The sequence below is a fragment of the Thiobacillus thioparus DSM 505 genome, from assembly GCF_000373385.1.
GTDB classification, from domain to species: Bacteria; Pseudomonadota; Gammaproteobacteria; order Burkholderiales; family Thiobacillaceae; genus Thiobacillus; species Thiobacillus thioparus.
Map to the genome: position 1 here is coordinate 57,101 of NZ_KB891332.1, position 115,343 is coordinate 172,443.

General features: G+C 63.3%; 106 protein-coding genes (2 of these 106 running past the window's edge). 51 read left to right on the forward strand and 55 right to left on the reverse strand.

All coding sequences use genetic code 11. The features are described from left to right. The 5 genes from B058_RS0114695 to trxA all read right to left on the reverse strand — a co-directional run. Positions 1–824: the 5' portion of an ArnT family glycosyltransferase gene (locus B058_RS0114695; RefSeq protein WP_018509255.1), read on the reverse strand. Its footprint begins 742 nt before the window's first position; 824 of the gene's 1,566 nt are visible here — the first part of the coding sequence; the start codon lies at positions 822–824; the stop codon falls past the left edge of the window. After that, on the reverse strand, positions 814–2,268 hold the full coding sequence (locus B058_RS0114700; RefSeq protein WP_245539321.1) for a M48 family metalloprotease: 1,455 nt from the start codon (positions 2,266–2,268) through the stop codon (positions 814–816). The genes B058_RS0114695 and B058_RS0114700 overlap by 11 nt, the downstream gene beginning before the upstream one ends. Before the next feature lie 113 nt (positions 2,269–2,381). Next, positions 2,382–2,588, reverse strand: coding sequence for a 50S ribosomal protein L31 (gene rpmE, locus B058_RS0114705; protein ID WP_018509257.1), 207 nt, complete (start codon positions 2,586–2,588; stop codon positions 2,382–2,384). A 125-nt stretch (positions 2,589–2,713) separates the two neighbouring features. Further along, positions 2,714–3,973, reverse strand: a complete 1,260-nt coding sequence (gene rho, locus B058_RS0114710) for a transcription termination factor Rho (protein WP_018509258.1) — start codon at positions 3,971–3,973, stop codon at positions 2,714–2,716. A gap of 109 nt (positions 3,974–4,082) precedes the next feature. Beyond that, the gene (gene trxA, locus B058_RS0114715; RefSeq protein ID WP_018076670.1) at positions 4,083–4,409 is read right to left on the reverse strand and encodes a thioredoxin TrxA; all 327 of its coding nucleotides are present in this window, start codon (positions 4,407–4,409) and stop codon (positions 4,083–4,085) included. A gap of 159 nt (positions 4,410–4,568) precedes the next feature. Here trxA and fdxA point away from each other — a divergent pair, with 159 nt between their 5' ends. From fdxA to B058_RS0114760, 9 genes are all read left to right on the forward strand, one after another. Next, positions 4,569–4,892, forward strand: coding sequence for a ferredoxin FdxA (gene fdxA / locus B058_RS0114720; RefSeq protein ID WP_018509259.1), 324 nt, complete (start codon positions 4,569–4,571; stop codon positions 4,890–4,892). Between the two features lie 1,649 nt (positions 4,893–6,541). Then, on the forward strand, positions 6,542–7,519 hold the full coding sequence (locus tag B058_RS18535; protein WP_425425270.1) for a RecB family exonuclease: 978 nt from the start codon (positions 6,542–6,544) through the stop codon (positions 7,517–7,519). Next, positions 7,512–10,808, forward strand: coding sequence for a UvrD-helicase domain-containing protein (locus B058_RS0114730; RefSeq protein ID WP_018509261.1), 3,297 nt, complete (start codon positions 7,512–7,514; stop codon positions 10,806–10,808). Before B058_RS18535 ends, B058_RS0114730 begins: the two co-directional genes overlap by 8 nt. Before the next feature lie 37 nt (positions 10,809–10,845). Beyond that, positions 10,846–11,445, forward strand: coding sequence for a DUF938 domain-containing protein (locus B058_RS0114735; RefSeq protein ID WP_018509262.1), 600 nt, complete (start codon positions 10,846–10,848; stop codon positions 11,443–11,445). 67 nt (positions 11,446–11,512) lie between these two features. Beyond that, positions 11,513–11,851 carry a hypothetical protein gene (locus B058_RS0114740; protein ID WP_018509263.1) on the forward strand — a complete coding sequence of 113 codons (339 nt, stop codon included), beginning with the start codon at positions 11,513–11,515 and terminating at the stop codon, positions 11,849–11,851. Positions 11,852–12,065: 214 nt separating this feature from the next. Next, positions 12,066–12,224 carry a hypothetical protein gene (locus tag B058_RS0114745; RefSeq protein WP_245539322.1) on the forward strand — a complete coding sequence of 53 codons (159 nt, stop codon included), beginning with the start codon at positions 12,066–12,068 and terminating at the stop codon, positions 12,222–12,224. A gap of 65 nt (positions 12,225–12,289) precedes the next feature. Beyond that, positions 12,290–13,516, forward strand: coding sequence for a bifunctional glutamate N-acetyltransferase/amino-acid acetyltransferase ArgJ (gene argJ, locus B058_RS0114750; protein WP_018509265.1), 1,227 nt, complete (start codon positions 12,290–12,292; stop codon positions 13,514–13,516). 4 nt (positions 13,517–13,520) lie between these two features. Then, positions 13,521–14,006, forward strand: coding sequence for a hypothetical protein (locus tag B058_RS0114755; protein WP_018509266.1), 486 nt, complete (start codon positions 13,521–13,523; stop codon positions 14,004–14,006). After that, positions 14,003–15,307 (forward strand): GAF domain-containing protein, encoded by a 1,305-nt coding sequence (locus B058_RS0114760; RefSeq protein ID WP_018509267.1) that lies wholly within the window; start codon positions 14,003–14,005, stop codon positions 15,305–15,307. Before B058_RS0114755 ends, B058_RS0114760 begins: the two co-directional genes overlap by 4 nt. Before the next feature lie 7 nt (positions 15,308–15,314). Here B058_RS0114760 and B058_RS0114765 read toward each other — a convergent pair whose 3' ends face one another. Genes B058_RS0114765 through B058_RS0114775 form a run of 3 tightly spaced genes read right to left on the reverse strand, consistent with a single transcriptional unit; the run spans position 15,315 to position 17,775 of the window. Next, positions 15,315–16,310 (reverse strand): alpha-ketoacid dehydrogenase subunit beta, encoded by a 996-nt coding sequence (locus tag B058_RS0114765; RefSeq protein ID WP_018509268.1) that lies wholly within the window; start codon positions 16,308–16,310, stop codon positions 15,315–15,317. Continuing rightward, complete coding sequence (locus tag B058_RS0114770; RefSeq protein ID WP_018509269.1) at positions 16,307–17,272, reverse strand: thiamine pyrophosphate-dependent dehydrogenase E1 component subunit alpha; 966 nt, start codon at positions 17,270–17,272, stop codon at positions 16,307–16,309. The genes B058_RS0114765 and B058_RS0114770 overlap by 4 nt, the downstream gene beginning before the upstream one ends. A gap of 11 nt (positions 17,273–17,283) precedes the next feature. Continuing rightward, on the reverse strand, positions 17,284–17,775 hold the full coding sequence (locus tag B058_RS0114775; RefSeq protein ID WP_018509270.1) for a c-type cytochrome: 492 nt from the start codon (positions 17,773–17,775) through the stop codon (positions 17,284–17,286). A gap of 136 nt (positions 17,776–17,911) precedes the next feature. Here B058_RS0114775 and B058_RS0114780 point away from each other — a divergent pair, with 136 nt between their 5' ends. From B058_RS0114780 to phoU, 4 genes are all read left to right on the forward strand, one after another. Then, positions 17,912–18,751 (forward strand): ATP-binding protein, encoded by an 840-nt coding sequence (locus B058_RS0114780; RefSeq protein ID WP_018509271.1) that lies wholly within the window; start codon positions 17,912–17,914, stop codon positions 18,749–18,751. Beyond that, complete coding sequence (locus B058_RS17340) at positions 18,748–19,689, forward strand: Nudix family hydrolase (protein ID WP_018509272.1); 942 nt, start codon at positions 18,748–18,750, stop codon at positions 19,687–19,689. The genes B058_RS0114780 and B058_RS17340 overlap by 4 nt, the downstream gene beginning before the upstream one ends. Further along, positions 19,686–20,099 carry a hypothetical protein gene (locus B058_RS0114790; protein WP_040724652.1) on the forward strand — a complete coding sequence of 138 codons (414 nt, stop codon included), beginning with the start codon at positions 19,686–19,688 and terminating at the stop codon, positions 20,097–20,099. Before B058_RS17340 ends, B058_RS0114790 begins: the two co-directional genes overlap by 4 nt. Before the next feature lie 71 nt (positions 20,100–20,170). After that, on the forward strand, positions 20,171–20,872 hold the full coding sequence (gene phoU, locus B058_RS0114795; RefSeq protein WP_018509274.1) for a phosphate signaling complex protein PhoU: 702 nt from the start codon (positions 20,171–20,173) through the stop codon (positions 20,870–20,872). 61 nt (positions 20,873–20,933) lie between these two features. Here phoU and B058_RS0114800 read toward each other — a convergent pair whose 3' ends face one another. The 12 genes from B058_RS0114800 to def form a co-directional block, all read right to left on the reverse strand. Next, a complete protein-coding gene (locus B058_RS0114800; protein ID WP_018509275.1) occupies positions 20,934–21,209 on the reverse strand; it encodes an oxidative damage protection protein in 276 nt (91 codons plus the stop codon). Between the two features lie 17 nt (positions 21,210–21,226). Beyond that, a complete protein-coding gene (locus tag B058_RS0114805) occupies positions 21,227–21,565 on the reverse strand; it encodes a tetratricopeptide repeat protein (protein ID WP_026240962.1) in 339 nt (112 codons plus the stop codon). Further along, complete coding sequence (locus B058_RS17070) at positions 21,558–22,823, reverse strand: potassium transporter TrkG (protein WP_088178107.1); 1,266 nt, start codon at positions 22,821–22,823, stop codon at positions 21,558–21,560. The genes B058_RS0114805 and B058_RS17070 overlap by 8 nt, the downstream gene beginning before the upstream one ends. Then, the gene (locus B058_RS18480; RefSeq protein WP_018509278.1) at positions 22,824–23,015 is read right to left on the reverse strand and encodes a hypothetical protein; all 192 of its coding nucleotides are present in this window, start codon (positions 23,013–23,015) and stop codon (positions 22,824–22,826) included. Further along, the gene (trkA, locus tag B058_RS0114815; protein ID WP_018509279.1) at positions 23,015–24,388 is read right to left on the reverse strand and encodes a Trk system potassium transporter TrkA; all 1,374 of its coding nucleotides are present in this window, start codon (positions 24,386–24,388) and stop codon (positions 23,015–23,017) included. The genes B058_RS18480 and trkA overlap by 1 nt, the downstream gene beginning before the upstream one ends. A gap of 15 nt (positions 24,389–24,403) precedes the next feature. Continuing rightward, a complete protein-coding gene (locus tag B058_RS0114820; RefSeq protein WP_018509280.1) occupies positions 24,404–25,678 on the reverse strand; it encodes a sigma-54-dependent transcriptional regulator in 1,275 nt (424 codons plus the stop codon). Then, positions 25,675–27,813, reverse strand: coding sequence for a sensor histidine kinase (locus tag B058_RS0114825; RefSeq protein ID WP_018509281.1), 2,139 nt, complete (start codon positions 27,811–27,813; stop codon positions 25,675–25,677). Before B058_RS0114825 ends, B058_RS0114820 begins: the two co-directional genes overlap by 4 nt. Then, the gene (locus B058_RS0114830) at positions 27,813–28,439 is read right to left on the reverse strand and encodes a DUF4390 domain-containing protein (RefSeq protein WP_245539323.1); all 627 of its coding nucleotides are present in this window, start codon (positions 28,437–28,439) and stop codon (positions 27,813–27,815) included. Before B058_RS0114830 ends, B058_RS0114825 begins: the two co-directional genes overlap by 1 nt. Then, positions 28,402–29,658, reverse strand: coding sequence for a 16S rRNA (cytosine(967)-C(5))-methyltransferase RsmB (gene rsmB / locus B058_RS0114835; protein ID WP_018509283.1), 1,257 nt, complete (start codon positions 29,656–29,658; stop codon positions 28,402–28,404). Before rsmB ends, B058_RS0114830 begins: the two co-directional genes overlap by 38 nt. Positions 29,659–29,741: 83 nt before the next feature. After that, positions 29,742–30,593 (reverse strand): zinc metalloprotease HtpX, encoded by an 852-nt coding sequence (gene htpX, locus B058_RS0114840; RefSeq protein WP_018509284.1) that lies wholly within the window; start codon positions 30,591–30,593, stop codon positions 29,742–29,744. Between the two features lie 68 nt (positions 30,594–30,661). Then, positions 30,662–31,582, reverse strand: a complete 921-nt coding sequence (gene fmt / locus B058_RS0114845) for a methionyl-tRNA formyltransferase (protein WP_018509285.1) — start codon at positions 31,580–31,582, stop codon at positions 30,662–30,664. 12 nt (positions 31,583–31,594) lie between these two features. After that, entirely contained in the window at positions 31,595–32,128 is a 534-nt protein-coding gene (gene def / locus B058_RS0114850) for a peptide deformylase (RefSeq protein ID WP_018509286.1), read from the reverse strand. Between the two features lie 162 nt (positions 32,129–32,290). Here def and B058_RS0114855 point away from each other — a divergent pair, with 162 nt between their 5' ends. The 5 genes from B058_RS0114855 to B058_RS0114875 are packed head-to-tail and all read left to right on the forward strand — an operon-like array spanning position 32,291 to position 38,022. Next, positions 32,291–33,490, forward strand: coding sequence for a LysM peptidoglycan-binding domain-containing protein (locus tag B058_RS0114855; protein ID WP_018509287.1), 1,200 nt, complete (start codon positions 32,291–32,293; stop codon positions 33,488–33,490). After that, positions 33,487–34,608, forward strand: coding sequence for a DNA-processing protein DprA (gene dprA / locus B058_RS0114860; RefSeq protein ID WP_026240964.1), 1,122 nt, complete (start codon positions 33,487–33,489; stop codon positions 34,606–34,608). Before B058_RS0114855 ends, dprA begins: the two co-directional genes overlap by 4 nt. 4 nt (positions 34,609–34,612) lie before the next feature. Further along, on the forward strand, positions 34,613–35,059 hold the full coding sequence (locus tag B058_RS0114865; protein ID WP_018509289.1) for a Smg family protein: 447 nt from the start codon (positions 34,613–34,615) through the stop codon (positions 35,057–35,059). A gap of 6 nt (positions 35,060–35,065) precedes the next feature. Then, entirely contained in the window at positions 35,066–37,627 is a 2,562-nt protein-coding gene (gene topA / locus B058_RS0114870; protein ID WP_018509290.1) for a type I DNA topoisomerase, read from the forward strand. Next, complete coding sequence (locus B058_RS0114875) at positions 37,624–38,022, forward strand: DNA-binding transcriptional response regulator (protein WP_018509291.1); 399 nt, start codon at positions 37,624–37,626, stop codon at positions 38,020–38,022. The genes topA and B058_RS0114875 overlap by 4 nt, the downstream gene beginning before the upstream one ends. Before the next feature lie 104 nt (positions 38,023–38,126). Here the strand turns inward: B058_RS0114875 and B058_RS0114880 are convergent, their stop codons facing one another. The 4 genes from B058_RS0114880 to B058_RS0114895 all read right to left on the reverse strand — a co-directional run bounded on the left by B058_RS0114880 (position 38,127) and on the right by B058_RS0114895 (position 43,702). Then, entirely contained in the window at positions 38,127–39,023 is an 897-nt protein-coding gene (locus B058_RS0114880; RefSeq protein ID WP_157265911.1) for a molybdate ABC transporter substrate-binding protein, read from the reverse strand. 104 nt (positions 39,024–39,127) lie between these two features. Then, positions 39,128–41,515 (reverse strand): CehA/McbA family metallohydrolase domain-containing protein, encoded by a 2,388-nt coding sequence (locus B058_RS0114885; RefSeq protein WP_018509293.1) that lies wholly within the window; start codon positions 41,513–41,515, stop codon positions 39,128–39,130. Between the two features lie 82 nt (positions 41,516–41,597). Next, entirely contained in the window at positions 41,598–43,106 is a 1,509-nt protein-coding gene (locus tag B058_RS0114890) for an SLC13 family permease (RefSeq protein ID WP_018509294.1), read from the reverse strand. 8 nt (positions 43,107–43,114) lie between these two features. Continuing rightward, entirely contained in the window at positions 43,115–43,702 is a 588-nt protein-coding gene (locus B058_RS0114895; RefSeq protein ID WP_169335103.1) for a hypothetical protein, read from the reverse strand. A 250-nt stretch (positions 43,703–43,952) separates the two neighbouring features. Here B058_RS0114895 and B058_RS0114900 point away from each other — a divergent pair, with 250 nt between their 5' ends. Further along, entirely contained in the window at positions 43,953–44,597 is a 645-nt protein-coding gene (locus B058_RS0114900; RefSeq protein ID WP_169335104.1) for a Crp/Fnr family transcriptional regulator, read from the forward strand. Between the two features lie 179 nt (positions 44,598–44,776). Here the strand turns inward: B058_RS0114900 and gyrB are convergent, their stop codons facing one another. The 3 genes from gyrB to dnaA form a co-directional block, all read right to left on the reverse strand. After that, complete coding sequence (gene gyrB, locus B058_RS0114905; RefSeq protein ID WP_026240965.1) at positions 44,777–47,254, reverse strand: DNA topoisomerase (ATP-hydrolyzing) subunit B; 2,478 nt, start codon at positions 47,252–47,254, stop codon at positions 44,777–44,779. Between the two features lie 66 nt (positions 47,255–47,320). Continuing rightward, positions 47,321–48,424, reverse strand: a complete 1,104-nt coding sequence (gene dnaN / locus B058_RS0114910) for a DNA polymerase III subunit beta (RefSeq protein WP_018509298.1) — start codon at positions 48,422–48,424, stop codon at positions 47,321–47,323. Positions 48,425–48,603: 179 nt separating this feature from the next. Then, positions 48,604–49,947: a chromosomal replication initiator protein DnaA gene (dnaA, locus tag B058_RS0114915; protein ID WP_018509299.1), complete on the reverse strand. Its 1,344-nt coding sequence runs from the start codon at positions 49,945–49,947 to the stop codon at positions 48,604–48,606. A gap of 228 nt (positions 49,948–50,175) precedes the next feature. Here dnaA and rpmH point away from each other — a divergent pair, with 228 nt between their 5' ends. The 8 genes from rpmH to B058_RS0114955 all read left to right on the forward strand — a co-directional run bounded on the left by rpmH (position 50,176) and on the right by B058_RS0114955 (position 58,861). After that, positions 50,176–50,310 (forward strand): 50S ribosomal protein L34, encoded by a 135-nt coding sequence (rpmH, locus tag B058_RS0114920; protein WP_011313339.1) that lies wholly within the window; start codon positions 50,176–50,178, stop codon positions 50,308–50,310. Positions 50,311–50,387: 77 nt separating this feature from the next. Continuing rightward, a complete protein-coding gene (gene rnpA, locus B058_RS17075; protein ID WP_245539326.1) occupies positions 50,388–50,738 on the forward strand; it encodes a ribonuclease P protein component in 351 nt (116 codons plus the stop codon). An 11-nt stretch (positions 50,739–50,749) separates the two neighbouring features. Beyond that, positions 50,750–52,393: a membrane protein insertase YidC gene (yidC, locus tag B058_RS0114930; protein ID WP_018509301.1), complete on the forward strand. Its 1,644-nt coding sequence runs from the start codon at positions 50,750–50,752 to the stop codon at positions 52,391–52,393. Further along, positions 52,365–53,705 carry a tRNA uridine-5-carboxymethylaminomethyl(34) synthesis GTPase MnmE gene (gene mnmE, locus B058_RS0114935; protein WP_026240966.1) on the forward strand — a complete coding sequence of 447 codons (1,341 nt, stop codon included), beginning with the start codon at positions 52,365–52,367 and terminating at the stop codon, positions 53,703–53,705. The genes yidC and mnmE overlap by 29 nt, the downstream gene beginning before the upstream one ends. Positions 53,706–53,843: 138 nt before the next feature. After that, positions 53,844–54,320, forward strand: a complete 477-nt coding sequence (locus B058_RS0114940) for a c-type cytochrome (RefSeq protein ID WP_018509303.1) — start codon at positions 53,844–53,846, stop codon at positions 54,318–54,320. Then, positions 54,317–55,003 (forward strand): cytochrome b/b6 domain-containing protein, encoded by a 687-nt coding sequence (locus B058_RS0114945; protein WP_026240967.1) that lies wholly within the window; start codon positions 54,317–54,319, stop codon positions 55,001–55,003. The genes B058_RS0114940 and B058_RS0114945 overlap by 4 nt, the downstream gene beginning before the upstream one ends. Positions 55,004–55,096: 93 nt before the next feature. After that, positions 55,097–56,863: an ABC transporter ATP-binding protein gene (locus tag B058_RS0114950; protein WP_018509305.1), complete on the forward strand. Its 1,767-nt coding sequence runs from the start codon at positions 55,097–55,099 to the stop codon at positions 56,861–56,863. Positions 56,864–57,178: 315 nt separating this feature from the next. Continuing rightward, positions 57,179–58,861: a DEAD/DEAH box helicase gene (locus B058_RS0114955; protein WP_018509306.1), complete on the forward strand. Its 1,683-nt coding sequence runs from the start codon at positions 57,179–57,181 to the stop codon at positions 58,859–58,861. 102 nt (positions 58,862–58,963) lie between these two features. On the opposite strand, the gene B058_RS0114960 is transcribed toward B058_RS0114955, so the two are convergent. Continuing rightward, entirely contained in the window at positions 58,964–59,920 is a 957-nt protein-coding gene (locus B058_RS0114960; protein WP_018509307.1) for a diguanylate cyclase, read from the reverse strand. Between the two features lie 252 nt (positions 59,921–60,172). Between B058_RS0114960 and pxpB the strand changes: the two genes are divergently transcribed. The 18 genes from pxpB to B058_RS0115050 all read left to right on the forward strand — a co-directional run bounded on the left by pxpB (position 60,173) and on the right by B058_RS0115050 (position 76,308). Continuing rightward, the gene (gene pxpB, locus B058_RS0114965) at positions 60,173–60,823 is read left to right on the forward strand and encodes a 5-oxoprolinase subunit PxpB (RefSeq protein ID WP_026240968.1); all 651 of its coding nucleotides are present in this window, start codon (positions 60,173–60,175) and stop codon (positions 60,821–60,823) included. Next, complete coding sequence (locus B058_RS17080; protein WP_018509309.1) at positions 60,820–61,731, forward strand: 5-oxoprolinase subunit C family protein; 912 nt, start codon at positions 60,820–60,822, stop codon at positions 61,729–61,731. Before pxpB ends, B058_RS17080 begins: the two co-directional genes overlap by 4 nt. Next, complete coding sequence (pxpA, locus tag B058_RS0114975) at positions 61,728–62,438, forward strand: 5-oxoprolinase subunit PxpA (protein WP_018509310.1); 711 nt, start codon at positions 61,728–61,730, stop codon at positions 62,436–62,438. Before B058_RS17080 ends, pxpA begins: the two co-directional genes overlap by 4 nt. A 30-nt stretch (positions 62,439–62,468) precedes the next feature. Further along, positions 62,469–64,373: an ATP-binding cassette domain-containing protein gene (locus tag B058_RS0114980; RefSeq protein WP_018509311.1), complete on the forward strand. Its 1,905-nt coding sequence runs from the start codon at positions 62,469–62,471 to the stop codon at positions 64,371–64,373. Between the two features lie 91 nt (positions 64,374–64,464). Then, positions 64,465–66,363 (forward strand): tRNA uridine-5-carboxymethylaminomethyl(34) synthesis enzyme MnmG, encoded by a 1,899-nt coding sequence (gene mnmG / locus B058_RS0114985; RefSeq protein WP_026240969.1) that lies wholly within the window; start codon positions 64,465–64,467, stop codon positions 66,361–66,363. Beyond that, the gene (rsmG, locus tag B058_RS0114990) at positions 66,360–66,986 is read left to right on the forward strand and encodes a 16S rRNA (guanine(527)-N(7))-methyltransferase RsmG (protein ID WP_018509313.1); all 627 of its coding nucleotides are present in this window, start codon (positions 66,360–66,362) and stop codon (positions 66,984–66,986) included. The genes mnmG and rsmG overlap by 4 nt, the downstream gene beginning before the upstream one ends. Then, positions 66,983–67,768: a ParA family protein gene (locus B058_RS0114995; protein ID WP_018509314.1), complete on the forward strand. Its 786-nt coding sequence runs from the start codon at positions 66,983–66,985 to the stop codon at positions 67,766–67,768. The genes rsmG and B058_RS0114995 overlap by 4 nt, the downstream gene beginning before the upstream one ends. Then, positions 67,768–68,619, forward strand: a complete 852-nt coding sequence (locus B058_RS0115000) for a ParB/RepB/Spo0J family partition protein (RefSeq protein ID WP_018509315.1) — start codon at positions 67,768–67,770, stop codon at positions 68,617–68,619. The genes B058_RS0114995 and B058_RS0115000 overlap by 1 nt, the downstream gene beginning before the upstream one ends. Positions 68,620–68,715: 96 nt before the next feature. Next, positions 68,716–69,093, forward strand: coding sequence for an ATP synthase subunit I (locus B058_RS0115005; protein ID WP_018509316.1), 378 nt, complete (start codon positions 68,716–68,718; stop codon positions 69,091–69,093). 86 nt (positions 69,094–69,179) lie between these two features. Next, positions 69,180–70,022, forward strand: coding sequence for a F0F1 ATP synthase subunit A (atpB, locus tag B058_RS0115010; RefSeq protein WP_018509317.1), 843 nt, complete (start codon positions 69,180–69,182; stop codon positions 70,020–70,022). Between the two features lie 78 nt (positions 70,023–70,100). Further along, entirely contained in the window at positions 70,101–70,340 is a 240-nt protein-coding gene (atpE, locus tag B058_RS0115015; protein ID WP_018509318.1) for a F0F1 ATP synthase subunit C, read from the forward strand. Positions 70,341–70,392: 52 nt separating this feature from the next. Next, positions 70,393–70,863: a F0F1 ATP synthase subunit B gene (locus B058_RS0115020; protein WP_018509319.1), complete on the forward strand. Its 471-nt coding sequence runs from the start codon at positions 70,393–70,395 to the stop codon at positions 70,861–70,863. A 3-nt stretch (positions 70,864–70,866) separates the two neighbouring features. Next, complete coding sequence (locus B058_RS0115025; RefSeq protein ID WP_018509320.1) at positions 70,867–71,403, forward strand: F0F1 ATP synthase subunit delta; 537 nt, start codon at positions 70,867–70,869, stop codon at positions 71,401–71,403. A 45-nt stretch (positions 71,404–71,448) separates the two neighbouring features. Continuing rightward, positions 71,449–72,990, forward strand: coding sequence for a F0F1 ATP synthase subunit alpha (gene atpA, locus B058_RS0115030; RefSeq protein ID WP_018509321.1), 1,542 nt, complete (start codon positions 71,449–71,451; stop codon positions 72,988–72,990). A gap of 29 nt (positions 72,991–73,019) precedes the next feature. Continuing rightward, a complete protein-coding gene (gene atpG / locus B058_RS0115035) occupies positions 73,020–73,892 on the forward strand; it encodes a F0F1 ATP synthase subunit gamma (RefSeq protein ID WP_018509322.1) in 873 nt (290 codons plus the stop codon). Between the two features lie 39 nt (positions 73,893–73,931). Then, positions 73,932–75,311 carry a F0F1 ATP synthase subunit beta gene (gene atpD / locus B058_RS0115040; RefSeq protein ID WP_018509323.1) on the forward strand — a complete coding sequence of 460 codons (1,380 nt, stop codon included), beginning with the start codon at positions 73,932–73,934 and terminating at the stop codon, positions 75,309–75,311. 76 nt (positions 75,312–75,387) lie between these two features. Next, entirely contained in the window at positions 75,388–75,810 is a 423-nt protein-coding gene (locus B058_RS0115045; RefSeq protein ID WP_018509324.1) for a F0F1 ATP synthase subunit epsilon, read from the forward strand. A gap of 117 nt (positions 75,811–75,927) precedes the next feature. Then, positions 75,928–76,308 carry an Hpt domain-containing protein gene (locus B058_RS0115050; protein WP_169335105.1) on the forward strand — a complete coding sequence of 127 codons (381 nt, stop codon included), beginning with the start codon at positions 75,928–75,930 and terminating at the stop codon, positions 76,306–76,308. Positions 76,309–76,336: 28 nt separating this feature from the next. Here the strand turns inward: B058_RS0115050 and B058_RS0115055 are convergent, their stop codons facing one another. Beyond that, entirely contained in the window at positions 76,337–76,708 is a 372-nt protein-coding gene (locus tag B058_RS0115055; RefSeq protein ID WP_018509326.1) for a response regulator transcription factor, read from the reverse strand. Between the two features lie 417 nt (positions 76,709–77,125). Between B058_RS0115055 and B058_RS0115060 the strand changes: the two genes are divergently transcribed. From B058_RS0115060 to glmS, 3 genes are all read left to right on the forward strand, one after another. Beyond that, the gene (locus tag B058_RS0115060) at positions 77,126–77,851 is read left to right on the forward strand and encodes an OmpA family protein (protein ID WP_018509327.1); all 726 of its coding nucleotides are present in this window, start codon (positions 77,126–77,128) and stop codon (positions 77,849–77,851) included. Between the two features lie 190 nt (positions 77,852–78,041). Continuing rightward, positions 78,042–79,421 (forward strand): bifunctional UDP-N-acetylglucosamine diphosphorylase/glucosamine-1-phosphate N-acetyltransferase GlmU, encoded by a 1,380-nt coding sequence (glmU, locus tag B058_RS0115065; RefSeq protein WP_018509328.1) that lies wholly within the window; start codon positions 78,042–78,044, stop codon positions 79,419–79,421. 2 nt (positions 79,422–79,423) lie between these two features. After that, positions 79,424–81,253 carry a glutamine--fructose-6-phosphate transaminase (isomerizing) gene (gene glmS / locus B058_RS0115070; RefSeq protein WP_018509329.1) on the forward strand — a complete coding sequence of 610 codons (1,830 nt, stop codon included), beginning with the start codon at positions 79,424–79,426 and terminating at the stop codon, positions 81,251–81,253. 61 nt (positions 81,254–81,314) lie between these two features. On the opposite strand, the gene B058_RS0115075 is transcribed toward glmS, so the two are convergent. From B058_RS0115075 to B058_RS0115125, 11 genes are all read right to left on the reverse strand, one after another. Next, entirely contained in the window at positions 81,315–81,947 is a 633-nt protein-coding gene (locus B058_RS0115075; protein ID WP_018509330.1) for a response regulator, read from the reverse strand. Positions 81,948–81,976: 29 nt separating this feature from the next. After that, positions 81,977–82,726, reverse strand: coding sequence for an SDR family oxidoreductase (locus B058_RS0115080; protein WP_018509331.1), 750 nt, complete (start codon positions 82,724–82,726; stop codon positions 81,977–81,979). 41 nt (positions 82,727–82,767) lie between these two features. Beyond that, positions 82,768–83,418, reverse strand: a complete 651-nt coding sequence (locus tag B058_RS0115085) for a thiol:disulfide interchange protein DsbA/DsbL (protein ID WP_018509332.1) — start codon at positions 83,416–83,418, stop codon at positions 82,768–82,770. Continuing rightward, a complete protein-coding gene (locus B058_RS0115090; protein WP_018509333.1) occupies positions 83,418–83,957 on the reverse strand; it encodes an SPOR domain-containing protein in 540 nt (179 codons plus the stop codon). The genes B058_RS0115085 and B058_RS0115090 overlap by 1 nt, the downstream gene beginning before the upstream one ends. 2 nt (positions 83,958–83,959) lie before the next feature. Beyond that, entirely contained in the window at positions 83,960–85,633 is a 1,674-nt protein-coding gene (gene argS / locus B058_RS0115095; RefSeq protein ID WP_018509334.1) for an arginine--tRNA ligase, read from the reverse strand. A 115-nt stretch (positions 85,634–85,748) separates the two neighbouring features. Continuing rightward, on the reverse strand, positions 85,749–87,035 hold the full coding sequence (locus B058_RS0115100; RefSeq protein ID WP_018509335.1) for an HD-GYP domain-containing protein: 1,287 nt from the start codon (positions 87,033–87,035) through the stop codon (positions 85,749–85,751). A 96-nt stretch (positions 87,036–87,131) separates the two neighbouring features. Next, the gene (locus B058_RS0115105) at positions 87,132–89,291 is read right to left on the reverse strand and encodes a primosomal protein N' (RefSeq protein WP_018509336.1); all 2,160 of its coding nucleotides are present in this window, start codon (positions 89,289–89,291) and stop codon (positions 87,132–87,134) included. A gap of 342 nt (positions 89,292–89,633) precedes the next feature. Then, positions 89,634–90,476, reverse strand: coding sequence for a Tim44 domain-containing protein (locus B058_RS0115110; protein ID WP_018509337.1), 843 nt, complete (start codon positions 90,474–90,476; stop codon positions 89,634–89,636). Between the two features lie 115 nt (positions 90,477–90,591). Then, the gene (gene hemE, locus B058_RS0115115; protein WP_018509338.1) at positions 90,592–91,668 is read right to left on the reverse strand and encodes a uroporphyrinogen decarboxylase; all 1,077 of its coding nucleotides are present in this window, start codon (positions 91,666–91,668) and stop codon (positions 90,592–90,594) included. 66 nt (positions 91,669–91,734) lie between these two features. Further along, on the reverse strand, positions 91,735–92,310 hold the full coding sequence (locus B058_RS0115120; RefSeq protein WP_018509339.1) for a glycine zipper 2TM domain-containing protein: 576 nt from the start codon (positions 92,308–92,310) through the stop codon (positions 91,735–91,737). Positions 92,311–92,374: 64 nt separating this feature from the next. After that, positions 92,375–92,779 carry a hypothetical protein gene (locus tag B058_RS0115125; RefSeq protein ID WP_018509340.1) on the reverse strand — a complete coding sequence of 135 codons (405 nt, stop codon included), beginning with the start codon at positions 92,777–92,779 and terminating at the stop codon, positions 92,375–92,377. 323 nt (positions 92,780–93,102) lie between these two features. On the opposite strand from B058_RS0115125, the gene B058_RS0115130 reads away from it, so the two are divergent. Continuing rightward, positions 93,103–94,257 carry an OmpP1/FadL family transporter gene (locus B058_RS0115130; protein WP_018509341.1) on the forward strand — a complete coding sequence of 385 codons (1,155 nt, stop codon included), beginning with the start codon at positions 93,103–93,105 and terminating at the stop codon, positions 94,255–94,257. An 85-nt stretch (positions 94,258–94,342) separates the two neighbouring features. On the opposite strand, the gene B058_RS0115135 is transcribed toward B058_RS0115130, so the two are convergent. The 9 genes from B058_RS0115135 to gltB form a co-directional block, all read right to left on the reverse strand. Next, complete coding sequence (locus B058_RS0115135; RefSeq protein WP_018509342.1) at positions 94,343–94,705, reverse strand: hypothetical protein; 363 nt, start codon at positions 94,703–94,705, stop codon at positions 94,343–94,345. Between the two features lie 58 nt (positions 94,706–94,763). Further along, positions 94,764–95,243 (reverse strand): BON domain-containing protein, encoded by a 480-nt coding sequence (locus tag B058_RS0115140; protein ID WP_157265916.1) that lies wholly within the window; start codon positions 95,241–95,243, stop codon positions 94,764–94,766. A gap of 67 nt (positions 95,244–95,310) precedes the next feature. After that, positions 95,311–95,613 carry an EF-hand domain-containing protein gene (locus B058_RS17085; RefSeq protein WP_018509344.1) on the reverse strand — a complete coding sequence of 101 codons (303 nt, stop codon included), beginning with the start codon at positions 95,611–95,613 and terminating at the stop codon, positions 95,311–95,313. Between the two features lie 284 nt (positions 95,614–95,897). After that, positions 95,898–96,065: a DUF1328 domain-containing protein gene (locus B058_RS17645; protein ID WP_018509345.1), complete on the reverse strand. Its 168-nt coding sequence runs from the start codon at positions 96,063–96,065 to the stop codon at positions 95,898–95,900. A gap of 159 nt (positions 96,066–96,224) precedes the next feature. Continuing rightward, complete coding sequence (locus tag B058_RS0115155; protein WP_018509346.1) at positions 96,225–97,577, reverse strand: sigma 54-interacting transcriptional regulator; 1,353 nt, start codon at positions 97,575–97,577, stop codon at positions 96,225–96,227. After that, on the reverse strand, positions 97,574–98,053 hold the full coding sequence (locus B058_RS0115160) for a hypothetical protein (protein ID WP_018509347.1): 480 nt from the start codon (positions 98,051–98,053) through the stop codon (positions 97,574–97,576). The genes B058_RS0115155 and B058_RS0115160 overlap by 4 nt, the downstream gene beginning before the upstream one ends. Beyond that, a complete protein-coding gene (locus tag B058_RS0115165) occupies positions 98,050–99,516 on the reverse strand; it encodes a sensor histidine kinase (protein ID WP_018509348.1) in 1,467 nt (488 codons plus the stop codon). The genes B058_RS0115160 and B058_RS0115165 overlap by 4 nt, the downstream gene beginning before the upstream one ends. Before the next feature lie 83 nt (positions 99,517–99,599). Beyond that, on the reverse strand, positions 99,600–101,048 hold the full coding sequence (locus B058_RS0115170) for an FAD-dependent oxidoreductase (protein WP_018509349.1): 1,449 nt from the start codon (positions 101,046–101,048) through the stop codon (positions 99,600–99,602). 2 nt (positions 101,049–101,050) lie between these two features. Beyond that, positions 101,051–105,535, reverse strand: coding sequence for a glutamate synthase large subunit (gltB, locus tag B058_RS0115175; RefSeq protein ID WP_018509350.1), 4,485 nt, complete (start codon positions 105,533–105,535; stop codon positions 101,051–101,053). A 324-nt stretch (positions 105,536–105,859) separates the two neighbouring features. Here gltB and B058_RS0115180 point away from each other — a divergent pair, with 324 nt between their 5' ends. Next, positions 105,860–106,708, forward strand: coding sequence for an endonuclease/exonuclease/phosphatase family protein (locus B058_RS0115180; RefSeq protein ID WP_018509351.1), 849 nt, complete (start codon positions 105,860–105,862; stop codon positions 106,706–106,708). A 20-nt stretch (positions 106,709–106,728) separates the two neighbouring features. Here B058_RS0115180 and B058_RS0115185 read toward each other — a convergent pair whose 3' ends face one another. The 5 genes from B058_RS0115185 to B058_RS0115205 all read right to left on the reverse strand — a co-directional run bounded on the left by B058_RS0115185 (position 106,729) and on the right by B058_RS0115205 (position 111,722). After that, positions 106,729–107,298 carry a hypothetical protein gene (locus tag B058_RS0115185; RefSeq protein ID WP_018509352.1) on the reverse strand — a complete coding sequence of 190 codons (570 nt, stop codon included), beginning with the start codon at positions 107,296–107,298 and terminating at the stop codon, positions 106,729–106,731. Positions 107,299–107,429: 131 nt separating this feature from the next. Continuing rightward, positions 107,430–108,038, reverse strand: a complete 609-nt coding sequence (locus B058_RS0115190) for a nucleotidyltransferase family protein (protein ID WP_018509353.1) — start codon at positions 108,036–108,038, stop codon at positions 107,430–107,432. 5 nt (positions 108,039–108,043) lie between these two features. Next, complete coding sequence (locus B058_RS0115195; protein ID WP_018509354.1) at positions 108,044–109,048, reverse strand: XdhC family protein; 1,005 nt, start codon at positions 109,046–109,048, stop codon at positions 108,044–108,046. A 2-nt stretch (positions 109,049–109,050) separates the two neighbouring features. Next, positions 109,051–111,252 carry a xanthine dehydrogenase family protein molybdopterin-binding subunit gene (locus B058_RS0115200; RefSeq protein WP_018509355.1) on the reverse strand — a complete coding sequence of 734 codons (2,202 nt, stop codon included), beginning with the start codon at positions 111,250–111,252 and terminating at the stop codon, positions 109,051–109,053. 11 nt (positions 111,253–111,263) lie between these two features. After that, positions 111,264–111,722 (reverse strand): (2Fe-2S)-binding protein, encoded by a 459-nt coding sequence (locus B058_RS0115205; RefSeq protein WP_018509356.1) that lies wholly within the window; start codon positions 111,720–111,722, stop codon positions 111,264–111,266. A gap of 279 nt (positions 111,723–112,001) precedes the next feature. Between B058_RS0115205 and B058_RS17345 the strand changes: the two genes are divergently transcribed. Continuing rightward, positions 112,002–114,293: a putative bifunctional diguanylate cyclase/phosphodiesterase gene (locus B058_RS17345; protein WP_169335106.1), complete on the forward strand. Its 2,292-nt coding sequence runs from the start codon at positions 112,002–112,004 to the stop codon at positions 114,291–114,293. A gap of 352 nt (positions 114,294–114,645) precedes the next feature. Here B058_RS17345 and B058_RS0115215 read toward each other — a convergent pair whose 3' ends face one another. Then, positions 114,646–115,343: the 3' portion of an integron integrase gene (locus B058_RS0115215; RefSeq protein WP_018509358.1), read on the reverse strand. It continues 250 nt past the right edge of the window; the window shows 698 of its 948 coding nt (coding positions 251–948); its start codon lies off the right edge, out of view; its stop codon occupies positions 114,646–114,648.

Genomic DNA, 115,343 nt, shown 5'->3' on the forward strand with positions numbered 1-115,343 from the left:
CACTGACGCCGGCCGCGATAGAGCGTCCAGGCAGCCAGCGGCCATGCCGGCCAGGCGTACCAGCCGAGAGTGCTCAGGTAGAACGCCGGACGCAAAGGCGCCCCCCCCAGCCAGCGCTGCAGGTTGAGCGCCTGCTTGAGCGGAATGGCCTGCGTGGTCAGGTAGGCCAGCCACGCCGCGCTTGCCGCCACGGCAAGGCCCACCCCCCACGTCAGCGCACGCCGTGCCAGCGGCGAACGGAAGGCTTCGAGCAGGCCCGGCAATCCCATCGCCAACAGCAGGAACAAGACCGCTTCCGCCGCGCCCCCGGCAAGCAGCATCAGGATGGCGCCGGCGCCCAGCGCCCAGCCACCGCGCGGACCCTGGGGCAGAGTGGCGATGCCGTGCAGCATGATCGCGGCGGCGGCGAACTGCGCGGTTGCCGCATTGAGTTCATGGCCGCGGACCAGGAGTCCCATGCAGCCCAGCAAGGTGAGCGCGGCGGCCCACGCGGTTTCCGCGCCATACAGTGCGCGAGCCGTGCGTGCGATGAAAAACAGCGCCAGCGCGATGAACAGCCCCGAAGCCAGGCGTGCGCCATCGGCCAGGCTCAGGAAAGACGACGTCAGCCAGGCAGTGGCGGTGGCCACCCAGTAGTACAGGGGAGGCGTAGCCGAGACGAACTGCGGGGCAGCACCGCTTTTCAGCAACAGCCACAACTGCACGAAGTGCTCGCCGTCGCCGCCTTTCCAGGGCGCGTGCCCGACCAGCCCGGGCAACAGCCACGCCGCGCAGAGCAGCAACAGCCCGAACCGGGCAAGAGGGAGCGGATGCTTATTGAACAATTTTGAGAAGCTGGCCCGATCGGGGTTCGCCATCAGGATAGAGATCGTTCATCAGGCGCAATTGGCCTTCGACCTCGACACCCAGTGGAGACTGCCGTGCCAGCGCGGCCATCGTCAGGCCGGGGCGGCTCGTGAGCAGTTGCAGGACATAAGGCCGGGCCGTCAGTTTCTCCGCCGGCGTGATCGCATGGAAGCTGTTGATCGCCGCCCGCAGGGCGCTGCGTTCGCGCTCATAGGTGGCCGTGTCCCGCGTCATGCCGGCAATCAGGTATTGCGTGCCGTTAAACACCACGACCGCCACCACCGCCGGCTTGCCCTGCTGGGCGCCCGCGGCAAATGCGGCCGGGAAGCCGCCAAGGTGACCGGTGTCATAGCGCGCGCCCGTATCCAGCTTGACCCCTTTCTGCACGGTCTCCAGCGGATTGTCGTTCTTCGGTCCCTGTACCAGCTCGAGCAGGGCATCGCCCTGGGGGCTGGTCACCACGACCCGGTCAGGCCGGTTCTGCACGCGCCAGTCCGGCGGAAACTGGATCGCCAGGCCCAGTTTCTCATGCAGCAGGGCATTGTCGCGGATCACGCCCTGATCGGGACTGTCGCCGAAATAGAGTCCCGGCAGCTTCTGCAGATAGTCGTTGCGGCCTTCGCGCGGATGGGACACGCGGTATTTGTTCGCCTCGGCCACCACCTGCCCGAGGCGCGCATCGTTGCTGGGGTGCGTATCGAAGATCCCGTGATAGGTGGCCCGCTGCGGGTGACCGCTGCGGGCGGCTTGTTCGGCGGAATACCGTTCCTGGTTTTTCAGCACGCTGATGACGTCGATCATCGCCTGCGGGTCGTAGCCGGTTTTCGCCAGATACGCTGCACCGAGCCGATCCGCTTCCAGTTCGTGCTCGCGGCCATAGCCGGCGGTCCAGGCTTGCGCCAGTGTTTGCAGCAGGGCGGAACCCGCCTGATTGCCCATGCCCGGCACCAGAATCGAGCCCAGCGCCGCGCCAAGGCCGGCCGCGGTGGACGCGCTTGGCTGGCGTACGCCGTGGCGTGCGGTGACATGGCCGATTTCGTGGCCGACCACCCCCGCCAGCTCGGCTTCGGAATTCAGGTACGCCAACAATCCGCGCGTGATATAGACATAACCGCCGGGCAGCGCAAAAGCATTGACCTCGGGACTGTCGACCACGGTGAAATGCCAGGGCAGGTTCGGGCGTTCGCTCTGTTTTGCCAGCCGCTGGCCCACTTCGTTGACGTACGCCTGCAGCGCGGGATTATCCAGGGCTGCGTATTCCTTCAACACCGCCAAGTTGGCCTGTGCGCCCATCTGGATTTCCTGCTGTTCGGACATCAGCACGAAGTCCCTGTCCCCGCTGACCGGATTGTGCGCACAACCGGCCAGCGCCAGCACGCCTAAGGCGGTCACTGCGATACGGCGAAACACTTGGGACGTCACATCTGCCTCTTTCTCGGGATGGCGCGCACGAAATGATACCGTCGTCGCGCCGCAAAAATGCAAAAAGCGGCCGAAGCCGCTTTGGATGCATACGCAGTTTCGCGCAGGCCTGCTTACTTCATGCCGTAACGCTGGCGGAATTTCTCGACGCGACCCGCAGTGTCGACGATCTTCTGCTTGCCGGTATAGAACGGGTGGCAGGACGAGCAGACTTCGACGTGCAGCTTGTCCTTGCCCAGCGTGGAGCGGGTGACGAACGTGCTGCCGCAGGAACAGGTGACGGCGACTTCTTTGTAATTGGGGTGAATGCCGGCTTTCATGGCAATTCCTTCGGGTTGAATTCGGAGAACGAGAGAGTATAGCGGAGTGGTGTCCGGCGCGCAAGCTACGGGATCCCCTCGCCAGAGGGTTCGCCCGCGAGAGGTACGACAGTTCTCCGATAACGTCAGCCGCGCCGCATCGAATCGAAGAACTCGTTGTTGTTCTTCGTCGCACGGATCTTGTCCAGCAGGAATTCCATCGCCTCCATGTCGTCCATCGGGTACAGCAGCTTCCTGAGCACCCACACCTTTTGCAGGATGTCGTGCGGCATCAGGAGCTCCTCGCGGCGGGTGCCGGAGCGGTTGACGTTGATCGCGGGGTACTGGCGCTTCTCGGCCATCTTGCGGTCGAGGTGGATTTCCAGGTTGCCGGTGCCCTTGAATTCCTCGTAGATCACGTCGTCCATGCGGCTGCCGGTGTCGACCAGCGTGGTGGCGAGGATGGTGAGGCTGCCGCCTTCCTCGATGTTGCGCGCGGCGCCGAAGAAACGCTTGGGTTTCTGCAGCGCGTTGGCGTCGACGCCGCCGGTGAGCACCTTGCCGGAGGCCGGCTGCACGGTGTTGTAGGCGCGCGCCAGGCGGGTGATCGAGTCGAGCAGGATCACCACGTCCTTTTTGTGCTCGACCAGGCGCTTGGCGCGCTCGATCACCATTTCCGCGACCTGAACGTGGCGGCTGGCCGGTTCGTCGAAGGTAGAGGCCACGACTTCGCCGCGCACGGTGCGGCTCATCTCGGTCACTTCCTCCGGGCGTTCGTCGATCAGCAGCACGAACAGCACCACTTCCGGATGGTTGGAGCTGATGGCGTGCGCGATGTGCTGCAGCATCACCGTCTTGCCGGATTTCGGCGGCGCCACCAGCAGGCCGCGCTGGCCCTTGCCGATCGGCGCGACGATGTCGATCACACGGCTGGTGATGTTTTCCTCGGCCTTGATGTCGCGCTCCAGCTTGAGCGGCTTGTCCGGATGCAGCGGGGTGAGGTTCTCGAACAGGATCTTGTTCTTGCTGGCTTCGGGCGGCTCGCCGTTGATCAGGTCGAGCTTGGTCATCGCCGAATAGCGCTCGCCGTCCTTGGGGGTGCGGATCTCGCCCTCGATCTTGTCGCCGGTGTGCAGGTTGAAGCGGCGGATCTGCGACGGCGACACGTAGATGTCGTCGGTGTTGGCGAGATACGAGGACTCCGGCGATCGCAGGAACCCGAAGCCGTCCGGCAGCACTTCCAGCACGCCATCGCCGTAGATGCTCTCGCCGCGCTTGGCCAGGGTTTTCAGGATGGTGAAGATCAGTTCCTGCTTGCGAAAACGGTTGGCGTTGTCGATACCGTTGGCGGCGGCAAGCTCGAGAAGCTCGGTAATGGGTTTCTGCTTGAGTTCGGAAAGATGCATGGGGTGGGCCTGAGTGGGCTCGCTTGAAAGAGCCGGACGTGAGGGAGAAGCGAAGCCGGACGGTACTGCGAGGTGGCGGCGCGCCGATGCGCCGTCCGGTTGAAACGTGTCAGATATTGCTGTCGACGAAAGCGGTGAGTTGCGATTTGGACAGGGCGCCGACCTTGGTGGCTTCGACATTGCCGTTCTTGAAGATCATCAGGGTGGGGATGCCACGAATGCCGAACTTGGGCGGGGTGGCCTGGTTTTCGTCGATGTTGAGCTTGCACACCTTGAGCTTGCCGGAATATTCCTTGGCGACTTCGTCGAGGATCGGTGAGATCATCTTGCAGGGGCCGCACCAGTCCGCCCAGTAATCCACCAGCACCGGCACACCGGCCTGCAGGACTTCCTGTTCGAAAGAATCGTCGGATATGTAATGAACATGCTCGCTCATCGGTGAAGCTCCTAGTGTAGAAGTAGGGGTAGCCGGATACGGCCTGGGCAGTTTGGGAAGATGGTAATGCTGGAAAATTCGGTTTTGTGCCGATATGCTACATCAAAATTGCCGCCTGCAAGCATCCGGGCATTTATCAACTCATCTGGGTAATTACGAATGACATACGTTGTAGCCGACGCCTGCGTGAAGTGCAAATATACCGATTGTGTCGATGTCTGTCCGGTCGACTGCTTCCACGAAGGCCCCAACTTCCTCGTCATCGACCCGGAGGAATGCATCGACTGCACGCTGTGCGTGGCCGAATGCCCGGTCGAGGCCATTTTCGCCGAAGACGACGTACCCGACGACCAGCGCGCCTACATCGCGCTCAATGCCGAACTCGCCAAGGCGTGGAAAGTCATCATCGAGAAGAAGGATCCCCTGCCCGACGCCGACGAGTGGGCCGGCGTCAAGGACAAGCGCCAGTACTTGGAGCGCTGACGCGCTTGGCAACCCTGGGCGGCAGCGCATTGCCGCACGCTGTCGCCCGCCACCTGCTCGATCAGCATGCTGATCGTCTGCCGGATCTGTCCGGTCTGACGGTACTCGTCCCCAATCATCGCGCCGGACTCGATCTTGCCCGCGCTTTGGCAAAGGGCGCGGACCGGCCCGTTCTCATCCCGCCACATCTCACCCCGCTGAAAAGCTGGGCCGAAAGCACCCTGAAGGACACAAGCCTGGCCAACGGTCGCGCCGAACCCCAGGCGCGAAGGCTGGCGCGGCTGCACGGTGTGCTACGACACCAGGATTGGCTGGGGGCAGTCGATAAGTGGGCACTCGCTAATGAACTCCTGCAGCTGGTCGACGAGCTGTCAGCCGCGCGGCTGGGCGACGCCATCGGATCGCGTATCCGCGCGCTGCATGGGGGTGCCCTCGACCGGGAAACCGCGCTGATCGAGGCCGTGTGGCAAGCACTCAATACCGACGGCAGCGATCCGCAGGCGCGCTATGCCCGTGCACTCGACAGCCTGTTCGAACAGCTTCGCGCCGCGCCACGGCCAGTCTATGGCTATGCGCTCGGCATGCTCACCGCCGTCGAACAACGGTTTCTCGCGCGCTGTGCCGAGCATGTTCCGCTCACGCTGTTCGAGCAGGACACCGGCGATGACGTGGCCTTCGCCCTGCGGCAGGCCTGGCAAGAGACCGAGCCGCCGCTGCGCGAGCGCGCCGCCCTGCTGGCACAGCACTGCCCCGCCTCGCCGCTACAAGCCCGCATCACGCTCAGCCCGGCGCCGCACCTCGAGGCCGAGGCGCGCGCCGTCGCCACCTGGGTGGCCGGTCAGCTGCAGGCCAGCCGGCACGGCATCGCGCTGATCGCGCTCGACCGCGAAACCGCGCGCCGGGTGCGTGCGCTGCTCGAGCGCATGGACGTGCTGGTGGCCGACGAGACCGGCTGGACGCTGTCGACCACCGCCGCCGCCGCCGTGATCGACCGCTGGCTGGAATGCGTGGCGAGCGACTTTCCGCACATCGAACTGCTGGATCTGCTGAAATCGCCGTTCGTACTGGGCGAACCCGGCGCGCGCCAGGATCAGGTGCTCGCGTTCGAACTGGCGCTGCGCCGGCACGGGATATCCCAAGGCATGGCCGACATGCGGCGGCTGACGCACGACGAGTTCGCCGCGCTTCCCGTCTGGCTGGCCACGCTGGCCGACGCCCGGCAATGCTTTGCCCAGACCCGCGCCCCGCTGGCGGTCTGGCTTACCCGCCTCGTCGACAGCCTCGGCAAATTGGAAGCCATTGCGCCCCTCAAGGCCGACGCCGCCGGCGCGCGCGTGCTCGACACGCTCGACACCCTGCGCCGCGACCTGGCGGACGACGGCGAAAAGTACGGCTTCGGCGAATGGCGGCGCTGGCTCAATCTGGCATTGGAGTCGGAAAGCTTCATCGACGCCAGCGTGGCCAGTCCCATCGTGCTGACCTCGCTGCCCGCTGCGCGCGGCCGTCTGTTCGACGCGGTGGCGGTGATCGGCGCCGACGCCCGTCATCTGCCCGCCCACCCCNCCCCCGGCCTGTTCAGCCAGGCCACCCGCATGCAGCTTGGCCTGCCCACCCCCGCCGACGAAGCGCTCGCCGCCACTGCCGACCTGATGCAACTGCTGACCCAAGGGCCCGCCCTCTTGAGCTGGCAAGCCTGGAACAACGACGAGCCCAACCCCGCCTCCCCGCTGGTGCTGCGGTTGCAGGCCCTGCACCAGGCCGCATGGGGCACGGCCCTGCCGACACAAACCATCGGCGCGCCGCCCACCCAATGCAGTCCGCTGCCCGGCGCATCCGTGCAACCTGCACCAACGGTATCGGCCGCACAGCTGCCGCGCCATTATTCGCCCACCGCCTACCAGACCCTGCTCGATTGCCCCTACCGGTTTTTTGCGCGCAGCGTGCTCGGCATCCGCGAACTCGACGAAGCCGACGAGGCGCTCGACAAGAGCGATTACGGTAACGCGCTGCATCGCATCCTCAAGGCCTTTCACGACAGCCATCCGCCGCTTGAACGCGACGCCGCGCTGGCCCGGCTGAATGCGATTTCGGCCGCCGAATTCGCCATGCTGCCCGCATGGACCGCCGCCGCCTGGCGCTGCAAGTGGGAAAGAATCCAGCCGGCCTACCTCGACGCCTGGCTGGCCCACGCATCTGCAGGTTGGCGTTATGAATCCGGCGAAACCGATTTCGCCGTACCGCACACCATTGCCGGCCTCGGCGAAGTCACCCTGCACGGCCGCGTCGATCGCGTCGACGCAAAGGGCGACGCCCGCTACGTGATTGACTACAAGACCAGCACCGCGCAGAGCCTCAGGAAAAAACTCAAGGCACCGGACGAAGCCGTTCAGCTGCCGTTCTACGCCTGGCTGTGCGAAGCCGCTGCCGCCTATCTGCCGATCAACGAAGTGCCTGTCGCGCCGCTCGAACTGGACGGCGAAACCGATGTCGAGGCCATCAGTCGCCGCCTGTCCGACCTGCTCGAGGCCATCGCTGCAGGCGCCACGCTTCCCGCCCATGGCATCGACGGCGTATGCGCATACTGCGAAGCGCGCGGGCTATGCCGCAAGGGAATGTGGCATGAGTGAGCCGCTGGATAACGCCATTGCCCTATCCCCCGCCCGCTCGGCGGTGGTGGAGGCCTGCGCCGGCAGCGGCAAGACCTGGCTCCTGGTGTCGCGCATGCTGCGTCTGCTGCTGGCCGGCGCGGCGCCGTCGGAACTGCTGGCGATCACCTTCACGCGCAAGGCGGCGCAGGAGATGACCGATCGGCTACATGAATGGCTACGGATGCTGGCGCTGGAAGACGACGCGACGGTGCGCGAATTTCTGCGCGCGCGCGCGGTGCCGGACGCCGAGATCGGCGCGATGCTGCCGCGCGCGCGCAGCCTGCTGGAAACGGTGCTGACTGCGCAGCCAGGGCCGACGGTGACGACCTTTCACGGCTGGTTTCTCGATCTGTTGAAACGCGCGCCGCTGGAAGCCGGATTGCCATGGGGCGCGCCGCTGCTGGAACGCGAAAGCCAGCTGCTGAACGAAGTGCGCGATCGCCAGCTCAACCGCTGGGCCGCCGCGCCGGACACCGCCGAAGGCGCTGCCCTGCTGACACTGCTGGCCGACATCGGCGAGCACAGCCTGCGCACGCTGTCGAAACACTTCGTCCAGGCGCGCACGGAATGGTGGGCCTATACCGATGGCCAAGCCGATCCGGTGGCCTATGCGCTGAGCCAGTTGCGCCCGCTGCTGCACCCCGATCTGGACAGCGACCCGGTGGCCGCATTCTGGGCCGACGAATCGACCGTGGCGCGTGTGAAGCGGATCGGCCTTGCGCTGGAAAAAGGCAGCAAGAGCGAACAGGCGCGTGCGCCGGAAATCCAGCACAGCCTGGATCTGCCGCCCGACGACGCTCATGCCGCGCTGATGAAGCATCTGATGACGGCAGGCAAGCGGCGCAAGAAGCCGGCAACCAGGGAACTGGAAAAAGCACTCGGGGCGGAGTTCGACACATATCTGCGTGATCTCGACATGCTGGAAACCGCGCTCGAGACCCTGACTGCGATCCAGGCCGACATCCGTATCTGGGCCCTCAACCGCCACGGCCTGCTGCTCGGCCACGCGCTGATCGCGGCCTATCAGGCCGCCAAGTCGCAGCAGGGCGTGATCGATTTTGCCGACGCCGAATGGCAGGCCTGCCGCCTACTTGCCAGCGAGGAGCACGCTCCGGCGCTGGCGTTGAAGCTGGATGCACGCTATCGGCACCTGCTGCTCGACGAATTCCAGGACACCAATCCGCTGCAGTGGCAGGCGCTGTCGACCTGGCTGCTCGAAGCACGCAGCGCCGACAACGGCATGACCGTCTTCATGGTGGGCGACCCCAAGCAGGCGATCTACCGTTTCCGCCGCGGCGAGGCGCGGGTGTTTAACGCGGCGGCGGAATTCCTGCACGCGCATTTCGGCGCACCGCGTTTCAGCACCGATATGACGCGGCGGCTGGCGCCGTCGGTGGTGGCGGCGATCAACCCGGTATTCGCCGACGTGGCGGGGTTTGCCGCCCACACCCACGCGCCGGAGAACGCCGACCGTCCGGGCGCGCTGCGCAGCCTGCCGGTGCAGGTGGAAAAAACCGAAGCCGCCACGGTCGATGGCCTGCCCCACACGGGAACTCCGATCCACTACGCGGCCTCCGGCCACGTGTGGAGTCCTATGCGCAACCCGCTGACCACACCGCAACCGGAAGCCGACGATCGCGCCGTGCACGCGGAAGCACGGCAGTTTGCACGGGTATTGCGCGACGAAGTGCTGGACCGCTGGGGCGTGATGGATGGCGGAAGCCCGCGTGCGGCACGCCCGGGCGACGTCATGGCGCTGGTCAGAAAACGTACCCACCTGCACCTGTACGAACGTGAACTGGAAGCGGCGCGTATCCCGTTCATCACCTCGCGCCGCGGCGGCCTGCTGCATGCGCTGGAAGCGCGGGATGTGATTGCGCTGCTCGAAACGCTGCTGCTGCCGCACGCCGACCTGAAGCTGGCACACGTGCTGAAAAGTCCGGTGTTCGGCTGTAGCGACGAGGATCTGCTGCGGGTGTTCGCGCCGCAACCGCCGGGCGAAACACGCGGCTGGGAACGACTGGCCACCCTGATCCATCAGACCGACTGCCCGCCCACCCTGGCACGCGCCGCGTCCCTGCTCGGTCGCTGGCGAACGCATTGCGGCACGCTGCCGGTGCACGACCTGCTCGACCGCATCTATTTCGAAGGCGATCTCGAAGCACGCTATGCTGCCGCCGTACCGGAAGCGATGCGGCCGCAGGTTGCCGCCAACCTGCGCGCCTTCATGCAACTGGCGCTGACGCAGGACGCAGGGCGCTATCCCACGCTGGCCGGCTTCATCCGCGAACTCGCCAGCCTGGTCGATGATGCCGACGCCGCACCCGGCGAAGGCCTGGCCGCCGACGGCGAGAACGCGGTGCGGCTGCTGACCATCCACGGTGCCAAGGGGCTGGAAGCGCCCATCGTCTGGCTACTGGGCGGCAGCGACCACCAGAAAGGAACGAGCCATGCCGTACTGGCGCCATGGCCTCCCGAAGCACCGCGGCCGGTGCATTTTTCCCTGTTCGGCAGACAGGAGGAGCACGGCGCATGTCGCGAGGCCTGGTTCGAGGAAGAAGCAGAACTGGCGCAGCGCGAATCCGACAATTTGCTGTATGTCGCGCTCACCCGCGCCGAACAGGCGCTGGTCGTGAGCGGCGACGCGGAGAAAAACGCCTGGCTGCAGCGCGTCGATGCTGCCTGGCGGAACCTGGGCCTGCCGGCCGACCTGCCCCCCGCAACCGCGCGGGCAGCGGATCGCCTCCTGCCGCCGATCCGCATCGACGCCCCGGCAATCGGACAGCGCGTCGGCACGCCGGTGACGAACCCGGCCGCGGCAAGCGGCGAACTCTTTCACGCCTGCCTGGAGCACCATGCGCCACCCGGAACCCCGCGCGATCTGGCGGCGCTGGCGACGCATCTGGGACTCGAAAATCAGCTGGACGCCATCGAATCCACCGCCCGCGCGCTGCTGGCAAAGCCGCATCTGACACGGTTTTTCGACCCCGCGCAGTATCGGCGCGCATACAACGAACTAACCCTGCTCGATGGCCACGGACGCTTGCAACGGCTCGACCGCGTGGTGGAATGCGACGATTCGGTGTGGCTGATCGACTATAAAACAGGCAACGACAGCCGCACGCTGTCCGACACCGAACTGGCTGAGCGCCACGGCACTCAGCTGGCGGGATATCGCACTCTGCTGGCAGAACTGTATCCCGACAAGCCTCTCCATGCTGCATTGCTGCTGGCAGACGGACGGCTGGTCGAACTGAACAGCGTATAAATACACCCTGCCTTCACCGTTATTAGGACCCGCAACCTTGATCGACAAACCTTTCTCCGAGTCCTGCGTACAAAACCGCGACCCCATTCTGGCGATATTACGCACGCTGTTCACCGATCGCCGCCATGTGCTCGAAATCGGCAGCGGTACCGGCCAGCATGCCGTGTATTTTGCGGCCGACCTGCCGCATCTCGTCTGGCAGACCGCCGACGTGCCGCAGCATCACCCCGGCATCCAGGCCTGGCTCGAAGAGGCCGCGCTGCCCAATGTGTTGCCGCCGCTGGCGCTCGACGTCAACGACACCGCCTGGCGCAGCGGCCGCTATGACGCGGTGTTTTCCGCCAATACCCTGCACATCATGGGCTGGCCCGAAGTGGAAAAATTCTTTGCGGGCGTGGGCATGGTGCTGGAAGCTGGCGGCATCCTGGCGGTATACGGCCCGTTCAACTACGGCGGCCGCTATACGTCGGAGAGCAATGCCCGCTTCGACGCCTGGCTCAAGGCACGCGACCCGGCTTCGGGCGTGCGCGATTTCGAGGCGGTGGATGCCCTGGCGCGTGCGCACGACCTGGTTCTGCAACAGGACATTGCCATGCCGGCCAACAATCGCACGCTCGTGTGGCGCATGGCAGGCTGAATTCCGCTTTGCCTTGCCGGGCGCTTTGCTATAACACAACCATTAAGAAGTTGGTTGGGGAACTCGCATGCGCATCGCCGAATTGATCCAGCGCTGGGGCCAGGAGGGGCATGCGCACCCGGATGCGCGCACCTATACGGTTCACTTGCCATTGCGTGATGCCGCCCGCGTCGAAGCGCTGCACGTGATGTATCCCGACTGCAGCGACTCCCAACTGATAGCCGACCTGATCCGGGCCGCCCTCGACGAACTTGAGGTTGCCATGCCCTACATCCCGGGCAACCGCATCATTGCCGAAGACGACTATGGCGATCCGATCTATGAGGATCTCGGCCCCACCCCGCAGTTCTACTCGCTGTCGCATGAAATCCTGCGCAAGCTGGCCGCCCCGCTCATGGACAAGTAGCTGTCGAATTAATTTACATATCGTGCCGCGCCGCGTTGGCTCAAACAAGCCAGCACATTGTTTCTTATGGCGTTTATTTCCTGGCACGACGATTGCTGTCCCTCCCCTTACAACAACCCTGACTGCGAATACCATGTATCTCGGCCCGGCTTTTCTCTTCTCAGCATTTGCCAGTCTGTTTTATGTTCCTGGCTTTCTGGACATGCCACTGGGAATGCTTACTTCGCGGCAGCTCATCTCGGAATTGCTGTTTCTCGTCTTTGCGCTGATTGCGCTGGCCGCGCTGGCCCGCTCGATCGAACTCGACCCTGTGTGGCCATGGCGGCCGGGATTCCGCCGCCTGCTGAACGTACTGCTGGGGCGCGCGCAGTAAGACTCAGCCATCTATTTGCAGCAAGCCCGGCATAAAATAGCGGCTTTCCGTCCTACTCCGCCGCCATGCCCGTCAACCTTACCGCTCCCGACCCTGCCTCACTGCTGCCCGTTGCCGGTGTGCGGCTCGGCATCGCCTCCGCCGGCATCAAAAAGCCGGGGCGGCGCGATATCACGCTGATCGAGCTCGCTGCCGGCAGCCAGGTCGCCGGCGTATTCACGCAAAACCGCTTCTGTGCTGCGCCGGTTACGCTGTGCAAGCAGCATCTGGCGACGGGGAATATCCGCGCACTGGTGATCAACACCGGCAACGCCAACGCCGGAACCGGCGAGGAAGGCCTGAAGCGGGCCCGCCAGACCTGCGACGCCGTGGCACAGCTGATGGGGTGCGCGACCGAAAACGTGCTGCCATTTTCCACCGGCGTCATCCTGGAACCGCTGCCGGTCGACAAGATCCTGCCGGCCTTGCCCACCGCGCAGGCCGACCTCGCGCCGAATCACTGGAGCGATGCCGCGCACGCGATCATGACCACCGACATCGTCGCCAAAGGCGCGTCGCGCCAGATATCGATCGGCGGCAAGGCGGTAACGGTGACCGGCATCGCCAAGGGTTCCGGCATGATCCACCCCAACATGGCGACCATGCTGGGCTTTGTCGCGACCGACGCAGCGATGGCCGCGTCCCTGATGCAACAACTGGTCAAAGAAGTGGCTGACGTGTCGTTCAACTGCGTCACCGTCGACGGCGACACCTCCACAAATGACAGCTTCATCCTCATCGCCTCCGGCCAGGCCGGCAACACTGAAATCGCCGCCGCCTCCGGCACCGATTACGCCATGCTGAAGGCGGCATTGAGCGAGGTCGCCATCGAGCTCGCACAGGCCATGGCGCGCGACGGCGAAGGCGCGACCAAGTTCATGACCATCGCCGTCGAAGAGGGGCGCGACCGCGCCGAGTGCAAGCAGATCGCCTATGCCATCGCACGCTCGCCCCTGGTGAAGACTGCCTTCTTCGCCAGCGATCCCAACCTCGGACGCATTCTCGCCGCCATCGGCTACGCCGGCGTGGCGGACCTCGACGTCAATGCGCTGAAAGTCTGGCTCGGCGACGTGCTGGTGGCGGAAAACGGCGGCCGCGCCGCCAGCTACACCGAGGCGCAGGGCGCGGCGGTGATGAGGGAAGCCGAGATCACCGTGCGCGTCGCACTGAATCGCGGCACCGTGAATGCCACCGTATGGACCTGCGACTTCTCCTACGATTACGTGAAAATCAACGCGGAGTACCGCACTTGATGCCATGAGCGTGCAGCTGACCGTCGAGCAGACTGTCTTTCTGCAAGGCCCGTTGTCGATGAACGTCGGCGCGGTGGGCCGCGACGGTTGGCCATGCGTGTGCCGGGCTCAAGGAGTGATGGTGGCGCGCGACCGGCGTGCGCTGACGGTATTGCTGTCGGCCAGCCGCGGGCGCGCAGTGATCGACGCGCTCGACGCGGGCAGCGGGATTACGCTGGTGGTCAGCCGCCCGTCCACCCATGCCACCCTGCAACTCAAGGCATCCGCGGCTACGCGCGCTACGACTGGCGCAGCCCAGCGCGCATGCAGCGCACGCTGTGTGGCAGCGTTCGCCGACGAACTGAAGGGGCTGGGCTACGGCGCGGGGCTGGAACAGGCACTGGCCGCTCTCCTGCCCACGGACGATCTGGTGGCATTGCGCTTCGCGCCGGAAATCGTGTTCGATCAAACGCCCGGACCCGACGCCGGACGCGTGCTGGCGCGCGCATGAACCTATCGCTCGAATCGCTGCGCCCCTGCCTCGACGGCGCGATTCCTGCCGTCGTTGCCACCAGCGCCCAGGACGGCACGCCGAATGTGGCCTATGCCTCGCAGGTGCATTACGTCGACGCCGAACACGTGGCACTGTCCTATCAGTTCTTCAGCAAGACACGCGAAAACGTGCTCGCGCATCCTTACGCACAGGTACAGGTGGTCGAACCCGGAAGCTTCCGCCACTTCCGGCTCAAGCTGCATTACATGCGCACCGAAACCGCAGGTCCGCTGTTCGAATACATGAAGGCGCAGCTCGCCGGCATCGCGGCGCAGACCCACATGGACAAGGTGTTCGTGCTGCGCGGTGCGGACATCTACCGGGTGCTCGACATCGAATCCGTCGATCCCCATATCCCGCCCGCGTCGCCGCCGTCCGATGCGCTTCTGAGCCTGCGGCGCACGCTCGACCGCCTGGGCGACACGACCGATCTGTCGGATCTGGCCGATCGAGGACTCGCAGCATTGACCTCCGGCTTCGGCATCCGCCACGCGCTGCTGCTGATGCTGGACGAGGCCGGCGCCGCACTCTATGCGCTGGGAAGCCTGGGCTATCCGGATTCCGGGATCGGCGCGGAAGTGAAGGTCGGCGAAGGCCTCATCGGCGTCGCCGCGCGCGAACGGATTCCCATCCGCATCAACTACCGCACGGGCGACTACGCGTACCAGACGGCGATGCGCGCAACGCATGCGACCGAACCGCGTATTCCGCTGCCGGTGCTGGCCAATCCGCATAGCCGGATTGCCGTCCCCCTCATTCACGGCGGCCGTCTCCTTGGCGTGCTCTACGCCGAAAGTGAACACGACGCCTTCTTCAGCCATGCCGACGAGGATGCACTGGTCGTCTACGCCCGCCACCTCGCCGCGCTGGTTGCGCAGGCCGCGTGCGAGCCGGACGACGCCGAGCCCGCGCATGACGAACCCGCGGCGCGCCCGACCGGCACGCCGCTGGCGGTGCGCTACTTCGCCGCCGATCACAGCGTCTTCATCGACAACGACTACCTCATCAAGGGCGTGGCCGGCAGCATCCTGTGGATGCTGCTCAACGAACACGCACACAACGGTCGCCACGATTTCTGCAACCGCGAACTGCGGCGCGACCCGCGCCTGCCGCTGCCCGATTTCGGCGACAACCTGGAGACGCGCCTGATTTTGCTGCAACGCCGCCTTGCCGAGCGCTGCCCGACGATCGCACTGGAAAAAACCGGTCGCGGCCGCTTCCGGCTGAACATCGGCCGACCGCTGCAACTCAGCGCCTGATCCTTCATCAGGTCGTCGCAAGCGCCTCACGCACGACCACAGCGTCTCCCAGCATGCCCTGCACCGCCTCCACCACAGCTTCGGCGGTCGGCAGCGCGGCCTGTTCCAGCACCCACGAGGACGCGCCGGGCGCGTCCGGCCCGGTCAACCGCACGACCGGCGCACGCAGGGCATCGAACGCCCGGGTGACGGCCAATGCGGCCAGTTCCGCCGCCATGCCGCAAAGGCCGCTGGCTTCGGTGACGGCGACAAGCCGTCCGGTCTTGCGCAGCGAGCGCAGCACCGTCGCCTCATCAAGTGGCTTCAGCGTGCGCAGATCGATCACCTCGGCAGCGATGCCTTGTGCCTGCAACTGCTCGGCGGCCTGCAGGCACACCCCGACCGTCTTGGCATAGCTCACCAGCGTCACGTCGGCACCGACGCGGCGCACGGCCGCCTGTCCGAGCGGCACGAGGTGATCGGCCACGTCGGGCACCTCGCCTTCCTGATGCAGCAGGGCAAGATCAGTGAAGAACAGCACCGGATTGTCGTCGCGGATGGCCGCCTTGAGCAGCCCCTTGAAATCCGCCACAGTCGACGGCATCACCACTTTCAGCCCCGGCGCATGCGCGAACATCGCTTCCAGGTTGTGGTTGTGCTGCGCACCGACGCACCAGCCGCTGCCGGTCATGCTCATCGCCACCAACGGAAATTCGAACTGCCCGCCCGACAGATAGCGCAGTTTGCCGGCGCTGTTGACCAGCGCGTCCATCGCATAGGTGAGAAACGGCGCGAACAGCAGGTCGATCACCGGCCGCAGACCGCTCGCGGCTGCACCCACCGCCGTGCCGGCGATAATGGCTTCGGCCAGCGGGGTATTGCGCACACGTGCGGTACCGAAATTCCGCACCAGATCGCCGCGCTTGGTGGCCACGCCTTCGCCCACCAGAAGCACGCGTTCGTCGCGCTGCATTTCCTCGGCAAGCGCCTGATGGATCGCCTGTTCGGTCGTCATTCGGCTCATGGGCGGGCTCCTTGCTCCACATACACATGATGGGTAAGCGTGCGCGGATCGGGCCACGCGCTCGCCTGGGCGAAGTGTGCGGCGGCCTCGATACGCGCCGCGACCCGGTCGCGCAACTGGGCCAGACCCGCCGCGTCGAGAGTGCCCTGCGCAAGCAGCCGATCCGCGATCCCTTGCAAGGGGTCGCGCGCCTGCCAACGTGCCAGCTCGTCGGCGTCGACATAGGCCTGGTCGTCGGGTTCGAAATGTCCGCGCAGCCGGTAGGTGACGAGTTCCAGGAAATGCGGCCGCCCATCCGCACGGATCGCCGCAACCGCTTCGCGTGCGGCTGCGTGCACCGCCTCGACGTCATTGCCGTCGACCGTCACAACCGGCAGTCCATGACCTGCCGCCCAGTCGGCGATCGCATTGTCGGGCATGGTCTCGCGGCGGTGCACGAAGGCCTGCCAGTCATTGTTCTCGCACACGAACAGCAGCGGCAACTGCCATTGCACCGCAAGGTTGAGCGCCTCGTGGAAAATGCCTTCGCAGGCCGCGCCGTCGCCGAAGAACACTGCCGTGATCCCGCCCGGTTCGCCCTGCCCCATCTTCTGCGCAAGGGCGACGCCGGGCGCCATCGACAGCTCGCCGCCGACGATGGTCGAGGTGAGCACCACGCCGAGTTCTTTCGCCGAAATGTGCAGGCTGCCGCTGCGGCCGCCGCAGTAGCCGTCGACGCGCCCCAGCACCTCGGCCATCAAGCGGCCGGGGTCGGCGCCACGGGCGATCAGGTGCCCCGCGCTACGGTGGTTGGTGAGGATGCGGTCGCGCGACTCCAGCGCGCCGACCACGCCGACGGCGCAGGCTTCCTGGCCGACGCTGGTACAAGTGCCGGGGGCGCCGCCACGCTGGAATTCGACGAGCTTCTCTTCGTAGGCACGGATCAGCAGCATGACCTCCAGCCGGCGAAGGGCGTCGGTCATCCCCACCGCGCTCATTGGGCCACCTGCACCGGCAGGTTTTTCGGCGTCAGATCGAGATAGGGCGTGGCCACCTGGCCGCCCGGCGGCACATAGGCCGGCACCGGCTGGCCTTTTGCGCCGAGGCTGCGCACATAGCGGTAGATCGCCTTGAGGTCGGCATCGCTCATGGCCCGCAGCGACGGGGCCGGCATGGGCGGCCGCATCGGCTGACGCGCCCGTTTCAGCCAGGTCTTCTCGTCCATCTGCTGGACCAGTTGTCGCAGGTTGGCCGGGTAGGTCGTACCCCATGGCCCGTGCCAGCCCATCGCGTCGCCGGTCAGCCATTCGGATTCCGCCACCTGGCCGTCTTTCTGCATATAGCCCGGGGTATGGCAATCGTTGCATCCGGACGTCTGGATCAGATAGCGGCCATGGCGGATTTCAGCGTCATCCCCCTGGGCCCAGGCCGCGAGGGAAACGAGGCTGGCGAGCAGCGTCCCTGCGATTTTCATGGATGTGTTCATGTTCGCTCCTTCCTTGTTTGCCGGGTGCGCATGCATCCGGACGGAAGGGAGCTTAAGTGGATTGCCGGACGCGCGTTGATAAGTCTTTGCTAGCGGAAACCTAAATTTTTCCTAAGCCAGCGGCTAGAATCTGCGGATGACCGATCTCGCCACGCTCCTTCCCCGCATCGAGCGGCTGCTCGACCGCCTCGACCATGCCGCCGCCCCCCATGGCCTTGACTGGAAAACCATCCGCGCCGCGCGCTGGGCCGCACAGACGGGCGAACTCAAGCCGATTCTGCACCCGCAACGTGTGGCGCTGAAGGATCTGCTGGCGATCGACGAGCAGAAGCAGCAGGTCGATGCCAACACGCGCCAGTTCGTCACCGGCAAACCCGCCAACAATGTGCTGCTCACCGGTGCACGCGGCTGCGGCAAATCCTCGCTGGTGAAGGCGGTGCATGCCAAGTACGCGCCCAGGGGCCTGCGCCTGATCGAAGTGGACAAGGCCGGCTTGCCGCACCTCCCCGATCTGTTCGACCTGCTGGCGGATGCCGATTACCGCTTCATCGTCTTCATCGACGACCTCAGCTTTGCCGAGCACGAACCGGGTTACGCCAGCCTCAAGGCGGCGCTCGACGGCTCGCTGGCCGGCCCGTCGGATAATGTGCTGATCTACGCCACCAGCAATCGCCGCCACCTGATGCCGGAATACATGGCGGAAAACCTGGAAACCCGCCACCTCGGCGGCGAGGTGCATCCGGGCGAGGCGACCGAGGAAAAGATCTCGTTGTCCGACCGCTTCGGGCTGTGGGTGTCGTTTCACAGCATGGACCAGGACACCTATCTCGCCATCGCACGGCACTGGGTTGAGACGCTGGGCGTGCCTGCCGACGATGGCTTCGAGCGCGCCGCGCTGCAATGGTCGCTCGGACGCGGCGCACGCAATGGCCGGGTGGCGTGGCAATTCGCGCGCGACTGGGCCGGGAAAAAATGAACCTGTCCCCCATCACCGAAGTCGTCGCGGCGGTGCTCACCCAGCCCGATGGCCGTGTCCTGCTGGCGCAGCGACCGCCCGGCAAGCCCTATGCAGGTTACTGGGAATTCCCCGGCGGCAAGGTGGAACCGGGCGAATCGCTGGAGGCAGCACTGGCGCGTGAACTGCAGGAGGAACTGGGGATCGTCGTCACCCAGCCCTGCCGTTGGATCACGCGGGTGTTCGAGTATCCCCATGCCCTCGTGCGGCTGAATTTTTTCCGCGTGTTCGAATGGCAAGGTGCGCCGCATCCGCACGAGGGCCAGGTGTTTTCCTGGCAGTTGCCCGACGCTGTTGAGGTAACGCCGCTGCTGCCGGCCAATTTTCCGATCGTGAAGGCGCTCTCGCTACCCGTGGTGTTGGGGATTTCGCACGCCGAGTCGCTCGGCGTGGACACCTTCCTGGCCCGTCTGGATGTGGCGCTGCACAACGGACTGAGGCTGATTCAGCTGCGCGACAAGACGCTGCCGGACGAGGCGCGCCTGCACCTTGCGCGCGAGACCGTGCGTCGCGCCCGTTTGCATGGCGCACGCGTGCTGGTCAACGGCCCGCTGGACCTGGCACGTGCCGCGGGGGCCGACGGCATTCATCTCGATTCGTCCGCCGCCGCCTCCCTGACGGCGCGCCCCGACTGCGAATGGGTTGGCGTGTCGTGCCATGACGGCGCCGAGCTGGCGCAGGCTGCCACGCTCGGCGCCGATTTCGCGCTGCTGTCGCCGGTATTGCCGACGTTGACGCACCCGGGCGCCACCACGCTGGGCTGGGAAGCCTTTTCGAGGCTCGCCGCGGCCAGCCCCATTCCAGTGTATGGCCTGGGCGGACTGGGACGCGAGGACGTGGCGCTGGCGCAGTCGCGCGGCGCCCACGGCGTGGCGCTGCTACGCGGGGCATGGACATGAAGCGGGTGCTGGTACCGCTGCTGTTGATCGTCGTTCTGGCAGCGATCGCGGTGGCCGGTTACTGGCTGAATCGCCCGGCCAAAGCACAGGCTGTCGCATGTACCGATCCGGTGGCAGGCTGCCGCTTCAGCCACCACGGCGCCACGGTAACGGCGTATTTTTCGGCCCACCCAAAACCGCTGGAAGCGTTCCGGCTCAGCGTCAACGCGCCGGGGGCGGCACGGGTGAGCGCCGAGTTCCAGATGAACGGCATGGAAATGGGGTTCAACCGCTATGACCTGCACCCGTCCGACAATGACACTTTTGTTTCAAGCGTGACGTTGCCGGTATGCGTCAGCGGACGACGAGACTGGACCCTGACCCTCGAGATCGACGGGGTGCATTACGCACTGCCCTTCAGTACGCGCTGAAACCTTCCGTACATGTAAGCGTCATAATACGAAGTCTATAATGAAAAGTGGATTATTGAGGGGTCTACGCGATGCCAACTGAACACACCTACAAGCAGTTTGACGCCGAACTGGAAGCCGTGCGCGCCAACGTGTTGAAAATGGGGGGACTGGTCGAGGAGCAGATCACCAATGCCATCGAAGCGCTCATCCAGGGCAACATGAAGCTGGCCGATCAGGTGGACGCCAACGATCACAACGTCAATGCGCTGGAAGTGGCCATCGACGAGGATTGCACCCACATCATTGCGCGCCGCCAGCCGACGGCCTCCGACCTGCGCATGGTGATGATGGTGGTCAAGACCATCACCGATCTGGAACGCATCGGCGACGAAGCGGCGAAGATCGCACGCATGGCCCGGCTGATCCACCAGGCCGAGCGCATCAGCCTGCCGCGCTTCTCCGAAGTCAAATACATGGCCGATCTGGTGCTCGACATGCTCCGGAAGGCGCTCGACGGCTTTGCCCGCCTGGACGCCACCAAGGCGGTCGAGATCGCGCGCCAGGACCAGTCGGTAGACGAGGAATTCCGCCTCAACCTGCGCCACCTCATCACCTTCATGATGGAAGACCCGCGTACCATTTCGGTGTTCATCGACATCCTGTTCGTCACCAAGGCGATCGAACGCATGGGCGATCATGCCAAGAACATGTCGGAATACGTGGTCTACATGGTGAAGGGCAAGGACGTGCGCCACACCTCGCTGGAAGAGATCGAGAAAGAAGTGCTCTAGGCGCGTGACATCGCACAGCAAAACGGGCGCCCAGGCGCCCGTTTTGCTGTGCGACGATCTCTTACTTGCTGGGCGGCACGTACCCTGCCGCGGCATCGACATTACCGCCGCCGAAGAAGTAGCGCTCCATCTGTTCCATCAGATAGGTACGTGCTTGCGGGTCGGCCAGGTTGAGGCGGTTCTCGTTGATCAGCATGGTCTGGTGGCGCTGCCAGCCGCTCCAGGCTTCCTTCGACACGTTCTCGAAAATCTTCTTGCCCAACTCGCCCGGCACCGGCTGGAAGGCCAGACCTTCGGCTTCGCGCCCGAGCTTCACACAATTCACCATCCGCGTCATTTGCTGCTCCTGAAAATTCAATCGTTCGATTTTAACCCAAGCCGCTTCTCGATACGCCGGGCAAACACCGTCATTTCCTTGGCCGCCTGCTTGTCTCCACGCGCCTCGGCCACTGCGATGCCCTGCTGGTAAGCCACCAGGGCTTCGCTCCAGGCTTCGGCGTCGGTCAGGGCCTTGCCCAGCAATTTCCAGGCGGCGGAATACTTCGGATCGAACTCAACCGCGCGGCGCAGGTGCTCGGCAGCACTCGATGCATTCCCCTGTTTGAGATATTCGTTGCCGAGCGAAAAGCGCAGCAAGGCGTTGTCGCGGCCGCCGGCCAACAGAGCAAGGAAATTTTCCAGAGGATCAGGCACGCCAGAAGGTCCGGGTAAAGACGACAAGCACGGTAAGCAACTCCAGTCGCCCCAGCAGCATGGCAATGGTGCAGATCCAGGTCTGGAAGTCCGTGAGGCTCGCGTAGGTTGTCGCGGGGCCCACCTGGTTCAGTCCGGGACCCGTGTTGTTGATGGAAGCGATCACGGCAGAAAAAGCTGTAACGAAGTCCAGCCCGCTAGCGGTCATAAGAAGCGTCATGGCAATGATGGCGAACACATACATGAATGCAAAGGCCAGTACGGCATAGATAACGTTGTTGGGCACCACGTGTCCGGCCAGCTTGACCGGCAGCCGCGCTGCCGGATGAATCAGGCGGGTCAGTTCGCGTCGCCCCTGCCTAAACAGGAGTTGCGCACGCACCATTTTCATGCCGCCGCCGGTACTGCCCGAGCAGGAGGCAAAGCAGGACAGAAGCAGCATACAGAGCGGGGCAAAAATAGGCCACTGGTTGTAGTCGGTGTTGGCAAACCCGGTTGTCGTAGCGATCGAAACGGTATTGAACACCGCAAACCGCAATGCCTGAAGAAAATCAGGGTAGACGTGCATGACGTTCAGAAAAATCGCGATCAGCAGCGAACTGCCCAGCGTCACGATCAGGAACCAGCGCACCTCGGGGTCGATTCGGTAGGCGGCCATCGATCGCTGGCGCCACGCCAGGAAGTGTGTGGAGAAATTGATCCCGGCCGCCAGCATGAACACCACCGTCACCGCCTCGATGGCCGGCGAGTTCCAGTAGCCGAAGCTGGCATCGTGCGAAGAGAATCCACCCAGTCCCATCGTACTGAACGTGTGCATGACCGCATCGAACGGCGTCATGCCGGCCAGCCAGAACGACAGCCCGCACGCGATCGAAATGCCGACATAGACCAGATACAGTCCCTTGGCGGTTTCCGTGATGCGCGGCGTGAGCTTGGTGTCTTTCATCGGGCCTGGCGTTTCGGCCTTGTAGATCTGCATACCCCCCACGCCCAGCAAGGGCAGGATGGCGACCGCCAACACGATCAACCCCATGCCGCCCAACCATACCAGCAGGCCGCGCCACAGGTTGATGGAAAGCGGCAGCGCATCCAGGCCGGAGAGAACAGTGGAACCCGTGGTGGTAATGCCCGATACCGTTTCAAAATAGGCGTCGGTAAACGAAAGGTGGGGCAGGTAGATCAGGAGGGGCAGTGTGGCAAAGGCTGGGAGGCTGGTCCACGCCAGCAGCACCAGAAGGAAGCCGTCACGGGTCTGCAGTTAGCGCTGCGATTTCCGGGTAAAGAGCCAGGTGAGCGCCCCGGCGACGAACGTGACGATGATGGCATCGTCGTAGGCGCGCTGTGCCCCGTCGGCCACCAGCCAGGACAGCGTCAGCGGCAGCAGAAAGGTGGCCGAGAACAGCATCACCACCTTGGACAGCACGTTCAGAACGGGGGCAATGCGGGACATCAGAAGAAACCGAAGCCGACCTGGAGCAGTTTTTCCACCTTGGGAATGATGCGTTTGTTGAGCGCAAACACGATGAGATGGTCTTCCGCTTCAATCAGCGTGTCATGGTGGGCGATGATGACGTCGTTGTTACGGATGATAGCGGCAATCGTCGCGCCGTCAGGCAGGTCGATCTCTTCGATGCGCCGGCCCACGACACGCGAGGTCTTGGCATCGCCGTGCACCACCACCTCCAGTACTTCGGCCGCACCACGCCGCAGCGAATGCACCGCCACCATGTCGCCGCGCCGGATCTTGGACAGCAAAGGCCCGACCGTCGCCTGCGCCGGCGAGATGGCGATGTCGATTTCGCCACCCTGCACCAGGTCGACATAGGCCGAGCGGTTGATCAGCGCAATCACGCGGTGCGCACCCATCCGCTTGGCCAGCAGCGCCGACATGATGTTGTCCTCGTCGTCGTTGGTGAGGGCACAAAACACATCCATGGAAGCGATGTTTTCCTGCTCCAGCAATTCCTCGTCGGTCGCGTCGCCCTGCAGAACCAACGTATGGTGAAGCTGCTCGGCCAGCAGGTTGCTGACCTTCTTGTTATGGTCGATCACCTTGACGTCGTAATCGCGTTCGATCTGCGCCGCCAGCCGTCTTCCGATGTTGCCGCCGCCGGCGATCATGACCTTCTTGACCCGGCGTTCCATGCGGCGGAGTTCGCGCATTACGGATGGAATGTCCTGTTTACGCGCCAGGAAGAACACCTCGTCACCCGGTTCGATCACCGTGATCCCCTTGGGTACGATGCCATGGTCGCGCCGGTAAATGGCCGGAATGCGGCATTCCAGGTCCGGCATGTGGCGCTTGATCTCCTGCAGTTCGTGTCCCACCAGCGGGCCGCCGTGGTATGAGCGTACTGCGATCAGGCGCACCTTGCCGCCGGCAAAGTCGAGTACCTGCAGCGCTTCCGGGTGCTCGATCAGCCGCCGCAGGGTATCAGTTACTTCCTGCTCCGGGCTGATGACGTCATCGACGCCGAATTGCTCTGCCAGAAAGCCTGGTTCCAAACCCAGGAAATCATTCGAACGGATACGCGCAATGCGAGTGGGCACATTGAACAGCGTGGATGCGATGCGACATGCCACCAGGTTGGTTTCGTCGCTTTGCGTGACCGCGACCAGCATGTCGGCATCTTCGGCACCGGCCTGCTTCAGCACCGAAGGATGCGCTGCGTGGCCGCGCACGGTGCGCAGGTCAAAGCGGTCCTGCAGCAGCACCAGGCGTGCGGCGTCGAGGTCGATGACCGTGATGTCGTTGTTTTCGGCAACCAGGCTTTCGGCCAGATTGGCCCCGACCTGGCCTGCGCCCAGAATGATGATCTTCAAACGTATTCCCTGGGTCTACAGGTCTTCGTCCAGACGTCGCCCGTGCCGGATGTTCAGCTGTTTCAGTTTGCGGTAGAGGTGCGTACGCTCCAGCCCCGATTTGTCGGCGACCCGGGTCATGCTGCCGCCCTCCTTCTGGATCAGGTGTTCGAAATACATACGCTCGAAGGCGTCGCGCGCCTCGCGCAGCGGAATGTCGAGCGGGATGCCGTGCGCCACGGCCGGCGCCGATAGTTTCATGGGAGCCAGCACGCGGTTGACGTCGGCTGCGTCGATTTCGCCCGACAGTGCCGTGACTGCCAGCGTGCGCACCACATTATTGAGCTGCGGCAGATTGCCCGGCCAGTCGAAGTTGCGCAACTGGTTCAGCGCCGGCGTCGTGAGCCGCCGCACCGGGCAGACGCCCGCTTCGATCAACTGCGCCAGCATGAAGTTGGCGGCCTCGGGTATGTCTTCGCGGTGCTCGCGCAGCGGCGGCACCTGAATGGCGAGACTGGACAGGCGATAGAACAAGCGGCTGTCGAATTCGCCAGCTGCGACCATGATGTCGAGACTGCGGCTGGATGCGCACACCAGACGCGCGCCGCTGCCCTCGATGCGGTCGAGCAGCAAGCCCAGGCCTTTTTGTTCCAGGCGCGCCAGTTCGCATACCTCAGGCAGGTAGAGCGTGCCGCTGCCAAGCATTTCGACGAAGCTCAGCGGATCCGACACCAGTCGCGCACGATCCTTGATCTCGACCCACGGCGTGGATGGCTGGTGCAGGAAATGGGCACAGATTTCAAAGCCGCTGCCCGGTTCGCCCAGCAGCATCACTGGCGCGGTGTTGCCGGCGATCTGGGAAAGGCGTTTTTTGAGTTCGAGAATCAGGGGGCTTTTGCCGAGCGCCGACAAGTCCATGCTGGCGGCGCGCCGGGGCAGGGCGACGCCGCGCTTGATCGCCTTGTTGACGGTATCGATCAGCTTGGCGAGCGCCACCGGCTTTTCGAGGAAATCGGCTGCGCCGAGCCGGGTGGCCTCCACGGCGGTATCGATGGTGCCGTGGCCGGACATCATCACCACCGGCATGGTGAGCAGACCGCCGCCGGCCCACTCCTTCAGCAAGGTCACTCCATCGGTATCGGGCATCCAGATATCGAGCAACACCAGGTCGGGCCGGCGCTGGGAGCGGAAGGCACGTGCCGCCTCGGCGTTTTCCGCCAGATGCACGTCATACCCTTCGTCGGTAAGGATTTCCGACAACAACTCACGAATGCCCACTTCGTCGTCAACGACGAGAATATGCCCGCTCACGTGTTCTCTCCGCCTGCCGCAAAGACAGGCAACGAAATGCGGATTGCCGCGCCGCCTGTTTTGAGGTTTTCTATTTGAATTTTACCGTGATGCTCTTCGACGATCTTTTTGACAATGGCCAAGCCCAGGCCCGTCCCTTTGGCCTTGGTCGTTGCATAGGGCTCGAACAGCCGTGTCATCAGATGTTCCGGAAACCCGGCTCCATTGTCTGTTACGGATAAACAAACTGTATGTTGATTGCTGCGCAGGCGCGTACCGACCTCCACACACGGTGCGGCATGACCGGCCAGCGCATCCTGCGCATTTTGCAACAGATTATGTATCACCTGACGCAATAATGTGGCGTCTCCTGCTATGCGCGGCAAGTCGGCGTCGAGACTCAGTACCAGCCCAAGCGTTTTGGCATCGTACAAGGTCAGCACGTCGCGCACCAAGGCATTGAGGTCGAGTGCCTCGAGTTTGGCGCGCGGCATCCGCGCATAGCCGGCAAAGGCATCCACCATGCTCTTCATGGCGGCGACCTGGTTGACGATGGTATGCGTGGCACGCGCGAGGAATTCGGCATCGGCCGCTTCCAGACGCCCGTCCAGCTTGCGCGCGATGCGCTCGGCCGAAAGTTGTATCGGCGTGAGCGGATTCTTGATCTCGTGCGCGAGGCGGCGCGCCACTTCGCTCCAGGCGGCATTGCGTTCGGCGTCGATCAGCTTGGTCACATCGTCGAATACCAGCACATAGCCGCGTTCGACACCTGCCGGCAGACGGGTACCGCGCAGCAGCAACGACTGGCTACCGCCAGGACCGGTGAAATCGACCTGCTCCTGCCACTCGCCTTCGTGCTCGCCAAAGCGGGTCGCCGCCGTCGTTCCGAGCGCATGCAGCGCCTCGCCCGGCTGGCCCAGTTCCGCCAGCAGCTGTGCGTCCAGCGTCAACGCGTCCACTCCCAGAATCTGCGCCGCCGCGCTGTTGACTGTGCGCACTCGCAAAGCCTCGTCCAGCACGACCACGCCGGACGACAGATTCGCCAGCACCCGTTCGAGAAAAGCCTTGGCCTGCTCGGTCTGCTGATGGTTCTGCGCAACTTGTTCGCGCGCGTCGGAAAGCTGGCGGGTCATTCGGTTGAACGACTGGATCAGCACGCCCAGTTCGTCGCGGCTGGATACCGACGGCATCTGCGAGAAATCGCCTTTGGCCACGGCGCGGGTACCGCGTGCCAACGTCCGCAGCGGCGCGCCGAGCCGTTCCGACAGCAGGTAGGCGATCACGAAGGTCATCAGCAAAGCCAGCATCAGCGTGAGGGTGAGCGCCACGCCGTAGATGCGTTTCAGGCCCAGCCGCGAAACCGAGATCTGCTGGTATTCCTGATACGCCAGCTGGACCGCCTGGGCATCGTGCGCGAGCCGGGCCGGCACCGGTTGCACCAGCTGCAGCACACGCGTCTCGCCGGTCAGCGAGCTGGTATACACCGGCACAATCACATGCATGATCAGGCCGCGTTCCGGCACCTCCTCGATGCGGCTGTAGGGCTGCTGCTGCCGGACCTGCCACAGCACATTGCGGTCGGGCAGCACCGGCAACAGGGTTTCGCGTTCGCCGCTGACGTGGGCAACCACGCCGCCGCGCTCGTCGAACAGCGTCAGCTCCTGCACCGAGCTTTGCTCGCGCAGCGTGGACAGGCTGGTGATGACCGAGCCCATGCCTTCGTCCGACAGGGCCAGCGCCATGCGCTGGGCTTTTTTATCGAGATCACGCAGCAGGTCATCCAGCGCGGCCTGCCCGAGGTTGACGCCGGAAGCCAGCGCATTGTCCACCCGCACGTCGAACCAGGTTTCGATCGAACGATTGAGGAAGAACACCGATGCGCCGTACACCACCAGGCCGGGCAGCATGGCAACCACCCCAAACATCAACAGCAACTTCAGCGTGAGCTTGGCACCGAACACACCACGGCGGATGCGCTTCTGCAGCCACCACATGCGCCAGCCCAGCAGTACCAGCAAGGCCACGCCCAGAATGCCGCCGCCGATGAAAAGCGTGGGCAGCGTGTCGGAAAAGGCGCTGCTGCCGCCGCTGGCATAGAACAGCAACGACAGGAGCACGATACCCAGGATCAGGGCGACGACAATCAGACTGCGCATCAGGGCAAAGGTGCGGGCGGGGCCGGAACCACGGGTGCATCGAACGCCCAGTCGTACCAGGGCGTGGCCAGCTCCCAGCGGTCGCCTCCGACCGCGCCGATGGACAGCGGCTTGGGAAGTTGCGAGGTGTCGAGCCGCAGGCGCAAGCGCGCGTCGTAGCGTTGACCGGTCTTGAGCGCACCCCGCTCCAGCACCTGCCACGCATCCACCCGCCCCAGCATGGCCAGCGCTTCGCTCAGCGTGGCGGCGGTGCGCGTGGTGTATCCGGTTTCGACCACATAGCGTCGCAACAGCAGGTGGTAATAGATCCGCATCTTGCGCACCGGGTCGGCGATCTCTTCGTCAAACCACCAGTTACGCGGCCGGGACAGTTCCAGTTCGAGCAGGAAGTACAGGTTGATGCCCCGGCTGAGCGCGTCTTCCAGCGTGCTGTTGAGCACGATGTTGACATCGCCGTCCAGCACATAGCCCTGCGGGGTCGCACGGATGGCAGCCTGGCTGACCGCGCTTTTGTCGCTGGCCAGCGCGCTGCCCGCGACGGTCAGCCAGAAAGCCAGCAGCAGCCCGACCAGCCCGCGAAGGGTGGAATCACGTCTTGCGCAACAGGGCGTAAAAGAAACCATCATGCTCGGCATCTGGCAGCAGCGACCCGTTTGACAAAGGTTCAGGAAGCGTACAGCGTTCCGCGTCGTCTGGATGACGCGCCAGGAACGCACGCACTTGCCCGTCGTTTTCTTCATTGAATATCGAGCAGGTGGCGTAAAGCAATGTACCACCCGGGGCCAACAGCCGCCAGAGCGCATCCAGCATAACGGCCTGTTGCGCGGCAAATTGAGCGATGTCCTCGGGACGACGCAGCCATTTGATGTCCGGATTGCGTCGCACCACGCCGGAAGCGCTGCACGGCACGTCAGCCAGAATGCGATCGAACGGTTGCCCGTCCCACCAGCGTTCGGGATGCACGGCATCGCCTTCGATCAGGCTGGCATGCAACTGCAGCCGGTCGAGGTTTTCCTGTACGCGCGGCAGCCGTGCCGCATCGACGTCGAGCGCAGTCAGGTCCACGTCAGCGCGTTCCAGGATATGGCCGGTCTTTCCGCCGGGCGCGGCGCAAGCGTCCAACACCCGTTCGCCGGACTGCGCATCGAGCAGGCGAGCCGCCCACTGCGCGCCTGCATCCTGTACCGACACGTGGCCCGCATCGAAACCGGGCAAGTCGTGCACCGGCACCGCGCGGTCGAGGGTGACTGCGTCCGGCCCAGTTTGATGTGCGGGCAGCCCGGCCTCGTTCAGGCGCCGCAGATAGCTTGCCACGTCGCCATGGCGGCCATTGACGCGCAAGGTAAACGGCGGATGCAGCAAGCTCGCTTCCAGGATGTCCTGCCAACGGTGCGGATGCTCGGCCTTGAGTGTGTCGATCCACCAGTCGGGATGCGACCAATGCGCGGATGGCTGGGCGTTGGCGATCTCGTCCAACTCGGCGCGACGGCGCTGGAAGTTGCGCAGTACCGCGTTCGCCAGTCCGCGCCGCCAGCCCTGGCCGGCTGCAGTGACCGCGTTGTGCACCACGGCATGGGCCGGTGCGCGCGTATAGGCCAGCTGATACAGCGCCACGCGCAGCAGCCAGCCCAGTTGCGGATCGGTCAGAGGGCGTTCGAGCAGGGCTGCCAGCCAGGCGTCGAGCCGTCCCAGCTGGCGCAGGCTACCGTAGACAATGTCCTGCAGTGCGCCGCGCTCGCCCGGCGTGTGCAGTTGCTGAAGGCCTTGCGGCAGGGCCTGATGCAGGGCCGTGCCGGCGAGTACCGTTTCCAGCACGCCGGCCGCCAGCTTCTGCAGCTTACGCATGGAAGAAAGGGCCGGAGAGTGCTTGCTGATTCATCGGGGTTACGCCTGCTGCGGGGAGCGGCGGATGATAACAGGCGACGGCGTCAGGCCGTGCGTGTCATCTGCAGCAGCCGCGCGACGCGCTCCTCGGTGGCGGGGTGCGTGGAAAACAGTCCGGCCAATCCGCTGCCGGACAACGGATTGATGATCATCATCTGCGCCGTCTCCGGATGCGCTTCGGCCGTCGGCATCGGCAGACCCTTGGCGTAGGCCTCGATCTTCCGCAATGCACTCGCGAGCGCCTGCGGATCGCCCGAAATTCCGGCCCCGCCGGCGTCGGCGCCGAATTCGCGGGCACGCGAGATCGCCATCTGGATCAGCATCGCCGCAATCGGCGCGACGATCATGATCGCGATTGCCAAGAGGGGATTGGCCGAACGTCCTTCGCTGTCGCGGCCGCCGAAAAACATGCCGAAGTTGGCCAGCGCCGAGATCGCGCCGGCGATCGACGCCGAGACAGTGGAAATCAGCGTGTCGCGGTTTTTCACATGGGTCAGCTCGTGCGCCATCACGCCACGCAGTTCGCGTTCGGAGAGCAGTTGCATGATGCCGGTGGTGGCCGCCACGGCCGCGTGCTCCGGGTTGCGGCCCGTGGCAAACGCGTTCGGTTGTGCCTCGTCGATCACATACACGCGCGGCATCGGCAGCCCGGCGCGTACGGACAGCTCTTGCACCATCGCGTAGTAACGGCCGCCACTGCCGGCGTCCACTTCGCGCGCGTGGTACATGGAGAGCACCATCCGGTCGGAATTCCAGTAGGCGGACAGGTTCATGCCGGCGCCGAACAACAGCGCGATCAACATACCCTGGGCGCCCCCGATGGCCGCGCCGATGGCGCCGAACAGCGCGATGATTCCAGCGAACAGGATGGAGGTCTTGACCCAGTTACCGAACATGTAAGGCTCCTTAAGACGCGCCCACAGGCGCGCCGACGAGCGTTAGATGGGGATCGGCCGGCCGGGTTTCAATGGCCGAGCCGAGCACCCGGTGGCACCGGCCGCCCGGCGAGAAATGCGTCGGCGCTCATCCGTTTGCCGCCTGCCGGCTGGATCTCCCGCAAAGCCAGCGCGCCACCGCCACAGGCGACGACCAGCCCCTCCGCGTCGGTACGCAGGACGGTGCCTGGGTCGCCAGCGCCCGGTGCGGTCGCCGCCGCCCACACTTTCAGCGGTGCGCCGTCCAGCAGCGTCCATGCGCCGGGCGCCGGATTGTAGGCGCGCACGGCGCGCGCCAGGACATCGGCAGGTTGGCGCCAGTCGAGTTGCGCATCGTCCTTGCTGAGCTTGGCAGCATAGGTGGCTTGCGCATCGTCCTGTGCCGCCGGAACAAGCGTGGCGTAATTCGCCAGCGCCGCGACAATGGCGGACGCACCCGCCGCGGCCAGCGCATCATGCAGGCTGGCGGCCGTGTCGTCGTCGCGGATCGGCACGACGGTTTTCGACAGCATCGCCCCGGTGTCGAGGCCCGCATCCATTTGCATGATGGTGATGCCGGTTTCAAGATCGCCGGCCAGAATCGCGCGCTGGATCGGCGCGGCGCCGCGCCAGCGCGGCAGTAGCGAGGCATGAATGTTGAGGCAGCCGAAGCGCGGCAGGTCCAGCACGGCTTGCGGCAGGATCAGACCGTAGGCCGCGACCACCATGACGTCCGCGTCCGCGGCCCGCAATTCGTCCTGCGCTTCGGGGGATTTCAGGCTGACCGGTTGAGACACCGGAAGGCCGCGCGCCAGCGCGGTCTGCTTGACCGCACTGGGCGTGAGCTTCATGCCGCGCCCGGCAGGGCGGTCGGGCTGGGTCAGCACCAGGGCGATGTCATGCCCGGCGTCCGCCAGGGCGTTGAGCGCTGCCGCCGCGAACGGCGGCGTGCCGGCAAAAATGATGCGCATGGAAAGAAAAACTCAGAGCGAGGCGCGCACCGGCGCCATGTCGGGCCGATGCTCGCGCGCCTGCTTCAGCAGCTTGGCTCGGATGCGATTGCGTTTGAGATTGGACAGGTAGTCGACGAAGACCTTGCCCTTCAGATGATCCATCTCGTGCTGGATGCACACGGCAAGCAGGCCGTCGGCGTCGAGTTCGAAGGATTTGCCGTCGCGGTCCAGCGCGCGCACGGTGACGCGCTCGGCGCGCACAACCTTGTCGAAGATCCCCGGCACCGACAGGCAACCCTCTTCGCTCTCCTCGGTTCCCGACTGGGCAACGATCTCCGGATTGATGAAAACGCGCAGCTGGTCATGGGTTTCGGAGATGTCGATGACGATGACGCGCTCGTGCACATCGACCTGGGTCGCAGCCAGACCGATGCCGGGCGCCGCGTACATGGTCTCGGCCATGTCGTCGACCAGCGTGCGGATGCGCTCGTCCACTACCTTCACCGGCTTGGCGACGGTGTGCAGGCGTGCATCGGGGTAATGCAAAATGTCGAGTCTGGCCATAACAAAGTCTAAGAATTGAATGGGCTGGGCGCGCACTTTGATGCAGAATCTGCGTTTAGTTGCGCACAACCCTAAATATAAGGCGGCGGATAGCCGTAAGCTAAGCGCACAGTATATTTTCAACGCTGAAAATTAGACAAGGTCTAAATGGAGGGTTCCCCCGTGCGTCAACTCGTAGTTTCTCTCGCCCTGCTGCTGGCCGCCGCTCCCGTGCTGGCCGATACCCTTAAACTGCAGGAGAACGCGCCAGACAAATACGTCGTGGTCAAAGGCGACACGCTGTGGGACATTTCCGGGCGTTTTCTCAAGGATCCGTGGCGCTGGCCCCAGATCTGGAAGATGAATCGCGAGGAGATCAAAAACCCGCACTGGATTTATCCCGGGGACATGATCGTTCTCGACCGCAGCGGCAAGGAGCCGCGTCTGTCGCTGGTCAAGGGCGACAAGAACGGCATGGAGACCGTCAAGTTGTCGCCCGGCGTGCGCGCAACCGAGATCGGCAACGATGCGATTCCATCCATTCCCATCCGCGTGATCCATCCCTTCCTGTCGCAGCCGCGCGTGGTGGCCAAAGGGGCGCTCGACGACGCGCCCTTCATCCTGGGCAGCAACGTCGAACGGGTCGTGCTGGGCTCGGGGGACGATGCCTTTGCCACCGGCGGCAAACCCGGCGTCACCCGCTGGAACGTGCTGCGCCCGGGCAAGGCGCTGAAAGATCCGGAAACCGGCGAAGTCCTGGGCTACGAAGTCGAATACCTCGGTGACGCCCGCACGCTGGTGGAAGGCGCCCCGCAAAAAATCCGCATCACCCAGTCGGTGCGGGAAATCCTGCCCAAGGACAAGCTGGTGGAGGCAGACAACAACACCCCCTTCGAATACGTTCCGCACGCACCGGAAAGCAAGATCAGCGGCCGCATCATCTCGGCATACGGCGGACTGTCCGACAGCGGGCGCTACCAGACCGTCGTCATCAACCGCGGCAGCCGCGACGGCCTGGAACCCGGCCACGTGCTGGCGGTATACCGCGAAGGCCTGGCGGTGACGCTTACCCGCGACGAAAAGGACCGCATGACCTGGATCAAGGAAAAATCCGCGGGCATTCCCGATGGCGGCGCTTGGCTGTACAGCGATGTGCGCTGCCTGAAAGAGGACGGCAAGGCCACGTACGATCAAATCGTCGATGTACGCAACTCCTTCCGCAGCACCTGTCTCGGCAACAACAGCGATCGCGCCGTCAAGCTGCCCGATACCCGCAGCGGCCTGGTGATGGTCTACCGGGTATACGACCGTGTGTCCTACGCGCTCATCATGCAGTCGGAAGGCCCGGTCTACCTGCTCGATACCGTGAAAAACCCTGATTGAACGCACTTGATCCTTGGCTGCGTCTCGCCCTCGTTCCGGGGGTGGGCAACACCAGCCTGATTCGTCTGCTCACGGCCTTCGGTTCTCCGGAGGCCGTTTTGTCATCCGGCCGCAGCGCGCTGGCGGCCCACCTCACGTCCGCCCAGTGCGACGCCTTGCTGGCCGAACCCGACGCCGCGCAGCTTGGCGCCGCGTTGGAATGGCTCGACCAGCCCGGCAACAGCCTGATGACACTGGCGGACGAGGACTATCCAAAGACCTTGCTCGAGATCCCGGATCCGCCTGCCATGCTGTATTGCAAGGGACGGCGCGCCCTGCTCAACCAGCCTGCGCTTGGCATCGTCGGCAGCCGCAACGCCACGCCGCAGGGCATACGCGACGCCGAGGCCTTCGCCCATGCCCTGTCGGATGCCGGACTCACTATCGTCAGCGGGCTGGCGCTCGGCATCGATGCGGCAGCCCATCGGGGCGGACTGGCCGGAGCCGGATCCAGCGTGGCCGTCGTCGGCACCGGACTCGACCGTATTTACCCCGCGCGCAACAAGGCGCTGGCGCACCAGCTGGTCGAAACCGGGTTGATCGTGTCGGAGTTTCCGCTCGGCACGCCGCCCCTGCCCGGCCACTTCCCGCGCCGCAACCGGCTGATCAGCGGCTTGAGTCGGGGCGTGCTGGTGGTGGAAGCCGCACCCGACAGCGGTTCGCTCATCACGGCACGGGTGGCCACCGAACAGGGACGCGAGGTGTTCGCCATTCCCGGTTCGATCCATTCCCCGCTGGCGCGCGGCTGCCATGCCCTGATCAAGCAGGGCGCCAAGCTGGTCGAGTCCGCCGCCGACATTCTCGACGAACTGGCCTGGCAGCAGCGGCTGGCCCCGCCAGGGCTGCGCCAGGACGGCCCGCCAGGCGAGGGGTCCGCGGAGGATCCCGCGTCGGGACACGCTGCAGCCGCCCTGGCCGACCCGGTGCTGGATGCACTGGATGGCGCACCCACCACGCTCGACACCCTTGCACAAAGAACCGGGTTGACGCTGGATGCGCTTTCAGCGAAGCTGTTGACGCTTGAACTGGATGGGCGAATTGCTTCCTTGCCCGGCGGGCGCTACCAAAAAATTCACTGACACTATGCTCGACATCCTGGTTTACCTGTATGAAAGCTTCCGCATGGCGGAGCTGGCGCCCGATCGCGACGCGCTGGAAAAGCGCCTGTTTGCCGCCGGGTTTGAAGAATCCGACATCAACGCCGCCCTGGACTGGTATGCCAATCTGACCGGCAGCGCCACCCATGAGCGGCTCGCACTGGCTTACGACCGTCATTACGCCGCCGAAGAGCTGGAGCGCCTCAACGAGGGCTGCCGCAGCGAACTCGCGTTCCTGGTCGGCGCCGAGATACTCGATCCCGAATCGCGCGAATGGGTGATTTCCGGTCTGATGGCCTTGGGCGGCGAAGACATCGAACCCGATCACGTGCGCTGGATGACGCTGATCGTGCTGTGGAGCCGCGGCCTGATCGAACATTTCACGCATCTGGAAGACATGTTGTTGAATCACGAGCCGGGACGTCTACATTAATTAGTCATGTCCAAACTCGTCATTGTCGAATCGCCGTCGAAATCCAAGACGCTGAAGAAATACCTGGGCGCCGACTACGAAATTCTCGCCAGCTACGGTCACGTGCGCGACCTGGAGCCGAAGACCGGTGCGGTCGACACTGAGAATTTCAGCATGAAATACCAGATCATCGAGCGCAATGCCAAGCACGTCGAGGCCATCGTCAAGGCCGCCAAGAAAGCCGACGAAGTGCTGCTGGCCACCGACCCGGATAGAGAAGGCGAAGCGATTTCCTGGCACATCAGCGAAATCCTCAAGGAACGTAAGGTCAAGACGCCGATGAAGCGCGTGGCCTTCTACGAAATCACCGAATCGGCCATCCAGGACGCGGTGCGCCACCCGCGCGAGATCGCATCCGACCTGGTCGACGCGCAGCAGGCACGGCGTGCTCTCGATTATCTGGTGGGCTTCAACCTGTCGCCGCTGCTGTGGCGCAAGATCAGCCCGGGCTTGAGCGCCGGGCGTGTACAGTCGCCAGCCCTTCGCATGATCGTCGAGCGCGAGGAAGAAATCGAAGCCTTCGTTCCGCACGAATACTGGACGCTGCACCTCGACACGCATAAAGGTGGACAGCCATTCACCGCCAAGCTCACCCACTTCAAGGGCGAAAAGCTCGAGCAGTTCACGATCGAGCACGAAGCGCGCAGCAAGGAATGGCTGGCGATGCTCGAAGGCCGCGACGCCCGCGTCATGCGCATCGAGAAGAAGCGCCGTGCGCGTCATCCCGGCGCACCGTTCACGACGTCGACACTGCAGCAGGCCGGGGTGCGCCAGCTCGGCATGACCACCGACCGCGTGATGCGCACTGCTCAACAGTTGTACGAAGGGATCGACCTCGGCGAAGGCCCGGTCGGTCTCATCACCTACATGCGGACCGACTCGGTCAACCTGGCGCAGGAAGCCATCACCGACATCCGCAAGTATGTGGGTGCCAACTTCGACAAGGCATTCCTGCCGCCGGCCGCCATCACCTACAAGGCCAAGACCAAGAACGCCCAGGAAGCGCACGAGGCGGTGCGCCCGACTTCGGTGACACGCACGCCGGAAACGGTGAAGCAGTTTCTGTCGCATGACCAGGCCAAACTCTACGAGCTGATCTGGAAGCGCACCGTCGCCTGCCAGATGACGCCCGCGCAGTTCGACACGATCGCCGCCGACATCACGGTGGGCGAGGGCACCTTCCGCGCCACCGGGCAGACCCTAGCATTTGCCGGCTTCCTGGCCGTCTATCAGGACGACGAGGATGAAGAGGAGTCGAAACTCCCGGCACTGACCGAGGGCGAAACCCTGCCGGTCGACAAACTCCATGGCGAGCAGCACTTCACCCAGCCGCCGCCGCGCTACACCGAAGCCAGCCTGGTCAAGGCGCTGGAAGAGTATGGCATCGGCCGGCCGTCTACCTACGCCAGCATCATTTCCACCCTGCAGGATCGCGAATACGTGGTGCTGGAAAAGAAGCGCTTCCAGCCGACCGACATCGGCCGCCTGGTCAACTGCTTCCTGACCCGGCATTTCACCCATTACGTCGACTATGACTTCACCGCCAAGCTGGAGGACAAGCTCGACGACGTCTCCAACGGCAAACGCGTATGGTTGCAGCTGCTGGGCGAGTTTTGGAAGGGCTTTGATGGCGAACTGAAGGCCAAGCAGGACGTCGAGCGCGGCTGCCCCATCCTCGAAGCCTGCCCCAAGTGCGGCAAGCCGCTCTTCATGCAGGCAAGCAAGCGCGGTCTCTTCATCGGCTGCTCCGGCTATCCGGAGTGCGACTACACGCGCCCGCTGCATGCCGCCACCGCCGAGGGCGACAACATCCTAGGCCAGGATCCCGCCACCGGTCTCGACGTCAAGCTGCTGTCCGGCCGCTTCGGCCCCTACGTGCAGATCGGCGAGATGCCCGAGGACAAGAAAGCGCCGAAGCCGCGCCGCGCATCGTGGCCCAAGGACATCCCGCTGGAAAACGCCACCCTCGAACTGGCGCTGAAATTCCTCTCGCTGCCGCGCGAAGTCGGACACCACCCGACCACCGGTCTGCCGATCGTCGCCAACAATGGCCGCTTCGGTCCCTACCTGCTGCACGACGGCAAGTTCAAGTCGATCCCCAAGACTGACAGCGTGTACGAGATCGACCTGCCACGCGCACTGGAAGTACTGGCGATGGAACGCGCCCCGCGCGGCGCCGATTCCGCCGCCTCGGTGCTGAAGAATCTGGGTCCCCACCCGGAAGACGGCAAGGACATCACCGTGCGCAGCGGCCGCTACGGCCCCTATGTGAAGCACGGCAGCACCAACGCCACGCTGCCCAAGGACATCACGCCGGAAGAGATCACGCTGGATGAGGCGCTCGGGCTGATCGCCGCGCGCGTGGCCAAAGGGCCCGTCAAGAAGCCGACGAAGAAGGCTGCCGCCAAGCCCACAGCGAAGAAAGCCAAGGCCGCCGACGCTGACGAAACGAAGAAACCTGCGACGAAAAAGCCGGCTGCCAAAAAGGCCACGACCAAGAAAGCGGCCAGCAAAAAAGCCCCTGCATGAGCGCGCCGCCCCGGCTGCTCATGCTCAATGCCTTCATCGGCACGGCGGGCTACAAGAAGCTCTATCAGGAACTGGGTTTCAGCGTCGTCGGCGAATGGTCGGAACGCAAGGCCATCAGCCTGGTACGCAAAACCCCGCCTGCCGTCATCGTCGCAGACTTTTACCACCAGACGGATTTCCGCGACCGGCTGTCCAACCTCGAGTCGCTGCTGGCCGCGATACAAAGCGCGCCCGATACGCGCATCCTGGTCTTTTACGAAACGGCCCACCAGGCCGTGCTCGACAAGGTCAGCGCACGACTGCGCATCGACGCCGCCCTGACGCTGCCGGTGCAGGAAGACCGGTTGCGCGCCACATTGCAGGCCTGGCTGGAAAATACGTCTGCACCGATTTGAGACGCGCTTAAACGCGCCGCATCTGTCTTATGTTTCGCGCACTGGCGCAGTACACATGATCGTCCAGGGAATTAATTTTGGCAGCAATATAGTCGCGCGGGGTTTCACACGGCGCGTTCCAAGCCATGCGCAGCATAGATAGACGTCACTTCATCGGTCATCAGGAACGTATCCAGCTTGCTGCCCCACGGCCCGCCACCATCCACCAAGCCGAAACCGAAGCGGTTGATATCGCAATGCTGGTTACCCCGGGAACCGGCTGGCCAAACTGAATCAAACAGTTCAGGAAAGATACGCTGATAGCGCAGCGCCAGGTGATAGAACACCACTGCCACATCTGCCCGTCCGTCCATCAACGCCTGCGGCGCTTCGCGATGATGAATCGTATCGCCGTAAATCAAGTTGGGCGAGCCCGGATAAGCCGGTGGATGGGCGAGAAAATCCAGCGAAATTTTCTCATGCAGGGCCAGTCGCCGCAGGCAATCCGTGTATATCTGGTAGCTGACTTTCTCGTTGACGGGATTGGATAGAAACACCCTCACATCATCGCGCAGCAAATCCCGGAGGCCGCTGATGTTCTTCGGGTTACCCTTGCGTACGAGTAGCACCACACCGCGGCTATGCATGAAGGGCCGATAAGCAGTCATGCGTTTCTCCGCTATCAGTTGGTCGAGCACAGCCGATGGGCTGATGAAGACATGCGGCGTTACCGACAATCTGAGATTGCCTATATTCAGACACCCCGCCTGAAGCATTTGCAGCGCCACGCGCGGTGGGGTGGTGACATAGAAGACATCCTCCATCTCGGGGAATTTCAACAGAAAGGCACGCAATGTTTCCTGCAGCGCCATATGATGGTTGCCGTCGGAAAAAACCACCAGCCGCGCACGCATCGGATCGCCGTGAAAATCCAGGCAGATATTCGAGCCGGGCTGCGAAAAGCTCGGCTCCTCATGGTTCCTTGGCCGGGCGGTTTCGTCCGGCCAGCGCAATGGATTCATGGGCATGTCAAAACCGTTATCCGGCAGGGACGCAAGGGCATCGGGAAGAAAGGCGGGGGGATATTCCCTTGGCAACCCGTTGCGCCCTGTGTGAGAGAAGCCGTTTATCCATCAAAGGTAATGAACAACGCTGATGTCCATACCTTCGCATCATCGATCTGCCTCCCAAAAAAGTAAACCGGGCGGTGGCCGTGCGGGCCATTATGCGGGTCGATGTTGAGCGTGCCGCTGACTTCCCGCGGTGCAGGTGAATCGCTCATGCGCTCAAAGGCGAGAAACATCTCCACCCCGGGCAGATCCTTCTTGAGCCGCGCCGCTTCAAGCAATTCCGCCCCGGTGATTTCCCACTCGAATGTCGGGCAGTGCACGAAAGGATTGCCCTTGAGCGGATCGCCGACTTTCACATAGCCGTCTATCGTGCCTTCGACGCGAATCTTCGCCGTGGCCAGGTGCGACACGTCAAGCTCGATGGCATCCACATCGCCATAGGTATCGCTCCTGAAACCCACCGTGGTGGCAGATTCGCGCCAGCAGGTTTCTTCGAGATGTTCGAATCCGCGACCGGTGAAATCGTTGATCACCGCATTGGTGATGGTGACCTTGCCCTTCCAGGCAGCCCAGCGGTAACGATCCTTGACCCGCGCGCCGCCCCAGCGGAAGCGGATCTTGCGCTCGGAGTAGCCGAGTTCCTGTTGCAAGTTGCGGCGCCAGATCTCGCCGGTGTGGTCGAAGGCAATGATTTCGTCCCAGCCCGCGTCGCCGAGGAAACGATAATCAACCGACGCCGGCCCCTTGTGCCCGAACTCATCGCCCATGATGTGCTCATTGCAGCGAATCAAGCCATAGCTGCGCTCGCCGGTGGACGCAAAGGTGTGGCGCGCACGCAAGGCCTCAGCCACGGCCTTTCTGGAAAGCTCCGGCGCAATGACGCCGGAGATGCCGCCCTTGGTGCCGAAGACCGCGGTGCCGGGCACGCCGCCGCCGCAGCGACCGCGATGTTCGTCGCCGGCCATGGACGCACCGATCTTGTAACCGCGAGTCATCGCCTCCTGATACAGCCAGCCGAAATGGCCCCAGCTGGAGCCGATCTCGATCAGCCGCTCCAGCTTGGGATGGTGCCAGTCGAGAATGCAGCGTCGACCGCCCACGTGCGGAATCAGCAGGTGGCCATCCGGATCTTTCGCATAGGCCACCCATAACTCTTCCAGCGGCCAGGCACCCGGCTCGACGGTGGCCGAGCGCATGTCTTCGTTCCATTCCACCGATCGCACATGCTCGCCGGTCTTGAGGTAGGGAAATTCCGGTTCCCCGTCGTGCAGAAACACCACGTTGTGATCGCCGCCTGCGCAGCTCGATCCGCACCACTCGGTGCCCGGATAGGCCACAAAGCTGCCGTCCGTGGTGATCGAATGAATCAATTCGACCGTACTCTTCCATTTCTCCGTGGTGATATTGAAGTCGTTATGCGCAAAGGCCAGGATATCCAGACCGCTTACATCGCGACCATAGGTGAGGTTGTAGCTCGTGGTATTGGTGCCGATCGTGTCTTCGGAATGCACATGCAGATCGCAGTAGTAAATACGCGGCATCGTCAACGCCTTGTCCACTGTGACGTAGAAGACCGCCGGCTTGACCCATGGGTGTTCTGGTAGATGGGCGGTGACCGCCAATTCACCGGCTTCCTGCGCCGGCAAATCTTCCAGCAACAACACGGCCCAGCCTTTTTCCGCCAGTGTCGCTTCTTTGCTGTACACCGGCCTGCCGTTCAGCGTCGCGTTGATCCGCACCTTGTCGCCGCGATTCCAGCAGGTATTCCCCCATTGATCCTCGCTGCGCAGCCGCAGCGGAAATTTTTCATTCGCTCGCACGATGCGCGAGCCGGCCCACATCAACTGCGCCGGCGCGCCGGGTTTGATATCGATCACCAGGTCTTCGCCAATGGAAGCGAAGCGCGAGGTGCCAAGGGGGTCGACATAGCAGCGGATGCGGAAACTCTCCTCGACGAAAGTCTGCACGCGCGTACCGGCGCCGCCAAAACGCCGGTCGCCCAGGCGGATGATGATGTGGTCGCCAGCCTTGAGGTAACCGTCGTAGGTATCGACGATTACTGCTTTCTGGAAAGGCCGTTCATGGCCTTTCTGATCGAAGCGCACGCTGAGCTTCTGCACGGTCGCCGGTGACTGGCCGGGAATGGTCGGCGCGGCGTGATATTCGGCGGAGATGTAGTTGGCGCCGGCCGGATCGGTATTCTGGAACAGCGCCCAGTCGGAATAGAAGCGAAACGTCGCCTTGAACCAGGATCCGTCGGCCATGCCCGAGGCGCCGAGTTCGTAGTCGATGACGATTTCCTGCCAGGAGCCCGCTTCCATGCGCTCGATGTTGCACGAGACCTTTCCCAGAAAGGGCATGTCCTTGGTGATCTGATACAGGCCTTGCGGTGCGATGTAGTCGCCAAGTTTTTCTTTCAGTTCGGCGTCGGTCATTTTCTTCATGTTGTCTTCCTCGTTTTACTGGTACGGCAGGCACATCCAAGCCGAACGGAAGTCGGTTGGGGATGTGTCGATCAGGGCAGATTTATTGGAAAGGCCAAGGTGCTGCGGGATCCCACACGGGGATGCCCATGAAGGCATACCATGGCGCCATGACACAGATGCCGTAGGCGATCGCTATCAGCACCGAAACCCAGCCTACTTTCGCGTAGTCGGCCATGCTGAAGGTGCCGCTGCTGTAGGCGATGACCGCCGCCGTGATTTGCGTTGGCAGGATGTAGGCGAAGGTATCGGTGTCGGATACAAGCATGGTGAACGCCACCGGGTGCAACCCAAGCTTGGGTGCAAGCGCCAGTAGTATCGGCGCCAGCATGGTGATTGCCGCCACATTCGACAGCATGCCGAGCCGGATCACATGCGTGCCCGCCATCAGGATCAGCAGCACCATCCACCACGGATGGCCCATCGCCAGCGGATGAATGATGTCCGACAACCACTGTGCAAGCCCGGTACTGCCCATTGCGGACGACATCGAAAGCGCGCCCGCGAGTAACAGGAAGGTGCCCCAGATCGTGCGATCCTGCAGCTCTTTCCACTTGAAACCGAACATGCCGGGCATGAACAGCACCGCCAACCCCATCAGCGCCGCATTATGCGATTTGATGCCGTGCCAGGATTCCGTCACCCACAGCAACGCTATCACGCCGAATACCACGAGAATGAGCCATTCCGCCTGACTGGTCTTCGGCTGTTCCGCGTATTGCCTTTGCACTGCCTCATAACCCCCGTGCACACCCACGCCATGCGTCTTGAAGTAGCGCTGCATCCACCACTGGGTAATGACAAACATGCCGAGATAGGGCCATTGCAGCTTGAACCAGTCGATATAGGACAGGTGTAACGCAAGCTCGGTGTCGAGCAAGCCGACGATCACCAGGTTTGGCAGGTGCGCAGTCATGATGCACATGCCGCTGATCATCGAACCATAGACCAGCGTCTGGATGACGATAGCCTTCTTGCCGGCGCGTTCTTCCGGTGTATCGCCGAACATATTGGTAATGCCGTTCACCACCGGCAACAACGTCGCGGCACGTGCGTTGGCTGCAGGAATGATCAACGACAACAGCAAGTTGGCGCCGAACATAGCCCAGATCACGCCATTGACCGTTCTTACCTTGAGCTTGTGCAGCATCCCCAGTGCGATGCGTCGATCCAGACCGGCTGCCTGCATCACAGCAGCAAAAATGAATGCCGCCAGACACAGAAACACCACCGGCGTCGAAAAACCACTGGCCGCCTTGGGAAACTTGTCGATCGCACCGGTCATCACCAGCAGCATAGGGATCAACATTCCGGATACGCCGACTGGAATCGCTTCGGTAATCCACATGAGACATGCCCATACCATGACCGCCAGCGTTGCCTTGCCCGCGGTGGAAAGTCCCTCTGGCACGGGCATCACCCACAGGATCAGGAAAAACGCGATCCAGGCTGCGATGAATCCGCACGCACACTTGCCGGGCGATCGTCCGGAATCACGAATATTGCTGCCCCAGTTGGCGATAAAGCCGCCGCTCTGCACTTGTTCGCTCATAAGGCCCCCTATTGCAGACTGGCTGCAGTCAGCGACACCAACAGCACGCCGATCACATCATTGCCGCTTTTCACCGGTACGGAAACCTGCACTGATTCGATATTGGTACTGGGATCGGGCTTGGATTCACCCTGCTGCCACACTTTTCCGCTGAACGATTCGTCGAAGTTTGGCTTGCCCTTACCGATATAAATCGCCGGCATGGACGTAAAAGCGACGCGATGGCTCTTGTCGCCCGACAGCACGATTTTATTGATCCACTTGGCGTCGGCATTCATCCACTTGGTCAGGCGTTGCCCGGCCGGATTGTCAACCAAGCCTTTGACGATGGGATCGCTTTCCTTCAACTCGCGCCACTTGGCATTGCCCAACATGGGAATTGGGCCTTTGGCGTTGGATTCCTTCACGGCTTTTACAATGACAGGATCCATGGCCCACAGGGCTGCCTGCTTTTTATAGGCATCGATCTTGGGTTGCATCTTGGGTGTCACGTCAGCCGCCCACACAGGTGTCGTGACGATCACTGCAGCCAACAGCGCCCAAATGTTGAGGAAAAGGGAAGAAGAGAAGCATCGGGCTCGAGAGTGGTAAGGCATCGTAACCTCCATCAGGGTAGGACTCCGTTATGAGGGACACAGACAATGTCCCATTCCTGTTTGTGGTTCTCCGGCTTCGGATACCAACCCCTTTACACTCCCGAAGCGGCATAAGTAGTATTCTGGCCATCTCGAGGAAAGTATGTCGGCCAACTGACATTTCCGGCATTAAAGAAATGTCGTTTAAGGCGCGGCAATCCAACAGAGGATGCGCATGCCACTTGATCAGCAAACCGACATACTCGCCCGCATGAGCGGGGAAGACCGGGAAGCATTGCTTTCCCTCGGCACGATGCAGCGTTTTTCCAAGGGCGAATTCGTGTTCCGTGCAGGGGCGCCCGGCAAGCACGTCTATTTCCTTCGCAAAGGCCGAGTCAAGATTTGCCAGCCGTCGCATACCGGCAAGGAAGTCATTCTGTGGTTCTGCTTCGCAGGGGAAATGTTTGGTCTTGCAGAAGTAGCGCAGGGAGGAGGGCGCGTGGTGCATGCGCACGTGTGCGAGGCCTCAGAGGTGCTTAAATTGTCGCAGAGCCAGTTTTCCGGCTTTCTTCGCGACCATCCTGATTCCCTGCATCTCGTCATGCAGGTGCTGTCGTGCCGTATGCGCACCCTGAGTGAAGTCATCGTCAATCTGGTCAATGACGACGTTGAGACCCGCATCATGAAGTTGATCCTACGCTTGAGTGCGCGCCATGGCGTCCACGTTGGGCAGGATATCCACCTCGACATCACGCTTACCCACCAAGAAATTGCCGATATGGTCGGCACCACACGCCAAACGGTTACGGGGATGCTCAGCAAGCTAAAGCGGAGAGGCTTTCTAAGCCTGGAAAACCGCAGAATTTATATTGAGAGTCCGGAAATGCACGCTGCGGCTTCTGGCCCGGACCATTAGGAATGATGGTCGATTGCCTACGGCCAATCCCATGTCTGCGTTTTCTTTGCTTCTTCATTACGCCAAAGAAAAGGCCAACCAGATCGGTTGGCCTTACGACGTTGCCAATTTCAGAAATTCTGTCCCGTAGAATGGCTTCTCGTGACGCTATTTCCGTTTACGCACACTAACAGCTTGACTCAAACATCCAGATTGCGCACACCCAGCGCATTCGTCTCAATGAAATTGCGCCGCGGTTCGACATCGTCGCCCATCAGAGTGGTGAAAATCTGATCGGACGAGATCGCATCCTCGATCTGCACTTTCATCAGACGGCGCACCTTGGGATCCATCGTGGTTTCCCACAGCTGGGCGGGGTTCATCTCGCCCAATCCCTTGTAGCGCTGGATGCTCATGCCGCGTTTGACTTCGGCGAGGAACCAGTCCATCGCTTCGCGGAAGCTCTGCACCGAGGCTTCCTTCTCGCCGCGCTTGGCGCGGGCGCCGAGGCCAATGAGGTCGCGCAGCAGGTCGCCAACCTTGACCAGCTGGTTGTAGTCGCCTGATTCGAGCAGATCGTCCTCAAGGAAATTCACATACGCATTGCCGTGTGCATGGCGGGTGATACGCAGACGATGCGTGTCGGTTTCACTGATGTATTCGGCGGCAATCTCGAATTTCTGGGCATCCAGCGCCGCGCCCAGACTTGCTTCCGCCATCATGGCCGCGTTGCTGTCGGCCAGGGAAAGACGCGGGATGCGCATCAACGCCTGCAGTACGTCGTCGGGCAGCAGACGAGCGAGGCGTTCGCTGACGGCCTCGGCGAGGAAATATTCGCGCGCCAGGATTTCCAGCGCTTCGCCGGAAATCGGCATGGCTCCGTCCATCGGGGTCAGTTCGGCATCTTTCATCGCCTCGGCCATCAGGTGCTCCTTCAGCGCATGCTCATCCTTGATGTAGCGCTCGGATCGGCCATGCTTGACCTTGTACAGCGGCGGCTGCGCGATGTAGATGTGGCCGCGTTCGACCAGTTCGGGCATCTGACGGTAGAAAAAGGTCAGCAGCAAGGTGCGGATGTGGGCGCCGTCGACGTCCGCATCGGTCATGATGATGATGCGGTGGTAGCGCAGTTTGTCCGGATTGTAATCGTCCTTGCCGATGCTGGTGCCGAGCGCGGTGATCAGCGTGGCAATTTCCTGGCTGCCGATGACCTTGTCGAAGCGCGCGCGCTCGACGTTGAGTATCTTGCCCTTCAAGGGCAGGATCGCCTGGAACTTGCGGTCGCGCCCCTGCTTGGCGGAGCCGCCGGCGGAATCGCCCTCGACTAGATAGATCTCGCACAATGCCGGGTCTTTTTCCTGGCAGTCGGCCAGCTTGCCGGGCAGGCCAAGGCCGTCCATGACGCCCTTGCGGCGCGTGATTTCCCGTGCCTTGCGTGCGGCCTCGCGGGCGCGCGCGGCATCGACGATCTTGGCGCACAGCAGCTTGGCGTCGTTGGGGTTTTCCAGCAGGAATTCGGCGAGCTTCTGGCCGACCACTTCCTGCACCACCGGCTGCACTTCGCTTGACACCAGCTTGTCCTTGGTCTGGCTGGAAAACTTGGGCTCCGGTACTTTCACCGACAGCACGCAGGTGAGGCCTTCGCGCATGTCGTCGCCGGTGGTCTCGACCTTGGCTTTCTTGGCGACTTCGTTTTCCTCGATGTACTTGTTCAACACCCGCGTCATCGCCATGCGCAGGCCAGTGAGGTGCGTACCGCCGTCGCGTTGCGGAATGTTGTTGGTGAAGCACTGTACGGTCTCAGTATAGCTGTCGTTCCACTGCATGGCGACTTCGACGGTCATGCCGTCCTTCTCGCCGATGGCACTGAAAATCTTCGGGTGCAGCGGATTCTTGAGACGGCTCATGTATTCGACAAAGCCCTTCACACCTCCCGAGTGCGCGAAGTTTTCGCTCTTGCCGTCGCGATGATCGATCAGTTCGATCTTCACGCCGTTGTTGAGGAAGGACAGTTCACGGATACGTTTGGCGAGGATGTCGAAGTGGAATTCGACCTTGCCTACGCCGAAGATTTCCTCGTCGGCCAAAAAGTGCACTTCGGTGCCGCGCCCTTCGGCGTCGCCGACGATCTGCATGGGCGAGACTTCGACGCCGTTCTGGATTTCGATGGGGCGGTCGACGACCTTGCCCTGGTGGAAGGTCATCGCGTATTTCTTGCCGTCTCGACGCACGATCAGTTTGAGCCACTTCGACAGTCCGTTGACGCACGACACGCCGACGCCGTGCAGACCGCCCGATACCTTGTAGCTGTTCTGGTTGAATTTGCCGCCGGCATGCAGCACGGTCATGACGATTTCGGCCGCACTGCGCTTGGGTTCATGCTTGTCGTCGAATTTGACGCCGACCGGAATGCCGCGTCCGTTGTCGGAAATCGAAATCGAGTTGTCGGGGTGGATGATGACCTTGATGTCGTCACACCAACCCGCCAACGCTTCGTCAATGGCGTTGTCGAGCACTTCGAACACCATGTGGTGCAGGCCGGTACCGTCGGACGTATCGCCGATGTACATGCCTGGACGCTTGCGTACGGCTTCCAGTCCTTCCAGCTGCTGGATGCTGTCTTCGTCGTAGCCGCCATTCATGTCGTCGGGCATCGCGTTGTCGGGCTTGTCGCTCATGGTGTTCATACCCCGTATGGGGCGTTCCTGTCGGTTATTGCTAAGGGAATCAGACGTTGTTCCGGCTTAGATGCGCATGGGCATCACGACGTACTTGAAGCCGGCTTCGCCTTCGCTGGTCAGCAGCATGCTGCTGTTGGCGTCGCCCAGGGACAGCGTGATTTCATCGGTATTGACGGCACCCAGGCCATCCAGCAGGTAGGTCACGTTGAAACCGACATCCAGCGGATCACCGTTATAGCTGACCTCGATCTCGTCGGCGGCTTCTTCCTGCTCGTTGTTGTTGCAAACGATACCCAGGGTGTTTTCGCTCATCACCAGGCGGACGCCGCGGAATTTCTCGTTCGACAGGATCGCCGCGCGCTGCAGGGCCTGCATCACGCTCTGACGGTTGGCCTTGAGGTGACGCGGCTGGTTGGTGGGGATGACGCGCTGATAGTCGGGGAATTTACCGTCGACCACTTTGGTCACCAGCTCGGTTCCGGGCAGGGTGATGGTGACCTGATTGGTGCCGATGCGCAGTTCGACCGGATCGTCCACGTCGCCCAATAGTTTGGAAAGCTCGACCACGGTCTTGCGGGGAATGATGACCTCGCGCGCTTCGGCTTCGGTTTCCAGTTGGGTTTCAGCATAGCTCAACCGGTGGCCGTCGGTGGCGACGACGCGTAACTGTTTGCCGTCCAGTACCAGCAACATGCCGTTGAGGTAATACCGGATGTCCTGGCTGGCCATGGCGAACTGCACCAGCTGCAACAGGCGCTTCAGCGTTTTTTGCGGCAGACGGATGGCTTCGCCCAGGCCAACTCCGGTTTCGACCCTCGGAAAATCAGCAGCCGGCAGGGTTTGCAGCGTGAAGCGGGACTTGCCTGCACTGACCACGACCTGGCTGTCCTTGGAGTCGAGCTTGACCTTGGCGGAATCAGGCAACGCACGCACGATGTCGAACAGCTTGCGTGCCGCAATAGTGATGGCGAAATCCTCACCCTCTTGCACATCCAACTGCGTGCTCACCTGCAGCTCCAGGTCGGTCGCCAGCAGGGTCAGCTTGCTGCCTTTTTTCTCCAGCAGGAGATTGGACAGGATGGGGAGGGTATGGCGGCGTTCGACAACCCCGACAACTGCGGTGAGGGAAGCCAGGAGTGTGTTGCGTTCGCTTTGTACTAATAGCATTTATATATTCCTGAGAATCATAATAAAGGCAGCCTAAAACTGGGGGTAAGCCTTCTTACTCAATTAAAACAGCGACTTGTTGCTTGTTTTGGGGTGTGGATAACAGCGGGGAAACACGGGAGGAAAGGGGATGGATTTCCCGCTCTGCCCGCATGACCCGCTTTATCCACATTTCATCCTCAGCCTGTCAGGCTTTGTAACAACACCAGATAATCACGGCCGATGTCGGCCTCGGTCTCGCGTAACTCGGCAACTTTACGACAGGCATGGATCACCGTGGTGTGGTCGCGTCCGCCGAAGGACTCGCCGATTTCCGGCAGGCTCTGGTTGGTGAGCTCCTTGGCCAGCGCCATGGCAATCTGGCGGGGGCGGGCCAGGTTGCGTGTCCGTTTCTTGGAGAACATGTCGGCAACCTTGATCTTGTAGAAGTCGGCGACGGTTTTCTGGATGTTCTCGATCGAGACGATGCGGGAGGTCGAGGCGATGAGGTCGCGCAGCGCCTCTTTGACCAGTTCCAGGGTGATGGGTTTTTCGTGGAAGCGAGAAAAAGCGATCACCCGCTTGAGGGCGCCTTCGAGTTCGCGTACGTTGGAACGCACCTGCTTGGCGATGAAGAAGGCGACGTTTTCATCGAGCTTGACGCTTTCCGCCTGGGCCTTGGCCAGCAGGATCGCGACCCGCATTTCCAGTTCCGGCGGCTCGACGGCCACTGTCAGGCCCCAAGCGAAACGGGATTTCAGGCGGTCGTCGAGGCCACTGATTTCCTTGGGAAAGGTATCGCAGGTGATGACGATCTGTTTCTTGTTTTCGATCAGTGAGTTGAAGACGTAGAAAAACTCTTCCTGGGTACGGTCTTTTTTGGCGAGGAACTGGATGTCGTCGATCAGCAGCAGGTCCAGCGACATGTAGCGCCGCTTCAGATCGTCGAACTGCTTGTTCAGATAGGCCTTCACCACGTCGTCGACGTAATCGTTGGCATGGATGTAGCTGATGCGTGCATTGGGATTGGCCTGGCGCACGGTGTTGCCGATGGCCTGCAACAGGTGGGTCTTGCCCAGTCCGACGCCGCCGTAGACGAACAGCGGGTTGTAGGCTACGCCGGGATTGTCGGCGATTTGCAGTGCAGCCGCCCGTGCCAACTGGTTGGCGCGGCCGGAAACGAAATTGTCGAAGGTGAAGCCGGGGTTGATGCGCATCCCCATCTGGGCGGGGGCAGGCACGCTGGCAGGTAGCGGGGCAGGCGTAGCGACGGCAGACGGGGCTGTGTGCGTACGCGGAGCACTGGGTTTTTTACCCAGGGCATAGGTGATGGAGACAGGGCGCGCATAGAATTCTTGCGCCCAGCCATCGATATGTTCGGCAAATTTCTCGCGTACCCAGTCCATCACGAAATGATTGGGTGCCAGGATGCGCACCTCGCCGCCAGCATCCTCAAACACGAGGGGTTTGATCCATGTGCTGAACTGCTGCTGGGTCAGATTGGCGCGAAAGCGCTCTTGGCAAAGGTCCCAGAAGGAATCCATAGTCGAGGGGAGAGGGGCGGAAAGCAGCATGGGATTCAAACGCGAATCTTACTCCCCTTCGGCTAGGTTATCCACAGGCAGAGTGCTCCGGACTTGGCGGGGCGTTCGCGCGCGAACTTGACACATCCCCGGGAGGGCGGGTCTAATACGCGGTTTTTCAACAGATTTTTTGTGTTTGGCTCGCCCGCCCTTGCGGGATGGGCCAATGCCTGCCAGAAAGGATATGCCATGAAACGCACTTACCAGCCTTCCACCGTCCGCCGCAAGCGCACCCACGGTTTTCGTGCCCGCATGAAAACCAAGGCGGGCCGTGCCGTGATCAACGCGCGTCGCGCCAAGGGCCGCGCACGTCTGGCCGTCTAATCAACGCGCATCACGACTCAGCGGGTGGCGTGCGCCTCCGCGATGCGCGGCTGGTCGACAAGGCTGATTTTGATCAGGTGTTTGCTGACAATCAACGCGCACGAACGGATTATCTGATGGTGATGGCCCGGCCCAACCAGGTGGGATATCCCCGGTTGGGCATGGTCGTTGCCAAGCGACTGCTTGCGCGTGCGGTGGATCGCAACCGCGTCAAACGATGTGTGCGCGAAAGCTTTCGACAGGCTTTGCCGGAACTGCCCGCGTGCGACTTTGTCGTTCGTCTCATTGCCAAGCCGGTCCCGGGCGATGAGGCACGGGATTTGTTGCGCACGTTCGCACGTGCGGGCCATCGAGCCATGGCAAAATGGCCCGCCGTGGTGTCAGGCGAATCCCTGATTGCCACTCCGGAACCTCATCCCAACTCATAGCGTCCCGTTCCATGGATAACCAGCGGCTGATTCTTTTTATTGTCTTTTCCTTTTCCCTGCTTTTGCTGTGGGAAGCCTGGCAGGACAAGCATACGCCCCCGCCGCCAGCCGTCACGGCGACGAACGCCCCGGCCAGCACAAGCACGCCGCCCGTTCCAAGCCAGGGGCTGAACGCTCCCGCCGCCGCACCGGCCCAGACCGGATTTACGAAGGGCGCGCGCGCGGTGGTGGAAACCGATGTGCTGCGTGCCACGATCGATGCCGATGGCGGCGATCTCCGTCAGCTTCAATTGCTGACCTATCGCGAGACAGAAACACGCAACGAGATCTTCACGCTGTTTGAAGAGGACCCAACCCAGCCTTACCTGGCGCAGAGCGGCCTGCTCGGCAAGGATCTCCCGACGCACCGCAGCGTTTTTCAGTTGAATCCCGGCACCTACCGCCTGACCCGTGGCGCCTCGCAAGTGGAGGTCCCGCTGGTGTGGAATGATCCCGCCACGGGCGTGCGCGTCGAGAAGACCTATGTCTTCAAGCGCAACAGCTATGAGATCGCCCTCAGAACACGGGTCATCAACAACGGGACCCAGCCGGTCGACCTGACCCCGTATTACCAGTTCACCCGCCATTCCGGCGCCCCGCGCGGCGCATCTTTCTTCCTGCATACGTTTACCGGCCCGGCTTTCTACACGGACGCCAAAAAATTCCAGAAAGTCACGTTCAAAGCCATCCAGGAAGGCAAAGCCGAGTTTGAAAAAACGGCCGACAACGGATGGGTGAGCCTTGTGCAGCATCACTTTGTGGCGGCCTGGCTGCCCGAGGGCAGCGTCAAGCGCGAGTATTACGCACGCGCACTGGGGAATGACCTCTACTCCGCCGGCGTCATTCTGGCGGAGGGCACACTGGCGCCGGGCCAGCAGAAAGTCTTTACCGTGCCCTTGTATGCGGGGCCCCAGACGCAGAAATTGCTCGAAGCGGCCGCCCCCGGTCTGGATCTCGCGCGTGATTACGGCTGGCTGACGCCGTTGGCCTTCCCCATCTACTGGTCGCTGGCAAAAATCGAGCGTTTCGTCGGCAACTGGGGATGGGCCATCATCATCCTGACCATCCTCCTCAAACTGGCGCTGTTCCCGCTGTCGGCTGCCGGTTACAAGTCGATGGCCAAGATGAAGAAACTCACGCCGCGCCTGCAGCAGCTGAAGGAAACCTACGGCGACGACCGCGCCAAGCTGCATCAGGCGATGGCGGAGCTGTACAAGACCGAGAAAATCAACCCGCTCGGCGGCTGCCTGCCTATCCTGATCCAGATTCCGGTGTTCATCGCGCTGTACTGGGTGCTGCTCGCGGCTGTGGAAATGCGCGGCGCGCCGTGGCTGGGCTGGATCACCGACCTGACGGCGCCCGACCCCTTTTACATTCTGCCGATCATCATGGGCATCACCTCGATCCTGCAGGTCAAGCTGAATCCGCAGCCGATGGATCCGATGCAGGCCAAGATCATGATGATCATGCCGGTGGCATTCACCGTGATGTTCGTGTTCTTCCCCGCCGGCCTCGTGCTGTACTGGATCGTCAACAACATCCTGTCCATCACGCAACAGTGGGTGATCAACAAACAGGTTCAGGACGGTGGCAAGCTTGCCTCCGGCAAAGCCTGATCTGATTGCTGCCATCGCCACTGCGCCCGGGCGCGGTGGGGTGGGCGTGGTACGCGTATCGGGGACGGACATCGCCCCGCTTGCACAAGCCATGCTTGGGCGCGTGCCCGCACCGCGCCATGCGACGTTCTGTCGCTTTCTCGATCGCGATGGCGAAGCCCTCGACGAGGGGATCGCCCTCCATTTTGTCGCCCCCCATTCGTTTACCGGCGAGCACGTCCTGGAACTGCAAGGTCATGGTGGGCCTGTGGTGCTTAACCTGATCCTGCAACGTTGTCTGGAACTCGGTGCGCGGCTGGCCGAGCCGGGCGAATTCTCTCGTCGCGCCTTTCTGAATGGCAGGCTTGACCTGACCCAGGCCGAGGCGGTGGCCGATCTGATCGACGCGGCCTCCACCGAGGCGGCGCGCTCGGCGGTGCGTTCACTGGCAGGGGCCTTCTCGGCGCGGATCGCGGAACTGGTCGAAGCGCTGACGCGCCTGCGCATGCTGGTCGAGGCTACGCTCGACTTTCCCGAAGAGGAGATCGACTTTCTCAAACAGGCCGATGCCTTCGGGCGCCTCGATGCGATCGACGCCAGCCTGGCCGTGGTGCGGTCGCAGGCGAAGCAGGGCGCGTTGCTGCGCGAGGGTTTGACCGTCGTGCTGATTGGCCAGCCGAACGTGGGCAAGTCGAGTTTGCTGAATCAACTGGCCGGATTCGAGGCCGCGATTGTCACCGAGATCGCCGGCACCACGCGCGATACCGTGCGTGAGGCAATCCAGATCGAGGGTGTGCCGTTGCACATCGTCGATACCGCCGGTCTGCGTGAAACCGACGACACGGTGGAGAAACTCGGCATCGCCCGTACCTGGGAGGCGGCGGAAAGGGCCGACGTGGCGTTGCTGCTGGTGGATACGGCGCATGGCCTCAGCGAGCGCGAGGCGGCGATCCTGGCGCGCTTGCCGCCAGTCGTGCGGCTCACGATCCACAACAAGATCGATGTCACTGGCGAAGCGCCGCGCGTGGCGGGTGACGAGGTCTGGCTTTCCGCCCGGACCGGTGCCGGGATCGATCTCCTGCGCGGCAAGCTGCTGGCATCGGCGGGTTGGCAGGCGGCGGGCGAGGGCACATTCATGGCGCGCGCGCGCCATCTGGATGCGCTGGGCCGTGCCGCCGGCCATCTTGCCGTTGCGCGCGAATCGGCCGGCCAACTGGAATTGTTCGCCGAGGAGCTGCGGCTGGCACAGGCCGCCTTGTCGGAAATCACCGGCGAGTTCACGGCTGACGACCTGTTGGGTGAGATTTTCAGCTCGTTCTGCATCGGAAAGTAAACGACCTTACCTGCCTGCCAGTTCCACTTCGCAAGCGACACGCATTATTTGCCGGCCCCTGCGTGCCTTGGGGAACTCGGCTCGTGTTTACGCTATCCATAAGCCTTTGCTGTTTTCTGCCCTCGACCAGGAATGACCATGATTTCGCTCAAACCCTATTTGCGCGCCGCGCCTTTATTGATCGGCGCCGCCCTGATGCTGGTCGGATGTGGCCCCAAGGTCGATACGCATCCCGGCCAGCCGGTGACGAAGCGCCGCGCACTGTTGCAGGAAACCCTGCGTACGTTTGAGCCGATGGGGATCATGGTGCGCGGCAAAACGCCTTATGTCGCAGCGAAATTCCTTACGCTCGCAGACAAGCTTCAGAGCCTGAGCACTCAGCCGTGGCCCTATTTTCCGCTAGGCAGCACCTACGCGCCGAGTCGTGCCAAACCCGCCGTGTGGCAGCAAGCCGCGCAATTCAAACAGGCGCAGGACACTTACATCAAGGCGGTGTCAGGCCTCGCTGCGATGGCCAAGACCAGCAATCTGGACGCGATCCGCCCAGCCTACACGCACGTGAGCGACAGCTGCGCCGCCTGTCATAAAACGTTTCGAGGGCCGTCGGTGTTATGACGCAGCGGTCTGCGCGGGTCAGGGTATGGGATGTGCCGGTAAGGCTGTTTCACTGGCTGCTGCTGGCCTTGTTCGGTTTCTCCTGGTGGAGTGGGGAACAGGGTAACCAATGGATGGAATACCATGGCTGGTCGGGCCTTGCCATCCTTACGCTGGTGCTGTTCCGTATTGGCTGGGGGCTTGTGGGCAGCGACACGGCGCGTTTTGCGCATTTCGTGCGGGGCCCGCGCGTCAGCTACGCGTATTTCCGCAGCGTACTGCAACGCCAGCCCAAGGCCTATCTGGGGCACAACCCGCTGGGCGGATGGATGATCGTGAGTCTGTTGCTGCTGTTGCTGGCGCAAGCGATTACCGGGCTGTTCGGCAACGATGACAGCGACTACGAAGCGCCACTCTCGCATTGGCTCGACCATAGCACCAGCAGCCTCATCACCACCCTGCATACCTACAATTTCGACCTGCTGCTGGGCTTGATCGGCCTGCATGTTGCGGCTGTCCTGGCCCATCAGTTGTTGCGCCGCGACGACATGATCAAAGCGATGTTCACCGGCATGAAGGCGGGGATAGCGGGCACAACGGCCGGGCGTCTGGTGTCGACCTGGCGGGCATTCGTGCTGTTGGGTTTAACGGCGGCACTTGTTTACGCGCTGTTCTGGATGGGCGGCGGCGCTTCGAATCTATAAGCCGCTTCACGGGCGGGACGGGCCACAGCGCTTTTACCCGGACGCGTCCGCGCTTATGCTTGCAGCGTGTAACTTTCTTCAGGACGGCCAGTCATGCTGACGTGGCGCGGCATCGCCGACGAACTCAGGATCCACCGCACGCGCCTGCTGCAGGCCAATGTCATTGCCCTGCTGGCCGTGGCGGCCGCCGTGCCGGTGCCGCTGCTGCTGCCACTGATGGTGGACGAAGTGCTGCTGCACCATCCGGGTGTCTTCGTGGACAGGATCGGCGCGGTCTTCCCCGCGGCTTGGCACGGGCCGGTGCTGTTCATCGGCGTGACGCTGCTGCTGACAGTCGCGCTCAGGCTGATGTCGATACTGCTCAACGTATGGCAGGGCCGGACGTTTTCCCTGCTGGCCAAGGACGTGGTCTACCGCATCCGGGTGCGGATGCTCGCCCGGCTGTCGCGTATCGCGCTCTCGGAGTTCGAGACGGTGGGAGCGGGCCGGGTCACCTCGCATTTCGTCACGGACTTGAATGCCATCGACAGTTTCCTCGGTGCATCGGTTTCGGGCTTGGTGGTGTCGGTGCTGACCCTGATCGGGGTGGCGGCGGTGCTGTTCTGGATGCACTGGCAACTGGCACTGTTCATCCTGTTGCTGAATCCGGTGGTGATCCTGTTTTCCACCCGCCTCGGCAAACGGGTAAAGGATCTGAAGAGGCACGAAAACCGCGCTTTTGAGGTGTTCCAGGACGCCCTGTCCGAGACCCTCGACGCGCTGACCCAGATCCGGGCGATGAACCGCGAAAAGCATTATCTGATGCGGGTGACAGACAAGGCGGCCGACATTCGTCGGCACGCGGCCGCGTTTGCCTGGAAGTCGGACGCGATGAGCCGGGTCTCGTTCTTCGTGTTCCTTGCCGGCTTCGACGCTTTCCGTGCCGGGGCGATGCTGATGGTGGTGTTTTCCAATCTCACCATCGGCGAGATGCTGGCGGTGTTCGGTTACCTGTGGTTCATGATGACGCCGGTGCAGGAACTGGTGAACCTGCAATATGCCTGGTTCGCCGCCAATGCGGCACTGGGCCGCATCAATGCGCTGCTCGGCCTGCACAGCGAACCGCAGCATTCCGCGCGGTGCGATCCGTTCGCCGACCGACCGACCGTCGGGATCGCGCTCGAGCACGTGAGCTTTGCCTATGCGGATGGCGAGACCGTGCTGGACGACGTCAGCCTCAGTGTGGCGGCGGGTGAAAAGGTGGCGCTGGTCGGGGCCTCCGGGGGCGGCAAGTCGACGCTGGTGCAGGCCTTGCTGGGGCTCTATCCGGTGAAATCCGGCCGGATCCTATATGGGGCGGCGCCGGTCACCGAGATCGGCTGGGAAGCCGTGCGCGAACATGTGGGCGTGGTACTGCAGCACCCGGTACTGTTCAACGACAGCGTGCGGGCCAATCTCACGCTCGGACGCAAAGCCGATGACGCCACGCTGTGGCAGGCGCTGGAGATCGCGCAGTTGAAGGACATCATCGCTGCCCTGCCGCACGGGCTGGATACCATCGTCGGGAAACAGGGAGTGCGGTTGTCGGGCGGACAGCGGCAACGCCTGGCCATTGCACGCATGATCGTCGCCAATCCGCAGATCGTGATCCTCGACGAGGCCACCTCCGCGCTCGACACCGACACCGAACGGCGGCTGCATCAGGCCCTCTCCGGGTTTCTGACCGGTCGCACCACGCTCATCATCGCGCATCGTTTGAGCGCAGTGAAGCAGGCTGACCGCATCCTGGTGTTCGAGAACGGCCGTGTGGTGGAGGAGGGCGCGCACGCCGAGTTGATCGACCGGGGCGGGCTCTATCACAAGCTTTACCGCCACGCGTAAAAAAATGCTGGGGAAAATCAGCGTTCCCTGATAAACTCCGCCGAGTTGTGCATACAGCAGTGGGCAGGTCAGGCTTTTGCCGCCGTGCCTCGGGACTGTTCTCACAGCCCCATCGTCTTCGACCTCTCTTTTGTGCCGCCGGGTTTCTTCATCCGGCAGTGGCAAGTCTTGTGGTTGGCGCCGATGTGATCGACGCGACCCGTTGGGCGTTTTTCAAACGCTGCTTATTTCCGGTTCGTAATTGTTGGCCTGTCTGGTTTCGAACCGGGCGCAGGCCGTGTTTGCGCATTGATGCGCACTGAAAAAGGTATTGCCATGAGCTTTTCCGAACTGGGGCTTGATCCCCTCATCCTTAAATCCGTGCTGACCGCTGGCTACGAAACCGCCACGCCCGTTCAGATGCAGGCGATTCCCGCCGCGCTGACCGGCCGTGACCTGCTGGTGTCGTCGCACACCGGCAGCGGCAAGACGGCGGCGTTCCTGCTGCCGTCGATCCAGCGCATGCTGGCCGAGCCGACCGTCAAGAGCATGGGCCCGCGGGTCCTGGTGCTGACCCCGACGCGTGAACTCGCGCTGCAGGTCGAAAAAGCCGCCATGACCTATGGCAAGGACATGCGCCGCTTCCGCACCGCCTGCCTGGTCGGCGGCGCGCCGTATGGCCTGCAGTTGAAGCGTCTGAGCCAGCCGGTGGATGTCGTGGTGGCCACGCCGGGCCGCCTGATCGATCATCTCGAGCGCGGCAAGATCGACTTCTCGCGCCTGGAAGTGCTGGTGTTGGACGAAGCCGACCGCATGCTGGACATGGGTTTTGTCGACGACATCAAGGCGATCGCCGCGCGCTGCCCGGCCGAACGCCAGACGCTGCTGTTCTCGGCCACGCTTGACGGCGTGGTGGGCAACCTGGCGCGCGAACTGACCCGCGACGCGCAGCGCATCGAGATCGAGGCCGTGCCGCACAAGGAATCCAAGATCGAACAGCGTTTGCTGTTTGCCGACAACATGGACCACAAGAACCGCCTGCTCGACGCGCTGTTGCGTGACGTTGAGATGGTGCAGGCCATCGTGTTCGCCTCCACCAAGCGCAGCACCGAGGAAATCTCCGACCTGCTGGCCGACAGCGGTTTTGCCTCCGACGCACTGCATGGCGACATGCAGCAGGGCCAGCGCAACCGCGCGCTGCAGCGCCTGCGCGAAGGCCGCACCAAGGTGCTGGTGGCGACCGACGTCGCCGCGCGTGGCATCGACGTGGCCAGCATCAGTCATGTCATCAACTTCGACTTGCCGCGCCAGGCCGAGGATTATGTCCACCGCATCGGCCGCACCGGCCGTGCCGGCCGTACCGGCATCGCGGTGAGCTTTGCCGGCATGCGCGAAGGCGGGCTGGTGAAGAACATCGAACGCTACACCGGCAACCGCATCGAGGTGCACACCTTGCCAGGGCTGGAGCCGACCCAGAAGCCGGCCTCCGGGCGCCCGTTGTCGGGTCGTCCGCGCAGCAACAACGGCCCGCGTAGCTTCGGCGACAAGCGGCCCGATGGGCAGAAGCGCAGCTTTGGCGAACGCAGCGAACCGCGTAGCTACGGCGACCGTCCGCCGCGTGGCGACAGCCGTGACAACCGCGACCGCGGTTACCGTGCCGACGCGCGTCCTGGTGGCGACCGTCCTGCCCGCAGCGATGCGCCGCGCGGCAACCGGTTTGAACAGGCTGCCGTGCGCGGCCCGTCCGACGTGCCCCGCATGACCGGCGATCGCCCGCCGCGCCATGAAGGTTTCCGCGGTGCTGACGTGCCGCGCGAGCCGAACGGCGAAGTCAACGGCAATAGCGTCGAATATTGGGAGAAGCGCGAGCGCGAAGCCAAGGCCAAAGCAGCGGCCGCGGCGACCCGCAGCTACGGCAATCGTGCGCCCGGCGCGCGTGCAGGCGCAGCCCAACCACGTGGCAACGACAATCGGGGCGGCACCAACCGCGTCGGCGTACGGGGCCGTTTCAAGGACTGATTGCACGGACGTCCGGCCAGAGAAAGGGGGCATCTGCCCCCTTTTTTGTTGTCTCTGGCGTATCCGGGCCCCGCCGGGGCGCGGCCGACAGGGGCCAGTCCATTACGACGTGGCGGGCTGTGCCAGATCTGTGAGACGGTTGAAGTGGCAGACCTGGTTCCGGCCATTGTGCTTGGCCGCGTAGAGTGCCTGGTCGGCCTTGTCGAGCAGTTCGGCCAGTATTCGGCGCGTTTCGTATTTCTGCGTTTGCGGGGTGAGCGTGGCAATGCCGACGCTGGTTGTGATGCGGGTTTTCATGTTTTCGATGGCCGCCACGGCCGCGCGCAGCCGTTCGGCCGCCATCAGGCTTTCTGCTTCGCTCAATCCGAGCGCGGCCACGACAAACTCCTCGCCGCCATGTCGCGCCACGATGTCGTTTTCCCGGGCTGCGGCCTTGAGGGTGGATGCGACGGCCTGCAGGACGCGATCGCCTTCGGCATGGCCGAAACGGTCGTTGATCTGTTTGAAATGATCCAGATCGATCATCAGCAGGGTTGCGTTTTCCTGCCGGCGATGGGCGGTTTTGAGCATTTGCTCGGCGTATTCGTAAAACGCACGCCAGTTGTACAGGCCGGTCAGGCCGTCATGGTTGGCGAGCAGTTCCAGTTCCGCATGCAGCTGCCGGAGTTCGGTGGTTTGCCGCGCGAGCGCATCCTGGGCGGCCTTGCGCTCGGTGATATCGCGTACGACACAGAGGACCAGTTGGTCGCCATGAAGCAGCATCGGGCTCAACATGATGTCGACCGGAAACTCGCTGCCATCCTTGCGCAGGGCGAAAAGCTCGGCGGCTCCGCCCATCGATCGGCTGTGTGCTTGGGTGATATAGCGGGCGCGATGGTCGATATGGAGGGCGGAGAAGCGGGCCGGGATCAACATTTCGACAGGCTGGTTGATCAGCTCGCTTCGATCATAGCCGAACAGGGTCTCCGCCTGCGCGTTCGCCAGGATTACGCGCCCGCCCTGGTCGATGACGAACAGGGTGTCGGGCGTGTATTCAAAAATATGCTGGTAGATTTCCATCGGAGAGATGAGAGGCAATATTCCGTCAGGCGCAGGGAAGGACTGGGCGGCTGCGATGCACGACCGGTCTCCGCGAGGGCTGGAGTTTTCGCCTTGGCGAGGCAATACTCGCCTGGAGGGGGATCGACGGGCTGCGGGTGTTTTGTGCCGGGACCGCAAGCGCCGGTGTTGCCTTTACACTGGCGCCCATCAGCATAGTGCTGCTTGCGATCCGTCGCATCATACGAAACTCCGAAAAGGGACTTCTACCCTATGGGAAAGCAGACAACCGGTCAACCTATCGTCGCCCCTGCGGGCTGGCGCTGGGTTGGCGAACGTGGCCTGCGGATCGAGACAGGCACCATAACATTGGTACGCTACGCATCGTTACTTTCGATGAACTTGCCAGACGTTGAAGACATTATTCCTGCAGATGGCAGCTTGTTGTTGATATTGCGGCGAGCGGCGAGGGTGTCGCCGGAAGTGCGGGCGGCGTTGAGTGCGCCTCTGGACATTGCGCAGACGGCGGTGAAAGGGAAACGACATGAGATCGTCGTCGACTACGGCGGCGCGGCGGGGCCGGATCTGCCGGCATTGGCCAAGCGTGCGGGCATGAGTGCGGCAGCCTATATCGATTGCCACGCCGCGAGGGAGTATACGGTGGCGTTTTTGGGATTCCAGCCCGGATTCCCCTATCTGCAGGGGCTGCCACCCACGCTGCAGGCGGCGCGCCGGGCGTCGCCGCGGCAACAGGTCGCAGCGGGCAGCGTGGCGATCGGCGGACCCTATACCGGGATCTACCCGGCAGGCGGGCCGGGCGGCTGGCATGTCATCGGGCGGACCGACGCGGTGTTGTTCGACCCCGATCGCCCTGCACCGGCCTTGCTGATGCCGGGCGACCGGGTACGTTTCGTTCCCACATGATCGAGGTTCTGCGTGCAGGTTTGTGCGACCTGGTGATGGATTTGGGGCGCCCGGGCCGGCGGATGCTTGGCGTGCCGGCGAGCGGGGCGGCCGATCCGGCAGCGCTGGCGGCGGCCAACCGCCTGGTGGGTAACGACCCGGCGGCGGCCGGGCTGGAGATTGCGTTGTCCGGGCCGCGACTGCAGTTTCCGCTGGGCGGGGTGGCGGCGCTTACGGGCGCCCGTTTTGCCGCCCGTCGCAGCAGTGGTGCCCCAGTGGCGTGGAATGAGACGCTGGTGATGGCAGCAGGTGAAGTTTTGACCCTGGACCGTCCCGAGACGGGTTGCCGCTGCTGGCTGGCACTGCGTGGCGGGTTGGCTGTGCCGTCGGTGATGGGTAGCCGCAGCACCTTTCTGCCGTCGGGGTTTGGCGGACATTGCGGGCGAGCCCTGCAGGCCGGGGATACCCTGCGCTGCGATGTGCCGGCGAATGAAATGAAACTGCTTCGCGCCAGTCCCCCGGTTGACGAGGCGAAGGGCTGCTTGCGGGTGGTGGCGGGGCCGCAGGCTGGGCAGTTCGATGATGTCGGCTTGGCCGCATTTTTCGGCACGCCATACCGGGTCGATGTGGCATCGGATCGGCGGGGTTTACGCTTGGCCGGGGCGTCGGTCAAGCGTCGCCGGGCCGAGTTGCCGTCGCAGGGCGTGCTGCCCGGCAGCGTACAGGTCCCGCCGGACGGCCAGCCGATCATCCTGGGATGGGATGGGCCGGTGACCGGCGGTTATCCGGTGATCGCCGGCGTGATTACGGCGGACGTGCCCCGGCTGGCGCAATTGAAGCCTGGCGATGCGGTCCGGTTCGTGACGATTGAGGTCGAGGCGGCGCGCAAACTGGCAACAGGGCAGTGGATGTTCAAGGAACTGGCATGATCGAGTTGAATGCGGATATTGGCGAGGGCTGCGATGACGGCGCACTGATGCCGTATCTGTCGCGCGCGTCCATCGCCTGCGGCGGACACACCGGCGATACCGCGAGCATGGCGGCGGCGTTGCGGCTGGCGGCCGAACACGGTGTAGCGGTGGGCGCGCATCCGAGCTATCCGGATCGCATCGGATTTGGCCGCCGCGCGCTGGAGGCCTCCGCGGAAGATATTGCGGCCTGGGTCACGCAGCAGACGGAAGCACTGGCCGAACAGGCCGTGCGGCTGGGCCTGCGGCTGGCGCATGTGAAACCGCATGGTGCGCTTTACAACGCGGCGGCACAGGACCGCAATGTGGCCCAGGCCATTGTGCAGGCGGTCACGGCATTCGACCCCGGTCTGGCACTGGTCGGGTTGGCGGGGTCGCAATTGATCGCTGCCGGCCGGGCGGCTGGACGGATTGTGTTGAATGAAGCGTTTGCCGATCGCCGATACCAATCCAATGGCCAGCTTGTTTCACGTGAAACCGAGGGCGCACTGGTGACCGATCCCGACGCGGCAGCGCAGCAGGCGTGCGCACTTGCGCAGGGAAGGGCCGTTATCGCGCTGGATGGCACGCCCCTCCGGGTTCAGGCTGAAACCCTCTGCTTGCACAGCGACACACCCCATGCATTAAATATTGCGCGAGCCGTCCATGCGGCCCTCAATCGCGGATAATTCCGCGCTCGTTGTTTCATCGTCCATACCATGCCGCTCCTTACGCTTGACCGACTCGAACTGGCCTACGGCCACTGGCCGCTTCTCGACGGCGCCTCGCTGGTGGTCGAGGCAGGCGAGCGTATCGGCCTGATCGGCCGCAACGGCACGGGTAAGTCCAGCCTGCTGAAAATCATCGCCGGCGAGAGTCTGGCGGATGCGGGCGAGGTGTGGCGCGCGCCCGGCCTGAAGCTGGCATATGTGCCCCAGGAACCGCAGTTCCAGGCCGGCCATAGCGTGTTCGAGGCGGTGGCGGAGGGCGTCGGCGCAGCACAGACCCTGCTGGCCGAATACCACGCCGTGGCGCATGCCATGGCGGAAGGCGATGAAACGGTGTACGCCGATTTCGAGCGGCTGTCGCATGAGCTGGAAGTGGCCGATGCCTGGCGGTTCCACAGCCGGGTGGAAGAAACCCTGCAACGCCTGAATCTGGATGCCGACGCGGCGGTGGAAACCCTGTCCGGCGGCCTGAAAAAGCGGGTGGCGCTGGCTCGCGCGCTGGTGACCGACCCTCAACTGTTGCTGCTGGACGAGCCGACCAACCATCTGGATTTTTCCGCCATCGAATGGCTGGAGACCATGCTCAACGACTACCGCGGCGCGCTGCTCTTCATCACCCACGACCGGCGTTTCCTGGACAACGTCGCCAACCGCATCGTCGAGCTCGATCGCGGCCAGTTGCGCGAATACCAGGGCAATTTCAGCGCCTATCAGCTCAAGAAGGCCGAGCAGCTGGAGGTCGAGGCAGTCCACAACCGCAAGTTCGACAAGTTCTGGAAACAGGAAGAGGCCTGGATCCGCAAGGGGGTCGAGGCGCGCCGCACCCGTAACGAAGGCCGGGTGCGCCGGCTGGAAGCCTTGCGCCGCACCCGCGAGGCGCGCATCGCCCATGCAGGGCAGGTGGGCTTCCACATTGACGCTGGCGATCGCTCCGGCAAAGTGGTGGCCGAACTCGATCACGTCACCTACGGTTACGACAACCGCGTGCTGATCCGCGATTTCTCCACGACTATCCTGCGCGGCGACAAGCTGGGCCTCCTGGGCCCCAACGGGGTCGGCAAGACCACGCTGATCCGGCTGATCCTGGGCGAGCTGAAGCCGCAATCGGGCTGGATCAAGCAGGGAACCAAGCTTGAGGTCGCGTATTTCGACCAGTTCCGCAACCAGCTGAACGACGAGGCGACGCTGATCGACACGATTTCGCCTGGCTCCGACTACGTTGAAATCGGCGGCCAGAAAAAGCATGTCATCAGCTATCTGGAAGATTTTTTGTTTCCCGCCGAACGCGCCCGCGCCAAGGTGTCGGCGCTGTCCGGAGGCGAGCGCAACCGGCTGTTGCTGGCACGCCTGTTTGCCCGCCCTGCCAACCTGCTGGTGCTGGACGAGCCGACCAATGATCTCGACATCGATACCCTGGAATTGCTGGAGCAGCTGCTACAAGACTACGGCGGCACCGTCATCATCGTCTCGCACGACCGCGCGTTTCTGGACAACGTCGTTACCCAGTCGATCGCGTTCGAGGGTGAGGGCAAGCTGACCGAGATCGTCGGTGGCTATGCCGACTGGCGCGCCTGGCAGCAACGACAGCGAGTCGCGGCCGAGGCTCCGCGTGGGGCGACCCCCAAGGCGTCTGTCCAGACTGCGCCGGCCAAGCCCGCATCCAAAAGCAAACTCAGTTTCAAAGAGGCACGGGAGCTCGAAGCGCTGCCGGCGCAGATCGAGGCGCTGGAGGCCGAGCAGGCACAGATTGCAGAGCGGCTGGCGGATCCGGCGTTGTATCAAGCGAGTCCGCAGGAGGCTGCGGCGTTGCAGGCACGCTCGGAAGCCATCGAAGCCGGGCTGCTCGAGGCGCTGACACGCTGGGAAATGCTGGAGGCGAAAGCATCTGCAGGTTGAAATGAATTGAGCGGCGGGACAACGGGGCCATGTTCCGCATTGCCTGTTTCACGTGAAACAGAGCCCGGCAACGGGTAGAATGGCGGCCATCATGAAATTCCCCGAATCCTTCGATGTCATCGTCGTCGGCGGCGGCCATGCCGGCACCGAGGCCGCGCTGGCGGCCGCGCGCATGGGCGTGAAGACGCTGCTGCTGTCGCACAATATCGAGACCCTGGGCGCCATGTCGTGCAATCCGTCGATCGGTGGCATCGGCAAAGGGCACCTGGTCAAAGAGGTCGACGCGCTCGGCGGTGCAATGGCCTTGGCCACCGACGAGGCTGGGATCCAGTTCCGTACACTCAATTCGTCAAAGGGCCCGGCAGTACGGGCCACCCGCGCCCAAGCCGACCGCGTGCTGTACAAGGCGGCGATCCGGGCACGGCTTGAAAATCAACCCAATCTCACGCTGTTCCAGCAGGCGGTCGATGATCTGGTGCTCGATGGGGACCGCGTCGTCGGCGTGAAAACCCAACTCGACATCGTGTTCAGTGGCCGCGCAGTGGTACTGACCACGGGCACGTTCCTGGCCGGTCTGGTCCATGTCGGCCTGGAAAATTTTCAGGCGGGCCGCATGGGCGACCCACCTGCGGTGTCGCTTGCCACACGACTGCGCGAACTGAATCTGCCCGTGGGACGGCTGAAAACCGGCACCCCGCCGCGTATCGATGGCCGTACCATCGATTACAGCCAGACTCAGGTGCAGCCGGGCGACGATCCGGCGCCCGTGTTTTCCTTCATGGGGCGTGCGGCGATGCATCCCGAGCAGCGCCCGTGCTGGATTACCCACACCACCGCGGAAACGCACGAGATCATCCGCGGCGGCCTTGACCGCTCGCCGATGTACACTGGCGTCATCGAAGGAGTGGGGCCGCGCTACTGCCCGTCGATCGAGGACAAGATCACCCGCTTTGCCGACAAGGCCAGCCACCAGATTTTCCTCGAACCCGAGGGGCTGACCACACACGAGATCTATCCCAACGGCATCTCGACCTCCTTGCCGTTCGACGTTCAACTCGCCATCGTGCGCTCGATCCCGGGACTGGAACAGGCACACATCCTGCGCCCAGGCTACGCTATCGAGTACGATTACTACGATCCGCGTAACCTCAAGGCCTCGCTGGAGACCAAGTCGATCGCCGGGCTTTTCTTCGCCGGACAGATCAACGGCACCACCGGCTATGAGGAGGCCGCCGCTCAGGGTCTACTCGCTGGGATCAACGCGGGCTTGCAGGTGCAGGGGAAAGAGACCTGGAGCCCGGGCCGACATGAGGCTTATCTCGGCGTGCTGGTCGACGACCTCATCACGCGTGGGGTGTCGGAGCCTTATCGTATGTTCACCAGCCGTGCTGAATACCGGCTGCAGTTGCGTGAGGACAATGCCGACATGCGGCTGACTGAAATCGGGCGCGCCCTTGGCGTGGTGGATGAGGTCCGTTGGGACGCGTTCAATCGGAAGAGGGATGCGGTTTCACGTGAAACCGAACGCCTGAAATCGGTCTGGGTCAATCCGACTATTCTGCCTGCCGAGGCCGCCACCCGCCTGATTGGTCAGCCGATCGAGCACGAATACAGCCTGTTCGAATTGCTGCGTCGACCCAACCTGAGTTACGTGCAGGTGGTAGCCCTGCCGGGCGGCGGCGCAGGAGAGGTTGACGCGTGTGTCACCGAGCAGGTCGAAATCGCCGCCAAATACCAAGGCTACATCGACCGCCAGAACGAGGAAGTCGACAAGCAGCGTGAGCAGGAAAGCCTGCGTCTGCCCGTGGATCTCGACTACAGCCAGTTGACCGGTCTGTCGATGGAGGTTCGCCAGCGCTTGCAGAAGGCGCGCCCCGAAACGCTGGGCCAGGCGTCCCGCTTGCAGGGCATCACCCCGGCAGCGATCTCGGTGCTGCTTGTGTATGCCAAGCGCGGCTTCAAGCCCGACGAGCAGAAGAAAAGCGCATGACACTTCACACGCGACTCGCGGCGGGAATCGCCGCCCTCGGGCTGGCATTGCCTGCTGATGCCGAGGCGAAGCTGTTGGCGTATCTTGCGCTGCTGGATAAATGGAACCGCGTGTACAACCTGACCGCGGTGCGCGATACCGAGCGTATGGTCAGCCATCATCTGCTCGATTCGCTGGCAGCTGTCCCTTTTTTCCAGGAGGGGCGCGTGCTTGACGTCGGTAGCGGCGGCGGTTTGCCAGGCATTCCGCTGGCGATCGCACGACCGGATTTGCAGGTGACGCTGATCGACAGCATTGCCAAGAAGACCGCTTTCCTGCTGCAGGCCAAAACGGAACTTGGTCTGGATAATCTGAGCGTGGTGACGAATCGGGTGGAGGATTATCGGCCCGAAACGGGGTTCGACCTCATTACCTCGCGGGCATTTTCCGACCTCAGGGAGTTCGTCGCCTTGACTCGCCACCTACTCAAGCCGGCGGGCCGCTGGCTCGCCATGAAGGGCTTATATCCGCACGAAGAGCTTGCCTTATTGCCGGCTGGCGTGAAAGTAAGCGCTGACCATGTATTGGCCGTCCCGGGTCTGGATGCGACCCGCCACTTGATTGTTCTGGAGCCTGTTGAATGAGCCGAATCCTGGCAATTGCCAATCAAAAAGGCGGCGTCGGCAAGACGACGACGGCGGTGAACCTGGCCGCGAGCCTGGCTGAACTTGGACAGCGCGTGCTGCTGGCCGACCTCGATCCGCAGGGCAACGCGACCATGGGGGCGGGTATCGAAAAGCGCACGGCACTGCCGACCGTCTATCAGATCCTGCTCAATCAGGTGAGCGTGCGCGAGGCGCGGATGCGCTCGGAGCCGGGGCATTTTGACGTCATTCCGGCGAACCGCGAACTTGCCGGCGCGGAAATTGATCTGGTGAATCTGGAACAGCGCGACCTCCGGCTGAAAGTCGCGTTGGCACAAGTGGCCGACGACTACGATTTCATCCTGATGGACTGCCCGCCGACCTTGAATCTGCTGACCGTCAATGCCTTTGCTTCCGCGCAATCGGTGCTGATCCCGATGCAGTGCGAATACTACGCCCTGGAAGGACTGACCGATCTGGTGGCCACTATCAAGAAGGTCAAGCAACGCTTGAATCCGTCGATCGAGATCGAGGGGTTGCTGCGGGTGATGTTCGATCCGCGCAGCACGCTGGCGCAGCAGGTGTCGGACCAGATCAAGCAGCATTTCGGCAACAAGGTGTACGACACCGTGATTCCGCGCAACGTGCGACTCGCCGAGGCACCCAGCCACGGCCTGCCCGTGCTGGCCTACGACCGCCAGTGCAAGGGGGCCAGAGCGTATATGGAGCTCGCGGAAGAAACGTTACGACGTGCAGGCATTACAGTGGGGGAGACAGCATAATGGCCAAACTCAAGGGACTCGGGCGCGGACTCGACGCGCTGCTTGGCGGCGAAGACAATGCCGCGCCGCCACAAGGCGACCTGCGCATGATGAAGGTGGGGCAACTGGCGCCCGGCAAATATCAGCCGCGTACCCAGATGGACAGCGAGTCGCTGCAGGAACTCGCCGATTCCATCCGCGCGCAGGGTCTGATGCAGCCGATCCTGGTGCGTGAAGTTGCCGCCGGCTATGAAATCATTGCCGGCGAACGACGCTGGCGTGCGGCGCAACTGGCCGGATTGAACGAAATCCCGGTGCTGGTGCGCGAAGTTGCCGACGATGCGGTGGCGGCGATGGCGCTGATCGAGAACATCCAGCGCGAAGACCTCAATGCCATTGACGAAGCGCATGGTCTGCAGCGCCTGATCCACGAGTTCGGCATGACCCACGATGCGGCTGCACAGGCGGTCGGAAAATCGCGGGCGGCCGTGTCCAACCTGTTGCGCCTGCTGAACCTGTCGCACCCGGTGCAGGATATGCTCACCGCAGGGTTGATCGAGATGGGCCATGCGCGTGCGCTGCTGCCCTTGCATGCAGGCGCACAGCGCGAGTTGGCGCACGAAATCGAAACCAAAGGCCTGTCGGTGCGCGAGGTCGAGCGCCGGGTGGCGCGGTTGAAGGATGTCGCCGCCGCGCCGGCTAGCCAGGCTGTTTCGCGCGACACGCTTCGCCTGGAAGAGGCGCTGTCGGATGCCCTGGGAATGACCGCCCATGTGCGAACCAACAGCAAAGGCAGTGGCAAACTCACACTCCACTTCGCCAGCGCGGAAGAGTTGCAGGGTTTGCTGCAACGTCTGGGAATCCAGTTGTAACGGGCTCGCCAGCAACATCACTACGTACTGAAATTCATCATCAAGCAGCCTGATGATTGCATAGACCGCACTAATTCTAGTATCATAATTGGCTAAATGTTCAACGGCATCACTACCGGCACCCGACGGGTGGTTCGGGCGCAGTCGGTGCTCGTGTTCGTGGCCGCGCTAAGCGGTACTGCAATTGCAGGTATGGATGCGGGGCTGGCGGCTGCGTATGGCGTGCTCGTCGCGCTGGCCGTGAGCGCAGTGCTGGTCTGGCGTGAGCAGCAGTCAATGGCTCACCCGGAATGGGATCAGCATCGATTGTTGAAGGTGTTTGTTCGCGTCAGCATCGAGCGCTTGGTCCTGCTGGTTGCCTTGTTGGGCCTGGGACTCGGCGTGTTGAAGCTTGACCCGCTGCCCTTACTGCTTGGCTTGGTGCTGGCCCAGTTTGCCTGGCTGGCTGCTGCGGCAGGCCGAAACGGCAAATAGCCGAAGGGCGAAGTTTTGCCAAGGTTGGTTTTGAATGGGAACGCCCCGCGTGTCCATCCAAAACCCACTTATTGAAATAGATCACTATGGCTACGGAATCCCATTCCTCCGGTGAATACATCAAGCACCACCTGCAAAACCTGACTTACGGACAACTTCCTGACGGCACCTGGGGCTTCGCCCATGGCGCCGCAGAGGCCAAGTCCATGGGCTTCTGGGCGATCAACGTCGACAGCATGCTCTTCTCGATTGGCCTGGGGTTGCTCTTCCTGCTCCTGTTCCGCATGGCGGCCAAAAAGGCGACGACCGGCATTCCGTCCGGCCTGCAAAATTTCGTCGAATGGATCATCGAGTTCATTGATGGTTCCGTGCGCGGCTCTTTCTCGCACCAGAATGCGATGGTCGCTCCGCTGGCTCTCACCGTGTTCATGTGGGTGTTCCTGATGAACCTGATGGACCTCTTCCCGGTCGACTGGTTTCCCTATGCTGCGACGCTGTCGGGCGTGCCGCACCTGAAGATCGTGCCGTCGACCGATCCCAACGTGACCTTCGGCCTGTCGCTATCGATCTTCTTCCTGGTGCTGTACTACAGCGTCAAGATGAAAGGCGCGGGTGGTTTCTTCTCCGAGCTGGCCTTCCAGCCTTTCCCCAAATTCCTGTTCCCGGTCAACCTGCTGCTCGAGGGCGTCGGCCTGATCGCGAAGCCGATCTCGCTGGCCCTGCGTCTCTTCGGCAACATGTACGCCGGCGAAATGATCTTCATCCTGATTGCGCTGATGTTCGGCGGCGGCTGGGTGCTGGCCGTGTTTGGCGGCGCATTGCAGTGGGCGTGGGCGGTGTTCCACATCCTCATCATCACGCTGCAGGCCTTCATCTTCATGACGCTGACCATCGTGTATCTGGACATGGCACACGCTGAGCACCACTAAGCGATCCCCCTGATTCAGTCGTATTTAATTTTCTGGTTTCTTGTTTTCAACTTTAATTTTTACTTCTAGGAGCAACAAATGGAAATGACTCAAGCCGTACTGTACATCGCTGGCGCCCTGATGATGGGCCTGGGCGCGCTCGGTGCAGCCGTCGGTATCGGCATCCTCGGTGGCCGCTTCCTCGAGGGCGCAGCCCGTCAGCCCGAACTGATCCCGATGCTGCGTACCCAGTTCTTCATCGTCATGGGTCTGGTTGACGCCGTGCCGATGATCGCTGTCGGTCTGGCCATGTACGTTCTGTTCGCCGTTGCCGGTTAATTCGCGGGTTGCTACGGAACTTGTCTAACCCCCGTCATTAAAAGGTGCGGATATGAACTTCAACGCAACTTTGATCGGCCAGTCCATCACGTTCATCTTCTTCGTGTGGTTCTGCATGAAGTTCGTGTGGCCGCCGATCATGAATGCGCTCGAAACGCGCAAAAAGCAGATCGCCGACGGCCTGGCCGCGGCCGATCGCGGCAAGCACGAGCTGGAACTGGCCGCCAAGAAGGCCGGCGACAACATGCGCGACGCCAAGGCCCAGGCTGCCGAAGTGATCGCCCAGGCTGAAAAACGCGCGGCGCAGATCATCGAAGAGGCAAAAGTGGCCGCCAAGGAAGAAGGCGATCGTCAACTGGCTGCTGCCCAGGCCAATATTGCACAGGAAACCAACCGTGCGCGCGAAAGCCTGCGCGAGCAGGTGGCTGGGCTGGCTGTGGCTGGCGCGGAGAAAATCCTGCGCCGCGAAGTCAATGCGCAAACCCACGCTGAGCTGCTGGGCCAGCTGAAAGCCGAGCTGTAAACCATGAGCGAACTGTCTACCCTGGCTCGTCCCTACGCCGAAGCGGTATTCCGCATGGCGCAGGGCGAGAATGACCTGGCAGGCTGGTCGAGCCGTGTCGCCACGTTGGCGGCCATCGTTTCGGATGCCCAGGTGGCACGCCTGATCACCGATCCGGCCGTTTCGGCCGAACGTGTGGCCGGCCTCGTCATCGACGTCGCCGGTAGCGATCTCGGCGAACGCGGCGCCAACTTCGTCAAGGTGCTGGCCGAGAACGACCGCTTGTCGCTGCTGCCGGAAGTCGGCACACAATTCGAGACGCTGAAGGCCAACGCCGAAGGCACCCTCGAGGCCACCATCACCAGCGCGCAGGAACTGACGCAGGCGCAGGTTGACGATCTGGTCGCCGGACTCAAGGCCAAATTCAACCGCTCAGTGAATGTGCAGGTTGCGGTCGATCCCGAACTGATCGGCGGCGCGGTGATCGCCATCGGCGACCAGGTGATAGACGGCTCGGTTAAGGGACGGCTGCAGCGCATGGCTTTCGCGCTGCAAGGCTAATCACGAACTCAAAATTATCGGAACCTCACGGTTCGGAGAACAGACATGCAATTGAATCCAAGCGAAATCAGCGAACTGATTAAAGCCAAGATCGAGAACCTTGGTGCGTCGAGCGAACTGCGCACCCAAGGCACGATCGTGTCCGTCACTGACGGCATCGTCCGCATTCATGGTTTGTCCGACGTGATGTCGGGTGAAATGATCGAAATGCCGGGCAACACCTTCGGCGTGGCGCTCAACCTCGAGCGTGACTCTGTCGGTGCCGTGATCCTGGGCGATTACGAACACATCACAGAAGGCGACGTGGCCAAGTGCACCGGCCGCATTCTCGAAGTGCCTGTCGGCCGTGGCCTGCTGGGTCGCGTGGTGAACTCGCTGGGGCAGCCAATCGACGGCAAGGGCCCGATCGCCGCCGACACCACCATGCCGATCGAGCGCATCGCGCCCGGCGTGATCGAACGCAAATCGGTCGACCAGCCGGTGCAGACCGGCCTCAAGTCGATCGACGCCATGGTTCCCGTCGGCCGCGGCCAGCGCGAACTGATCATCGGCGACCGCCAGACCGGCAAGACCGCCGTCGCGATCGACGCCATCATCAACCAGAAGGGCACCGGCGTGAAGTGTATCTACGTCGCCATCGGCCAGAAGGCTTCTTCGGTGGCCAACGTGGTGCGCAAGCTGGAAGAGCACGGCGCGATGGATCACACCATCGTGGTTGCCGCGACCGCGTCCGATGCTGCTGCGATGCAGTACATCGCCCCGTACTCCGGTTGCACCATGGGCGAATTCTTCCGCGATATCGGTGAAGATGCGCTGATCGTGTACGACGATCTGACCAAGCAGGCCTGGGCCTACCGTCAGGTGTCGCTGCTGCTGCGCCGTCCGCCGGGCCGCGAAGCCTACCCTGGCGACGTGTTCTACCTGCACTCGCGTCTGCTGGAGCGCGCTGCGCGCGTCAACGCCGACTACGTCGAGAAAATCACCAACGGCGCTGTCAAGGGCAAGACCGGGTCGCTGACCGCGCTGCCGATCATCGAAACACAGGCCGGCGACGTCTCCGCCTTCGTGCCGACCAACGTGATCTCGATTACCGACGGCCAGATCTTCCTGGAAACCGACCTCTTCAACGCCGGTATCCGTCCCGCGATCAACGCCGGTCTGTCGGTGTCCCGCGTCGGCGGCGCCGCACAGACCAAGGTGATCAAGAAGCTTGGCGGCGGTGTCCGTCTGGCGCTGGCGCAGTACCGCGAACTCGCGGCCTTCGCCCAGTTCGCGTCCGACCTCGACGAAGCCACCCGCAAGCAGCTGGAGCGCGGCCGCCGCGTGACCGAACTGATGAAGCAGGCGCAGTACTCGCCGATGTCGGTGTCGCAGATGGCGCTGACCCTGTTCGCCGTCAACAAGGGCTACATGGATGACGTCGAAGTCAGCAAGATCCTGCCGTTCGAATCCGCCTTGATGGCATTCATGAAATCCAAGTACGCCAGCATCATGGACACCATCGAAACCAGCGGCAACCTGGATGATGCGACCGAAAAGGCGCTCACCGCCGCGGTGGACGAGTTCAAGAAAACCGGCGTCTATTGATAGACCGCGCTGATTAGTTAGGAGCCACTATGGCAGCCGGAAAAGAGATACGGACCAAGATCAAGAGCGTGGAAAACACGCGCAAGATCACCAAGGCCATGGAAATGGTCGCGGCATCCAAGATGCGCAAGGCGCAGGAGCGCATGAAGGCCGCGCGTCCCTACGCCGAGAAAATCGCCCGAGTGGCGACGCACTTGGCGTATGCGCACACGGAATACAAGCATCCTTTTGTGATTGCGCGTGAAAACGTCAAGCGCGTCGGTGTCATTGTCATCAGCTCGGACAAAGGTCTGTGCGGTGGACTCAATACCAACGCCTTTCGTGTGGTGGTGAGCCAGATGAAGCAGTGGGAAGCCGCCGGCGTCGGCATCGACGTCACCGCGATCGGCAACAAGAGCCTGGGTTTCATGCAGCGCCTCGGTGCCAATGTGGTGTCGCAACTGACCGGAATCGGTGATACACCGCACATGGACAAGCTGATCGGACCGGTCAAGGTCATGCTGGATGCGTATCTGGAAGGCAAGATCGACGCGCTTTATATCGTCTACAACCGCTTCGTGAATACCATGAAGCAGGAACCGACGCTGACCCAACTGCTGCCACTGGCGCAAATGGAAGACACGGAAGAAGCCAGCCTGAAAACGCACTGGGACTACATCTACGAACCCGATGCCAAGCCGGTCGTCGACGGCATGTTGATGCGCTACATCGAATCGCTGGTGTATCAGGGCGTGGCGGAGAACATCGCGTGCGAACAGTCGGCACGGATGGTGGCGATGAAGGCCGCGTCCGACAACGCAAAAGACGTGATCGGCGAGCTGAAACTGGTTTACAACAAGACCCGCCAGGCCGCGATTACCAAGGAACTGTCGGAAATCGTAGCGGGCGCAGCAGCGGTTTGAGCGCGCGGCATACAGAATTTAATTGATTAGGAAATCAACATGAGCAACGGAAAAATTGTTCAGATCATCGGTGCCGTGGTGGACGTGGAATTTTCACGTGATTCCATGCCCAAGGTCTTCGAAGCACTGAAAATGCAGACTCCCGAGCTGACCCTCGAAGTCCAGCAGCAGCTCGGCGACGGCGTGGTGCGTGCCATTGCAATGGGCTCTACGGACGGCTTGCGCCGTGGCATGGACGTGCTGGCCACCGGCAACCCGATTCTGGTGCCGGTCGGCCAGGCGACCCTGGGCCGCATCATGAACGTGCTGGGCACGCCGATCGATGAAGCTGGTCCGGTCAACGCCGAAAAGCACATGCCGATTCACCGCAAGCCTCCCGCCTATGCGGATCAGGCTGCCGCCGTGGAAATCCTCGAAACCGGCATCAAGGTGATCGACCTGATCATGCCGATCGCCAAGGGCGGCAAGGTTGGCCTGTTCGGCGGTGCCGGCGTGGGCAAGACCGTGACGCTGATGGAACTGATCCGCAACATCGCCGTGCAGCATAGCGGTTTCTCGGTGTTTGCCGGCGTCGGCGAACGTACCCGCGAAGGCAACGACTTCTATCACGAGATGAAAGAAGGCGGCGTGCTGGACAAGGTCGCGCTGGTGTACGGCCAGATGAACGAACCGCCGGGCAACCGTCTGCGCGTCGCGCTGACCGGCCTGACCATGGCCGAATACTTCCGCGACGAAGGCCGCGACGTGCTGCTGTTCGTCGACAATATCTACCGCTACACCCTGGCCGGTACCGAAGTGTCCGCGCTGCTTGGCCGGATGCCGTCCGCGGTGGGTTACCAGCCGACGCTGGCCGACGAAATGGGCCGCTTGCAGGAGCGCATCACCTCGACCCGCACCGGCTCGATTACGTCCTTCCAGGCCGTTTACGTGCCGGCGGACGACCTGACCGACCCGTCGCCCGCGACCACCTTCGCCCACCTCGACGCAACCCTGGTGCTGTCGCGCCAGGTTGCCGAACTCGGCATCTACCCCGCGGTGGATCCGCTCGACTCGACCTCGCGGATTCTCGATCCACAGGTTGTCGGCGAGGAGCACTACGGCGTCGCCCGTGCGGTTCAGGGCACCCTGCAGAAGTACAAGGAACTACGCGACATCATCGCGATTCTGGGCATGGACGAACTGTCGCCGGAAGACAAGCTGGCGGTGTCCCGCGCGCGGAAAATCCAGCGCTTCCTGTCGCAGCCCTTCTTCGTTGCCGAAGTGTTCACCGGCGCGCCCGGCAAGTATGTCACGCTGAAAGAGACCATTGCGGGCTTCAAGGCGATCGTCGAAGGCGAATACGACCATCTGCCCGAACAGGCTTTCTACATGGTCGGTGCGATCGAAGAAGCCGTCGAAAAGGCGAAGACGATTCAGTAAAAGCGCAGGCGGGAGACCGGGCGTAGATCAGAAATCTCCCCTGTCTCTTGAAACCTGGCCCATACGAGGTTAAAACATGGCCATGACCATTCACGTCGACATCGTCAGCGCAGAAAAATCGCTCTACTCCGGCATCGCCGAAGTGGTGATTGCCCCTGGTCAGCGTGGCGAGCTCGGCATCTACCCGCGTCACACGCCGCTTCTGACCACGCTCAAGCCGGGTGCGGTGCGCATCAAAGTGCCGAACCAGGCAGAAGAAGAACTGGTCTACGTGTCCGGCGGCATTCTCGAAGTGCAGCCACATATTGTCACCATCCTGTCCGACTCCGCCATTCGCGGAGCCGACCTTGACGAGGCCAAGGCGCTCGAGGCCAAGCGCGCCGCCGAGGAAGCGATGAAGGACAAGGCCGCCACGCTCGACTATGCGCAAGCGCAAGCCGAACTGGCCCAGGCCGTTGCCCAGCTGGCGGCAATCAAGAAGCTGCGCAAGCTGACTTGATCCGCTGGTGTTTTTGACGTAAAAAAAGGCAACCTCCGGGTTGCCCTTTTTGCTGGCAGGAACATGCCGCCCTGCCATTTGCGGACTCGAGTGTTAGCTGTCGTCCACACAGGAGTTATGCGTAGACACGTCATGACACATCCCGTACTTGATCCCCGGCTCAGCGTTGAGTGCACGTATGGCGATCCGGTCACGTGGCGCGAAGCGCTGGATCTGTTGTACGACCTGTTGCCGGAATATGCCGACAATCTCAGCGCGGCCCTGGAGGCGGGGGATACCGTACGCATGCACAGCGTGGCGCATGGCCTGTCGGGTGCGTCCAGTTATTGCGGGACCGTCGCCGTACACGCTTCAGCCAAGCAACTGGAGGAATTATGCCTGTACGAAAATGCCAGCGCTCTCGCTGAGGCGGTGAACACGGTACTTCACAATATCGGCCGTCTGATGCACTTGAGGCAATCGGGGCTGCCGGCGGCGGATGGCGACCCCATCTATTGAATGAATCGGCAGAGCGCCGAAAGGATGCTTATCGGCAGCAACGCGTGACGGCTTCCAATACGCGCGCTGCGCTGAACGGCTTGACGATGAAGCCGTCGGCGCCATGGGCATGCGCCTTTTGTACGTTGCCTACCGTCGAGTCCGAACTGATCATGACGACGGCAAGGCCTGGTATGGCATGCCGGGCGTGCTGAAGCGTTTCAAAGCCATCCATCTCCTGCATGTTGATATCCAGAAAAAGGATGTCGGGAATCTCAGCGGCACACTTTTGCAACGCTTCCTTGCCGTTGCAGGCTTCGCCGACGACTTCGACGTTGTGCTGGCGCAATAGCGTGCGCAGAAGATGACGGGTCACGCTGTCGTCATCGGCAATGATGGCTTTGATCGGCCGTATCTTCATGGAGTCTTTATACGGTATACAACGCAAGATTTTAACTGCTTTTTTTGACTATGTTTTTACAGGTTGGCAGGTGGTCCATGTGTCGGAGCCGGCAGCCCCTCGGATTATGTAAGGCGCGATCGGTGCAACCCATACCCAAGATTTGATCGCCCACACGGAGGGGCGACAGGGGATCTGCGTTGACGGAGTGTCCCCATGATAAAGTCTGGCGACTGGCCGGCAACTGAAGTCAGTGAATGCACTAGATTGGTAATGTGCACGCAGGATTGGGACATGCCAGTCGTCCGCTTCCGTAATGTACATTCAGGGGAATACGAAAATCACGAGTATTTTCGTTTCTGTGTTTTTTAGATAATCAAAGGAATATCAAATATGCGAACAACCCGTCTACTTCTTTGTGCCAGTGCGGCTACGCTCATGTCTGCCGGCGTGATCTCGGCCCAAGCTGCCCAAGGTGTTTTCTACGATCCCAGCAACGCAGCGAGTTCGACCGGGAAAACGATCGGTTACGAGCTCTACAGGACCATTGGTTGTCCGGGCAAGCAGCTTCTGGATCAGCCCTGCGCTGTGCCCAAGGAAGTCGACAGCGACGGCGACGGTGTCGTCGACAGCAAGGACAAATGCCCCGATACGCCGGCCGGCCGCAAGGTCAACGCCGATGGATGCGAACTGGACAGTGACGGCGATGGGATTGTGGATGGCGATGACAAGTGCCCCACAGTTTATGCCAAAACAGACGATGGCTGCCCAGCGGTTGTGGCCGCGCCTGCTGCCCCGGTCGCACCTGTTGCCGCCCCGGCTCCCAAAAAGCTGGTATTGAACGACGTCAATTTCAATTACGATAAAGCCACCCTGCGGCCGGAAGCGCACGCTACCCTGGATGAAGCGGTAGCCAGCTTGAAGGAGTGGGGCGACGGTAAAGTGGAAATTGCGGGCCATACCGACAGTCGGGGAACCGCAGCTTACAATATGCGCCTCTCGCTCCACCGCGCAGAAGCGGTACGCGATTACCTGGTCAGCAAGGGGATCGCGGCAGACCGCCTGGTGGTCAAGGCTTATGGCGAATCCCAGCCGGTCGCCGACAATAAGACGGAGGACGGCCGCTTCAAGAACCGCCGGGTCGAATTGCAGCCGCTCAATTGAACTCGTTGCGGAAACGTGAGCCGGCTACGGAGCGCTGACCCCGTATCGCTGGTAGACGATCCCACGTGCGAAAACAGAAAAGGCAACCTGCGGGTTGCCTTTTCATTTTGACGGCCCCGTACAGGCTTTATACTTGGCGCGCGATTTGCTCTCATTCTGCTGATGCGATTCACACACCCGGACGACCCGAATGCATTCCAAGCTTGAAATCCTGATACTCGCGGCGGGCAAGGGCACCCGGATGCGGTCCGACCTGCCCAAGGTGCTGCACAAGCTGGCCGGCAAACCCCTGCTTGGCCATGTCGTGGATACGGCCCATGCGCTGGGTGCGGCCCAAACCTGCGTCGTCTACGGCTTTGGCGGCGAGGCCGTGCCGCAGGCGATGGCTGACGACAAACTGACGTTTGTGCTACAGGCCGAACAGCATGGCACCGGCCATGCAGTGAAGCAGGCGTTGCCGCAGCTGTCCGACGACAGTGTGACGCTGGTGTTGTATGGCGACGTCCCGTTGACGCATACGCGTACCTTGCGACCGCTCGTGACCGCAGCCCAGGCAGGCAAACTGGGACTCCTCACGGTCAAACTGGCGCAGCCCGACGGCTACGGGCGCATCGTGCGGGATGCCGACGGCCGGGTACGGCGCATCGTCGAGCACAAGGACGCGACTCCTGCCGAGCGGGCGATCCATGAAGTCAACACCGGCATCCTTGCGGTAGAGACCCGCCATCTCAGGCGGTGGATCGATGAACTGAAGAACGACAACGCGCAAGGTGAGTACTACCTCACCGACATCATCGCACTGGCGGTGCGCGATGGCCTGACGGTGGAAACCGACCATCCGGCCTTCGAATGGGAAGTGCTCGGCGTCAACAGCAAGGCCCAGTTGGCCGAACTCGAACGCATTCACCAGGGCGAGATCGCGCGGGCACTGCTCGACGCCGGCGTCACCTTGATGGACCCGGCCCGACTCGACGTGCGCGGCACGTTGACATGCGGGCGCGACGTCGTGATCGACGTCAATTGCGTATTCGAAGGCCTTGTGGAATTGGGCGACAGCGTGCAAGTGGGCGCTAACTGCGTGCTGCGCAACGTCAAGGTGGCGGCCGGCACGCGCATCGACGCGTTCACCCTGGTCGACGATGCCGTCATCGGCGAGGCCAACCGGCTGGGGCCGTTCTCGCGCATTCGCCCGGGCACGTCCCTGGCGCGCGACGTCCACGTCGGCAACTTCGTCGAGATCAAGAACAGCCAGATCGACGACGGCTCCAAGATCAACCATCTGTCCTACGTCGGCGACACCACCATGGGCAAGCGGGTCAACATCGGCGCGGGCACCATCACCTGCAATTACGATGGCGCCAACAAGCACCGCACGGTCATCGAGGACGATGTTTTCGTGGGATCCGACACGCAACTGGTGGCGCCTGTCACTGTCGGCCAGGGCGCGACGCTGGGCGCGGGCACGACGCTGACGCGCGATGCCCCCGCCGGTGAGCTGACGTTATCGCGGGCGAAGCAGCTCACCGTCAATGGCTGGAAACGGCCGGTCAAACAGAAAAAGGAAGGCTAGGTATGTGCGGCATAGTCGGCGCGGTGGCGCAGCGTAACGTTGTCCCCATTCTGCTCGAGGGCCTGCGGCGGCTGGAATACCGCGGTTACGATTCGGCCGGCCTCGTCACCATCAATGGCGGCCTCAAGCGGGTGCGTAGCGTCGGTCGCGTTGCGGGCCTGGCCGAAGCGTGCGCCGCGCAGCAGGTGTACGGCAACCTCGGTATTGCGCACACCCGCTGGGCCACGCACGGCGCGCCGTCGGAGGCCAATGCACATCCGCACGTCAGCGGCCGCCTCGCCGTGGTGCACAACGGCATCATCGAAAACCACGAAGCCCTGCGTACGCGTCTGAAGGCGGAAGGTTTCGTCTTCACGTCGGAAACCGATACCGAGGTCATTGCGCACCTGATCGAGCATTACTTCCGGCAGTCGAAGGATCTGCTGGCGGCTACCCGTACGACGGTGGCCGAGCTGGAAGGTGCGTATGCCATCGGCGTGGTGAGCGAGGACGCGCCCAATCGCCTGGTGTGCGCGCGCAAGGGCAGCCCGCTGCTGATCGGTCTCGGCATCGAGGAGAACTTCATCGCCTCCGACGTCTCGGCCTTGCTGCCGGTGACCCAACGCGTGATGTACCTGGAAGAGGGCGACGTCGCCGATATCGGACTGCTGGCGGTGACGGTATACGACGCTGCGGGCCGCAAGGCCGACCGCAGCATCCATGTATCCGAACTGTCGGCCGACATGGCCGAGCTCGGCAATTACCGCCACTTCATGCAGAAGGAAATCCATGAGCAGCCGCGTGCGCTCACCGATACCCTGCTGACTGCGGTGGCACAGGATCGCGTCCAGCCCGAATGGTTCGGCTTCGATGCCGCCGACGTGTTGGGCCAGGTGAATTCGGTGACCTTCCTCGCCTGTGGCACCAGTTATCATGCCGCGAAAGTGGCCACCTACTGGCTGGAGGAGATCGCCGGCATCCCGGCCTATGCGGAAATCGCCAGCGAATACCGTTATCGCACCAGCGTGCCGAACCCCGACGCGCTGATCGTCACCATCTCGCAGTCGGGCGAAACGGCTGACACGCTGGCGGCGTTGAACCACGCCATCTCGCTTGGCCAGAACAAGACGCTGACCATCTGCAACGTGGCGGAATCAGCGCTGACGCGCACTTCGCGGCTCAAGTTCCTGACGCGTGCCGGGCCGGAAATCGGCGTAGCCTCGACCAAGGCCTTCACCACCCAACTGGCGGGCCTGTTCCTGCTGACGCTGGTACTCGCCAAGCTACGCGGCCGACTGACGCCTGAGCAGGAGACGGCCCACCTTGCGGCGTTGCGCAGCCTGCCGAACAAGCTGCAGCAGGTACTGGCGCTGGAGCCGCAGGTCGAAGCCTGGTCGCAGCGCTTCGCCAACAAGCACCACGCGCTCTTCCTCGGCCGCGGCGTGCACTACCCGATTGCGCTCGAAGGCGCGCTGAAATTGAAGGAAATTTCCTACATTCATGCCGAAGCCTACCCGGCGGGCGAGCTCAAGCATGGCCCGCTGGCGCTGGTCGACGAAGACATGCCGGTGATCACCATCGCGCCCAACGACCAGTTGATCGAGAAGTTGAAGTCGAACATGCAGGAAGTGCGGGCGCGCGGCGGCGAATTGTATGTGTTCGCCGACGGCGATGTGCATATCGAGGAATCGGCCTTCGTGCATGTCATCCGACTCCCGGGCGGCAGCAACGGCGTGTTGTCGCCGATCCTGCATACCGTGCCGCTGCAGCTGTTGTCGTATCATGCCGCCCTGCAAAAAGGCACGGACGTCGACAAGCCGCGGAACCTGGCGAAATCCGTGACCGTGGAGTAGGCGCGACCACCCACAAAAAAGCGCGGCTGCATGGCCGCGCTTTTTTGTGGGTGGCTTTTGCCTAGTGCCGCTTGCGGTCTTCTTTCAACGCCAGGGTGGCGACCTGGACACGATTGCGCAGGCCGAGCTTTTCCATGATGTTGCGCAGGTGGTTGCGCACGGTGTTTTCCGACAGGGTCATCTTGTAGGCGATGGCCTTGTTGGAAAGTCCTTCCTTCACATGGTCGACGATTTCCATTTCCCGCGCGGTCAGCGCCGACAGGGCATTGTTGTTGAGTTCGCCGCGTGCCATCTTCTGCATGATGTTGAGCGGAAAACTGCTCTGGCCGTCGCACACGCTGCGGATGGCGGCCAGGACCTGCTCGGGATCGCTGGATTTGACGACGTAGCCGTCGACACCGGAAGAAATGGCCTCGGAGATTTCCTCGTCGGAGTCGGCAATGGTCAGCATGATGACCTTGATGCCCAGATCGCGTAGATCGGAGACCAGATCGAGGCCGTCGGCATCGGGGAGGGAGCGATCAAGCAGTGCCGCGTCGGCCCGGTTGCCGGCTTCGATCCACGCACGCAATTCGGCGGCGTTGGCCAGTTGCGCGGTGAGGCGCAGGTCCGGCTCCTGCTCGATATAGCCCGCCACACCCATGCGCAGGAGCGGATGATCGTCGATGAGGATGAGGTTCAGGGGGGCAGGCATTGCTTCTCCGATGCGTTGTGCGATGCACATTATGTTGGCAGATTGCGCGGTTTGCGTGGCGCTTTTTCGAAAACTGCATCATAGACCGGAATGGGGAGCCATTTCAGCATCCGCGCCACCCAGGCCATCTGCCAGGGGATCACCGTGGAACGGCGGCGGCGGGCGATGCAGCGGACCACTTTGGCGGCAGCGGCCGGCGCCGTCATCCTGAAAGGCATGGCATAGGGATTGACCTGCGTCATGGGCGTATCGATATAGCCTGGCGCCACCGTGACCACGGCAATGCCACGCGCTTTCAATTCGAGCCGCAGGGCTTCAAGATAGACCGTGGCGGCCGCCTTGGATGCCGAGTAGGCGCCGCCGCCCGGCAGCCCGCGTATTCCGGCCACGCTGGAAATGCCGCACAATACGCCGCCGGGCGACATGGCGCCGATGAAAGGCTGAAAGGTGTGCACCAGCCCCAGCACGTTGGTGTCCATGACTGCGCGGAATGTCGGGGCGTCTTCCGCGAATTCGGTGAGCGTGCCGACGCTGATCCCGGCCGCTGCGATGACGATGTCGGGTGCGCCGACTTCGTTCAAAAATGTTATGGCAGCCCGCTGCATGGCTGTCGCGTCGCGCACATCGGCCTGATAGAGGTGCGCATCCAGCCCGGCGGCGATGCTTTGCAAGCCACCCGGGTGGCGCCCGGCCAGCCCCAGTTGCGCGCCTGCTGCGCCATAGTGTCGCGCCAGCGCAGCACCCAGGCCGGAACTGGCCCCGGTGATGAAAACCCGCAAGGGCCTATTCGCTACCTTGAGTGGGACGGGCGGCAACAGACTTACTTCGCGGGTTTCTTGCCGCCGCGCTCATCGCGTGCCTTGACGATCAGCTGGTCGAGAACCTCGAACAGACGGGGTTCGCTGCCGGTCATCGACTCCGCGGTGGTGTATTTGCCGTCGATGATGAAGGCCGGCACGCCCGTGATGCCGTAGGTGGAGGCAAGCCGTGCGCCCTGCGTGGCCTTGGACTGGATGGAGAACGAGCTGTAGAGGCTTTCGAATTTCTTGCGGTCCACGCCCTGCTTTGCGATCCAGCTGCCCAGCACGGCCGGATCGTCGAGGTTGAGGTTGTCCACGTGATAGGCGTCGAATACCTTGCGATGCAGGCGACTCAGTAGACCCATCTGCTCAAGCGTGTAATAGATTTTTGCACCGGGCATCCAGTCGTCGCGGAATACGGCCGGCACACGGCGAACCTGGGCATCCTTGGGCAGCTTCTTCAGCCACGCATTGAGACCGGGTTCAAGCGCGTTGCAATGCGGACAGCGATACCAGAAGAACTCCAGCACCTCGATCTTCTTACCGGTCGCAACCGGCTGCGGCACGCTGACGCGTGTGTAGTCGCGCCCTTCGAACATCTCCTCCGGCGCGGCAATGGCAGACAAGGACAAAATAGCGGCGGCAAAAAAAGCCAAAGTGCGGGCAAACATCAAGGCGTCTCCTGTTGAGTGGGAACTTCTTTGACCAGTGTGACCGGGATATTGTTCTGCGCGAGCAGGCTGCGGGTACGGTTTGCCTCGTCTGCGGTGTGGAACGGGCCGATGCGTACTCGGTGCAGCACGCCCTTGTTGGGGACCTCGCTGGTCTGTATGACCGCCTCGACACCCAGCAAGGCCAGTTGGGCCTTCAGGTTGTCGGCTTCGTCGGCCCGCTGGAACGCGCCTGCCTGCAGATAAAGCCGGGGTGCGGTGTTGGCGGGGGCCGCTGTGGGGGGCAGCGCACTCGACGTGTTGTCCGGCAGCACCTTGTAGAAATCGAAGCTGGGGGCGGTTTCCGGCGTAGGGGATGCCGGCGTAACGGGCTTGCTGGGGGTGTTTGCCGGTTTGCCGAGCTTGAACGGGTTGGAATCGGTTGCCCACAGCGCCACGCCTACGGCGAGGATTGCGCCGATGATGAGACCGATCAGCACGCCGGTGAAAATGGAACTACCGCCTGAGCGGCCGGATTTGCGGGAAGCGGGTTTTGCCATGACTACATTTTCTCCGGGGCGGATACGCCGAGCAAGGCCAGGCCGTTGACGATTGCAATGCGCGTGGCGTCAGCCAGAGACAGTCGGGCAAGTTTCGTCGACGCGTCGTCGACCAGGAATTTTTCGGCGTTGTACCAGGAATGGAAATCGCCCGCCAGCATCTGCAGGTAATGCACCAGCAGGTGCGGCGCCAGTTCGCGTGCAGCAGTGGAGACCGTTTCCGGGTATTCGGCCAGGCGCTGCAAAAGGGCCAGTTCATGCTGGGCGGTCAGCGGCGCAAGGTCGGCGCCATCGAGCGCATCGGACATGCCGCCCCATTCCTCGAACACCCGGCAGATGCGCGCGTGCGCATACTGCACGTAATACACCGGATTGTCGTTGTTGCGGGCGAGCGCCAGATCGATATCGAAGATGTATTCGGTGTCGGCCTTGCGGCTCAGCAGGAAGAAGCGCACCGCATCCTTGCTGGTCCATTCGATGAGATCGCGCAGGGTGACGTAGCTGCCGGCGCGTTTGGAGATCTTTACTTCTTCGCCGCCGCGCATCACCCGCACCATGGTGTGCAGCAGGTAATCCGGATACCCCTTGGCGATACCCACGCCCGCAGCCTGCAGGCCTGCGCGCACCCGCGCGATGGTACCGTGGTGGTCGGTGCCCTGGATGTTGATTGCGCGCTCGTAGCCGCGCTCCCATTTGGCGATGTGGTAGGCGACGTCCGGCACGAAGTAGGTGTAGGTGCCGTCGGATTTCTTCATCACGCGGTCCTTGTCGTCGCCATAATCCGTCGTGCGCAGCCACAGCGCGCCGTCCTGCTCGTACGTCTTGTCGGCCTCGACGAGCTTCTGTACCGTTGCCTCGACGCGCCCGCTGGTATACAGGCTCGACTCCAGGTAGTAGTTGTCGAAGCGCACCGCGAAGGCCTGCAGATCGAGGTCCTGCTCATGACGCAGGTAGGCGACGGCAAACTGGCGGATCGAGTCGAGGTCGTCGGCGTCGCCCGAGGCGGTGAATTCGCGGTCGTCCGATTTCACGGTTTTCCTGGCCAGGAAATCGGCCGCGATGTCGGCGATGTAGTCGCCGTTGTAGGCGGCTTCCGGCCACGCGGCGTCGCCTGGTTTCAGGCCTTTGGCGCGCGTCTGTACGCTATTCGCCAGCGTGGCGATCTGCATCCCGGCGTCGTTGTAGTAGAACTCGCGACACACCTCCCAGCCCTGCGCGGCGTACAGGTTGCAGATCGCGTCGCCCAATGCCGCCTGGCGGCCGTGGCCGACGTGCAGTGGGCCGGTCGGATTGGCGGAGACGAACTCGACCAGCATCTTGTGACCTTTGCCCGCATTGCCCTGGCCGAATTGCGCCCCGGCTGAGCGGATCTGCGGCACGATGCCATGCCAGGCGGCCGGTGTGAGATGGAAGTTGATGAAGCCGGCGCCGGCGATCTCGGCCTTGGCGATCAGCGGGGATTGCGGCAGTTCGGTGAGGATACGCTGTGCCAGTTCACGTGGATTCTTCTTCAGCGGGCGCGCCAGCTGCATTGCGGCATTGCTGGAAAAGTCGCCATGGGCAGAATTCTTTGGGCGTTCGATTTCAAGGCTGACCGGCGTGTCGGGCGCCACCGTTTCGAGGGCTTCGCCGATCAGCAGGGCGATCTGGTCTTTAAGCGGATGGGTGTTGGACATGGTTACATTGAAGATGGGTCAGGCAGGCATCTTCAGTGTTCAAAATGGGTAGCACGCGATTATATGCGCCACGCGCGAGGTGGCCAAACGCCCGACGGCGATTGGGTCGGGCGGGTCAGTCTGCCTGGAGAAGCGTCTGCGCGCGCGTGACCCAGTATTCCACGGCGGCGCGGCCGGCGCTGTCGTCCCGAAGCGCTGTCCAGCGGCGATGGACCTCTTTCAGGATATCGCAGGCCTGCCGGCGCGATTCGCTGGTCATGAGTTGGATTTCGGCCAGCGCGGCGGTGTCGTTCTCGATTCCCGCAGTGAAGGCAGCCAGTTCGTCCGGCTGGAAACCCGTCTCCAGCAGAGTGCGTTCCAGGTCGGTCAGGCGCTGGTTGACGAATGCCACCAGGGGTTCCTCGGTCACTCCGGGCGGACAGGTGTGGTGTGCGTGGCGCCACAAGCGGAACACCTCGGCCAATTGATTGAGCTGGGCCGCCACGGACTCGGACGAGACGCTGCCCGCTCCGCCTGGTCCGGCCCGCTCGCCGCTGTTGAGCAGCCTGACGAGATGGTTGATCAGTTCGGGGTCGAATTTGCGCCGGTTCATTTTCAGCATCACTGCCAGGCGAGCGGCGCCGTGGGTGTGCCAGCTCTTTTCGAACAGGGCGTTGACGGCCTCGGCCAGCATCAGAATCTGGCCTATGCGTCCGATTTCCTCGCCCTTGAGGCCGCGTGGGTAGCCGCTGCCATCCAGCCGTTCGTGGTGTTCGAATACGGCGGTGCTGATTTCCGGGTGGAACGCGGGATAGATTTGCAGGATGAGATAGGCCGTCATCGGATGGGCGTAGACATGGCGCATCGCGTCCGGATCGAGCGGATGGCCGGGTCGCAGCAGGGCGGGATCGATATGCAGTTCGCCGATATCGTGAAGCATGCCCGCGGCGGCGACGCTTGCGAGGTCGCGTTCGGGCAGACGGCTTTTGATGGCGAGCATGAGCGCGATCAGCGTCATCTGCACACTGTGCTCGAAAATCTCCGGGCGCCGCTCGCGTGCCACCGTGAGTTTGAACGCGAGCGGCGCGTTGAGCGGCATGGCATAGAAGGCGTTGAGCAATCGCGCGGTTCCGGGCAGGCTGGAGCGGAAAAACTGGAAGCGGGGCTCGTTATCCAGAATCTCGCGGGCGCGGTCGCGCAGGCTGGCGTTGGTGACACCGTCGGTGACAGAGAGGCATTCGTCGATGGCCGGGATCAGCTTGTGTCGCACCAGCTTTTCACGCATGGCCGAGTTGATGCGTGCCCCACGGTCGATGAGTTTGATGCCGTTGCGGGTGAATATCGCCTGGGTGGTGACGACCTCATGGGTATCGCCCAGCGCGGTCACGCTATTGATGTAGTGCTCGTCGTAATGCTCGCTCATCGGTGTTCCGTCATCGTGTGGACTTCGATCCGTGTCCCAAGATACGTTATCGAACGGAAACCGGCCTAATTGAGGACTTTCGACATAGAAGGACCCCTAGAACACCAGCGGATCGACGTCGAGCGACCAGCGCGCGATACGCGGCTTGATGCGCTCGAGTTGCGGCCGCCAATCGCGCACGAAAGCCTGCAGGGCCTGGCGCTGCGCCGACTGGACCAGGAGTTGTGCGCGTTCGAGATTGGCGACACGTGCCATCGGTGCCGGCGTGGCGCCGAATACGCTGACGCCGGCTGTGTCCGGCGCCAGCGCCGCAGCGTGTTGCAGGAAGGCGAGCGCCGCATCCATCGTCGTCGCTTCGGCGCGCAGCAGCACCTGGCGGGTGAACGGCGGCAGATCGAGCTGCTTGCGTTCGGCCAGCAGCGCGCGCGCATAGCCGGCGTAATCGTGGCGCTGCAGATAGCGGAACAACGGGTGGTCGGGGAAGGCGGTCTGGATCAGTACGCGGCCGGGCTTGTCGGCGCGGCCGGCGCGCCCGGCCACCTGCATCAGCTGGGCGAACAGACGCTCGGTGGCGCGGAAGTCCGGGCTGTAGAGGGCGCCGTCGGTGTCGAGGATCAGCGCCAGCGTCATGTTGGGAAAATCGTGGCCCTTGGCCAGCATCTGCGTGCCGACCAGGATGTCGACTTGGCCCCCATGCACGGCTTCGCCGAGTTCAGCCCAAGCGCGCGGACGCATGGTGTCGCGGTCGATGCGGCGGATGCGTGCGGCGGGGAGGCGGGCGGCCAGCGTTTCCTCCAGCCGCTGGGTGCCCTGGCCGAGGGCCTTGAGATCGGGGTTGCCGCAGCTCGGACACTCGGGCGGGATGCGCGTCTCGAATCCGCAGTGGTGGCACTTCAATCGGTGCGAGGTGCGGTGCAGCACCAGCCGTGCGGAGCAGCGCGGGCAGGGCGACACCCAGGCGCAACTCGGACAGTACAGTGCCGGGGCATAGCCGCGACGGTTGAGGAAGACCAGACTTTGCTCGCCGCGCGCCAGGGTGTCGGTCAGCGCTTGCAACGCGGGTCGTGTCAGGCCGTTGTCGACCGGGATGTGTTTCAGGTCGACCAGTTCAATGTCCGGCAGTTGCGCCTGGCTGATCGCGCGCTGCCTCAGTTCGATCAGCTGGTAGCGCCCATTCAGGGCCTGCGCATAGCTTTCCAGCGAAGGCGTGGCCGAGCCGAGCACCACAGGAATATCGGCCTGTTTGCCGCGGGCGATGGCGACGTCGCGTGCCGAATAGCGCAGGCCGTCCTGCTGCTTGAACGAGGCATCGTGTTCTTCGTCGACGACGATCAATCCCAGCCGGGGAAGCGGCGCGAACACGGACAGTCGGGTGCCGAGCAGGACGTCGCAGTCGGGTGCGGCGAGCCAGTTTTCCGCGCGCGCGGTTTCGTTCAAGCCGCTGTGCAGGGTGGCGATGCGGCGCCCGGGAAAACGGCGGCGGAAATGCTGTTCCAGTTGCGGAGTGAGGGCGATTTCGGGGATCAGCACCAGCACCTGCTGGCCTGTTGCCAACACCACGTCGATCAGGCGCAGATACAGTTCGGTCTTGCCGCTGCCGGTGACGCCGTGTATGAGGTGGACGCTGAATGTCCCCAGCACGGGTAGCAGGCGGTCGAGCGCAGCCTGTTGCTCGACGGTCGCTGCGGGGGCCGCCTGGGTCGGCAGCGCATGGCCGGCAGCGGGCGGCAATCGCGACCACTCCGCCCAGCCGGCGGTGACCAGCGCTGCGGCGTGGCGGCCTTGTTTCCGGAGGCGCAATGTCTCGCGCGCCTGCGGCGCAGCGCGCAGGGCGTCGAGCAGGGCGCGTTGTGCACGGGCACGGGTGGGCGGTTCGGCAGTCTGGCCTGCCTCGGTCACCGTCAGCCAGGGCTTGCCCGCCATAAACGGCGCCGCATTACGCAGGCGCGGCGGTAGCGTGGCGAGCAGGATCGCGCCCAGCGGATAGTGGTAATAGTCGGCACAAAACTGCGCCAGGTGGAGGATATCGGGCGACAGCGCAGGGCGATCATCCAGCACGCGGATGACGTCGCGCAGCTTGTCCGCCACGATGGCGCTATCGCTCTGCCGTTCCAGGGCGACGCCGATTTGTAGCGTTCGGCCGAACGGGACTTCGACCAGGCTGCCCGACGGCACCGGGTCAAGCTGCGCCGGCAGACGATAGTCGAACAGCCGGTGGAGCGGGGTATCGAGCGCGACCTGAAGGATGGACGGCATGTTAGCGGCGAATCTTGGTCGGGTATCGGGAAAGTTTCACTAACTGATTGTTAACCAAGGGTAATTTGGCGTTGTCCACGCAGGCTGTGGATAATTGTGTGGGTGATTTGTGTCGATTGCCCTCCAAAGCCCGTATTCAGGCGGGCCAGCCTTAAAGGCTAAAAAGCGGGCAGGCAGACAAATTCATATTATTCAGTCACTTACAAACATCGCCCGACTGTCAAGGGCTTGACACAAAAAAAGTTCCCGTGCGTCAAAACTGTGCATAAGTTGATGCTTCTATTGCCAAAATTACGGGCCTTGTGCACGTTTTCTGTGCACAAGGCCTTGTTTTGGCTGGATTTATGCTTGCTGAATCCCGGCGATCACCCAGCCGCTCTGGCCCAGGGTAGGTTTGCTGAGGTGCCAGACTTCATCGAACGGGGTGCCGCCGTGGTCGTCGGCCGTTTCGCGAACCATCCCGGTGAACCGGACGCTGACCACGTGGCGGCCATCTTCGTCAGTGGCTTCGAGCACCGCAGCGTCGAGCGTCATCACGTCCGTGGTTTGCGCGGCATTGCCGCGCTCAGCCAGCTGCAGGCGGATTTCGGCGAAGACTTCGGGCGTGGTAAAGGTACGCAGGTCGTCCAGGTTGCCGGCGTCGAAGGCCGCCTGCAGGCGGATGAAGTTGAGCTTGGCTTCGCGCACGAAAGCCTCGGCGTCAAATCCGGGGGGGAAGGGATGGGCGGGGCCGCCGAATGCCGGGGCTGGCGTCTGCTCAAACCCGGAGAATGCCGGACTCCCTGCGGAGGCCGGCATGCCGGCATATTGCATGGCCGGCGCCGCGGGCGCAGCGCGGCGCATCAGGAAGCGGAACAACATGAACGCAGCCATGGCCAGCAGTGCCAGCATCAGGAAATTGGCCATTCCTTCGCCGAAGCCGAAGTGCGAAGCCAGGGCGGCAAGCCCGAGGCCGGCGGCCAGTCCTGCGATCGGCCCCATCCAACTGCGCTTCTGCGGGGTGGCCGGGGCCGGCGTGCCGGCCGTCTGCTGGCGTTGCGGCGTAGGGGCGGCCTCCTGTTTGGCGGGCGCGCTGCGCTGCATGCCGAAGGACTTGCCGCCGCCGAGGCGCCTGGCCTCAGCGTCATGGGTGGCGAACGCGAAGGTGAGGAACACGGCGAACAGGCTGATCAAGAAAGGTTTCACGAGGAGGCTCCGGAATGTCGACGAGAACGGGTATGGTGACGTAAACCCAACCGTGCTGAAAAGTCGATTTTTATACGTGAATTATTCGAAATTTTCGATTCTTTCATCTGGAAAATCAGTTTTCACCGGCGGCACGCATGGCCCGGCTACGGCTGTGCACGGCCTCGACCAGGACGCTGACGTTGTCCGGGTTGGTGAATTGCGAAATGCCGTGGCCGAGGTTGAACACATGGCCCGGGTGATTGCCGTAGCCGTCGATGATGCGTGCGACTTCGCTGCGGATGATGTCGGGCGTGCCGTGCAGGGCACTGGGATCGAGATTGCCCTGCAACGCCACCTGGTTGCTCACGCGGCGGCGCGCTTCGCCGATGTCGATGCTCCAGTCGAGGCCAACCGCATCGGCGCCGCAGGCGGCGATGGCCTCCAGCCAGTTGCCCCCTCCTTTGGTGAAGACGATGCTCGGTACGCGCCGGCCGTCGCGTTCCTTGATCAGGCCGTCGACGATGCGTGTCATGTAGGTGAGCGAGAATTCCTGATAGGCGTGCGGCGTCAGGCTGCCTCCCCAGGAGTCGAAAATCATCACGGCCTGGGCGCCGGCCTCGATCTGCGCATTGAGGTAGTCGGTCACGGCCCGGGTGTTTACTTCGAGGATGCGGTGCAGCAGATCCGGGCGGCTGTACAGCATGGTCTTGATGTGGCGGTAGTCGTCCGAGCCACCGCCTTCAATCATGTAGCAGGCCAGCGTGTAGGGGCTGCCGGAGAAACCGATCAGCGGCACCGAGCCGTCGAGCGCGCGACGGATCGAACGCACCGCATCCATCACGTAGCCGAGTTTGTCGGTCGGATCGGGGGCGGAAAGGTCGCGGATTTCCCATTCGTCGCGCAGCGGGCGCTCGAAGCGCGGACCTTCGCCGGCCGAGAAGTACAGGCCCAGTCCCATCGCATCGGGCACGGTGAGGATGTCGGAAAACAGGATCGCGGCATCGAGCGGGTAGCGCGCCAGCGGCTGCAGCGTCACTTCGGTCGCCAGATCGGGGGTCTTGCACAGGGTCAGAAAATCCCCTGCACGTGCGCGCGTGGCGTTGTATTCCGGCAGGTAGCGCCCGGCCTGGCGCATCAGCCACAACGGCGTGTAATCAGTAGGCTGGCGCAGCAGCGCGCGCAGGAAAGTATCGTTCTTGAGGGCAGACATGAAGCGAGCCAGGACGCAAAGCCGGCATTTTAGCAGGCTTGGCGTCGCCGACCCGGCGAGGGCCGATCAGGTGCGGCGGAAAGACCATTTGCCACGCCCGGCCGGGCAGGCCAGCACGTCGCGTGGCCGTTGGCCGTCGACCACCAGAGTGGCGTAACGGCAGCCGTCGCGCGCCTCGCCGCGCGGCGTGAAACGATAGGCGTGACCGTCATGGCGCCACGCGACCGGTACGCCCGGACGGCCGAGTTCCAGGGCATGGCCCATGCAGGCCCGATCGCGGGCGTCCATGCTGTCGCCGATGGCGTGCCCCAATACCGCGCCGAGCACGCCCCCGACGACCATGCCGACGACGCGATCGTCGCGGCCGGCGACCTGTCCGCCGATGACGGCGCCGGATACGCCGCCGATGACCGCGCCGATTTCGTCGCGATTGCAGCGGCCGGCCGGGATGCCGTAGTCGTGCACATAGACGGTTCCGCTTTTGCCTTGGTAATGTCCGGCATGGCGGTCCTGTCGATGGCCGCGGTCATCGTCGCGGTGCTTTTTGTAGTAGCCGTGCGCCGGTGCATGCTCGGGTGGATCGGCCCACGCCGGGCTGCTGCCCGCGAGTGCCGCCAAGGCCAGTGTGACGGGCACGTTCATGACTTGCTCCTTAGATATTGTCTTCGGAATGGAATTCGATCCACGCAGCCGGTGGCGGCCGGGTTCAACGGGGACGGGTATCGTAGGCATAGCGTGCCTGGCGGTCATGCCGTTCCACCCGGATGTTGCGGTCGGCCTGATTGAGCGCATGGTCGAGACGCTTGAACTCGCGGGCGTCGATGATGCCGTCGGCGCGGAAATGGCGCTCCATGCCCTGGATCTCGCGCTGCTCACGTATCAAGTCGCGGACTTCGTGGCGGGTCAGGCTGCCGTTATGTTTGCCTGCCTCGATGCGATCCATCTGCCGTGCCTGGCGCGTATTGATCTGCTGACTGTATGCCTGGCTTTGCTGGTAGGCGTACCTGACCTGAGGGTGACCGTTACGGTCCCAGTCGGCTTGCGCGGCGGTCGTCATGAGGCTCAGACCCCCCAGTATCAGCATGCCGAGACGGGTTTTAATCGGTTTCATGATGTGGCTCCTGTGCGGTTGATCAATGTCCCCGTCGGTATCTTCAGCGTCGGCGGACAATTGCACTCTAGGCACGCCGTGTAAGCGGCATGTTTGGGGCAGGTAACCACATGTAACGCAATGTAACGCCCGAGCGGGCTAATGTTTTTCCAAGTCATGCCGATTCATGATCGACGTATGGAAGATTCCCCGCCCAGCGTTGCCCATCCCGATTCATCAGATTTGTCAGACCCCGGCCTGCCCATTCGGCCGCGTACATAAATAGGTTAGAATTTTCGACTTTTCTAAAAATCTATAACCCGTACCTCTAGGAGAACCCCCCGATGCAACTGAATAAACTCGCGGCCACGCTTGCCGCGGTTGGCATGACTGTGCCCGGCTTGGCCATGGCGACCAACGGCATGCTCATGGAAGGCTATGGCCCCATTGCCGCCGGCATGGGCGGGGCGGCCATGGCGTATGACAACGGTACGGCCGCCATGGCGAACAATCCGGCCACGCTGGGCCTGATGGCGGAAGGCAGCCGGATCGACGTGATGCTCGGTTTCGTGGGTCCGGACGTCAAGACGTCCATGGGCATCGGCAAATCCAAAGCGGATGCCTTCTACATGCCAGCATTCGGCTATGCGAAAAAGCAGGGCAAGCTGACCTACGGCGCCGGCATCTACGGCCAGGGCGGCATGGGCACCGAGTACGCCAGCGGCGACATGGCGCAGGTGAGTGTCGGGCGAGTGATTTTCCCGCTGGTCTACGCGGTCAATGACCGCTTCAATATCGGCGGAAGCGTCGACCTCGTCTGGGCCGGGATGGACATGGTGGTGACCGGATACGGTATCAATTTCAAGGACGGCAGCGACTTCACCGGTGCCGCCAAGGGCTACAGCCTGGCAGCCAAGCTGGGCTTCACTTACAAGCTGGCCGACGCGCTCACCGTCGGCGGCGTCTATCAGTCCGCCGGCAACCTACCTGACCTCAAGGACGGCATCTACAAGGTGAAGGGCTTCGACATGCCGGCCACCTTGGGCCTGGGTCTGGCCTGGCAGGCGAACGACCGGCTCATGGTCGCGGCCGACGTCAAGGACGTGCTGTGGAGCGACAGCATGAATACCGTGACCATCTACAAGAACGGCGCCGTCGTTGCGCCGTTCCAGCAGGACTGGAACGACCAGATCGTGCTGTCGCTGGGTCTTGCCTACAAATTCAACGACGCCTTGACCGGCCGCATCGGCTACAACCATGGCAAGAATCCGATCCCGGATCAGTTCGTCAACTACCTGTGGCCGGCGATCGTCGAGAATCACTATACGGCGGGCTTCGGTTATGCCTTCAGCAAGCAGTCCACGGTGAACTTCGCATTGAGCTATTCGCCCAGAATCTCGGTGACCGGTACAGGCCCCAATCCACCCGCCGGCAACGGCGGCATGGTCATCGACCATAGCCAGTTGAACTGGCAGTTGATGTACAGCTACGCGTTCTGATTGCCGTTTCGATCCACACCCAGCCGGTGGCGCGTGCGTGCCACCAGCTTTTTGGTGTGGTTTCTCCATATGTACCGGCATGGCCCTACTGTTTCGGCATGTCGGAACCAGGCTGCGTGCCGTCCGAGGGGGCTTCCTGGGCGGGTGCTGCCGCCTCCGGGCTGGTGGATGGCGTGTTCATCTGCTGCGAACGCGCATCTTCCGTCTGCATGTCCTTGACGGCCTGGTCGACCTGATTGCCGGCCTGTTCCACCGGGCCCTTGCTGTCACAGCCATTCAGCGCCAGCAGGGACGTCAGCAGCGCCAGTACGCCGTATGAGGCATGCCAGGCATGCGTCCGCTTCGATTTTCTCGGGGCGGCGCCCAGCAGCCTTGTTCCTGCGCCAGCGCCGCTCCATTCGTACAGCTGCATATGCTCATCGTTGAGGTGTTGCGTGGTCTGGTACATGTGAATTCTCCTGGTTGCGGCCGCGGCACATGCCGCCGCAGCCTAATCCCTACAGCAATCAATTCTTGATCTGCAGGGTGTTCTTGACCTCGGTGACGCCTTTGACACTGCGCGCGATTTTCTCGGCTTCGGCGACCTGGGTGGCGTTGTTGACCCAGCCGGCCAACTGCACCGTGCCTTTGTGGGTCTCCACGTCCACGCTGAGTCCCTTCATGCCTTCGTCTTTCAGCAACATTGTCTTGACCTTGGTGGTAATCCACGCGTCATCGATATACTTGCCGGCCTTGATGCGGTCACCGCTGGAATCAGCCTTGACGAGTTCATCCTGGCTCAGGCTGTTGTCATGGTTGGTGTCACCATCGCGGAAGGCCTGCGCTTGGCCGCCCTGTTCCTGGAATTCCGTCAGGCTTATCTTGCCGTCGCCGTTGCTGTCGTAGGTCTTGAAGCTGGCTGTCACGGCCAGGGCCTGACCCGCAACACCCGCGCTGAACATGCTGGTAAGCGTCAGCTTCATGAGCGTTCGATTAAGGTTTTTCATGTTCCTCTCCATTTACATACGGGGTAATCCGATCCGCGGCGCATGCGCCAACCGGCCGTTCAGATGTTCACAGGCGATCATTCGGGCTCGGCATGTCCGGGGCCGCAGGATTGGCGGGTGCCGCGGCCCCGCCTTTCTTGACAAATTCATCGTGGCTCAAGCTGCCGTCGCCGTTGGCGTCGATCATGCGGAACGTGCCTTCGCTGCCGCCCTGGGCCTGGTATTCCTGTGGGCTGATCTTGCCGTCGCCATTGCTGTCATAGGTTTTGAAGTCGGCCGCCGTCGATGCGGCCAGAGCGGAAACGGAAACGGCAGCGCCCAGCACGCTGGCCAGCGTCAAGGTCGTCAAGCGGTAGTGAATGAATTTCATGGCTATCTCCTATAAGGGTTGAGTTGAATGCACATGCACTCAAGCCAAATACAGCGACGACCGTGCCAGTTATTTTTTCTGCTGTTAAATCAATGTGTTGAGATGGAGTAGCGGGAATTTTTCCAAGATCGTGAGGCCGCGACAGGGCAGATATGTCGTCGGCCGGCGACACAAGGGCATGCTGTTTTATAAGTCAATGTTTTTACTTGTTATTTTTGTATGGCGACGGCGACAGGCCATAAAAAAGAGAGCCTGGGCTCCCCTCTTCATGCGGCATGACGGATTTACAGCGTTGGTGGGCGGCGGCCCGTGGCCAGCATGACAAGAAAGACGACCAGGCCCACGACAAACAGGATTTTGGCGATCCAGGCTGCGGTGCCGGCCACGCCGGCAAAGCCGAAAATTCCGGCGATGATGGCAAGGATCAGGAACGTGATGGCCCATCCAAACATGATGTTCTCCTCAGAGAGTTGATAAACGCCCCGAAGGCGGTATCCCTTCAATGCAGAGTGTGTGCCAGACAAAAATTTCTTTTTTAATCAACGAACTGTGAGGTTGGCGTGCAAGCCGACGGCAGTCCGGGTGGTGCGGGCGTCGTCCTTGCCCGACATTCAGTCGGTTTCGTCGCGATCCTTGAACAGCGCGGGGGTGAGGTCGTGACGCTGCAACAGCCGGTATACCTCGGTGCGATTGCGGCCGGCCAGACGGGCCACTTCGCTGACCTGGCCGCGTGTCAGCTTCAGCAGGGTGATGAGGTAATCGCGTTCGAAGGCCGCGCGCGCCTCGGCCAGCGGCTGGATGTCGGCGGGTTTGTCGCGCAATGCCCGCCCGACCAGCGTGGCCGGGATGGTCGTGGTGGTGCATAGGGCGACGCATTGTTCCAGGACGTTGTGCAGTTGCCGGATATTGCCCGGCCAGTCGGCCGCCACCAGCATGTCGAGCGCATCGGGCGCAAAGCTGTGGATGCGGCGGCGGTATTTTTCCGTCAGCAGACTCAGGAAATGCTGCGCCAGCAACGGGATGTCCTCGCGCCGTTCGCGCAGCGGCGGCAGCGTCAGGTTGACCACGTTCAGCCGGTAATACAGATCTTCGCGAAACTCGCCGCTGACGATGGCCTCTTCCAGGTTGCGGTGGGTGGCCGAGAGAATGCGCACATCGACGGCGCGCGTCTCGGTCGCGCCGACCGGACGCACTTCGCCCTCTTGCAGTACGCGTAGCAGCTTGACCTGCAAGGGCGGGGGCATGTCGCCGATCTCATCGAGAAACACGGTACCGCCCTGCGCACTGAGGAACAGGCCGGGATGGTCGCGGCCCGCGCCGGTGAAGGCACCTTTGACATGACCGAACAGTTCCGATTCGAGCAGTTCGGCCGGGATCGCGCCGCAGTTGATCGCGACGAAGGGCTTGGCGTGGCGCGGGCTGGCGCGGTGGATCGCGCGCGCCAGCAACTCCTTGCCGGTGCCCGATTCGCCCTGGATCATCAGCGCGGCATCAATCTGGGCGGCCAGACGGGCCTCGGCCAGCAGCGTGTCCATCGCCGGGCTGGCGGTGACAATGGCGCTGCGCCAGCTGTCGTCGTGTGTCTCGGGACTGCTGCCGGCCAGCCGGGTGGCGCGCTTCAGCAGGTCGACCAGCGTGGGCGCGTCGTAGGGCTTGGTCAGGTAGCCGAACAGCCCTTGCTGGGTGGCGGCCACTGCGTCCGGGATGGTGCCGTGCGCGGTCAGTACGATCACCGGCAGCGACGGGTCGCGTGCATGAATGGCCCGAAACAGTGCCATGCCGTCGATGCCGCCCATCTGCATGTCGGTCAGCACGGCGTCGGGCCGCGCCAGCGCCAGCTGCGCCAGGGCGGCCTCGCCGCTGTCGACCGCTTCGACCTTGAACCCGTTGGCTTCCAGTCGCAGGGTGATCAGTTCGCGCAGGGCCGCGTCGTCGTCCACGACCAGGATGGCAGGTTTCTTCATGGCGATTTGGGGAGCGTGTTGCGCTGCTGCAGGGTTTTTTCCAGCGCCTTGATCTGATCGAGCTTGTCCTGCAGTTCCTGCGCGCGCGCGGTCTGCTGCCGGAGCTCGATGCGGGCCGAAAGCGATTTCTTCATCAGATCGAGCAGGGTATGCGCACGGGGATCGACGTCGTCGATCATGGCCAGGCTCTTGAGGCTGCGCTCGAACGCATCCACGCTGTCTTCGCGTTCCAGCAGGGCGGCCTGCTGGAAACGCTTGGCGTCGTCGAGGCGGCGCTCATTGTCCAGCGCGGCCAGTTCGCGCCGGCGCTGTTCGGGAGACAGGGCCGCCACCCGCGACAGCTCGTTCAAGAGCGTCGACGCGCTCAACCCGGATAGCCGGCTACCGGGGATCGCCGGCTGGCTGGGCAGGGGCGGGACGACACAGGCGCTCAGTGTCAGCAAAAGACTGGCAAGCAGGATGGATTTGAAGCTCATTCGGTACGCGCCAGGTTAAGGGGGCCACGGGGATCGGGCCACGACAATCGGAAACAGATCGACCAGGGCGGGCTGTCGACCACTTCGACGTTGCCGCCGACAGCCAGCAGTGACTCGCGCACGATCGACAGGCCGAGTCCGCTGCCGCGGACCACGCTGGCGGGTTGGCGCGCGCCCTGGAAAAACGGCTCGAAAATGCGGGTGCGTTCGGCTTCCGGGATGCCGCCGCCCTGATCGCATACCCAAACCTCGATCGCGCCATCGACAGGCGCACTCTTCACTAGGATGTGTCCGCCCTCGGGGCTGAATTTGACCGCATTGGACAACAGATTGTCGAGTACGGTTTCCAGCTGGCCGCGCTCGGCATGGAGCACCGGCGCGTCGAACTGCGTTTCGACCTCGATGTGGCGCGTATCGAGCGCAAGCCTTTGCCGCGTCAGGACGGCTTCGAGCGCGTCGGCCAGCGCTTGCGGCGTGGCGGGCGAGGGCGTGGCATCTTGCACCATGCTGCTGTAACGGATCAGGTCTTCGATGCGCTTCTGCAGGTCGCGGCTGCCGCTGTCCATAATGCCGACGATGCTGCGCTGGCGCGGGTTGAGACTACCCGCCAGTTCGTCGCCCAGCAGCGCCACGCCCTCGCGCAGCGATGCGAGCGGCGTCTTCAGTTCGTGCGACACGTGGCGCAGGAAGCGCAGCTTCTGTTCTTCCAGCGCCTGCAGGCGCTGGCGCAGCCAGTCGATTTCCCGCCCCAACTCGACGATGTCCTGCGGCCCGCTGATGGCCGGCAAGGGACGCAGGTCGGCCTGGCCGAGTTGCTGGATCGAGGTCTTGAGCTGCTTGATCGGACGGTTGATCATCCAGGAAAACACAGCCGCGAGCAGCAGCGTCAGGGGAATCAGGGCCAACGCCAACACGATCAACCGCCGGCGGGTCGCCTGCACCGTGCCTTCCAGCGCCTGCAATTCGCGCTGCACCGCGGCATCCGCCTGAACGAGCAGGGTGCGCGCGACATCATGCAAGTCATCGAACGTCGGGTCGAGTGCGTGGAACTGGTCGCTGTCCAGGAATTCACCCGGCCGCACCTGGCGATACAGGGTCTGGCTGCGCGCCTGCAGCGTGGCCAGCGTTGCACGCGAACGAGAGTCGGTGAGCTGCGTATCGAGTTGCGACAACTGGGTGCGCAGTTCGCCGAAGCTTTGTCGCAGCGCCGGGCCGAATTCGGCGTCCTGCAACAGGTGGTATTGTCCGGCGGCGCGTTGCAGCTGGCTGACCGACTCGACGATCTGCCGCACGTCGCGCGTGACGGCAAGGCTGGTGTGGGTGAACTGGCGCTGGGTTTCGACCACGCCTTGCAGCACGTGCACCGCATTGATCAGGCCGCTGGCCAGCGGCACGATCAATACGCCCATGGCAACGATGACCAGGATGGTGAACGAACGTGGGTAGTAAGGGCCTGAAAGCATCCGGTAAGGGCAGTCGATGGCAATGCCGCAGCATACCCGATGGGTGGGCACGGGTGCGGCGGGCCGCACCCGTGCCGGCGGCGTTACAGCAGGTCGAGGTAGGCGAGGATGCCTTTGGCGGCCTCGCGGCCTTCCCATACGGCGGTTACCACCAGATCGGAGCCCCGCACCATGTCGCCGCCGGCGAAGACCTTGGGATTGGCAGTCTGGAAGGCGTGCGGTTGGCCCTTGGCGATGACGCGGCCGCCCGGGTCGACCGCGATCTGGTGCTGTTCGAACCACGGTTGCGGATTGGGGCGGAAGCCGAAGGCAACGATCACGCGGTCGGCCGGAATGACTTCCTCGGAGCCCGGAATCACCACCGGGGTGCGGCGGCCGCGCGCATCGGGCGGACCGAGCTCGGTGGTGACGAGTTTCACGCCTTCGACCTTGCCGTCGCCGACGATCTCGACCGGCTGGCGGTTCCACAGGAATTGCACGCCTTCTTCCTTGGCATTGCCGACTTCGCGTTTGGAGCCGGGCATGTTCTTCTCGTCGCGGCGGTAGGCGCAGATGACGCTGGCTGCACCCTGGCGGATGCTGGTGCGGTTGCAGTCCATCGCGGTGTCGCCGCCGCCGAGCACCACGACGCGGAGGCCCTTCATGTTGTGGTAGACCTCGTCCGGCTTGGCCAGGTCGAGGCATTTGCGCACATTGGAGATCAGGAAGGGCAGCGCTTCCAGCACGCCGGGCAGATCCTCGCCGGGGAAGCCGCCCTTCATGTAGGTGTAGGTGCCCATCCCCATGAACACGGCGTCGTATTCGTCGAGCAGGGACTGCATGGAGATGTCCTTGCCGATGTCGGTATTGAGGCGGAATTCGACGCCCATGCCTTCCAGTACTTCGCGGCGGCGCGTCATCACCCATTTTTCCATCTTGAACTCGGGGATGCCAAAGGTGAGCAGGCCGCCGATTTCGTCGTAGCGGTCGAATACCACCGGCTTCACGCCGTTGCGTGCCAGCACGTCGGCGCAGCCGAGGCCGGCGGGGCCGGCGCCGATGATGGCGACTTTCCTGCCGGTCGGAACGACGTTCGACATGTCGGGACGCCAGCCGGCCTTGAAGGCTTCCTCTGAAATGTACTTCTCGATCTGGCCGATGGTCACCGCGCCGAAGCCACCCGTGTTCGGGCCACCGCCCACGGCTTCACCGAAGCCGTCGGTATTGAGAGTGCAGGCCCCTTCGCACAGGCGGTCCTGCGGACACACGCGGCCGCACACTTCGGGCAGCGAGTTGGTCTGGTGCGATAGCTCCGCGGCTTCGAACAGCCGCCCTTCGGTCACCAGCTTGAGCCAGTTAGGAATGTAGTTGTGCACCGGGCACTTCCATTCGCAGTACGGATTGCCGCAGCCGAGGCAGCGATCGGCCTGTTCCTGCGCGTGTGCCGTATCCATCAGCGCGTAGATTTCGCGGAACTCGTGCTTGCGGACATCGGCGGCGGTCTTCTCGCCGTCGCGTCGCGCCTGCTTCAGAAACTGGAATACGTCGCCCATCGTTATGCTTCCAATGCTTCACGTGTCTGGCCGGGAATGTCCTCGACCAGGTCTTCAATCGAAATGCGCTTCGGCTTGACCAGCCAGACGCGAGACAAGGTGGTATCGAACTCGGCCAGCAACGCCTTCGCGCGGGCGCTGCCGGTGAGCGCCAGGTGGCGTTCCATCTGCGCCTTGAGAAAGACGCGGAATGGCTCGGTTTCGTCGCTGGTGATGCGGGTCAGCTCGACCATTTCCTTGTTGGTCTTCGACATGAAATCGTTCGTGTCGTCGACCACGAAGGCCATGCCGCCACTCATGCCGGCGCCGAAGTTCAGGCCGGTGTCGCCCAGCACGATCACCACGCCGCCCGTCATGTATTCGCAGCCGTGGTCGCCTATGCCTTCCACCACCGTCAATGCGCCGGAGTTGCGCACGCCGAAGCGCTCGCCGCCCATGCCGGCCGCGTAGAGTTCGCCGCCGGTGGCGCCGTACAGGCAGGTGTTGCCGATCAGGGTGTTGCGGTGCGCATCGAAGGTGGCGACGCGTGGCGGGTAGATCACCAGGCGGCCGCCGCCCATGCCCTTGCCGACATAGTCGTTGGCGTCGCCTTCGAGCGTGATCGTCAGGCCTTTGTGGTTCCACACGCCGAAGCTCTGGCCGGCCGAACCGGTGAGCTGGACGCGGATGGTGTCGTCCGGCAGGCCTTTGGAACCGTGTGCCTTGGCGATCTCGCCCGACAGGCGCGCGCCGATCGAGCGGTTGATGTTGCGTACGGCGTAGTTCAGCGCGATGGCCGAACCCGACTTGATTGCCCCCAAGGCGTCGGCCACCATCTGCTCGGCCAGTTCACCCTTGTCGAACGAGGGGTTGCGTTCCTGCTGCGCGAAGCGCGGCGCGTCGGCGGGGATCTCGCCCTGCGAGAGCAGGACGTCGAGCTTCAGGCGGCCCTGGCGCGGGGTGTCGCCCGCGCTCACATCCAGCAGGTCGGTACGGCCGATCAGATCGGTGAGCTTCCTGATGCCGAGGCTGGCCATCAGCTCGCGCGTTTCCTCGGCGACGAACTTGAAGTAGTTCACCACCATGTCGGGCAGGCCGATGAAGTGCTCCTTGCGCAGTTTCTCGTTCTGCGTGGCCACGCCGGTGGCGCAGTTGTTCAGATGGCAGATGCGCAGGTACTTGCAGCCCAGCGCGACCATCGGGCCGGTGCCGAAGCCGAACGACTCGGCGCCGAGGATCGCCGCCTTGACGACGTCCAGACCGGTCTTCAGGCCGCCGTCGGTCTGCACGCGGACGCGGCCGCGCAGGCCGTTGGCGCGCAATACCTGCTGCGCTTCACTCAAACCGAGTTCCCACGGAGACCCGGCATACTTGACCGAAGCCAGGGGGCTCGCGCCGGTGCCACCGTCGTAGCCGGAAATGGTGATGAGATCGGCATAGGCCTTGGCCACGCCCGCCGCAATCGTGCCGACGCCGGGCTCGGCGACCAGCTTCACCGACACCAGCGCGTCGGGGTTGACCTGCTTCAGGTCGAAAATCAGCTGCGCCAGATCCTCGATCGAATAGATATCGTGGTGCGGCGGCGGCGAGATCAGCGTGGTGCCGGGCTTGCAGTGGCGCAGCGAGGCGATCATCGGCGACACCTTGTCGCCGGGCAGTTGGCCGCCCTCGCCGGGCTTGGCGCCCTGCGCGATCTTGATCTGCAGTACCTCGGCGTTGACCAGGTAGGTCGCGGTCACGCCGAAACGGCCGGAGGCGACCTGCTTGATCTTGGAGGTCTTCACCGTGCCGTAGCGCTTCGGATCCTCGCCGCCTTCGCCCGAGTTGGAGCGGCCACCGATGCGGTTCATGCCCTCGGCGAGCGCCTCGTGCGCTTCCGGCGACAGCGCGCCGAGCGACATGCCGGCAGAGTCGAAGCGCTTGAGAATGCTTTCCAGCGGCTCGACCTCGTCCAGCGGGATCGGATTCGCGCCGGGCTTCAGCGTCATGAGGTCGCGCACCATCGCCACCGGGCGGGTGTTGACGATCTCGGAATACTTCTTGAACTCGGCGTAGTCGCCGGTCTTCACGGCCTTCTGCAGTTGCTGCACCACGTCCGGGTTGTAGGCGTGGTATTCCTCGCCGAACATGAACTTCAGCAGGCCGCCGGCGGTCAGCGGGCGCAGCGGGTTGAACGCCGCCTTGTGCAGCAGCTTCTGGTCGGACTCGAAGTCCTCGAAGTTGGCGCCGGAAATGCGCGATACCGTGCCCTTCAGGCACAGCTCGACCACATCTTCATGCAGGCCCACGCCCTCGAACAGCTGGGCGCCGCGATAGCTCGCCACCAGCGAAATGCCCATCTTGGAGAGCACCTTGTACAGGCCCTTGTCCATGCCCTTGCGGAAGTTGCACAGCGCCTTGTCGAGGTTGGGCTTGATCTCGCCGGTCTTCACGAATTCGCCGATGATCTGGTAGGCGAGGTACGGATACACTGCGGTCGCGCCATAGCCGATCAGGCAGGCGTAGTGGTGCGGGTCGCGCACGCTGCCGGTTTCCACCACGATGTTGGCGTTGCAGCGCAGGCCGGCCGTGATCAGCGCGTGGTGCACGGCGCCGGTGGCGAACAGTGCGTGGATCGGCAGGCGATCCTTGGCGAGGTTGCGGTCGGACAGCACCAGAATGACCTTGCCGGCCTTCACCGCGTCGACCGCGCGTGCGGTCAGCGCATGAATCGCGGCTTCCAGCGTGGTCGCCGTTGGATCGTAGTGCAGGTCGAGCGTGGTTGAAGCGAACGACGGGTCGTCCAGGTTCAAGAGCTTGTCGAAGGCCTCCTTCGACAGCAGCGGCGTGTGGACTTCCACCCGGTGCGCGTGCTCCGGCGTTTCCTTGAACAAGTTGCGCTCGGGGCCGAAGCTGGTATTGAGCGACATCACGATCGCCTCGCGGATCGGGTCGATCGGCGGGTTGGTGACCTGCGCGAACTGCTGGCGCAGATAGTCGAACGGCGAGCGCACTTTCTGGCTCAACACCGCCATCGGCGTGTCGTCGCCCATCGAGCCGATCGCCTCGGCGCCGTCCTCGGCCAGCACGCGGATGATCTGGTCGCGTTCCTCGAAGCTGACGTTATGCAGCTTCTGGTGCGTCAGCAGGCTGGCCGCATCCATCACCGCCAGGTCGGCGTCCTGGTTGATCGACAGCTCCAGCTTGACCACGCCGGCCTTGAGCCATTCGCGGTAGGGCTGCGCGCCCTTCAGCTCGTTGTCGATGTCTTCCGGCATCAGCAGGCGGCCGGTCTCGAGATCGGCGGCGACCATCTGGCCCGGCTTGACGCGGCCCTTGCGTTCGACGTTGGCCGGATCGATCTGCCACACGCCGACTTCTGACGCGATGGTGAGGATACGGTCCTTGGTCAGTACCCAGCGTGCCGGACGCAGGCCGTTGCGGTCGAGCGTGCAGACGGCGTAGCGGCCGTCTGTCAGCACCACGCCAGCGGGGCCGTCCCACGGCTCCATGTGCATCGAGTTGTATTCGTAGAAGGCGCGGATGTCGGCGTCCATCGATTCGACGTTCTGCCACGCCGGCGGAATCACCAGGCGCAGCGCGCGGAACAGACCCGCGCCTCCCATCACCAAGCCTTCGACCATGTTGTCGAGGCTCATCGAGTCCGAGCCCTTGGTGCCGACGATGGGACGGACGTCGTCCATGTCCGGGATCAGGGGCGTCACGAATTTCTGTTCGCGTGCGCGGCTCCAGTTGCGGTTGCCCTGCACCGTGTTGATCTCGCCGTTGTGCGCCAGGTAGCGGAACGGCTGGGCCAGCCGCCACTGCGGCCAGGTATTGGTCGAGAACCGCTGGTGGAACACCGCCAGACTGGTGGCGAAGCGCGCGTCGTTCAGGTCGGGGTAGAACACCGGCAGGTTGTCCGGCATCACCAGGCCCTTGTAGCTGATGACGCGGCACGACAAGGTCGGCAGGTAGAACACCGGATCGGTCGGTTCCAGCGCCTTTTCGGCCTGGCGACGGGCGATGTAGAGCTTGCGCTCGAAGTCGTCCTCGCTCATGCCAGCAGGCGCGTTGACGAACACCTGCTCGATGTGCGGCAGCGATTCCAGCGCCGATTCACCGCACACGGACGAATCGGTCGGCACCAGGCGGAAGCCGGCGACCGTCAGGCCCTGCGCCTCCAGCGACGATTTCAGCGTGGTGCGGGCATGCGCCTGCGGCGCCGCGTCGCGCGACAGGAACACCAGACCGGCGGCGTAGAGATCACCGAGCTTAAAGCCGGCGTCAGCCGCCACCGCGCGCAGGAAGGCATCCGGTTTCTTGAACAGCAGGCCGCAGCCGTCGCCCGACAAGCCGTCGGCCGCGATCGCGCCGCGGTGCGTCATGCATGCCAGCGAGCCGATCGCGTTCTGCACCAGCGTGTGGCTGGGCTGATTGTCGATCTGCGCAATCAGGCCGAAGCCGCAGCTATCCTGTTCGAAATCGGGCGAATACAGCGTCCCGTCCAGCCAGCGTTGTCGTTCCATGGTTCCGTATGCTCAGGCAACAGCGGCCTGCCCACAGGGCAAGCCGCAAAATTAAAGCGAAAAGTGCGGCATTTTAATCCCTCAAGCCGCGTGCGGCAATGATTGCCTCCGCCAAGGCCTTGCCGCGGCAAGGGTTTACGGCCGGACGCCACCTCAACTGGGAGTGCCGCCGCCCCGGAAAATTCCTTGCCCGGACCGACGGCAGTCCTGCCGCGCCATCCCCTATCCTCTTTGTGCAGGCAATCCCTTGCCGACGGGCGGACCCCGCCTGTCAATGTTCCATCCAAATGAGGCCATTCGCTATGCTGACGGCAGAGGTGCGACATGAAATTACTGAGCTGGAACATCCAATGGGGGCGCGGCATGGACGGCCGCGTCGATCTCGCGCGCATCCTGCGGACCATCCGCAAGCTGGGCGATTTCGACGTCATCTGCCTGCAGGAAGTCGCGATCGATTTTCCTGGCCTGTCCGGCAGCCGCGGCGAGGACCAGGTCGCCGAATTGTCCGCCGGCCTGCCCGGCTATACGGCGGTTTATGGCGCAGCGACCGATGTGCCGGGCGGCCGCGGCGGCCGCAGCCAGTTCGGCAATGCCATCTTTTCGCGCCTGCCGGTCGGCCAGGTGTGGCGGCATCTGCTGCCGTGGCCGGCCGAGGCGGCGGTGCCCAGCATGCAGCGCGTGCTGGTGGAAGCCGTGGTGACAAGCGATGTCGGGCCGCTACGCGTGCTGACCACCCACCTCGAGTACTACTCGCAACGCCAGCGCCAGGCCCAGATCGACGCCATCCGCCACCTGCATGCGGAAGCCTGGGCCCTATCCGGGCGGACGCCGATGCCGGAGGAGGCGGGCGGGTCCTTCGAGGTATTTCCCCGGCCTGCGCAGGCGCTGCTGTGCGGCGACATGAATTTTCCCGCCACCGCACCCGAGCGTGCACAAATTCTCGCCCCGTTTGCCGAGAGGACGCCGGGATTTCACGATGCCTGGTCCATATTGCATCCTGGCGAAACGCACGCACCTACGGTCGGCATCCACCCGGTGGATTTCGTCAAGCAGCCCGAATGCTTCGATTTCGTCTTCCTCACCGAAGGACTGGCGGCCCGGCTCAAGGCGCACGGCATCGATGCCGCGACCGAGGCATCGGACCATCAGCCGGTGTGGGTGGAGCTGGTCTGACGGCTCACTGAGCGCCGGGATTATTTCTTCACGTCGGCCGCGCCTTCATTGGTTTCGAACGCCTTCTCGGCTGCCGCCTTGGTGGCTTCCATGGCATGGCGCGCCGCATCCCGGGTGTCTTCGGCGGCTTTCCGTGCGGCTGCCGCGCCGGATTGGGCCGCCTGCCTGGCGGACACCTCGGCTTTCTTCAGGGCGTCCTCGCTCGCAAGGGCGGCTTTTTTCGCGGAGTCTTCCACTTTCTGAGCGGCTTCGCGCGTTGCCGCCGTTGCTTTCCGGGTGGCCTCGGCGGCTTTGTGCGCAGCGAATTTAGCGGCCTTCTCGGCATTCTTTGCCGCCTGCCTGGCCGCTTCGGCGGCTTTCTGCGACGTGTTGCCGACAGCCAGTTCCGCTTTGTCCATGGCCACTTTCGCGGCGTCCGCGGCTTTCTGCGCAGCCTCCTTGGCGTCCGCGGCCGTCTTCTTCGCGCTTTCTTCCGCTTTGTGCATGGAGGGTGACGCACCTTCTGCGGGCTTGGTAGCGGGCGTGTCGGCGGCCCATGCATTCGTCCCGGCCACCAATGCAGACAAAATCAACCAGTTTTTCAGTTTCATGAACTCTTCTCCTTGGATGTGGAGCCAGCTCCACGGGTTTGCCGGGATGCACGCGTGATCGGGTCTGTTGCCCGATACCACACAGACTTCGGCGGTGGCATAACGTTTCAAAACGGGAAGCCCAGGATGCGTCACGGATACGGCGCCAGTGTTGCGCCCGTGGGGCGATCCATCAGGTCGGCCGCTTGATCCACGTCCCGCACGATCCCGGGGTCGTCCACGTCGCAGCGCACGATCGCGTCGGGAAAGGCCGTGACGATCCGCCGTGCCCCTTCGTCGCCGGCCAGGGCCGAGAGCGGTTCACCCCATTGCTTGGCGAAGCCCACCGGATGTCCCCGGCGCCCCCGGTACTCGGGGACCACGATGCTGCCCCCGTCACGCAGGGCCGCCGCCACGCGGCCGTAGCTGGCGGGTGCGATGAAAGGCATGTCCGCAAGAGCGATGAGCCAGCCGCCGGCATCCGGCGCGGCGCGGACGCCCGCCGCCAGGCTGTGGCCCATGCCCTGAAGGGACGCTGCGCTGACGATCAGTTCGAACCCTGCTGCGGCCAGCTGCTCCGCCAATACTGCGCTGCCCGGACGTACCACGGCGAGGACGCGATCGCAGGCCGGGCGCAGCCGGTGGGCGGCGGCCAACCCCATGGGCGTTCCGTCGGCCAGGGGATGCAGCAATTTGTCGCTGCCGAAGCGGCTGCCGCTGCCGGCAGCCAGGAGAATGCCAATGATGGGGCCTGGCGTCATGCGGGTTAATCGATGCGGCAACCGGAACGGTCCGCTGCGGGTAGCCGTCCCGTTGCCGCGAAGGGCGGGAGACCGTTCTTGATCGCCGTGATCTCGGCGAGGATGGAGACGGCGATTTCCGGTGGCGTGCGGCTGCCGATGGGCAGGCCGACCGGGCCATGAAGCCGCGCCATCTCGGCCTCGGAGAGATCGAAATGTTGCAGCAGCCGTTCCCGGCGCCGGGCGTTGTTGGCGCGCGAGCCGAGCGCGCCGACGTAAAAGGCCGGCGACTTGAGCGCTTCCAGCAGCGCCATGTCGTCCAGCTTGGGGTCGTGGGTCAGGGCGACCACCGCGCTGCGGGGATCGAGTCCCAGTTCAATCACGGCGTTGTCCGGCATGCCCGCTATCAAGGCGGCGCCCGGAACATCCCAGCCGGCGCTGTATTCGACCCGCGGATCGCAGATCAGCACCTGGTAGTCCAGGGCCTGGGCCATCGAGGCGAGGTAGCGCGAGATCTGGCCGGCGCCGATGATCAGCAGGCGCCAGGCGGGGCCGTGCAGCGTGGTCAGGCAGCGCCCATCCCAACTGAGCTGGTCGCTGCGGCAGCCGTCGCGGACCGTTGCCGCGCCGCTGTCGAGGTCGATGCTGCGCAACGCCAACTGGCCGGCGGCGATGCGCCGGGCGAGGTCGTCCAGCGCGGCCATATCGGGTGCGGGTTCGATCACCAGCTCCACGACGCCGCCGCAGGGCAGGCCGAAGCGGCGCGCCTCGTCCGGGGTGACACCATAACGCTGGACGAAAGGCTGCGCGCCGTGGAATTCGCCGGCTGCCATGCGGGCGATCAGGTCGTCCTCGATGCAGCCGCCGGATACCGAGCCCTGCACCCGGCCGTCATCGCGCAAGGCCATCCAGGCGCCCGGGGGACGCGGCGCCGAGCCCCAGGTGCGGGCCACGGTGACGAGGACGCAACGGTGTCCATCGGCCGCCCAGTTGCGGACCGCCGCCAGCACCTCGCTGTCCTGGCTGTCCATGCTCAGGCGGCCAGTTCGGCGGGGTTGAACGGCATGCGCGTCAGATGCTTGCCGGTGGCGGCGGCGATGGCGTTGGCCACGGCCGGCGCCGCGGGCGGCACGCCGGGCTCGCCGATGCCGCTCGGCGCGGCGGCCGACGGCACGATATGCACCTCCACCACCGGCATTTCGTGGATGCGCAACGGCGGATAGCCGTCGAAGTTGCCCTGCTCCACGCGGCCTTCCTTGAGCGTGATCTCGCCGTGCAAGGCGGCGGACAGGGCAAAGCCGATGGCGCCTTGCACCTGCGCGCGGACGTTGTCCGGGTTGATGGCGATGCCGCAATCCACCGCGCAGACGATGCGGTCGACCTTGATGCTGCCGTCCTTGCCGACCGTCACCTCGGCCACCTGGGCGACGTAGGAGTTGAACGATTCATGCACCGCCACGCCGCGGCCGCGGCGCTCGCCCGGCTTGCCGGCCTTGAGCGGGCCGCCCCAGCCGGCTTTCTCGGCCGCGAGCTTGAGCACGCCGGCATGGCGCGGATGACCGGGCAGCAACGCCAGCCTCAGCGCCACCGGATCCGTGCCCATGGCCCCGGCCACCTGGTCGAGGAAGGTTTCGGTGGAGTAGGCCGTGTGGGACGAGCCGACCGAACGCCACCACAGTACCGGAACCGGGATGTCCTTCGGGGTGTGGAGGTCCACCTTCATGTTGGGAATGGCGTAGGGCAGGTTGGCGGCGCCTTCCACCGACACCTGGTCGATGCCGTCCTTGACCAGGTTCTTCTCGAACGCGGTGCCGGCCACGATGGACTGGCCCACCAGGCGATGGCGCCAGCCGGTCAGCCGGCCCTTGTCGTCCAAGGCAGCCTCCAGCGCGTGATGAAACAGCGGCCGGTAATAGCCTGCGCGCATGTCGTCCTCCCGCATCCACACCAGTTTCACCGGTGCGCGGCCGTCGATGGCCTTGACGATGTGGGCGGCCTCCAGCACGTAATCCGAGTGGCTGCTGGCGCGCCGGCCGAAGCTGCCGCCGGCATACAGCATGTGGATGGTCACCTGTTCCGGCTTGAGGCCGAACAGGCCGGCCAGCGCGTACTGGTCGCCGGTCTGCATCTGCTCGCCGTTCCAGACTTCGCAGCCATCGCCGCCGAGCCGGATCACGCAATTCATCGGCTCCATGGCGGCATGCGCCAGATAGGGGAAATCGTAGCTCGCGCGAACGACCCGGGCGGCCTTGCCGAAGGCCTGGTCCGCGTCGCCGCTCTGGTGTGCGACGAGCCCCGGGGTCTTGGCCAGCTCCCGGTAGCGGGCGAATATCTCCTCGCTGCCGAGCGTGAAGGCCTGGCTTTCGTCCCAATTCACCGAAAGGGCGTCGCGCCCCTTCTTTGCGCTCCAGGTATCGCTCGCCAGCACGGCCACCCCTTGGGGGATCTGCACCACGTCCACCACGCCTTTCACTGCCTTGGCGCGGCGGGCGTCGAAGGATTTGACCGTGGCGCCGAAGCGAGGCGGGTGGGCCACCACCGCGACCAGCATGCCCGGCAACTGCACGTCCTGGGTGAAGCGGGCCTGGCCGTTGGTCTTGTCGGCGCTGTCCTTGCGTTTCACCTGCTTGCCGATCAGGCGGAAATCCTTGGGGTCCTTCAGCTTCAGGTCGGTGGGCACGGGCAGCGTTGCCGCGTCCACGGCCAGCTCGCCGAAGCTGGCGCGGTGCTTCGACTTCGTATGGCTGAGCACGCCGTCGCGCACCATGATCTCGGCGGCAGGCACGTTCCATTTGATGGCCGCCGCGCTGACCAGCATGGCGCGCCCGGCTGCGCCAGCCTTGCGCATCTGTTCCCAGGAGTTGGCCATCGCAGTGCTGCCGCCGGTGCCCTGCGCCGGGCCCCAGAACAGGTTGTTGTAGCGCTTGGCGTCAGCTGGCGCCCCCTCGACGCGTACCGTGTTCCAGTCCGCGTCCAGTTCATCGGCGAGGATGGTGGCGAGCCCGGTATAGGTGCCCTGGCCCATTTCCAGGTGCTTGGACAACACCGTGACAGTGTTGTCGGTGCCGATGCGGAGGAAGGCATTGGGCTCGAAATGGATCGGCCCGACCGCGCCTTCCCCGGCCTTGCCGGGACCGGCTACCGGAGCGGCGAGGGCGGGCAGACAGAAGCCGAGCGTGAGGCCGGCGCTGCCCTGCAGGAAACGACGGCGGCTGAGGTTTTCGATCGTGTTCATCGCGGGGTCTCCTAGGCGAGGGCCTTGGCGGCTTCGTGGATGGCCGCCCGGATGCGGACGTAGGTCGCACAGCGGCACAGGTTGCCGGACATGGCGTTGTCGATGTCGTTGTCGCTGGGCCTGCGGTTCTGGCGCAGCAGCGACACCGCGCTCATGATCTGCCCGGACTGGCAGTAGCCGCACTGGACCACGTCGAGCTTGCGCCACGCGTCCTGCACCGCCTTGCCGACACGGTCCCTGTCCACCGCTTCGATGGTGGTGATCCTGCGGCCGGCCACCGCCGACACCGGGGTCACGCAGGACCGCATCGGCGCGCCATCCACCTGCACCGTGCAGGCGCCGCAGAGGGCCTGGCCGCAGCCGTATTTGGTGCCGGTCAGGTGCAGCGTGTCGCGCAGCGCCCACAGCAGCGGGGTGTCGGGCGCCACGTCGAGTTGATGTTGTTTGCCATTCACGTCGAGTTTGATCATGGGCAGGACTCCTCAGCGATGGATGAAGCCGGTCACGGCGCCCCAGGTGATGGAACGACGGCCGTATGCGGAAGCGATACTCATCGATTCTAGACCATGGAAAATCCGTCGGAGGCGCTGCGTCTGAAAGGGTATGGGCGGCCCGGCGCGGCGCCTGTATCGGCTGGCCGATACCCGGAAAATGACGGCGGTTGGGCGGCCATCGCGTTTCCGGCCTAAACACTTGGCCATGCCTGCCGCTATAGCCTTACTCGCAAAATAATGAACTCCGTATCGAGGATGCCCTCACGCTCCCCCTTTTCCCGTCTCTTGCGGCGTGCTTTCTACGCATTCGTGGCTTCAGGGCTGCTTGGCTTCGTGGCGCTCGGCATCATCAGCTGGGACCGGGAGCAGGCGGACGAACGGAAGAATCTGTCCGTCCTTTCCGGATTTCTGGCGTCTGCAACCCAGGCCTTCTTCGACGATCTGGGCCATGGCCTCGATCCGCTCGGCCAATTGCTGCAGCGGATCGATGTAATCAACCACCCCGAGGCGGCCCGCGCCTCCCTGGAAAAATTCCAGAAGCGCTATCCCCAGGTCGGCGCCATGGCGGTCCTCGATCCGGGCGGCCGGATGCTGATCAATACGGCCTTGCCGCCGGGTGCCCCGCTGCCGGATTACCGGCACACGACGGATTACATGGCCCCTTTCCAGGCGGCACTGGACGACCCCGGGCTGTATACGATCGGCCGCCCCGAATACGGCCAGGTCATCGGTGAGTGGCGCTTCCCGTTCCGCTACACCATGCGGGACGAACAGGGGCGGGCGCTGTTCATGATCCAGGCAGCCATTCCCCTGGGAACGGGCATGCATTTCCTGCGCAACCTGTCGCTGCCGTCGAATAGCCTGGTCGGCATCCTGCGCGAGGACGGGTTCCAGCAGGCCCGCTGGCCCGTGGACAACCCCGACAAAGTCTACGGCCGCCCCCTGAACGGCCCGCTCATCAAGACGATCCACGCGCAGCCCGGCCTGCGTCATGGCTATTTCACCGGCTTTTCGCCCTGGATGTACACGGAACAGCAACGGCTGGGCGCCTACAGCCACCTCGCCACGCTGCCCATGTATGCCTATGTGTCGATTCCCTACGGCCATATCTGGAACAAATGGTGGGAACACAACAGTCCGGTTCTCGGCGTGTTCCTGGTCTTCGTGGCCATCTTCGGCGCCATTTCCTACTGGGTCAGGATTCACGAGCGGCAACACAGCGACGAACTCCTGAGCCAGGCGCGGCGCGATTCGCTGACGGGGCTCACCAACCGTGCAGGCGCGGAAGAGCTTCTGGAGCACCAGATACGGGCCGCCAAGGAAAGCGGCCGATCTTTCTCGATCATGTTTTTCGACCTCGATCGATTCAAGGACATCAACGACACGCTCGGGCACGGCATCGGCGACCAGCTCCTGGCCGAAGTCGGCAAACGGACGGCCGCCACGCTGCGTCATCACGACATGCTGGCGCGCCTGGGCGGCGACGAGTTCCTGATCATCCTGCCCGACTGCCCGCCCGCCGCCGCCACCCGGACGGCGCAACGCCTGATCGTGGTATTCGAGGCGCCGTTCCAGGTGGCCGAGCATCGATTAAAAATGTCCTGCAGCATCGGCCTGGCCTTCTTCCCCGACCACGGCACCGACCGCGAGACATTGCTCAAGCATGCCGACACGGCCATGTACGAGGCGAAGCGCCTGGGCCGCAGCGGCTTTGCCTGCTTCGAAGCAGGCCTCGGCGAACGGCTGCAGCAGCGGTTGACGCTCGAAGCGAAAATGCGCGACGCGCTGGTCAAACAGCAGTTCCGGCTCCACTACCAGCCGATCGTCGACCTGGAATCGGGCCGGGTCCTCTGCGCCGAAGCCCTGCTGCGCTGGCGCGACACCGACGGCGTCGAGCACCATCCCGCCCAGTTCATTCCGGTCGCCGAGGAGTCCGGGCTCATCCTGCCGCTGGGGGAATGGGTATTGAAAATCGCCTGTGCGCAGGCCAAGGCATGGCTCGACCAGGGATTCGATCTGAGCATGGCGGTCAACCTTTCCACGCGCCAGTTCCAGGATCCGGACCTGCTGGGCAAGGTCACATCCGTCATTGGCGGGTGCCACCTGCCGCCGTCGCGCCTGGAGCTGGAAATCACCGAAGGCGCCGCGATGCTGGATGCGGAATCCAGCGTGGAAGTGCTCGGCGCCCTCAAGCGCATCGGCGTTCGCATCGCCATCGACGACTTCGGAACGGGCTACTCGTCGCTGAGCTATCTGAAACGCCTGCCCGCCGACACCATTAAGATCGACAAGAACTTCGTCGACGGCGTGGCCGACGAATCGGAAGACCGGGCCATCGTTCGCTCCATCATCGCATTGGCCCACGCCCTCGACAAAGGCACGATCGCCGAAGGCATCGAGACGGAAGAACAGAAGCGGGCGCTGGAAAAGGCCGGTTGCCACATGGGGCAGGGCTATCTGTTCAGCCGCCCGCTTCCTGCGGAGGAATTTCAGTCACTGCTGGCAGCGGCGAGGGATTCGAACCTGACGACTACGTACGCTACGTGAGGGGTGCGCTTGGAACCAACCCTGACTGTTCTACGCGTTCAGCGCGTTCTTAGGCGTTAACGAAAATCTGGAATCCAGTGTGCTTAGTGGCCGTAAGACTGAGTGACTGTATCCGGCCAATGGCTGATTGGTGCGGTACCCGTGGAGGTCTGCTGTTCGGCCTTTGCTGCCGGTCATAGGTCGAGCGGAGGGAGTCCGCTCTGAATTGATGAGCGGACATCCGCCTGCGGCATCTTTAACGTACGCAGTTTGCCGTTGGGAATGCGGACTTCCAGGCCGTTGTTCCCGCCAAACCCTCGCCGGTAAAGTGGCAGGGGCAGCGCAAAGGAGCCGGACGCGCCGCCATTGCCGATCAGTCCTCCAGATTGTCGAAGGGGCTCACCACCTTGCGGGTGGCCTCCAGCACATGCGTATAGATCATCGTCGTCTGTAAGCTACGGTGCCCCAGCAGCAATTGAATGGTGCGAATGTCTGTGCCGGAGGCAAGCAAATGCGTCGCGAATGAATGGCGGAGCGTATGCACACTTGCGTGTTTGTGGATTTCTGCGCTTCGAACTGCCAAGCGAAAGGCCCGTTGCACGGTCGTATCCGAGGTGTGCCAGCGCGCCAGACGCCCTTGATCGCCCCACGGCCGCTGGACCGAGGAGGGGAAGACGAACTGCCAAGCCAGCGATGAAGAAGCTGAAGGATACTTGCGCGCCAGCGCGCCCGGCATTGGTGCCAGCCCCGCCCCGTGCGACAGATCCGTCTTATGCAGCGCGGCCACCCGCAATAGGTGTTGCTGCAGCGGCTCACGCAGGCGGCTGGGTAATACCGTAGTCCGGTCCTTGCCGCCCTTGCCGCTGCGCACCGACAGGCTGCCAGCAGCCAGATCGATATCCTTCACCCGCAGCGTCACACATTCCTGGACCCGCAGGCCTGCGCCATAAATCAACTCTGCCATGAGGCGTGGTGTCCCGGACATGTGTGATAGCACTGCCCTGACTTCATCGCGGGTTAGTACGACAGGCACACGATGAAGTCTCTGCACCCGTTTTAGTCCCACCATCC

Bases quoted from the DNA above. Each gene is read 5' to 3' on its own strand.
- B058_RS0114775 (WP_018509270.1), bottom strand. From the start codon at position 17,775: ATGAACACATCCATGAAAATCGCAGGGACGCTGCTCGCCAGCCTCGTT.
- B058_RS0115020 (WP_018509319.1), top strand. From the start codon at position 70,393: ATGAACTTCAACGCAACTTTGATCGGCCAGTCCATCACGTTCATCTTC.
- B058_RS0114955 (WP_018509306.1), top strand. From the start codon at position 57,179: ATGAGCTTTTCCGAACTGGGGCTTGATCCCCTCATCCTTAAATCCGTG.
- B058_RS0114755 (WP_018509266.1), top strand. From the start codon at position 13,521: ATGAGCGTGCAGCTGACCGTCGAGCAGACTGTCTTTCTGCAAGGCCCG.
- B058_RS0114765 (WP_018509268.1), bottom strand. From the start codon at position 16,310: ATGAGCCGAATGACGACCGAACAGGCGATCCATCAGGCGCTTGCCGAG.
- B058_RS0114790 (WP_040724652.1), top strand. From the start codon at position 19,686: ATGAAGCGGGTGCTGGTACCGCTGCTGTTGATCGTCGTTCTGGCAGCG.
- B058_RS0115205 (WP_018509356.1), bottom strand. From the start codon at position 111,722: ATGATCAAACTCGACGTGAATGGCAAACAACATCAACTCGACGTGGCG.
- dnaA (WP_018509299.1), bottom strand. From the start codon at position 49,947: ATGGATTCCTTCTGGGACCTTTGCCAAGAGCGCTTTCGCGCCAATCTG.
- B058_RS0114875 (WP_018509291.1), top strand. From the start codon at position 37,624: ATGAGCGCGCCGCCCCGGCTGCTCATGCTCAATGCCTTCATCGGCACG.
- B058_RS17080 (WP_018509309.1), top strand. From the start codon at position 60,820: ATGATCGAGGTTCTGCGTGCAGGTTTGTGCGACCTGGTGATGGATTTG.
- B058_RS0114995 (WP_018509314.1), top strand. From the start codon at position 66,983: ATGAGCCGAATCCTGGCAATTGCCAATCAAAAAGGCGGCGTCGGCAAG.
- B058_RS0115140 (WP_157265916.1), bottom strand. From the start codon at position 95,243: ATGAAAAACCTTAATCGAACGCTCATGAAGCTGACGCTTACCAGCATG.
- dnaN (WP_018509298.1), bottom strand. From the start codon at position 48,424: ATGCTATTAGTACAAAGCGAACGCAACACACTCCTGGCTTCCCTCACC.
- rsmB (WP_018509283.1), bottom strand. From the start codon at position 29,658: ATGCGTAAGCTGCAGAAGCTGGCGGCCGGCGTGCTGGAAACGGTACTC.
- B058_RS0115180 (WP_018509351.1), top strand. From the start codon at position 105,860: ATGAAATTACTGAGCTGGAACATCCAATGGGGGCGCGGCATGGACGGC.
- B058_RS0114960 (WP_018509307.1), bottom strand. From the start codon at position 59,920: ATGGAAATCTACCAGCATATTTTTGAATACACGCCCGACACCCTGTTC.
- B058_RS0115165 (WP_018509348.1), bottom strand. From the start codon at position 99,516: ATGCTTTCAGGCCCTTACTACCCACGTTCGTTCACCATCCTGGTCATC.
- B058_RS0114825 (WP_018509281.1), bottom strand. From the start codon at position 27,813: ATGCGCAGTCTGATTGTCGTCGCCCTGATCCTGGGTATCGTGCTCCTG.
- B058_RS0115200 (WP_018509355.1), bottom strand. From the start codon at position 111,252: ATGAACACGATCGAAAACCTCAGCCGCCGTCGTTTCCTGCAGGGCAGC.
- pxpB (WP_026240968.1), top strand. From the start codon at position 60,173: ATGGGAAAGCAGACAACCGGTCAACCTATCGTCGCCCCTGCGGGCTGG.
- hemE (WP_018509338.1), bottom strand. From the start codon at position 91,668: ATGTCTGCCCTCAAGAACGATACTTTCCTGCGCGCGCTGCTGCGCCAG.
- atpB (WP_018509317.1), top strand. From the start codon at position 69,180: ATGGCTACGGAATCCCATTCCTCCGGTGAATACATCAAGCACCACCTG.
- B058_RS0115160 (WP_018509347.1), bottom strand. From the start codon at position 98,053: ATGAGCTTCAAATCCATCCTGCTTGCCAGTCTTTTGCTGACACTGAGC.
- B058_RS0115025 (WP_018509320.1), top strand. From the start codon at position 70,867: ATGAGCGAACTGTCTACCCTGGCTCGTCCCTACGCCGAAGCGGTATTC.
- B058_RS0115045 (WP_018509324.1), top strand. From the start codon at position 75,388: ATGGCCATGACCATTCACGTCGACATCGTCAGCGCAGAAAAATCGCTC.
- topA (WP_018509290.1), top strand. From the start codon at position 35,066: ATGTCCAAACTCGTCATTGTCGAATCGCCGTCGAAATCCAAGACGCTG.
- B058_RS0115135 (WP_018509342.1), bottom strand. From the start codon at position 94,705: ATGTACCAGACCACGCAACACCTCAACGATGAGCATATGCAGCTGTAC.
- rpmH (WP_011313339.1), top strand. From the start codon at position 50,176: ATGAAACGCACTTACCAGCCTTCCACCGTCCGCCGCAAGCGCACCCAC.
- B058_RS0115055 (WP_018509326.1), bottom strand. From the start codon at position 76,708: ATGAAGATACGGCCGATCAAAGCCATCATTGCCGATGACGACAGCGTG.
- B058_RS0115120 (WP_018509339.1), bottom strand. From the start codon at position 92,310: ATGAACGTGCCCGTCACACTGGCCTTGGCGGCACTCGCGGGCAGCAGC.
- B058_RS0114890 (WP_018509294.1), bottom strand. From the start codon at position 43,106: ATGAGCGAACAAGTGCAGAGCGGCGGCTTTATCGCCAACTGGGGCAGC.
- mnmG (WP_026240969.1), top strand. From the start codon at position 64,465: ATGAAATTCCCCGAATCCTTCGATGTCATCGTCGTCGGCGGCGGCCAT.
- fmt (WP_018509285.1), bottom strand. From the start codon at position 31,582: ATGCGCATCATTTTTGCCGGCACGCCGCCGTTCGCGGCGGCAGCGCTC.
- fdxA (WP_018509259.1), top strand. From the start codon at position 4,569: ATGACATACGTTGTAGCCGACGCCTGCGTGAAGTGCAAATATACCGAT.
- B058_RS0114900 (WP_169335104.1), top strand. From the start codon at position 43,953: ATGAGCGGGGAAGACCGGGAAGCATTGCTTTCCCTCGGCACGATGCAG.
- B058_RS0115075 (WP_018509330.1), bottom strand. From the start codon at position 81,947: ATGCCTGCCCCCCTGAACCTCATCCTCATCGACGATCATCCGCTCCTG.
- B058_RS0115005 (WP_018509316.1), top strand. From the start codon at position 68,716: ATGTTCAACGGCATCACTACCGGCACCCGACGGGTGGTTCGGGCGCAG.
- argS (WP_018509334.1), bottom strand. From the start codon at position 85,633: ATGTCCAACACCCATCCGCTTAAAGACCAGATCGCCCTGCTGATCGGC.
- yidC (WP_018509301.1), top strand. From the start codon at position 50,750: ATGGATAACCAGCGGCTGATTCTTTTTATTGTCTTTTCCTTTTCCCTG.
- B058_RS17340 (WP_018509272.1), top strand. From the start codon at position 18,748: ATGAACCTGTCCCCCATCACCGAAGTCGTCGCGGCGGTGCTCACCCAG.
- trxA (WP_018076670.1), bottom strand. From the start codon at position 4,409: ATGAGCGAGCATGTTCATTACATATCCGACGATTCTTTCGAACAGGAA.
- B058_RS0115085 (WP_018509332.1), bottom strand. From the start codon at position 83,418: ATGTTTGCCCGCACTTTGGCTTTTTTTGCCGCCGCTATTTTGTCCTTG.
- B058_RS0115105 (WP_018509336.1), bottom strand. From the start codon at position 89,291: ATGCCGTCCATCCTTCAGGTCGCGCTCGATACCCCGCTCCACCGGCTG.
- B058_RS17345 (WP_169335106.1), top strand. From the start codon at position 112,002: ATGCCCTCACGCTCCCCCTTTTCCCGTCTCTTGCGGCGTGCTTTCTAC.
- B058_RS0115170 (WP_018509349.1), bottom strand. From the start codon at position 101,048: ATGGGCGACGTATTCCAGTTTCTGAAGCAGGCGCGACGCGACGGCGAG.
- htpX (WP_018509284.1), bottom strand. From the start codon at position 30,593: ATGTTCGGTAACTGGGTCAAGACCTCCATCCTGTTCGCTGGAATCATC.
- B058_RS0114730 (WP_018509261.1), top strand. From the start codon at position 7,512: ATGAGTGAGCCGCTGGATAACGCCATTGCCCTATCCCCCGCCCGCTCG.
- B058_RS17085 (WP_018509344.1), bottom strand. From the start codon at position 95,613: ATGAAATTCATTCACTACCGCTTGACGACCTTGACGCTGGCCAGCGTG.
- B058_RS0114745 (WP_245539322.1), top strand. From the start codon at position 12,066: ATGCTTACTTCGCGGCAGCTCATCTCGGAATTGCTGTTTCTCGTCTTT.
- gltB (WP_018509350.1), bottom strand. From the start codon at position 105,535: ATGGAACGACAACGCTGGCTGGACGGGACGCTGTATTCGCCCGATTTC.
- pxpA (WP_018509310.1), top strand. From the start codon at position 61,728: ATGATCGAGTTGAATGCGGATATTGGCGAGGGCTGCGATGACGGCGCA.
- B058_RS0115090 (WP_018509333.1), bottom strand. From the start codon at position 83,957: ATGGCAAAACCCGCTTCCCGCAAATCCGGCCGCTCAGGCGGTAGTTCC.
- B058_RS0114760 (WP_018509267.1), top strand. From the start codon at position 14,003: ATGAACCTATCGCTCGAATCGCTGCGCCCCTGCCTCGACGGCGCGATT.
- gyrB (WP_026240965.1), bottom strand. From the start codon at position 47,254: ATGAGCGACAAGCCCGACAACGCGATGCCCGACGACATGAATGGCGGC.
- B058_RS0114865 (WP_018509289.1), top strand. From the start codon at position 34,613: ATGCTCGACATCCTGGTTTACCTGTATGAAAGCTTCCGCATGGCGGAG.
- atpG (WP_018509322.1), top strand. From the start codon at position 73,020: ATGGCAGCCGGAAAAGAGATACGGACCAAGATCAAGAGCGTGGAAAAC.
- B058_RS0114740 (WP_018509263.1), top strand. From the start codon at position 11,513: ATGCGCATCGCCGAATTGATCCAGCGCTGGGGCCAGGAGGGGCATGCG.
- B058_RS0114945 (WP_026240967.1), top strand. From the start codon at position 54,317: ATGACGCAGCGGTCTGCGCGGGTCAGGGTATGGGATGTGCCGGTAAGG.
- glmS (WP_018509329.1), top strand. From the start codon at position 79,424: ATGTGCGGCATAGTCGGCGCGGTGGCGCAGCGTAACGTTGTCCCCATT.
- rsmG (WP_018509313.1), top strand. From the start codon at position 66,360: ATGACACTTCACACGCGACTCGCGGCGGGAATCGCCGCCCTCGGGCTG.
- phoU (WP_018509274.1), top strand. From the start codon at position 20,171: ATGCCAACTGAACACACCTACAAGCAGTTTGACGCCGAACTGGAAGCC.
- B058_RS0115130 (WP_018509341.1), top strand. From the start codon at position 93,103: ATGCAACTGAATAAACTCGCGGCCACGCTTGCCGCGGTTGGCATGACT.
- B058_RS0114980 (WP_018509311.1), top strand. From the start codon at position 62,469: ATGCCGCTCCTTACGCTTGACCGACTCGAACTGGCCTACGGCCACTGG.
- B058_RS0115195 (WP_018509354.1), bottom strand. From the start codon at position 109,048: ATGGACAGCCAGGACAGCGAGGTGCTGGCGGCGGTCCGCAACTGGGCG.
- B058_RS0115125 (WP_018509340.1), bottom strand. From the start codon at position 92,779: ATGAAACCGATTAAAACCCGTCTCGGCATGCTGATACTGGGGGGTCTG.
- rpmE (WP_018509257.1), bottom strand. From the start codon at position 2,588: ATGAAAGCCGGCATTCACCCCAATTACAAAGAAGTCGCCGTCACCTGT.
- B058_RS0115155 (WP_018509346.1), bottom strand. From the start codon at position 97,577: ATGAAGAAACCTGCCATCCTGGTCGTGGACGACGACGCGGCCCTGCGC.
- atpA (WP_018509321.1), top strand. From the start codon at position 71,449: ATGCAATTGAATCCAAGCGAAATCAGCGAACTGATTAAAGCCAAGATC.
- glmU (WP_018509328.1), top strand. From the start codon at position 78,042: ATGCATTCCAAGCTTGAAATCCTGATACTCGCGGCGGGCAAGGGCACC.
- B058_RS0114950 (WP_018509305.1), top strand. From the start codon at position 55,097: ATGCTGACGTGGCGCGGCATCGCCGACGAACTCAGGATCCACCGCACG.
- B058_RS18535 (WP_425425270.1), top strand. From the start codon at position 6,542: ATGCAACTGCTGACCCAAGGGCCCGCCCTCTTGAGCTGGCAAGCCTGG.
- B058_RS0115060 (WP_018509327.1), top strand. From the start codon at position 77,126: ATGTCTGCCGGCGTGATCTCGGCCCAAGCTGCCCAAGGTGTTTTCTAC.
- B058_RS17645 (WP_018509345.1), bottom strand. From the start codon at position 96,065: ATGTTTGGATGGGCCATCACGTTCCTGATCCTTGCCATCATCGCCGGA.
- atpE (WP_018509318.1), top strand. From the start codon at position 70,101: ATGGAAATGACTCAAGCCGTACTGTACATCGCTGGCGCCCTGATGATG.
- rho (WP_018509258.1), bottom strand. From the start codon at position 3,973: ATGCATCTTTCCGAACTCAAGCAGAAACCCATTACCGAGCTTCTCGAG.
- def (WP_018509286.1), bottom strand. From the start codon at position 32,128: ATGGCCAGACTCGACATTTTGCATTACCCCGATGCACGCCTGCACACC.
- argJ (WP_018509265.1), top strand. From the start codon at position 12,290: ATGCCCGTCAACCTTACCGCTCCCGACCCTGCCTCACTGCTGCCCGTT.
- B058_RS0115190 (WP_018509353.1), bottom strand. From the start codon at position 108,038: ATGACGCCAGGCCCCATCATTGGCATTCTCCTGGCTGCCGGCAGCGGC.
- B058_RS0115000 (WP_018509315.1), top strand. From the start codon at position 67,768: ATGGCCAAACTCAAGGGACTCGGGCGCGGACTCGACGCGCTGCTTGGC.
- B058_RS0115100 (WP_018509335.1), bottom strand. From the start codon at position 87,035: ATGAGCGAGCATTACGACGAGCACTACATCAATAGCGTGACCGCGCTG.
- B058_RS0114880 (WP_157265911.1), bottom strand. From the start codon at position 39,023: ATGAATCCATTGCGCTGGCCGGACGAAACCGCCCGGCCAAGGAACCAT.
- B058_RS0114940 (WP_018509303.1), top strand. From the start codon at position 53,844: ATGATTTCGCTCAAACCCTATTTGCGCGCCGCGCCTTTATTGATCGGC.
- B058_RS0114885 (WP_018509293.1), bottom strand. From the start codon at position 41,515: ATGAAGAAAATGACCGACGCCGAACTGAAAGAAAAACTTGGCGACTAC.
- B058_RS0114800 (WP_018509275.1), bottom strand. From the start codon at position 21,209: ATGACGCGGATGGTGAATTGTGTGAAGCTCGGGCGCGAAGCCGAAGGT.
- B058_RS0115050 (WP_169335105.1), top strand. From the start codon at position 75,928: ATGCGTAGACACGTCATGACACATCCCGTACTTGATCCCCGGCTCAGC.
- B058_RS18480 (WP_018509278.1), bottom strand. From the start codon at position 23,015: ATGTCCCGCATTGCCCCCGTTCTGAACGTGCTGTCCAAGGTGGTGATG.
- B058_RS0114895 (WP_169335103.1), bottom strand. From the start codon at position 43,702: ATGCCTTACCACTCTCGAGCCCGATGCTTCTCTTCTTCCCTTTTCCTC.
- B058_RS0114830 (WP_245539323.1), bottom strand. From the start codon at position 28,439: ATGATGGTTTCTTTTACGCCCTGTTGCGCAAGACGTGATTCCACCCTT.
- B058_RS0115185 (WP_018509352.1), bottom strand. From the start codon at position 107,298: ATGAAACTGAAAAACTGGTTGATTTTGTCTGCATTGGTGGCCGGGACG.
- B058_RS0114770 (WP_018509269.1), bottom strand. From the start codon at position 17,272: ATGACCGACGCCCTTCGCCGGCTGGAGGTCATGCTGCTGATCCGTGCC.
- atpD (WP_018509323.1), top strand. From the start codon at position 73,932: ATGAGCAACGGAAAAATTGTTCAGATCATCGGTGCCGTGGTGGACGTG.
- B058_RS0114780 (WP_018509271.1), top strand. From the start codon at position 17,912: ATGACCGATCTCGCCACGCTCCTTCCCCGCATCGAGCGGCTGCTCGAC.